Raw genomic sequence first — 115,343 nt, 5'->3', positions numbered from 1 at the left:
GCGATCCAGCGACGGGGAACGAGAGTCGAGGCGGTCGTCGACATGAGGAGAGGTCTCCTAGTGGTGTCGGGCGGGCCTGCCGGCGAGGGGAGATCGTGGGACCGGGCGTGGAGAGGCATGGTCGAACGTCTCCACCCCCCTTGGTCGCCCCGGAACGATCTCACATTGTGTATCTGTTCCGGCACTGAGGGTACATCACCGCTTAGGAGGGATAAAGACCGCATCCGGCCTTATCAGCCCGTGACCGACTGAACCGACCGACGCCGTACCGGGCCGCCCACCCGGCGAGAGGGGGGTGCGCGCCCGCTCCGGCGCCGGAGCGAAGATGGGGTGTGGGTCCATGGGTGCTGCACGTCGACCTCGACCAGTTCCTGGCCGCGGTGGAGATGCTGCGCCGGCCGGAGCTTCGCGGGCGGCCGGTCGTCGTCGGCGGCGACGGCGACCCGACCAAGCGGGGCGTGGTCAGCACCGCGTCGTACGAGGCGCGATCCTTCGGTGTGCACTCCGGACTGCCCCTGCGCACGGCGGCGCGGCGCTGTCCCGAGGCGGTCTTCCTGCCGGTCGACCGCGCCGTGTACGAAGAGTTCTCGGCGCGGGTGATGGCGACGCTCCGGGAGTTCGACGCCGTCGTCGAGGTGCTGGGGTGGGACGAGGCGTTCCTGGCGGTGACCGGCGACGACCCCGAGGACGTCGCCCGGCGGATCCGCGCCCGCGTACGGGAGGCGACCGGGTTGGAGTGCACGGTCGGCATCGGGCACAACAAGCTGCAGGCGAAGATGGCGACCGGCTTCGGCAAACCGGGCGGCGTCTTCCGGCTGACCTCCGGCGACTGGCCCGACGTGCTCGGCGACCGGCCGACCGACGTGCTGTGGGGCATCGGCCGCCGGACCGCGGGGCGGCTCGCCGCGCTGGGCGTCCGCACCGTGCGGGACCTCGCCGCCGCCGACCCGGCCGTCCTGGCGGCCCGATTCGGGCCCGCCACCGGCCCGTGGCTCATCCGCCTCGCCCTCGGCGAGGACCACTCCCCCGTGACGGACGCGCCGTACGTCGCGCGCTCGCACGGTCGCGAGACGACCTACCAGCGCGACCTGGACGGCTGGGACCGGGTGCGCGATGAGGTGGCCGGCCTCGCCAGGCGGGTGGCGGAGGAGATCGCCGCCGAAGGGCGGCCCGCCGTCCGCGTCGTCGTGAAGGTGCGGTACGCGCCGTTCACGACCCGCACCCGCGGGCGTACGATCCCCACGCCGACCGTGGACGCGGAGGCCATCGAGCAGGCGGCCCTGGCCGCCCTCGGCCACTTCACCGCTCGGCGGCCCGTGCGCCTGCTCGGCGTCCGGGCCGAGTTCTCCCGCTGAACCGGCCGGACGGCCGTGATTCCGGCCTGACCGCCCAAGGAAACCGTTCCGGCCGAAACGGGGCCGGAGGAAGCGGAACACGCCGGGGAGCGGGATGATCCGCTCCTCCCGGCGGCGCGATACGGCAGGATCGGGGCGTGCCGGACGGAGGGCCGACGCCGGGACCTGCGGCGTCGGTGGTGAAGGATGGGGCAGTGAGCGGGCGCGGCTGAGCCCGGTACAGAAGGGAGAGCAGTGAAGACATCCATGCGTCCGCGTCCGAGCGGCGACCCGCATGCGACCGGCCAGGACCTCGGCCTCGTGGACACCCTACCCTCGCCGGCCGGGGGCGCGTCGTGGATTCGCCGGTGCCTCGCCGCGCCGGTGCGTCACCCGTGGACGGTGACGCTGCTGCTCGGCGCTCTCGTCATCGCCCTCAACCTTCGGGGCCCGGATCTGCCGGCGCAGTACTTCCGGACCTGGGTGGCGCGCACCGCGGGTCTGGTGGCGTTCAACAACCAGTGGTACGACGGGCACAGCCTGCCGGGCTACAGCGTCCTGTTCCCGCCCATCGCCGCGGTCCTGGGAGCGCGGATCACCGGCCTGATCTCCTGCACCGTGATCACCTGGGCGGCCTGCAGGCTCCTGCCCGGCCCGCGCGACAGCGCGCAGATCTTCTTCCGCCTGGCGCTCGCCATCGGCATCGTCGGCGAGCTGATCATCGGCCAGCTGCCCTTCGCCCTCGGGCTGGCCTTCGGGCTGGCCGCGCTGCTCGCCGCGATCGAAGGCCTGCCGCTGCTGGTGCTCATGATGGCCGCCTGCTCGTCGCTGTCGAGTCCACTCGCCGGGTTGTTCCTGCTGCTGGCCGGCCTCAGCTGGGCCCCCCAGGCGGGCTGGCGGCGGGTCGCCCCCCTCGGCTCGGCCGCCCTGGGCATGCTCGTGTCCTTCGTCACCGGGGGCGGCAGCGGCCGGTTCCCGTTCCCCCTGGTCAACCTCCTCGGCGTCCTGCTGTTCAGCGCCCTGACCCTGGCCGTCACCCCGCGGAGCAGCACTCTCATCCGCCGCTTCGCGGTGATCTACGGTGGCCTCAGCGCCGCGCTGTTCGTGGTGCCCAACCCGGTCGGAGCGAACATCGCCCGCCTGGGCAGCACGCTCGCGCTGCCGGCGGCCGGCTACCTGTTGCTCCGCTACGGCCAGCGGCTGGTGCTGGCGCTGCTGATCGTGCCGCTGCTCAGCTGGCAACTGGTGCCCGTGGCGACCGCCCTGGCCAACTCGGCCGGGGACCCGTCGTCCAACGCCTCGTACTACACGGGCCTGCAGTCGTTCCTGGCCACCCGGAGACCGGCGGCGGGCCGGCTCGAGGTCCCGTTCACCCGTGAGCACTGGGAGACCGTGTTCCTCGCCCAGCGGTTCCCCATGGCGCGCGGCTGGGAGCGGCAGCTCGACCTTCGCTACTCCCCCGCGCTCTACCGGCCGCTGACCGCGGAGGGCTACCGCGCCTGGCTGAACGCCAACGCCGTCGGCCTGGTCGCGCTGCCCGACGTCCCGCTCGACCGGGGCGGCCTCTCCGAGGCCGCGCTGCTCGCCGACCCGCCCTCCTACCTGCACGAGGTCTGGCACGACGCGCACTGGAAGGTCTGGGAGGTGGCCGACGCGGTCCCGCTCGCCTCGGGCCCCGCCACGCTGCGCACCCTCGAGGTCTCGTCGTTCATCCTGGACTTCCCGACGGCCGGCACCGAGACGGTCCGCATCCATGCCAACGACATGTGGGGCGTCGCCGACGGCGGCGCGGCCTGCCTCACGACCACGCCCGACGGCTGGTTCCAGGTGACGGCGCTGCGCCCCGGCCCGGTCCGCGTCCACGCCACCGTCCGCAACATCATCGACCGCGACACCCATCCGGAGTGCGCCTTCGCCGAGTCGCCCCACCCGGCGACGTCCGGCGGCTGAGCCCGGCGACCGCGCGGAGCCCGCGTCACGCGCCGTCCGCGTCGCATGCGGCCCGCGTCACGCGCCGTCCGCGTCGGGTGCCGTCCGCGTCGGGTGCCGTCCGCGTCGGGTGCCGTCCGCGTCGGGTGCCGTCTGCGTCGGGTGCCGTCTGCGTCGGGTGCCGTCCGCGTCGGGTGCCGTCTGCGTCGGGTGCGGTCCCGGCTCGGCAAAGAACTTCGGGCACGAACTTGGCGCCCCCGCAGGGGACGCCGCGGGTGGAGGCCGTCCGGGCGGGTAGCGCTCGGGACATGGGGCCGTGGGGCAAGCGGGACGACATGGTGGTGCACCGGCGTGAGCCGTTCAACGCCGAACCGCCGCGCCACGCCCTCGCCCACCGCGTGCTCACGGATCCGGAGAGCTTCTACAGCCGCAACCACGGCCCGATCCCCCACATCGACGCCCGCGCCTGGCGGCTGCGCGTGGACGGCCTGGTGGAGCGCCCCCTCACCCTGTCGCTCGGCGACCTGCGCGGGCGGTTCGCCGAGCGGCAACTCCTCGCCACCGTGCAGTGCGCGGGAAACCGCCGGGCGGGCCTGCTCGACGTCCGTGACATCCCCGGTGAGGACCCGTGGGGGCCCGGCGCCACCTCCACCGCCCACTGGACCGGCGTGCTCCTGGCCGACGTGCTCGCCGCCGCGGGTGTACGGCCCGGCGCCCGCCACGTCGCCTTCGCCGCCCCCGACGTCTCCCCGCTGGCCGATCCGCCGCAGCCCTTCGGCGGCTCGATCCCGCTGGCCAAGGCGATCTCCGGTGAGGTGCTCCTGGCCTGGGGGATGGGCGGCCGGCCCCTGCACGACGTGCACGGAGCCCCCCTGCGCGTGATCGTCCCGGGGTGGATCGGCGCGCGCAGCGTCAAGTGGCTGGAGCGCGTCACCGCGCAGGCCGAACCGTCGGCCAACTACTTCCAGGCCGTCGCCTACCGCATCCTGCCGCCGGACGCGGACCCCGCCCTGGCGGGGCCCGGGGCGGGCATCCCCCTCGGCCCGGTCGGCGTCAACTGCGCCATCCTGGCGCCCGACGGCCGTACGCCGCTGCCGCCGGGCCCGACGCAGGTCGCCGGTTACGCGTACGCCGGTGAGGACCGGACCGTGGCCCGGCTGGACGTCTCCCTGGACGAGGGCCGCACCTGGACGCAGGCGGAACTGGACGCGCCGCTGAGCCCCTGGACGTGGCAGGAGTGGCGCATCGTCGTCGACCTGCCGGGCGGTGACACGGTCGTCACCGCCCGCGCCTGGGATTCCAACGGCGTGACGCAGCCGGAGTCGCCCGCGACACTGTGGAATCCGAAGGGCTATGCCAACAACTCCTGGGACCGCGTCCGCCTCACGACGACCGGGGCTCAGTAGCCGTGGACCCCGTCCGGCCAGTGCAGCTCCACACCGGACCGTTCGAGCCGCGACTGGTATTCGGACAGCAGGTCGTCCTTCTCGCGGACGGCGTACGGCGTCGCGGACCGCTCCATGCAGAACGCCACCAGGGTGCCCGCGGCCTCGCCGATGTTCCACTCGACGGGGTGCAGGCGGTACGCGCCGTTGCTGATGTGGGTGGTGCCGATGTTCTTGGCCGCGGCCACGAGGTTGCGCATGCGCCGGGGGATCAGGGCGCCGAGCGGGATCTCGAACGGCGAGCAGCCCACGTCGATGTAGTTGTCGCCGCCGGTCGAGGGGTGCAGGTCGATCCGGTACATGCCGACGCCGACCGAGTCCTCGTACCGGACCGCGCCCTTGTCGCCGCGCACGGCCAGGGACAGGTCCTGCTCGGGGACGGTGCAGAGCGCGCGGATGCGGCGCGACTCGCGGATGTAGGGGGCCTGGGCGAGGCCGTCGGCGCCTCCGGTGACGTCGCCGCGCAGCCGCAGCCCCGGATATCCGGTGCCGCCGTCCGGCCGGGGCGCCTCGGTCTGCATCCAGTACAGCGCGGAGCGGGACAGCTCGCGCGCGGCCTCGACGTGCCGGTCGGCATCCGGGACGTCGATGATCGAACCGTCGAAGTAGTCGATCATCGGCCAGTTCACCAGCGTGATGTCGCTGGCGTACGCGCCGTCCTCGAACAGGCCGCGCGCGGCGATCCGGCGGAACGACCACAGATCCAGGTCACCGCCGAAGCGCTGCTGGTCGCCCAGCACGGCCATCGGGTCGCCCTCGGGGTTCGGGGTGAAGGTCCGCTCGACCGGCTCGAGCGTGCGCGGGATCGGAGCCGACCACGACAGCAGGCGGTCTCCCCAGAACTCCGGCTGGTACGCGCGCCAGTAGTCGTAGGTCTTCGGCCGCTCGATCGTGTGGTCGCCGTCCACGTGGTCCATGGCGAAGCAGACCGAGATGGCCTGCATGTTCTGCGGCTGTGCCTCCTCGGGAGCGCTGGGCTCGCCGGTGTCCGCCTGCGACTCGAAGCCCGTGACGTACTCCGTGCCCGTCAGCGGCAGCAGTTCGCCGGTCTCGGTGGCGTCGAGGACGAACCGCGCGGACACGGTCGTCCGCGCGCCGGTGTCCCGGTGCGCGAGGGTGACCGCGGTGACGAGGTCGCCCTCGGTGTCCGCGCCGACCGGCCGGTACGGCTGCAGGACGCGCAGCCGGCCGGAGCCGCGGTAGGGGGCGAGCATGGCCTCGATGACCGCCACGGCGACGCGGGGCTCGTGGCAGAGGCGGCTGACCCAGCCGGCGCCGGGATTGAGTTCGTCCCAGGCGCGGGCGCGTCCGGTGAGCGGGTAGTGGTTCCGGTAGTAGTCCCGGATCCCGTCGCGCAGCGCGCGGTAGCCGGCCGTGACACCGAAGCGCTCGACCCAGCTGTGCTCGTCCGGGGGTACGGCCTGGCTGGTGAGCTGGCCGCCCAGCCAGTCGTACTCCTCGGTCAGCACGACCGAGGAGCCGGCCTTGGCCAGTGCGATCGCGGCGGCGACGCCGCCCAGACCTCCGCCCACGACAAGGGCATCGGTATGAATATCCATGAGGGGAAGAAACTCCTTGGAATGGCCGCCCGCGTGATCGGTGACGCCATGGGGACGAGGGATTGTCCGGCGAACGGGGCGGGGGATGTCATCCAGAGATGACATTCACAACGTCGAGCGTCACCCGCAGTATTCCCGGCCCGTCACCGCGGGTTACCGACATCGACCTGAGGTGATCGAGATGTCCTTCACCGCCGAGCCCGCCGAGCCCCATCAGCAGCCGGAGGAGGGCTTCCACCACGGCCGCCTGGCGGTCCGCCTCTGCGATCCGGTGGTGGAGTCCGACCGCACGGGTCTGCTGCGGTTCGACGGTCCGGCGGCCGAACTGCTGGCCATGGCGTACGTTCCGCCGCCCGTGGACGGTCGCCCGTACCGGCTCGTGGTGCTCCTGCACGGCGCCGGAGGGTCGGCGCGCCAGGGCCTGGACCTGCTGCTGCCCACCGCGGACGAGCACCGGCTCCTGCTCGTGGCGCCCAAGTCCGCCGCGAACACCTGGGACCTGATCGTCGACGGATTCGGGACCGACGTGCTGCGGCTGGACCGGGTGCTGGAGGAGATCTTCGACGCCTACCCGGTCGAACGCGTGATCGTCGGCGGGTTCTCCGACGGCGCCTCGTACGCCCTGTCGATCGGACTGACCAACGGCGACCTGTTCGACGCCGTGGTCGCCTTCTCCCCCGGGTTCGCGACCCCGCTGGTCACGCACGGGACGCCGCGCGTGTTCGTCTCGCACGGGACGGGCGACCGGGTCCTGCGGATCGACGCCTGCAGCCGCCGGCTGGTCCGCGGCCTGCGGGCCCTGGGGTACCAGGTCACGTACGAGGAGTTCGACGGAGGCCACGAGGTGCCCGAGCCGATCGTCGACCGCGCGGTGTCCTGGATGCTCTCCGGAGGCGTTCCGGGTCCGGACCGCGCTCCGGAACCAGAGGACGCGCCGGGCCAGGGCGGGGTCCCGGGCCGGGACGGCACCGCGCAGGACGGCACCGCGCAGGACGGCACCGCGCAGGACGGCACCGCGCAGGACGGCACCGCGCAGGACGGCACCGCGCAGGACGGGACGGCGCAGGACCGGACGGCCCGGGACCGGACGGCGCAGGACGGGACGGCCCGGGACGGCGCTCCGGATCGGGGAGGCGGGCCGGTCAGGCGGTGACCCGGTCGAGGAGCTCCAGCAGGTGGTGGTAGGTCTCGCCGGTCGCGCGGGACAGGCCGATCTCGCAGGTCCGGTTGACCGAGGCGTGGGCGGCGAAGTCGCCGCGGGCCACCGACTCCGCCTCCGCGCGGGTCGCCGAGGCGGTCAGCTCCGGGTGGAGCAGGCCGCGGTCGCCGGCGAAGGCGCAGCACTGCCAGCCCTCCGGGACGACGACCTCCTCGGCGACCATCTCGGCGATGCGGACGATGTCCCGGTCCAGGCCGAGCCGCGTCGAGGAGCAGGTCGGGTGCAGGGCCAGTGAGCGCAGGCGGCGGGCCGCCGGCAGCCGGGGCAGGACGTGCTCGGCGACGAAGCTCACCGCGTCCACCACCGCGACGGCCGGGCCGGCCGTGCCGGCGAGCCGGCGGAACCCCTCGGTGCAGGAGGCGGCGTCGCTGATCACCGGGATCCGGCCGCCGTCCGTGGCGGCCAGCAGGGCCTCCCGCACCTTGCGTCGCATGACCTCGTACCCCTGGGTGAACCCCTTGGACGACCACGGGGTGCCACAGCACAGGTTCGCGATGTCCCCGGGCACGTACAGGCGCAGGCCCGCCCGTTCGGTGAGGCGCCGCAGCGCGGCCATGACGCCCGGGCCGCCCTCGGCGGGGGCGAACATGGTGTTCAGGCAGGACGGCACGTACACGGCGTCGGCGTCCGGCGCCGGCGAAGGCCGCCGGGGCTCGCCGCCGCGCGGCAGGTCGCGGCTCCACTCCGGGACGGTGTCCGGATCGCCGATCCTGCGTGCCGCCCGCCCGGCCGCCTCGACGAGCCCCGGCGGGGCCGCCGCCGCAACGTCGAGCGCCTTGTCCATGGCCCGCGTCACCGCGCCCCAGTGGCCGGCGGCGGTCTTCCAGCCGGCCTGGGCGACGCGGCCGTGGCCCTCGGCGCGCAGGCGCTTGGTGAGGTCTCCGGTGTTGATCAGCACGGGGCAGGCGGTGGCGCACATGCCGTCCACGGCGCATGTCTCGACGGCGTCGTACTCGTACTCCGCCTCGAGCCGCCGGGCCAGTTCGTGGTCGCCCGCGGCGCGGGCGGCGGCGAGCTCGCGGCGCAGCACGATGCGCTGGCGCGGCGTCGTGGTGAGGTCGCGGCTGGGGCAGACGGGTTCGCAGTAGCCGCACTCGACGCACCGGTCGACCTCGGGCTCGACGGTGACGGCGGACTTGAGGTCGCGCAGGTGCGCCCGCGGGTCGTCGGTCAGCACGACCCCGGGATTCAGCGTGTCACCCGGATCGCACAGCCGCTTGACCTCCCGCATCACCGCGTACAGCTCGTCGCCGTACTGACGCCGCACGAAGGGGGCCATGACGCGGCCGGTGCCGTGCTCGGCCTTGAGCGTGCCGCCGCGGCCGAGGACCGCGTCGACCATGTCCTCGGTGAAGTCCGCGTACCGCCGCAGGTCGGTGCCGAAGTGCTCGTTGAGCATGAAGTGCAGGTTGCCGTCCTTGGCGTGCCCGAAGACGACACTGCGCTCGTACCGGTACTCGGCGAACAGCTCCGCGAGGTCGTCGCAGAGGTCGGCCAGCGCGGGCACGGGGACGGCGACGTCCTCCAGCAGCGCCGTCGTGCCGCTGGGACGGGCGCCGGCGACGGAGGCGTACAGGCCCTTGCGGATGTGCCACAGCACCGCGCGTCCCTGAGCGTCCCCGCTGAGCCGTGCCGGAGCGGCCAGGTCGAACGCGTCGAAGAGCCGCGCGGCCGCGCGCTCGCGGTCGGCGAGGACCTCGGGATCGGACTCCTGCCACTCCACCAGCAGCGCCGCATGGTCCTCCACGGTCAGCGTGCGCAGGACGTCCTCGGCCTTCGGGTCCTCCTGGGCGACGAGCAGGGACTCGGCGTCCAGGAGCTCGACGGCGGCCGGGCGCGCCGCGACGATCTCGGGCACGGCGGCCATCGCGGTGCGCAGCGCGGGGAAGACGAGCAGGCCGGTCGCCGCCAGGCGGTGCGCCGGGACCGTCCGCAGGACCGCCTCGGCGACGAAGGCGAGAGTGCCCTCGCTGCCGACGACGAGGTGGGCGAGGATCTGCGCGGGCGAGTCGTGGTCGAGGAAGCTGTTCAGCCCGTAGCCCATGGTGTTCTTCAGGGCGAACTGGGCCTTGATCCGGCGCACCGACTCTGGGTTGCCGCGGACGCGGTCCCGCAGGCGCTCCAGGCCCGCCGCGAGGTCGGGTTCGAGGGCGCGCAGGCGGACGTCGGCGTCCGGCGCGCCGGTGTCGAGGACGGTCCCGCCGGGCAGCACGAGGACCATCGACTCCAGCGTCTCGTACGTGTTGGCGTGGGTGCCGCAGGTCATGCCGCTGGAGTTGTTGGCGACGACCCCGCCGATCGTGCAGGCCGCCTCGCTGGCCGGGTCGGGTCCGAGCCTGCGGCCGTGCGCGGCGAGCCTGGCGTTGACCTGCCGCAGCACGGCGCCCGGCTGCACCCGGACGCGGGCGCCGCCGTCGAGCACCTCGATGCCGCGGAAGTGCCGCCGGGTGTCGACCAGCAGGTGGTCGGTGACCGCCTGCCCGCTCAGGCTGGTGCCGCCGGACCGGAAGGTCAGCGGGAGACCGGCGCGCATCAGCGCGCCGACCTGCTCGGCGCTGCGGGGCACGAGGACGGCCTGCGGTGTCAGCAGGTAGTGCGACGCGTCGTGGGCGACGCCCAGCCGGTCGCTGACGCGCGAACGGGTGATCCCCGGCACCGCGGCCTCGACCGCCGCGAGGACGGCGGGATCCGGCGCGGGCAGCCTCGGCGTTCCTTGGGTGCGGGTGGCGCTCATGCTTCCTTCGTCCGATGGGTGGTCGCCTACCGGCGTGGACGGAAGAGGCCTGTTTCGGCCTGAATGTCCAGCATAGGGGCGGCCCCCGGGTCGGCGGGCCGCCGGATCCGTCGGCTCGCGGATCATCCCCGCACTACCCGGAATTCGACCTTCAGCCGCTTTCCGGGTCTTTTGGGGTGATCCAGTATTCCGTAAGATACCGACGCTGTTGATCAACTTGTGGTGATCATTAACCGGAATCGGTAACGAGGAGGCGTCGTGACGCACGGAGTTCGACGGGGATGGGCCGCGGGCGCCGCGGCCCTCACTCTGCTGGCGACGACCGGGACGGCGGCGCGCGCGGCCACGCCCGGCACGGCGCCCGGACCCGCCGAGGCCGGCCGTTCCGCCGGCGGGCCCGCGACGACGGCTTCGCTGCCGCTCGGTCCCGGTGGTCTGGCCGAGACCCGCACCACGCAGGACGTGGCCCCGGGCATCACCCTCACGACCATCACGCGCGGCCGGGTGTCGCCCGACGACTACTGGACCATCGAGGTCGGCATCCCCACCTCCTCCGACGTCCCGCCGTCACCCGACCCGGACGCCGTCACGGCGGTGGTGGGAACGCACACGGCGGCCGACGCGGTCGTCGCCCAGCTCGCGGCGGCCGGGTGGACCGGCCAGGCGCAGCCGGTGTCCACGCCCGCGTTCGCCGACGTCGAGGCCGGCGTGATCGGCTACCGGGTGCGGGTCGGCCGGTACGCTACCCAGGACGCCGCGAACGCCGCCGCCAAGAAGCTGAAGGCGGCGAACTTCAAACCCTCGGTGGTCTACACCGGCTTCGACGGCGACTCGACCACCGGCCCCTGGACGGTCCGCGCCCTGACCGTCGACCTCCACCGGTTCCACGGCAGCGTCGCCGAGTCGCACGACGCCACGCTCGCGGGCCGCCGGACGACCACCCAGATCGCCCAGGACACCGGAGCCCTCGCCGCCGTGAACGGCGGGTTCTTCGTGATCTCCGAGAGCGACGGGGTGCCCGGCGACACGGCCGGCATCGTCGTGGAGCACGGCAGGCTGCTGCACGACGCGACCAACGGCCGGGTGGCGGCGATCCTGCGGGACGGCGGCCGCAGACTCGAGCTGAAGAAGCTGTGGACCGGCATCGATCTGGTCGACGAACGCGGCCGCACGCACCGGGTCGAGGGACTCAACCGCACGCCCGGAGTGATCCGCGACTGCGGCGGCGACGCGGGAGACAGCCCGACGGCCCTCCCCCGGCACGACGTCACCTGCACGGACCCGAACGAGATGGCGGTGTTCACGCCGGAGTTCGGCGGGCCGCTGCCGACCGGGCCCGGCACCGAGGCGGTGCTGGACGCCCACGGCACGGTCGTGTCCACCGGCCCGCGCACCGCCACGTCGGTGCCCGCCGGTGGCCGGGTGATCGAGGCGATCGGCACCGAGGCGTCCTGGCTCGGCGAGCACGCGGTCGTCGGGCACCGGCTGCGCCTCCGCACGAAGGTCACCGGACCCGGCGGCCGGCCCGTGAACTTCGGGCCGAACGACTCGGTCGTCAACGGCGGCCCGCAGCTGGTCACCGACGGCCGGGTCGCCATCGCCCCGCAGGCCGACGGGCTGGTCCACCCGGGCGACCCGTCGTTCTATTACGGCTGGGTCCTGCGCCGCAATCCCCGCACCATGATCGGCACGGATCGGAACGGACGGCTGCTGCTCGTCGAGGCGGACGGCCGGCAGGCGTCCCTCAGCCAGGGCCTGTCCATCGCCGAGGCCGGCCAGGTGATGAAGAGCCTCGGCGCGGTCCAGGCGATGAACCTCGACGGCGGCGGCTCGTCGACGATGGTCGTCGGCGGCCAGATGATCAACTCTCCTTCGGACGCCACCGGCCAGCGTCCCGTCGGCGACGCCGTCGTCGTCCTGCCGTCGCGCCGTCGGCCGTAGGTCCCGTCGCGCGCCGCCGGCCGTAGGTCCCATCGCGCCACACGGAGCCGCTCGCCGGTGCCGCCCGGCCCGCTCGTCCCGTCCGGCGGCGTACGGCCCCGCGCCCGGCCGGCACGCCTTACCCACTGTCAGATGGATGGGGATGTCTTTACGATTGGCCCTCGGCTCGGCTTTCCTTATCGCCGCGGCGGGCGGCCAGTGGGGTGATCGATGGTTCGGGAGGCGCAGCCGGGGCAGGCCATCGGGGGTCGCTACCGGCTCGACGAGGTGCTGGCGGCGGGCGGGTTCGGGCGGGTCTGGCGAGCATGGGACCAGCTCCTTCAGGTCACGGTCGCCGTCAAGGAGGTGCTGCTGCACCCGGCCCTGCCGCCCGCCATGCGCGCTCAGTTCCTGGAGCGCGCCGAACGCGAGGCCCGTAACGCGGCGAAGCTCCGCGACCATCCGCACATCGTCACCGTCCACGATGTCGTGATCGACGGAGACGCTCCCTGGATCGTCATGCAGTTCGTCGTGGGCCACTCGCTGGAGGACCACGTCAAGCGGTACGGGCCGCTCTCCGTGAACGAGACGGCACGGCTGGCCAAGGCGCTCCTGAAAGCGCTCGGCGCGGCGCACGAGGCCGGGATCATCCACCGTGACGTCAAGCCCGCCAACGTCATGATGGCCGACAACGGCTCCATCCTGCTCACCGACTTCGGCATCGCCGTCGCGCGCAACGACCGGTCGCTCACCGCGCCCGGGACCTTCGTCGGCACGATGAACTACCTCGCCCCGGAGCGCGCCCGTGGCCTCGACGGGCAGGCGCCGAGCGACCTGTTCTCCCTCGGCGCGACCCTCTACTACGCGCTCGAACGTGTCCCCCCGTTCCACCGCGACACCACGGACGAGACCCTGTCCGCGATCATCGCGGAGGATCCACCGGCACCTGAACGCGCCGGGCGACTGGAACCGCTCATCATGGCGCTGATGAGAAAGACGCCGGACAGGCGCCCGTCCGTCGCCGACGCGTTCCGTCTGCTCGACCGCTCGAAGGCCGCCGGCAAGAGCGGTACGTCCGGGAAGAACACGAACGGAGGGAAAACCGCGAAGACGAAACGGCTGACCGTGCCCGCGCCTGCTCGCCCTCCGGCGAAGAAGCCCAAGTCGGCGAAGCCACCGGTGAAGGAACCCGGACCCGCGAAGCCCTTGCCGAAGAGCAGCACCGGGCCCGCGAAGACATCGGACACCCCGAAGCCGCAGACCGCGCCCCAGGAACAAGAGGGCTCGAACGACTCGACGGGCTGGATCGTCGCCCTGTGCGTCGCCGCCGTCGTGGCGGTCCTGCTCTACCACAGCGACCGCGGTTTCTCCGTCTGGGCCACCGAGAGGCTCAACCTCTCCAGCTCCATATCGTCCGCCAAGGCCGGAGACTGCATTCACTACATCAAGCGCAAGAGCACCTGGGTCAAGGCCTCCTGCTGGTCCGCGGCCACCGAGTACAAGGTGATGACCCGCGGCATCGGCCTGTCCCGGGTGTCCTCCACGTCCCGGTGCGACCCCGCCTGGACCGAGGTGGACATCAACGTGTGGTTCTTCTGCGTCACGGCGAAGTGAAACCGGTGTTCCCACTGAGGCTCTGCACCGCGCGGTGATCCGACCGCCGAGCGTACGGCGGACGGTGATCACCGTGACGTCGCGCACCCGGGCGCCGGCCTCCCGGGGCCGCGCGCCGGCACGCCGTCGCTTAGCGTGGTGACATGTCCGAGACGCCGGGCCACGGCGCGCACGGCAGGCCGCCCACCCGCGCGGAGCGCTGGGCGGCGTTCAAGCGGTCGCCGTTCCTGCCCGCGACCGTGCTGGTGCTGATCATCTCGGCCGCCGCCGGGCTGTTCGCGGGCTCCTACAGCTACTCCATGGCGAACCCCACGCCGCACTCGCTCCCGGTGGCGATCGTGGGAAACTACCGGCCGGCGCGCGCCAAGGCGTTCATCGGCGGGCTGGAGAAGGCGCTGAACGCCTCCGTCCGGATCTACCCGTACGAGAGCCGGGAGGCGGCCGTCGACGCGGTGGACGCCCAGAAGGTCTTCGCGATCCTCGACTTCCGCGACTCCGGCAGGGCCGTCACCGTGGACGTGGCCGGGGCGTCGGGCGCCTCGGTCGCCCAGCTGCTGGAACAGACCACGCCGAAGGTGGGCCGGGCCACGGGCGTCGCGGTCACGGTGCGGGACGTCAAGCCGCTGCAGCGCGGCGACCCGCGCGGCCTGGCCGTGTTCTACGTCTCGATCGCCGCGGTGATCCTCGGGTTCGTCGGCGCCGTCCAGCTCAGCGCGCACGCGGAGGCACTGGCGCCGCTGGAACGGATCGCCTTCACGGTGGCGTACTCGGTGCTCGGCGGGTTCGTCATCGTGGCGATCGTGGACTGGCTCCTGGGCGCGCTGCGCCTGCCCTTCGGCGCGTCCTGGCCGATCCTGTCCTTCACGATGTTCACCTGCGGCATGGTGTTCACGATGTTCAAGACCCTGTTCGGGCGCTGGGCGATGCTGCCGACGTGGAGCCTGATGGTCCTGCTCGGCAACCCGTCCTCGGGAGGCGCGGTCTCCTGGGCGCTCCTGCCCTCGCCGCTCGGCACGATCGGCCGCTGGCTGCCGCCGGGCGCGTCGGTCAACGCGCAGCACACGGCGATCTACTTCCGCCACCACCAGCACGTCTTCCCGTTCCTCGTCCTCGCGGGCTGGTCGCTCGTCTCCTGCGCCGTGTTCTGGTTCTGGCGGCACCGCCACCCGGGAGGCCGCGGGAGAACTCCCGCTCACGCGGCGGCGTGAGACCGCCCTCCGTCTCGCCGGTCAGCCCCGCGGTGATCGGAGCTCGGCCATGATCCGGTCGAGGGCCGCCAGGTCCTCGGGAGCGAGGTCGAGGAGGGAGCGCGGCGGCCGGGCCAGGATGCGCTCGGCCTGCTCGGCGGCCGCGACCCCGGCCGTGGTCAGAGTGACGATCTTGCAGCGCCGGTCGTCGGGATGGACGCTGCGTTCGACGAACCCGCGCCGCTCCAGGTCGTCGACGACCAGGGTGGTGTAGGGCTTCTCGGTGGCCAGCCTGGCGGTCAGCTCCCGCATGGTGAGGGGACCGGGCAGAAGCCGGCGCAGCGCCTTGGCGCGGAAGAAGCTCATGCCGAGCGTCTCGGCAACCTCCTTACGCCGGTCCTCCTGCTTCAGGACGAGCGAGCACATCGCCGCCCAGACGCGGGCGACCGCGTCCGGGTCGGCGACGGCGGTGGAGGCCGCGTCGCGCGGCGTCCCGGACCTGTCGTTCATGGGCCCATCCTTCGTCAGAGGAGCGGTCGAGGCCGGCTCACGCAGTGTCCGCCGCTTCGGTCGAGCCGTGGATGAGGCGCTCGGCCGTACGCTCGGCGGTCCGCCTGGCCCAGCGACCGGTGGTGAGGATACCGAGGAGGAGGATCGCGGCGCCGCATCCGACGGCGACCCACCAGCCGACGTGGCTGGCGGCCGGGATCCCCGTGCGCAGGGGCCCGTGCACGGCGGACATGGCCAGGGAGCCGATGACGGCGACGCCGAGCGACTGGCCGATCTGCCGGCTGGTGGACGCGACCGCGGCGGCGACACCTGCCTGCGACCGCGGCATCCCGGAGACGGCGGTGTTGGTGATCGGCGCGTTCAGCATGCCGAAGCCGAGGCCGAACAGCACGTACGCGACCATGAGCCGCCAGACCGGGGTGTGCGCGGTGAGGCCGGTCAGCAGCAGGGCGCTGAGCCCGATGGCGGTGCCGGCGACGGCCAGGGGCAGCCGAGGGCCGGAACCGCCCACGATCCGCCCGGACAGCGGCGCGCACAGCGCCGTGAGCCCGGCCATCGGCAGGGTGAACAGGCCGGCGTGCAGCGCCGTACGGCCGAGTGCGTCCTGCAGGTAGAGCGTGTTGAGGAACAGGAAGCCGCCCAGCGCGGCGAAGCCGCAGATCGCGATGACGGTCGCTCCCGCGAATGGCGCGCTACGGAAGAACCGCGGGTTGATCAGCGGTTCGGCGCGGCGCAGTTCGTACGCGACGAGGCAGACCAGGACGAGGGCGGCCCCGGCGAAGCAGCCCAGGGTCTGCGCGGAGGCCCATCCGGCGGACGGCGCCTCGATGAGGCCGTAGGTGAGCCCGGCGAGCAGCGCGCAGATCAGGATCTGGCCGACCGGGTCCATCGGGCGGGCGCGCGGCGCACGCGACTCGGGAACGAAGAGCGCGCACAGGACGATCGCGAGCAGGCCCACGGGGATGTTGATCCAGAAGATCGCCTGCCAGCCGGCCGAGGCGACCAGCGCGCCGCCCACGACCGGGCCCATGGCCATGCTGAGACCGACGACGCCGCCCCAGATGCCGATGGCCCGCGCGCGTTCCCGTGGGTCGGTGAACGTGTTGGTGATGATGGACATGGCCACCGGGTTCATCATCGAACCGCCGACGGCCTGAATGACACGCGCGGCGACCAGCCAGCCGAGGGTCGGGGACAGTGAGCACAGCAGCGAGCCGAGTGTGAACAGCGCGAGGCCCGTCTGGAAGGTGCGGCGCCGGCCGACGCGGTCCGCCGTGGAGCCGGACAGCATGAGAAGCGCGGCGAGCACGACGGTGTAGGCGTCGATGATCCACTGCAGGCCGGAGACGGAGGCGTGCAGATCGTGCTGCATCGACGGCAGCGCGATGTTCACGATCGTGTTGTCCAGGCCGACGATGAACAGGCTCATGCAGCAGATCCCCAGGATGAGCCAGCGCCGGCTCCCGCCCGCCTCCTGGGGAGGTGTACCGCTTCGAACCGCAACACCATCAGTTATAGACATATAACCATTATTACCGCTAACTAACTGAACCGGAACCGCAGGGGTCGGCGGAGCCGCCGCAGGACGCCCGAGAGGCCGACCGCGCCGTCCTGAACTCGGCGATCAGAGGTGATGACGCAGGCGGAGGGCGGCCGGAAAGGGGGCCAGGTAGGTCTGGTCCGCCGCCCAGGCGATGCCCTCTCCGCGGGCATGGTGGCTCAGCAGCGCGACGGGGAGGCTGAGCGGGGCGTCGCCGCGACGGTAGTCCTCGATGCTCGCGACGATGTCGTGCCGCCGCGTGTCGTCGAGGACCTCGCTGATCTGGCCGAACACGTGCTGGAGCGCGTTCGCGTTGCGGCCCCGCGTGGCCTTGCGGGCCAGCGCGGCGTCGAACAGCGCACGGTAGGCGGCCTCGGTCTCCTCGCGGGGCCGGTCGCCGGCCCGGGCGACGGCCCGCCCCGCCAGCCGGTAACCGGCGGGATCGTGCGCGAGGATCTGGACCTTGTGGCGGGTGTGGAAGGCGACCAGGTCACGCGGGCGCCAGTCGCCCGCGAAGAGCTCCCGCAGGCGGGCACGGGCGAACACCCGCTCGACGAACGCCTCCCGCAGCCCGGCGTCGTTCAGCCGGCCCTCGTCCTCCACCGGCAGCAGCGGGTCCGCGTCGATCAGCCGCGCCGCGTAGACGCCACGACCGCGCCGGTCGGCGGGCCGCCCGTCTCCGGCGTAGCGCGGGATGCCCCGGACGCCGCAGCTCGGCGACCTGGCCTTGAACACCTGGCCGTCGAGGCCCGAGGCCAGCGGCAGGGCGGCCATCGCGGCGGTGTGGTCGGCGGCCGAACTCCGGCCGACCAGCCGGTCGCCGGCCGTCAGCCGCAGCGTCTCACGCGGGGTCCCAAGGCCGATCTCCATCTCCGGGCAGAACGGCACCCAGTCGACGTAGGGAGCGAGCTCATCGGTGAGGAAGCGGCAGCGGCTGTGGCCGCCGTTGTAGCGGACCGGATCGCCGAGCAGGCAGCTCGACACCCCGATCCGCGGCCGGCCGACCGCGTCACGCTCCAGCGGCGCCATACGACCCACTGTATTCGGGCCGCGGCGGAGCCCCGTGGACGGACCCGCGCGCGACGCCGCTCGCCCGTACGCGCGCCGCGCCGGCCGGCGATGGGCGGCGATGAGATCGCTCCCTTCACCCGGACGGCCGCTTCCCGCCGGACCCGCCTTCTACTATGCTTGTAGTAGTTCCCTCCGGATAGGTTCCGCATGCTCGTCTCCCTGCTGTTCGGCAGCGCCGCCCTGGCGCTCCTGTGGTACCTCCAGCTCGCCCCGATGTTCGTAGCCCGGCGGGAGCGGGGTCACGCGGCCACGACCGGCCGTGATCTGCCATCGGACGTCCCCCGCCCCGGCGGAGGAGGGACGAACGCCGACTGAGCGCCGACGCCGGCCGGGAGCGCCACCGGACGGGCCGTGAGCAGCCGACCCGCGCGGCCGGCCGGGAACGAGGGCGATGCCGAGCCGGTCCGGCCGCTGCATCCCGCGATGTAGGCCTACATCGTCCGGTGGACCTTCGTGACCTGCGGGATTCCTCCGTGAGGGCGACGATCCGGCGTGGTCCGATCCCTACCGTTTCCCCGTGACACCGTTGAACCTTCCGAAGGACCGATGATGATCGAGGCCAGGGGCCTGACCAAACGCTACGGCGACAAGACCGCGGTGAAGGACCTGTCGTTCACCGTTGAACCCGGGATCGTCACCGGATTCCTGGGCCCCAACGGCGCGGGCAAGTCCACGACGATGCGCATGATCCTCGGCCTGGACCGGCCGTCCTCCGGCTCGGTGACGGTCAACGGCCGCTCGTACGCCGAGCACGCGGCACCGCTGCACGAGGTGGGCGCGCTGCTGGAGGCCAAGGCCATCCACACGGGCAGGACCGCCTACAACCATCTGCTCGCGCTGGCCGCGACCACCGGCATCCCGCGCCGCCGGGTCGACGAGGTCATCGACCTGGTCGGCCTGCGCGAGGTCGCGCGCAAGCGCGCCGGAGGCTTCTCCCTCGGCATGGGCCAGCGCCTCGGGATCGCGTCCGCGCTCCTGGGAGACCCCAAGACGCTGATCCTGGACGAGCCGGTCAACGGCCTGGATCCCGAGGGCATCCTGTGGATCCGCAACCTGCTCAAGGGCCTGGCCGCCGAAGGGCGTGCCGTCTTCGTGTCCTCCCACCTGATGAGCGAGATGGCCCTGACCGCCGAGCACCTCATCGTGATCGGCCGGGGCCGGCTCATCGCCGACACCTCCGTCACCGACTTCATCGAGCGCGCGTCGACGGGCCGGGTCAAGGTCCGCTCCCCCCAGGCCGCCCGGCTGCGGGACCTCCTCGCCGGCCCGGACGTCACGGTGTCGGCCACCGAGGAGGGCACCTTGCTCGTCAGCGGGCTGACCAGCGACCGGATCGGCCAGATCGCGTCGGACAACGGCGTCACGCTCTTCGAGCTGGCTCCGCAGCAGGCTTCACTGGAGGAGGCGTTCATGGAGCTGACCGGCGACTCCGTCGAGTACCGGGCGCCCGCCCGCACCGCAGAGAGGTCCGCGGCATGACCACCGCCACCACGACCGTCCGGCCCGGCCGGGTCACCCAGGCCCGGGTGCTGAACTCCGAATGGATCAAGCTCAGGACCCTGCGCTCGACCTTCTGGTCCCTGTTCGCCGCGATCGTCGCGACGATCGGCCTCGGCATGCTCTTCAGCTGGGGCTTCGCCACCCGCGTCGGCGACCACCACCGCCCCATCGGCGACGCCGCGACCATGGCGGTGACCGTCCCGCTGCGCCCGTACGTGATCGCCCAGCTCGCGGTCGGCGTGCTCGGCGTCATGGTGATCACCGGCGAGTACTCCACCGGCATGATCCGCGCCACGCTGTCCGCGGTGCCCGGCAGGCTCCCCGTACTGTGGGCCAAGGCCGCCGTCTTCAGCGTGGTCGTGCTGGTCCTGATGGAGATCGTCTCGTTCGTGACCTTCCTCGGCGGCCAGGCGATCCTGTCGTCCCAGCACATCCAGGCCACGCTCTCGTCTCCCCAGGCCTTGCGGATCGTCGCCGGAGTCGGGCTCTACCTCACGGTCGTCGGCCTCCTCGGCACCGCCCTCGGCACCATCATCCGCAGCACCGCCGGAGCCATCGCCGCGCTGTTCGGCATCCTGCTGGTCCTGCCGGTCCTGGGCGAGGTCCTCAACCTGACGTCCTGGGGCAAGCACATCACGCCGTACCTGCCGAGCAACGCCGGTGGCGACCTGCTCACCAACGCGCCCGATCCCGGGTCGCTCGGCCCGTGGACGGGTTTCGGGGTCTTCGTCCTCTACACCGTCATCGCCATGGCGGTCGCCGCGTACCTGCTCAAGCGCCGGGACGCCTGACCCTCGATGACCGACTCGCCCAAGATGGGCCCCGGCGCGCTCGCCGTGCGCTGGGGCCCTCGTGTCCGCGCGCTCGCCGGGAGCCATCCCGTCGCCGTCGACGGCGGGTTCGCCGTCCTGCTGTTCCTGATCGGAGCGCCACACCTGATCAAGGACCCGCCGCGGCACGCGCTGCTCGGCTGGGCCCTTCAGGTCGCGCTCCTCGTCCCGCTGGCCTGGCGGCGGCGCGCGCCGTTCACCGCGTTCACCGTGGTCGCGGGGCTCGCATTCGTCCAGTGGCTCGGCGGGGTGCTCCTCACCGTCGGCGACCTCGCCGTACTGATCGCGCTCTACTCCGTCGCGGCCCACTCGACGCTGCGCCGGCTGCTCGTGGCCGCGGGCGTCGTGGAACTCGGCGTCGCCATGGCCACCGACCAGTGGGTCCCGCGGGTCCACCTGTGGAAGGCGTTCGTCCTGCTGTCCGGGATGACCACGGCCGCCGCCGTGATCGGGTTGAACATGCGCACGCGCCGTGCCTACCTCGCGTCGCTGGAGGACCGCGCCGCCCGCCTCGAGAGGGAACGCGACCAGCAGGCCCAGATCGTCGCCGCCGAGGAGCGCGCGAGGATCGCCCGGGACGTCCACGACATCGTCACCCACAGCCTCTCGGTCATGGTCGCCCTCACCGACGGCGCCGCCTACACCCTTCCGACCGCGCCGGAGCGGGCCGCCGACGCCGTGTCCAAGGCGTCGGAGATCGGGCGCCAGGCCATCGCGGAGATGCAGCGCGTCCTCGAGGTGCTCCGCCAGGACGCGCCGGCGGCCGATCGGCTCAGGCGTCCACAGCCGGGGCTGAGCCAGCTGGACGCCTTGCTCACCGAGGTACGCGCCGCGGGACTCCCCGTGGAGTTCACGGTCGCCGGACGGCCGCCCGCCATGGCCTCCGGAGCCGAACTCACCATCTACCGCCTCGTCCAGGAGGCGCTCACGAACGTCCGGAAGCACACCCCTGCGGGGACGACGGCACGGGTACGGCTCGAGTACGCCGCGGAACAGGTGGACGTCGAGATCACCGATGACGGGTCGGCGGCCGCCCTCGCTCAGGCCGGCCGGCCGCGCGCCGGGCACGGCATCGCCGGAATGCGCGAACGCGTCGCCGTCTACGGCGGCCGGCTCCGGGCCGGGCCGCTGCCCGACGGCGGCTGGCGGGTGCACGCCCGCTTCGAGCCGTCCCAGCTGGAAGTCAGCCGGTGATCAACGTTCTGCTCGTCGACGACCAGCCACTGCTGCGCATGGGGTTCCGGCTCGTGCTGGAGACGCAACCCGACATCACCGTCGTCGGCGAGGCCGGCGACGGCGCCGAGGCCCTCGCCGAGGTGGCCTCGCGCTCCCCCGACGTCGTGCTGATGGACGTACGGATGCCGGGCATGGACGGCCTGGAGGCCACCGAGCGGATCGTCCGCGACCACGCCGCCTCGCGCGTCCTCATCCTCACGACGTTCGACCTGGACGAGTACGCCTTCGCCGCCCTCCACGCGGGCGCCGCCGGCTTCCTGTTGAAGAACGTCCAGCCCGCCGAGCTGATCGCGGGCATCCGCACGGTCGCCGCGGGCGACGGCGTGGTCGCGCCCCGGCTCACCCGGCTGCTGATCGAGGCGTTCACCCGCCAGAGCCCCGCGCGGCCGGGCCCGGCCGACGACCCGCGCCTCGGCCGGCTCACCGACCGGGAACGCGAGGTGCTGATCGAGATGGCGAGGGGCCTGTCCAACGCCGAGATCGCGGTGGCGCTCGGGCTGTCCGAGGCGACCGTGAAGACGCACGTCAGCCGCATCCTCCCCAAGCTCGGCCTCCGCGACCGCGTCCAGGCCGTCGTACTCGCCTACCAGACCGGGCTGCTCCGGCCCTCATGACCATTCCCCGACCGTACGAGAACACGAGAGGACAAGGTCGACGAGCCACATGGCGACGAGTCAACTGCGCAACAGCCCCCGCGCCGTCACCCGGCGGACGATGAGCAAGGTCCCCGAGGTGACCGCGTACTTCTGGATCGTCAAGGTCCTGACCACCGGCATGGGTGAGACGACCTCCGACTACCTGGCGCACCGCCTGGGTCCGATCGTCGCGGTGGCCGCGGCGGGCGTGGTCCTCGCGGCATCGCTGGCGCTGCAGTTCACGGTCCGGCGCTATGTCGCCTGGATCTACTGGACCGCCATCGTCATGGTGAGCGTGTTCGGCACGATGGCCGCCGACGTGGTGCACGTCGTCCTGGGCGTGCCGTACGTCATCTCCACCGCGTTCTTCGTCGTCGCCCTCGCCGCGATCTTCGCGCTCTGGTACGCGAGCGAGCGGACCCTGTCGATCCACAGCGTCGTGACGCCGCGGCGTGAGCTGTTCTACTGGACCACGGTCATGACCACCTTCGCGCTCGGCACCGCCACGGGCGACATGACCGCGGTGACGGTCCATCTCGGGTACCTCGCCTCGGGCGTGATGTTCGCCGTCCTGATCGCCGTTCCGGCCGTGGCCTACGGCCTGCTCAGGATGAACGCTATCGCCGCCTTCTGGGTCGCCTACGTCCTCACCCGGCCGCTCGGCGCGTCGTTCGCCGACTGGCTGGGCGTGTCGCGCGCCAGGGGGGGCGTCGCGCTGGGCACCGGCCCGGTCAGCCTCGCCTTGGCGGTGGTCATCGTCGCGTTCGTGGGCTACCTGACCGTGAGCCGCAGGGACACCATCGCCGGCCGGCAAGGAGCCCACGCGGCCGGACGGCGATCAGCCTGACACCTCACCCTGAGTTCCCGGACTCCCGGTCCCGGCTCGCCGGCACCGGGAGTACCGGTGACGCCCCTCCGGGTCCGGTTCCGGCCGGTCAGGTTCTCCAGGCGTCGGTGATGGGGCTGCGTGCGGCGCTCTCCCCGGCGTGCGGGAGCCCGTAGGCGTCCTCGATGGTCCGCAGCACGCTGTAGTGGTCGATCCTCTCCGGGTACGTCCCGGGCTTGACGGGGCCGCCGGCGAAGATGGTGGCGATCTTGTTGCCGGGACGGTTGTCGTTCTCGTCGAAGGTGACGATGAGCAGGCTGTCGTGGGTCCGGGCCCACTGCGCATAACCGTCTAGATTCTCCCGGACCCAGGCGTCCCCGGTCTTGACCGGGCAGTTGTGCATGTCGTCGCACATGTCCGGGATGACGAACGACACCGTGGGCAGCGCGGAATAGTCGGACGGAAAGTCGGCGAAGGACCGGCTGACGGCGTCCGGCAGGTCGGGGAAGTCCGCCCAGGGAACGTGCTTGCGGGCGTAGCGGCCGGTGACGCAGGCGGTCCGGTCGAAGGCCGGGAGCGCTTCGGCGAAACCCGCGAAGGTCAGCCCGGCCGCCGACAGCTCCGAGGCGAGGTTCGGGGCCGTGTAGGTGTGCGGGCAGGAGTCGTCGGTGAGCCCCTGGGTGGACCCGGAGAACAGCGCCAGGTAGTTCGGCTGGCTCGGATGCCGCACCGCGTAGGAATTCGTGAACAGCGCACCGGACCGGGCCAGCGCCGTCAGGTACGGCGCGTCACGGGCACCGACGATCTGACGATCGGACTTGTTCTCCAGCACCACGACGACCACGTGCGCGGGCTGTGGCACCGAGGCGGCCGTTGGGTGCGGGCCGGCGGCGTGGGTCGCCCCGCCGTCACCGCAGCCGGCCGCCGGCGATGCGGCGAGGAGTGCCGCCGCGAGCAGCAGTGTACGGCGGAAACGCCGATCCTTCACGGCCGACCTCCGATGCCGAGACTTCTACTACTCGGATAGTAGCGCTCGGCCGTGTGTCACTCGTCTTCCTCCGGGTGCAGCAGCCGCTGCAACAGCACTTCGTCCTCGGGCGTCAGTTCGGAGACGAAACGGGCCAGCACCGCGGCCCGGTCGCTCCGGCGGCTCAGCAGATCGTGCATCGCGGTCGCCGTATGGGCGGCCTCGTCGACGTTGGGCGAGTAGACGAATCCGCGTCCGGCGCGGGTGCGCGTCGCCAGCCCCTTGCGGTGCAGCCGTGCCAGGGTGGTCATCACCGTGGTGTAGGCGGGGTCGCCGGGGAGCACGGCCTGCACGTCTCCGGGGCTCATCGGCCGGCCGCCGTTCCACAGGGCGGCCAGCACGGCGTCCTCCAGCATGCCGGGAGGCCGCCGCCCCGGCTCCTGTTCCTTGGTCACGTCCCGCTCCAGACACTTCAGGTATTACCCCGATAGTAGATCAGGGCGGCCGCCGGTGCCGCACCCCCGGACCGGCGCCTTCTTCCGGCCCCATAATGAAGGGCATGGTCTTCGACGTTTGGGTACCGCTGCTGATCCCCCTGCTCGCGGTGCCGCTCGTCCGCGTCCTGGCGGAACGCCTGGCGCCCCGGCCGGCCTCCTGGCTGCTGGCCGCCACCGGCGCCGTGCTGTCCGCCTGCACGGCGCTCGCCCTCGTCCTGCTGACCGGCGCGGGCCTCCTCCGGCTGGACGTCGTCGCGGCCGCCGAGCACCTGTCGCCGCCCCTGCTGCGCCGCATGTCGCCGACCCCGCCGCCGCTGGCCTGCGCGGCCGGTCTCGCCCTGGCCGTCACGATCGGCGCCGCCGGCCGGACGCTCCACCGGCGGGTCACCGCCCTTCTGCGGGCCGCGAACGCCGCGCAGGCCCGGCGCGGCGACCTCGCCGTACTACCGGACGACCTCCCGGATGCCTACGCCGTGCCCGGCCGCCCCGGCACCATCGTGGTGACGACCGGCATGCTGCGAGCCCTCGACTCCCGTGAGCGGGAGGTGCTGCTCGCCCACGAACGCGCGCACCTGGCCGGCCGCCACCACCTGTTCACTCTGGTGATGGACGTGGCGGCCGTCCTGCACCCGGCGCTGCTCACGCTCCGCGCGCCGCTGCGCTACCACCTCGAGCGCTGGGCCGACGAGTCGGCGGCGGGCGCCGTCGGGGACCGGCGCCTCGTCGCCCGCGCCATCGCGCGAGCGGCCCTGGCCAGAAAACGGGCTCATGCGCCCGCCGCGCCCGTGGGGGCGCTCTCCGCGGCCGCCGGACCCGTCCCCCGCCGCGTCGCGGCGCTGCTGGCCGCTCCGCCGGCGAGACGCTCACGGCTGCTGCCCGGCATCGCGGTGGCCCTGGCCGCCTGCGTCACGCTGTCCGGCGCGGGAACCTTCGACGCCGCCACCGACCTCGGAGGCAGCGTGGAGGCCGCGGAGACCCACCATCACGCGACGGAGGGCCGCCACCGCCCCGAGACCGTCCTGGCGAACCGCGGCCCGCTCCGTACGGCCGGGAAGGCCGCCTGAGCTCGGGAAACGGTGCCGGGCGGCACGGGCACCGGCCGCGCGTCCCCATCGCCGGCCGACCGGCGACCGCCGGTCGGGGCGGTCGCGCCGATCAGGTCCGCTCGGTCGCTCATTCCCGGTCGGTGGGGAGGAGGGTGCCGAGCGGACCCAGATCGAGGTTGAGGTCGGCCATCGACAGGCCGAACCGCTCGCACAGCTCCTCCATCGCCTCCTCCAGGCGCATGAGCGTCACGCCGATCTTCTCGACCTGCTCGTCGGACAGATCACCCTGGTCGACCCGCCGGATGCACTGACGCTCAACGAGTTGCCGCACGAGCTCCACGACGGTGAGCACCAGTTGCGCCAGGTCGCGCTGCACGGTCTCGGAGTCGGCCTCGATGCGCCGGCCGCCGCGGCGCGCCGGAGCGCCCGCGGGATGATCGGCGGCCCCGGGATGAGCCGCGCCGGCGGGGTGATCGGTGCCCTCGGGAAACGCGGCGCCCCCGGGATGCGCGGCATCTGCCGAATGAGCGGCGCCGGTGCGGTCGGCGGCGTTCGGGTCCGGCGACCAGGAGTGGGAGGGCTCGTTCACAGTGGCCCCGTCCCCGGCGCGTCGGATCGTCGCGGCGCGATGACGTCGTCGCCGCCGACCGAGCCGATCAGTACCCGCAGCGAGATGCGCACCAGGTCGACGTCGGCGATGGAGAGGGTCAGGTCGCCGCTGATCACGACGCCGCCGGCCAGCAGGCGGTCGAGCAGGTCGACCAGCGCGACGCGCTGTGCCGGAACCCCGGCTCGCGCGGCCGGCATACGCTCGGCGGAGCGGTCGACCGTCACGCGGTCCCTCCCGCTCCGGATTCACTGATCGTGAATGAGTACGGCGCCCACGGCCCGGTGAGCTGGACGTCCAGCTCCGGGTCCCGAAGCGCGGCGACCGCGGCGGCGAACTCCTCGCCTCGCTCGTCCTCGACCAGGTAGGCGCCGTTCAGCACCATCCAGTCGTCCCGGCCGGACAGCTGCGGGTCCTGCGCCCGGTGGCGCCGGCGCGCCACCGCGATGCCGGTCAGGACCGAGTCGATCCGCTCGGCCCGCGAGGCCGCCCGGTGCCACGCCTCCTCACGCGTGCGCAGGTTCGTCCGGCGACGCTTCAGATACGCCGTGCCCGGGCGCTCCGCCGCGCTCTCCGGCGGTTCACCGCCCCCCGCGTCATCCGACGCGGCCGGGCGCGGGGCCGCGAAGACCTTCACGCCCCACTCCCGCCGTCCGGCCACCCGCGCGAGGACCTCGGTGAACTCATGGGCGCGGTCGCGCAGGAGCCGGTGGATCTGCTCGTCGCCCCGGTAGACGGTCACGAGCCGTACGGGAGCGACCGGGCCGGCCTCCGCCACCGCCTCGACGACCTGATGGTGGGCCCGCGCCGTCGCCTCCAGCCAGGTCAGGTCCTCCAGATTCCGCTTCAAGGCGGCCTCCCCGAACTGCGCGAGCGGCACCGTCCCGACATACGCGACGAGCCCGGCCTCCGCGATCGTCCGGACCGGCGCGCCCAGCAGGCCGGTCAGTCCCGGTGGCGGGGACGTCCCGGTGTCCCGTGCGATGGCGTACAGGTAGGTTCCGGTGTCAGTCACGGCGGCGCTCCGGATCGACGCGGCGGCGTTCTGGTTCTTCGAGGCGGCCGCGTTCCCGTTCCGTACGCGGCCCCTCGCGCGGCGCGTCCACGGCCCGCCGCCCGTGCCGGCCCTCCTCCAGATCCGCGACCCGCTCTCGCAGCCGGCGGTTCTCCTCCTCCAGGCCCCGCCGGTCTCCGGTCAGCCACGGGTCGTGCTCCCACCAGTCGATCCCCAGCTCGCGCGCGGTCTCGACCGACACGATCAGCAGCCGCAGCTTGATGGTGAGCAGCTCGATGTCGAGGAGGTTCACCTGGATGTCGCCGGCGATGACGATGCCCTTGTCGAGGACGCGCTCCAGGATGTCGCCGAGGTTGGCGCCCTCGCGCGCGCTCGGCCCGGTCCCGTACGGCGTGATGTACCCGCCCCGCGGTCGGTCCGGTGTCATGACGCCTCGCCACGGCCGCGCGGGTACCGCTGGATCCGGCGGTACGCGACGAGGCCGCCCTCCTCGTCGACCTCGACCTCGTACAGCGCGAGCGTGTCCGAGGAGGAGGGGACGCGACGGGCCTCGAGCAGTTCGACGCCGGCGACCCAGCCGCTCTCCCCCGGCCGTATCGCCACCACGCCCTCCGCGGACCTGCCGGTGAGCGCGGTGATCTCCCGGAGCGCGGCGTGCGCCGCCTCCCCGGCGGACAGCCGCGCGGATCCGGCCGTCGCCGCACCCCCGCGCCCTCGCCGGGGCTCCGGTTCGTCCTCCTCGTACCCGGCGGCCTCGTCGTCGGCGTCGTACCCGGCCTCGTACTCGGCACCGCGGTCCTCGTCCACCTCGTCATCGAGCCGCCGACGCGCGCGTTCCGGCCGGTCTCTGCGGCTGACGGACACGGTTCCTCCCTTCCGGTGGGACCGCCGGAACCCGCTACGGGGCGCCGGTGGCCCGGCCGCCGATCAGCCGGCCGAGGATCTCCTGCTGCGCCTCGGCCTCTTCCTCCTCGGAGATCAGGCCGGCCTGTCGTCGCCGCTCGATCTCCTCCAGCTGGGCGCGGATCGCCATCGGGCTGTTGAGCTGCTGGTCCACCTGCTGCTCGATGAGCTCGCCGAGCTTGATCACGCCCTGCACCGGGAGGAACGGCAACGTGAGGATCGAGGAGACCAGGCCCATGGCTCAGGCCCCCGTACTCGGTGTGATGACGAAGTCGTACGGCGCCGTCGGGCCGAGCAGGCGGAGGTCGACCCGCCCCTGCCACTCCTCGGCGATCTTCGCCACGGCCTTCTCGAACTCGGACCGCCGGTCCGTCTCGACGAGGAAGGCCACCTGGACGGCGTCCTCGGGATGGGTCGGCCGCCGCGGGACGCTCGCCTGCGCGTACTCCGAGAGCGCCTGGGCCGCCCCCTGGGTGTCGGCGTCGCGCTTGGCGGAGATCGCCTGGTTGATGAACTCCCCGAGCCGGATCCGGGCATCGCGGGTGAGCTCCTCCGGACGGTCGCGGATCTGCTCCAGCAGGCGCGCGGCGTCCGGATTCTCCGACATGATCTCCCGGAGCACGGCGCGCTCGTCATAGCGCCCCTTCAGGATGTACTCGACCCGCCCTTCGATCTCGTCCAGGGCGGCGAGGAACTGGTCGTGGTTGGCGGCCAGCAGTTCCCGCTCCACCGCCTCCCGGCTCGTGAGGACCGCGCCGAACCGCATCGGCAGGACGGGGACCTCCACGGCGGCTGCGTCCAGGAGCCGCTCGTGCGCGGTGAGGTCCTCCGGCCGGCCGATCGGGCCGCCCAGGTCGATGTCGCTGACGAGCGCCGCGATGTCCCCGTGGCGTACCAGGTCGACCTCGTGATCTCGCAGCCCGCGGGCGTCGGGGGTCAGCTCCACGTCTCCCGGCAGGATGCCGTACACGTAACAGCCCTTCTCCCGCGCCCCCTGGGCCGGGCGGGTCCGTCCAGGTGCCGTCATCTCACTCCTCCCCCGATCGGTGCCGCCGACGCGGCACCGCCCGCTCGGCGTCGTCCATGCCCACGAACTCGCGGAGCTTCTCACCGACGCCCTCGATGGCACCCCGCGTCTTGTACTTGGCACCGCCCTCCTGCAGGTCCCTCATCAGACCGGGGATCCCCTGCTCCTCGGTCTGGGTCAGGTCGAGACGGTTGGCCGCCTCCGCGAACTGCAGGTACGTATCGACGCTGGCGACGACGATGCGCGCGTCGATGGCCAGCACCTCGATGCCGACCAGCGACACCCGGACGTAGGCGTCGATGACGAGCCCCTTGTCCAGGATCGTGTCGATGACGTCGGCCAGGCCGCCGCCCGATGGGCGTCCGAGCCCACCCCCACCCGCCGGCTGTACTGCCGTGGTCATGGTCCCCCCCCGTGGTTCCGTCGGTAAGCCCGTGGTTCCGTCGGTAGCCAGTGGTTCCGCCGGTCGGCCGGAGCCTCCGCCGGTCAGCCGCGGCGCTCGCGGCGTCCCGAGCGCTCGGGCCGTTCCTCTCGCCCGGTGTCGCCACGCCGTCTGCCGGAGGTCACGGGCTCGCGGCGCCCGCGCTCGCTCTCGCCGGGCTCCTCCTCGCCGTACTCGTACTCCGGCTCCTCTTCGCCCTCGTACTCCTCCGCGTACTCGCGCTCGCGCTCCTCTTCGCGCCCGCGCTCCGGCTCTTCCTCCTCGCGCCCGGTTCGCTCCGGCCGGCCTTCGGCCTTCCCCTCCTCGCGCATCGCGGTCTCGTGGTCCTTGACGACCTCGCCGTCGCGGATCTCGCCCCGCCATCCCTCGATCTCGTCGGGGCGCAGGACCGCCTGCGTCATGACGTGCCGCCGGAAGTGCTTGAACTCCAGCCGCGCGCGGCGTCCCTGGGCGCGCCAGAGGTTCCCGGTGTGCTCGAACAGCCCTTGCGGGTGGTACTCCAGGACCAGCGCGATGCGGGTCATGTCCGGCCCGATCTCGCTGAAGGCCACGGCGCCGTCCACGTAGCCCTTCGGGCCGCGCGACCGCCAGACGATCCGCTTGTCGGGGATCTGCTCGATGATCGTCGACTCCCAGTTACGGTGCGACACGAAGATCTGTGCCTTCCACCGGACCTTCTCGTCGCTCTCCTGGTGGACGTCCTCGACCTTCTTCATGAAGGACGGGAAGTCCTCGAACTGGGTCCACTGGTCGTAGACGAGCCTCAGCGGGGCACCGACGTCGAGTGTCTCGACGATGTTGGTGACCTTGATCTTCTTGCCCTTGCCGCCCTTGTCGCCCCCGCGCAGCCTCTGTTCCAGCTTCGTCTTGGCGTACGCCTTGACGGCGGCGAACCCCGGAGCGAGCCGCTCTCTCAGCGATCCCTTCTCTCCCCCGCCGGCCAGGGCGGACAGCACGCCGCCGCCCGCGCCTTTCGCGAGGCCGGACAGCACGCCCCCGCCCGCTCCCTTGGCGAGGCCGGACAGCAGACCGCCGCCCTCGCCCTTGGCCAGGCTGGACAGCAGACCACCGCCGGCGCCTCCCGTCAGAGCGGACAGGAGGCCGCCCTCACCGCTCTCGGAGTAGTCGCCGAGCCGGTCCGCGGTTCCCTCGACCCGTTCGAGCAGACGCTTCGCGGCACGGGTGCCCATGGCGGCGAGCAGGTGCTGCACCTCGCCGAGCAACCGGTCGGCGTGCAGGTCTTTCAGCAGGTCACCACCGGGAAGCTCCTCAGTGGTCCGTTTCAGTGGATCGGTCACCGAGCGCGTCGCGTCCGTCATCGACGCTCACCTCCCCGTACGCCGGACGGGCGGCCGCCCCGGCCCGCTCGGCGGAGCCTCCCGTCGTGGCCGGTCGGTCTCCTCTTCGTACTCGTCCTCCGGCTCCGCGGGGCGGGAGGCCGAGCGCCGCACGCCACGCGGCCGGGCGTTCTCGTCCTCGGCGTACTCTCGCGCCTCGCGCGGCCGCTCGCTCTCTTCTTCCTCGACGTCGTGGGCACGTGGCCGGCGGCGGAAGGCGGACGGCCTGCGAAGGGCGGTGGGCCGGCGCCTCGGCCGTTCCTCCGGTTCCTCGTCGTAGCGCTCCTCCTCGCGGACGTCCCGCTCCTCGTAGGGCTCCTCTTCCTCCCTCTCCCGGGCGCCGCCGGGCGTACGCGGCGGCCGCAGGAGGGATTCGGTCCGTCGCTGAAGCCGGTCGCTGAGCGCGTCGATCTGACTGCTGGCGGCGGTGACGGCCGCCGCCTTGCCGACCTCGATGAGGCGGCCGCGCACGGCATCGGTCAGGTTCTTGACCTCGGGCGAGGTGTTCAGCAGGTTCGTACCCTGCTTGACGAGGCTCGCCGGGTTCTTGGCGATACGCCCCGAGGCGCCGGCCGCAGCGAGCGTCAGCGCGAGCTTCATCTTGCGCCGGCGGCCCATGAGATACCCCGCGCCGACGGCCAGGGCGATCCGCAGTCCGTCCTTCATGATCGTGTCCCCCTTCGGCGCCCGCAGCCGGAGCGGGCGCCAAGCCCCCATCCGCCCTGACCCGACCCGCCGGCCCCGGCCCCCCTACTGCCGATATCGCCGACTTCGAGCGTGAAAACGATCAATACGTAGGTCTGTTACCGATCGCCCTACCCTTACCATCGTCCACAAAACCCGCAGGCCAATGACCTGAGCGCGGCCTCAGCGCCGTCCGGAGGCCCTCGGATGAGCCTGCGGAGAAGGCCTGCGCAGGGCCGCGTGACAGTCCGCGTCGGGGGCCGGGAGCAGCGGCCGGACCGGGGCGGACGACCGGCCGCGAGCGGCCCGATCGACGTGTGGTCCCGAGAACGGCCGGGTACGGCGCTCAATGAGGCCGTTGCGGTGGCCTGAGGCCACCGCCTCGACGGACGGGGAGAGTGGACGCCGACGAAGGCGCCCATACCGACGAAAACGGGGATTTGTCATGACTATGCCGATGAGGCGGCGTGGCAGAGGGGGCCGACTGCACGGGATGGAGCCGACCGGACTGCTGCACCGGGATCCCTTCGCGGACGTTCAGGAGCTGCTCAACCGGATGACCGGGCTCATCCAGCCGCCGATGGAGGCCGAGGCCGAACGCCCGTGGGTGCCCATGGCGGAGATCGACGAGACCGACGACGGCTACGTCGTCCGGCTCGAGCTGCCGGGCATCCTGCCGGACGACATCGACGTCGGCATCCGCGACCGTGAGCTGTGCGTGAACGGTGAGGTCCGGGAGGAGACCGAAGGATCCAACGCGCTGCGCGTACGGATCGGGCGCTTCCACTACCACGCGTCGCTGCCGTCCGACGTCGACGAGGACAACGTCGAGGCGAAGCTCGAGGAGGGCGTGCTGACCCTGCGCATCCCGAAGGCGCAACGATCCCACGGGCACCGCGTCCCGATCACGGGTGGACGCACGACGAGCACGCCGCTCGGCGGCGCGGAGACCACCGGCACGCCGGCCGAGGGCATGGACACCACGGGCATGCCGGCCGAAGGACAGGCCACCGGCATGCCTGCCGGAGGCACCCACACCGGGGGCATGCCGGCCACCGGAGCGACGGAGTCGGGAGGAATGCCGAGTGAGGGCATCCGGCCCGAGGGCTGAGCGGCTCCGGCGGAGGTGAGGCCGGACCGCTCCGGCGGAGGTGAGGCCGGACCGCTCCGGCATCGCCACCTTCTGTTCCGTCACGACGACCACTGCTCCTCCGCCCGGCGCGGCCCGGAGAAGCGAGGTGAGAGGAGGGAGAACGGCGGTGGCCGTCTCCCTGTGGGCTGCCCTCAAATCGCCGGGCGGCAGGGCGTAGTGTCGGAGTCAGAGCAGGTCGGCGGGCCGACGACAGGGCTACGGCGGCCTCCCGGCCTGGAGACCCTGTCGGCAGGAGTCGCCGGTGTCCGAACATCTTCTCCGCGATCGCCGGAACGCGGAACACGCGCCGGTCGGTCCTCTCACCCGCTTCCACGGCCGTGATCCGCTGACGCGGAGCGGCACCGGGCGGCCGTGTTGAACGTCGGTGATTCCGCCGGTCTGTCCGTGGGTGAACGGGTGCTGGCCGGCATGCTGCGGGAGGCGCGGTGCAACCCGCCGAGCCGGCTCGCCGATGTGGTGCTGGACCAGGCCCGGCCGCTGGGCATCACACGGGTGGTCGTCTACCTGGCCGACCTGCAGGAGACGGTCCTCGTGCCGCTCCCCTGCGGCGCGGACGGCGACGCGGACCCGGCCATCGACGTTCCGGTCGACGTCGGTGATCCGGAGGCCGGCGTGATCGCGCCCGTGCGCGGCACGGTGCGGATCGAGGGCACGGTGGCCGGGCTGGCCTACCGGAGACTGGCCGCGGTGACGGCCGAAGAGTGCGACGCCTCAGGAGATCTGACCGCGATCGACGCGCCGGTGCGGCGGCATCGGGTGTGGCTGCCGCTGGTGGACGGCACCATACGGCTCGGCGTCCTGGAGCTGGCCCTCGATCACCTGGACGAGCAGGTGCTGCAACGGTGTCACCTGCTGGCCGGAGTGGTGGCGCTCCTCGTGGCCAGCCACGGCGTGTACAGCGACGGCTTCGCGCGGCTGCGCCGGCGCGAGCGCATGGAGCTGTCGGCCGAGATGGTCTGGGCGTTCATGCCGGGCCACACCCTGGCCACCAAGGACGTCGTGATATCCGCGGCGGCCGAGCCCGCCTACCGGCTCGGCGGAGACGCCTATGACTTCTCCACGATGGACACCGCGGTCCACATGACGATCCTGGACGCCGCCGGGCATGACCTGGTGGCCGGGCTCGTCGCGTCCGTGGGCCTGGCCTCCTGCCGCAGCACCCGCCGGGCCGGCGGCGACCTGGCCGAGATCGCGACGGTCGCCGACAGCGCGATCCGCGAGCACAGCCCGGAGTGGCGGTTCATGACCGGCCTGCTGCTGGAGCTGGAGGCGGAGACCGGCCTGCTGCGATGGGTCAACTGCGGCCATCCGCCCCCGCTGCTGATCCGCAAGGACAAAGTGATCAAGGAGCTCGCGCGGACCCCCGACCCGCCCATGGGGCTGCTGGAGGGCACACGGCCGCGCACGCACCGCGAGACCCTGCAACCGGGCGACCGGCTGCTGTGCTACACCGACGGCGTGACCGAGGCGCGCACCCGCAACGGCGACCTGTTCGGGGTGGATCGCCTGGCCGACACCATCCTCCGTACCGCCGCGGCCGGCATGTCCGCGCCGGAGGCGCTGCGCCGCCTCGTCCACGGTCTCCTGGCCGAGCACGACGGCCCGCTGGCCGACGACGCCACCATCATGCTCGCCGAGTGGCGCCCCGCCACCCCCGGTGGCGCCATTCAGCTGATGCCCCAGACGGTCCCCGTGCAGCGTCCGGACCGTCAGACGCCGCCTCGCGGGTCGTACGAGACGTGAAACCGCCGGTGAGCGACCGTGGACAGGGTCCGCTCACCGGCGGCTTCGACTAGCTCCGCCTAGTTCCGGTCATCGACCGTGAAGGGCAGTCTGACCCGGGCCGCCGAGTGAGCGCCGGTCAGCGTGATGCTCGTCGCACCCGGCTTCGCCGTCCCCGGGACGCTGATGACCGCCCCGGAGATCACGCCGTCGCCGTTCGCGCGCACCGTGATGGAGGCGAGGCCGGCGCCGAACTTCATCGTGACCGCTTCGTTCGGCGCGAACCCGGAACCGTTGACCGTGATCGCGGTGCCGCGCGGCCCCGAGGTGGTCGACAACGTCACCTCCGGTCGGTACGTCCGCGCCACCGGCTGCTCGGTCACCCGAACGGTCGCCGTCGCCGGTGTCCGTGAGGACGCGCCGGCTGCGGTGACGGAGTACCGGCCGGGCTGGGCGCCGTCCGACGCCGCTATCGACGTGTTCACCGCACCCTTCGCCGAGGCCTCGACCGTCAGGCTGCGCACCGGGCTGGTGCCGAGCTTGACGGTCACCTTCTCGCCGGCGGCGAACCCGCGGCCGGTGACGGTGATCGGGTCACCGGGGGCGGCCGACGCCGCCACCGAGATCGACGGCTGGGACTTCGCACGCCCCACGGTCACGGTGAACGTCTCGGTGCTGCTCGACAGCGTGTCCCACACGGTGACGTGCACGGTGTACGTGCCGTCCTGCGCGTACTTGTGCTGTCCGCTCATCGCACCGTCCGAGCCGACCGTGACGTCCTCGGGAGCCGTGCCGTCGCCCCACTGGACACTGGCGTGGTAGCCCGTCGAGTCGGGAACGCCGCCCTTGACCGAACCGAGGTCCGCGGAGAGGACCTGCCCGGCGGTGACCGTCTGGTCCTTCGGAGCGGTGGTCGCCAGCGCGGCGGCCGGCGTGCCGTCGTCGGCGATGGCGAACACGTGGATCCTGCCCGCCGAGCCGGGGTCGCCGGTCTGCGTCGGGAGGGTCACCGAGACGAGCGTCTTGCCCGCCGGGACCTGGTACGGCGCGGTGGCGAACAGGAACGGCTGCGCGCCGTCCTTGCTCGTGCCGAGCAGTCGGTACGCGGACTTGGCGACGATGATGTTGCCGTAGGACGGCGTGCCGTTCGGGTTGCCGCCCAGCGTCCAGTCGCTCATCTGGATCGGGATGTTCGCGGTGCTGCCGTCGCTGAACGTCGCCGTCGCGGTCGTGCTCTGGTTGCCCTGCGTACCGGCGCCGATGAACGAGATGCTCTTGGCGTCGGCGGGCAGGTTGAGCACGATCTTGCGGCCGTTGCCGGTCGCGTCGTCCGGCTGTCCGGCGGGAACCGCCGGCAGCGTGAAGTGCAGCGCCGTTCCGGGCACGTCGTGCCGCTCGCCCTGGGTCACGCCGGCCGCCGCCAGGGCGGCACGCGAGTACGCCCACGACTTGGCGTCGCAGTTGGCCGCCAGAGTGCCGTCGTCACCGATGCAGACGGTGTCGAACGCCGTGGTGAGGCTGTTGCTCGGCGCGTACGCCACGTCGACTCCGGCCGTCGCCACGCCCTGGCCGGTGCCGTCGGTCACCGTGACCTTGGCCTGGTAGTAACCCGGCTTGGCGTAGGTGTGCGAACCGCCGACGCTGTAGACGCCCCGCGAGCTCAGGGTCACGGTGCCCGCGGTGGCGGGTGAGCCGTCACCCCAGTCGACCGTGGCCTGGTAGCCGCTCGCGGTACCCCCGGTGACGGAGGCCAGCGACGCGGACACCGCGACGCCGGACGTTGCGTGCACGCTGCTCGCGGGGGTGACCGCGATGTCGCCGCCACCGAGCTGGACGTCGCCGCCGGCGAGCAGCTCGATCTCGGCGAGGTTCGTCTGCGCGGCACCGGTCGTCTTCGTCACGACCAGACGGAACTGCGGGAACTTACCCGGCTTGTCGATCTTGAAGGGCCGGGTCTGGTTCCGCCACGTGAACACCTCGCCGCTGCGCCGGTCGAGGGTGGTCCAGGTGATCCCGTCCCGGGAGCCCTGCAGCTCCCAGTCCGACGGGTCTCCCGCGCTCGCCCCGGAGGTGAGCGTGTAGTACGTCGGCTGCTGCCTGCCGCCGTGGACGACCCAGGTCACCTGCGGCGTGCCGGAGGCGAAGGTCATCTGCGTGGACGACGAGTCGTCGAACAGCTTCGACGCGTCCTGCCCGCCGGTCGCGGTCGCGGTGCCGAGACCGGGGCCGGTGACGTCCTGCAACGGCTGCGGCACGTCGTTCTTCTCGGTCAGCGACGGCGGCGCGTCCTTCTTGCCGGTGCCCCAGGCCGACGGGTTCGGGCCCATCCGGAAGTCGATCGTGCCGCCGTGGGCGAACACGGACGAGTCGATGGACGTCTGCTTCTGCTTCTCCCCGTTGACCTTCACGCTCTGCACGTAGACGTTCTTCGTGCTGTTGTCCGGCGCGTTGACGACGATGTCACCGGTCTCGCGGTGGACGGTCATCCGGGTGAACTGCGGCGAGCCGATGGCCCAGTTGGACGAGCCGGCCTGCAGCGGGTAGAGGCCGAGCGAGCTGAGGATGTACCACGACGACATCTCGCCGTTGTCCTCGTCACCCGGGTAGCCCTGGCCGATCTCGCTGCCGACGTAGAGGCGCTGCAGGATCTCCCGCACGATCGCCTGCGTCTTGGAGGGCGCGCCGGCGTAGTCGTACATGTACGGGATGTGGTGTGACGGCTGGTTGCTCATGCCGAGCTGACCCATGCGGACCGCACGCGCCTCGAGCATCTCGTGGATCGTGCCGCCGTACCCGCCGGGGTGGTCGGCGTTCTCCGGGGTGGCGAAGAACTGGTCGAGCTTGTCCTTCAGCGCCTGCTGCCCGCCGTACAGGTTGGCCAGTCCCATGCCGTCCTGCTGCGCGGTGAACGCGAAGTTCCACCCGTCGGTCTCGGTGTAGACGCCGCCCCAGTCGAGCGGGTTGCCGGCCGTGAAGGTCCCGGCGGCGTTGCGTCCCTCGAAGAACTTCGTCTTCGTGTCGAAGAGGTTGACGTAGTTACGGGCGCGCTGCAGGAAGTACTCCGACTCCTCCTCGAGCCGGGCGCGCCGCGCCTTCGGCGTGGCCGGGTCCTTGGCCAGGGCCGCGCCCATGTTGCCGATGGCGTAGTCGTTGATGAAGCCTTCCAGCGCCCACGACACCGACTCGCCCGTGGAGGTCGGCGTGTAGCCGAGGAACAGCCCGGTCTCGATGCCCTTGCGGCCGACCGCACTGCGCCCGGACGCGACGGTCGCGTCCTTGACGATCGCGTCGTACGCGCCGAGCGGGTCGGGCAGCTTGACGCCGTTGAGGTACGCCTCGGCCAGCGCGTCGTTCGCGCTGGTGCCGGTCATCAGGTCGGCGTAGCCGGGCGAGGACCAGCGGGCGATCCAGCCGCCGTCGCGGTACTGCTGGGCGAACCCGTCGGCGATCTTGGCCGCGATGTCCGGGTACAGCAGCGAGTACGCGGGCCACACGGTGCGGTAGGTGTCCCAGAACCCGTTGTTGACGTAGATCTGCCCGTCGACGATCTTCGCGCCGGTCTGCGTGGCGGTCGACGTGCCCGTCGCCGCCGACACCGGGCTCGCGTACTGCCAGTGCGGCGCGGTGGCGGTGCCGGTGTTCTCCGACTGGGAGTTCGGGTACAGGTTGAGCCGGTAGAGGTTCGAGTAGAGCGTCACCAGCTGCGTCTCAGTCGCCCCCTGGACGCCGATCCGGCCGAGCCGGTCGTTCCAGGCCGCGGTGGCGTCGGCGTGGATCCGGTCGAAGCTCTTACCGGTGACCTCGAGGTCGAGGTTCTTGTGCGCCTGGTCGACCGAGATGAACGACGTCGCGATGCGCATCGTCACGTCGTGCGTCGCGGAGGTGTCGAACGTGGCGGAGGTGGCGGTGGAGGCCGTGGGCGCCCGGTCGAACGTGCCGTACACGAACATCCGGCTGCGACCGGCCGACAGGCCGCTTCCGTTGTCGACCCAGCCGGAGAACGCGCCGTCCGTCCCGATCGTGAACGTGCCGTTGTAGAGGACGAGGCTTCCGGTGGCCATCCCGGACGGGAAGGTGAACTGCATGATCCCGCCGTGGTCGGTGGGCGACATCTGCGCGGCCATGCCGTTCTTCATCGCGACGCGGTAGAAGTCCGGCCGCGCGATCTCGTCGTTGTGGCTGAACGCCTGGGCCCGGGTGCTGGGCGCTCCGGTGAGCGACCCGCCGGCCGGCACCGGCATGACCGACATCTGGTTGCGGTCGCCCATCCACGGGCTGGGCTCGTGCGAGATCGCCAGTCCCTGCAGCGTGGGCAGGTTGGCCGCGTTGTTGCTCTGCTGGTACGCGTACTCCCACGAGTTGGACCCGGCGTCCGTGACCGGCGTGAAGAAGTTGAAGTCGTTCGGCAGCGCCGTGATCGGCAGGTTGTTGCCGCGTGAGAACGAGCCCGACGCGTTGGTCCCGCGCCGGGTGTCGACGTAATTCGTCAGGCTGGAGCCGTCGATCGGCGTCGGCTCGGCCGTCACGGTGACGTCGTCGAGCCAGCCCTGGAAACGGGTCGACGCCTTGGCCTGCGGGTCGTCGTACGCGAGCAGGATCCGGTCGATCGTCTTGCCCTTGGCGACCTCCCCGATGTCGGACTGCACCGCGTTCCACTGGTCGGCGTAGAGCACCTTCGAGGCGCCCTGTCCGGCGGCCGTGAGCGCGTAGCCGTGCTGGTCGACGGGCGACAACTGGCTCAGGTGGCTGCCGTCGGTGAAGTGCAGGTCGACGGCCGCGTAGGTCGACGGGTACTGCGTGTCGCCGCCGGTGAACTCAGGGAAGATCTTGTAGGACAGCCGGGTCTTCGGCCCGACCGGGATGTTGACGTCGAACAGCTTGTCGGTCGCGTACGCGCGGCCGGCGGCCTGGGCGCCGCCCGAGTAGCGCAGCGAGGCCGTCCCCGTGAATCCGGCTCCCGGCTTCATGTTGTAGCCGCTGACCGGACCGGCACCGACGACGCCGACCATCGGGGTGGCCGGCGGCTGGGTGTTCGAGCCGTCGCTGATGTTCCAGTCGGCGAGCTGGACGAGCGAGTCACCGGAGTTCGCGGTGACGTTCAGCCGGTAATAGCCGTAGGCGGTCGTGTTGGTGAAGCTGTAGACGTTGGTGGCGAACCGCCCGCTGAAACTCTGCCCTGTCCGTTTGTCCAGGTCGGTCCAGGTCTTGCCGTCGTCCGACCCCTGCAGGACGAAGTCCTTGGGGTCGCGGGTCGGCGCGTCGTTCGCGGAGGTCAGGGAGTACTTCACGACCGCCGCCGGCTTGGCCAGCTGGTAGGTCGCCCAGCCGGTCGGGTCGAACGCCAGCCACTTGGTCGACGGGTTCTCATCTTTGAGGTTCGCGGCGATCTCGTTCGGCGGGTTCTCGGCGCTCGCGGTCACCGCGCTGACCTGGCCGAGCAGGCTGCCGGGCAGTCCGCTGGGGCTCGATCCGCTCAGATTGCCCTGGATCGGATTGCCGCTCGCGTCGACCTCGGCGGTGCTCGTCGCGGGTTGCGGATCGGAGGACTCGAACGACGAGCTGAAGTCGCCGGGCGGCGCCGCAGCGCTGGCCGAGGGTGCGATGGCGAGCAGCGACACCGGCATCAACAGGGCCGCTGCCGCGGCCAATCGCCGGAGGGGCAAGGGAGCACGGAGGGGTGGAGACGCGTTGATGGCAGGGGCCTTTCGACTCGATAGGCGCGGGAGCGCCGAACGTCGGGGGTGCGCGGGGGGCGTGAGCGGCCTACCGAGTACGTGAGCCGGGCTTGCCGTACGTCGGTGTGAGCGGAGGGCTAGCGCGGGCCGACGCCGGGAGAGGGTCCGTGGAGCCGCGGCGACCGCCGCGACCGCTGCCGTGAACAGAAGCGCGGGTATTCAGGCATGCGGGGACTCCATGGGGGACGGCGGGTTCTGCGGAGGAGCGGCACCCGAATGAAGATCACGGCTAGCGTGATCCTCGAAGACAACGTTGTCAAGATCGGTCCATGTAACCGATTCATAACCGTCCGTCCGACTTTTCCGATTCCTTCGAGCGGGCGAGGCGGACGAGTTGACGGCCGCGGCGCCTCCCCTCCCAACGGCGAGAGCCACGACGGGCAGGTTGACCGATGCGGCCTGACAAGGTTGTCAACCGAGCCGAGGCGTCCCGGTATGGTTCGTCGCATGACCGGCGACATCGGCCGTACGAGGCGGCCCACCATGGTCGACGTGGCGAACCGGGCGGGGGTGAGCCTGAAGACCGTCTCGCGGGTCGTGAACAACGAGCCGAACGTCCAGCCCGACCTGATCGAGCGGGTGCTCGCCGCCGTGGCGGAGCTCGGCTTCCGTCGCAACCATCTCGCGAGCTCGCTGCGCTCCGGACAGGCGTCCGCCACGATCGGGCTGCTGATCGAGGAGATCGCCAACCCGTTCTACGCCACGATCGCCGGAACCGCCGCCGAGGTCGTCCGGCAGCACGACATGATGCTCATCATCGCCAGTTCCGAGGAGGACCCGGCGCGTGAGCGGCAACTGCTGCGGGACATGTGCGCCCGCCGCGTCGACGGGCTGCTCGTGGTGCCGGCCGGGTACGACCACTCGTTCCTGCGCACCGAGGTCGAGCTCGGCACTCCCGTGGTCTTCCTCGACCGGCCGGCCGGCGGACTGGCCGCCGACACGGTGCTGCTCGACAACCGCGGCGGCGCGCGGGCCGGCGTGCGCCGGCTCGTGGAGGCGGGCCACCGCCGGATCGGCATCCTGCTCGACTCGGTCGGGATCCACACCATGCGGGAACGGCTCGACGGCGCGTACGACGTGCTGGCCCCGGCCGGCGCGCCGTACGACACCCGGCTCGTCCGGGACGGCATCCGCGATCCGGCGGCGGCCGCCCGGACCGTCGCCGACCTGCTCGACCGGCCGGACCCGCCGACCGCCTTCTTCAGCCTGAACAACCGGATCACCGTCGGCGTGATCGAGGAGCTGTGCCGCCGGGGCAGTGACGCCGCGCTGCTGGGGTTCGACGACTTCGACCTGGCCCGCCTGGTGCCGTACCCGCTGACCGTCATCGCCTACGACACGCACGAACTGGCCCGGGTCGCCACCGAACTGCTGTTCCGCCGGATCGAGGGAGACCGCTCCCTGCCGCGTACGGTGGTCCTTCCCACCGAGTTGGTCGCCAGGGGCGCTCCTCCGCGCTGAACCGCGTGCCGCACGGAGCCGGTCAGGTGCGCCGGCCGTGCGGGTCCGTCTCATCGCCGCTTCGCCCGAGACCGTGGTCCGATGTCGCGGCCGGAGGCACCGTCGACGAAACGCGGCGGCTGGGTGAGCACCATCGCGAGCGCTCCGTACGGCGATGAGCGCCTGCCCAGAGACGCCGTGCTGAGGCGGATGCCGGACAGCCGGGCGGCGAAGGAGTGTCGTAGCGGTTCCACGCGCAGAATCGGGCCGAGAGCTCTCCGCCGACGACGAGATGGGCGTGGTTGGTGATGTTGACCAGGTTCGCGAGGCCGCGGCCGAGGTGGCGTACGGCCTGCGTGACCACGTCGGTGACGTCCGGGTCACCGGCCGACGCCGCCAGGACCAGGTCGTCCAGGTCGCCGAAGGCGAGCTTCACATAGACCATGTCGTCGGCGTCCAACGGTCCCTGGTTCCCGCCGGGACGCTGGACCGACTACGTCGACAACGTCGGCCAGCGCCCCCTCGACCAGGTCACCCTGGACGTGGCACCCGGCGCTCCGGGCGGCTTCACCCTCTATGAGGACGCCGGAGAAGGCCACGGCGACGAGCACGGCCACTCCGCCACCACCCGGATCGACTACGTCGAGAACGCCAACGGACCCGGCCGTCCCACTTCAGCCGTGGTCATCGGCGGACGACGCGGTCAGTACCCGGGGCGGGTCACCGAACGACGCTGGACCGTCCGGTTCGTCGACACCGACCGGCCCACCACCGTCACCGTCAACGGCCACCGCCTCGCCCCCACCGAGACCGGAACCGGCTGGAGCTACGACCCGCAGACCCGGGTCCTCACCGTCCGCACCGACCCGATCACCACCCGAGCGAACAACACCACGATCGCCCACGACTGACCCACCGGCCTCGGCCTCGAGCCACGCCGGGCGGTGAACGCCGAAGCGGCACGGGGCGCGGCGCCGGATCCCGGCCCGCCCTCCGTGCCGCGCTCACCTTCCGGTCAGGGCTTGCGGGCCACGGCTCCGTAAAGCCAGGTGCCGGCCTTGGCCCGAGGACGATCTCGTTGGTCGGAGTCGGGGTTCCACCGGTCGATGGTGACCAACCCGGGCTCGACCACGTCGAACCCTTCGAAGAAGCCGGCGATCTCCTGCCGGGGACGGAAGTAGATGGGCGTCGGTGTGGTCGCGTAGACGGCCTCGATCTGCTCGACCGCTGAAGCGGAGTGGCCTTCCCCGGTCACGTGAGTGGCGGCCAGATAGCTCCCCGGGGGAAGGGCCGCACGCAGCTCCTCCATGACCGAACGCCGCTCCTCCAAGGTGAGGAAGTGGATCATGGCGATCATCAGCACTCCGACCGGAGCCGTCGGATCGAGCAGCCGGGTGGTCTCCTGGTGGCCGAGTACTTCGCCGGGGCGACGCATGTCGCCTTGGACCACTGTGGTGCTCTTGTCCCTTCCCAACAGCGCCCGGCCGTGCACGAGCACCACCGGATCGACGTCGACGTAGACGACCCGCGCGTCCGCGGCGATCTCCTGGGCGATCTCATGGGTGTTACCCACGGTGGGCAGCCCGGAGCCGATGTCGAGGAATTGCCGGACACCACGCTGGGTCATGTAGCGCACCGCCCGGCGCAGGAACGAGCGGTTCTCCAGAGCCAGTTCGCGGATCTCCGGCATGGCCTGCGCGACCTGCTCCGCGGCGGCCCGATCGACCTCGAAGTTGTCCTTCCCTGACAGATAGTAGTCATACATCCGAGCGACACTCGGCCTGGTGACATCTACCGTAGGGATTCGGACATCCTGCGAATCGGGCACGCTCGGCCTCCAGTCAAGGTGAGATCGTCATCTTAGCCATAACCCCATTCGGTAATGAGCGCGGCGAATCGCCGTCCCCACGCCTGTCCAGACGCCGGCCGTGATGGTTCACCGCACGCCCAGGCCGGCGAGCACCCCTCGAGGAGCTCGCTCGGCCGCTCGTCACCGCAGCCGCGCGTGCGCACGCGCGGCTGCGCCCACCCTCGGCGGGCTCTCGACGCCCCGGGCAGCAGGCGCCTGAAGTGAGCCGGTGCAGCCACGGCATCGGACGGTGGGAAGAGGACGGCGGGGACGAGCGTTGTGGCGGCCGGCGTCCGACGATGCGGACGTCGTCGATGGAAGGACCCCGATGATCTACGAGGAGTACCAGCGCGGACGGATGTTCTTCGACGCCCGGGACTACGCCGAGGCGGGTCGTATTCTCGCCCCGATCGTCGAGAGCGAGCCGGACAACCGGGCGGCCGTCGAGCTGCTCGGGCGGGCCTACTTCCACAGCGCGCAGTTGGGCCGCGCGGAGAGCACCTTCCGGCGGCTGATCGAGCTGGATCCCGCCAACGGCTGGGCGTACGAGGCGCTGGCCCGCACTCTCGAGCGGCGCGGCCGCACCGACGAGGCCGCGCCGTACCGCAATCTGGCCCGCGCCATGGGCACCGACCCGGCCGAGGAGGTGGCGGTCTTCGTCTCCGCCGCGAACCTCGCCGACTGATCTCACTCCGAGCCGGCCTCGGACGCCCCGAGGCCGGCCGGCCACGGGACGAGCCACAGCCCACGCCGGGGCATTTCTCAGTAGGCGATCGGCACGATCTGCCGATCGCCTACCTAATTCTTCGCACCGCGACTCTCGACGCCCGACTGTGAATCGGTCTCCCCGGTACCCTCGGATTCGATTCGGTCATCGCCCATCAGGAGATCTCGCGGTATGCAATCGACGGCCAGAATCCAATAGGAACAGAGCACCGCCAGCGAGCGCAGCAGATCGCCCCGCCGGGGTGTCAGGCGACGGATCCATTGTGAGAGGTGCATCGGGCCTCCCCCGTCCACCGGCGGACCGGCCTACTGTGCGCCGTCGACGGCGTCCGCCATGTTGTTCAGGATCTCGCCCAGGAGCGCCGCTGAGGTGGCGAAGTTCAGCCGTGCGAACCCGGCTCCCCCAGGCCCGTAGTTCTCTCCCGAGCTGAGCGCGACCTTCGCCTTCTCCTTGAAGAATGCGGCGGGCTCCATCGCCATTTCGAGACGGCGGCAGTCCAGCCAGGCCAGGTATGTCGCCTGCGGCGGGTGGTACCCGATGGCCGGCGCCCACGCCGTCAGCGTGTCGGCGATCAGGTCGCGGTTCTCCCCCAGATGATCCATCAGCGCGGCCAGCCACGCGCCGCCCTTCTCCCACGCGGCTCTGGTCGCCTCCACGCCCAGCACGTCGAGGACGCCGAAGAGGTCCGGCGGGCACGCGTCGAGGGCCTCTCGCAGCCGGGCGGAGCCGACGTGCGCGACCGCGCAGCGCAGGCCTGCCATGTTGAACGCCTTCGTGGCCGAGGTCAGGGTGACCGTCCGGTCGGCGATGTCCGGCCCCAGGGAGGCCAGGGGGACGTGCCGATGCGGTGAGTAGGCCAGTTCGGCGAAGATCTCGTCAGCGACGACGAGCATGTCGTTCCGCACCGCGATGTCGGCGAGAGCCTGCAACTCCGCCGTCGTGTACACATGCCCGGTGGGGTTGTGCGGGTTGACGACGATCAAGGTGCGGCATCCGGCCTTCGCCACGTCCTGCTCCAGCCGGGCCGGATCGAAGCCCCAGTCTTCGCCGGTCCACTCCATCGGGCTGAAGATCGCCCGCCGTCCCATCATAGTGATCGACTTGAGGATCGGCGGATAGTTCGGCGTGTGCAGGGCGATCGCTTCTCCTGGCCGCGTGGTCAAGTAGAGCACGACCTGTATCGCCTGGATCAGGTCACTGAAGTTACGCACCCAGTCGGGCCTGGGCTGCCAGTCATGGAGCTCGGTCATCCGCCTCGCGAACGGCTCGGCAAGCGGGCTGAGCCCCATCCAGTTCGACCAGGATGGATATCCGATATCCCCTCGCCGTACTGTCGCGTATATCGCCTCTCTGATCGGCTCCGCCACGGGGAAGTCCATGTCGGCTATCCAGGCGGGGAGTACATCGTGCCCGGCCCGGCCCCACTTGACGCCCTCCTTGCGCCGGAGCCACGACATGTCGAGGTTTTCGAAGCCGAAATCGGCCACCACGGCACTTGGTTCGCGCATCGCTCCGCCTTTCCGATAGATCATCATAATCATCGGTTGGATTATTACGCGGCCGGCCGGCCATGGCATCGTTCCCACGAACAGCATGGGCGATATCGGAGTCGTTGAAAGGGCGCCGCGTATTCTTTACGCTGAGTTCTTCGGTATTCCGGATCCGGGCCAGGGCCCGGTGAGGCCGTCCACGCTCCGGGTGAGCCGGTGCGGGGCCGGCCGGCCGCTCAACCTCGAAAAGTTCGCGGTTGAGCAGCCCGGGCGCGGTCGGCGAAGACCTGCGCAGCGCGCCCGCCAGCCACGACCTGCCGCGCCCGGGCGCTACTGAAATATATTGCAGTTCTCCGTCATTCGCAGCCAGCGAAGTCAAGCTCCCTGCGAGCACTGGCGCTCCCGCCGATCAGTACACGCGCCGCTTCGTTGACTATCGTTTCTTCAAGTGTTTGTCTGATCTCAAGCGAGCCCGCCCACTAGCCCACGATCGGAGAACACCATGACGGTGACAGACCAGGGAGTGCAGACCGGCGGCCCCGACACCGGCCCGCTGCTGGCCGAGTACCGCGCCATCGTCGTACCGACCGCCGCCGAATTCCTCGACAACCGCATCAGCGCCGCTGAGCTCCGCGAGCGCTGGCGCAATTACTACTTCGACGCCTTCCGCCGCTACGACCTCACCGTCGAACGTTCGTGGCGCGAGGCGTCCGGCTCGGACGGCCGCATCACCTCCGGGCCGCCCACCGCGGACCCGCAGCTCACCACTCCGCTCTCCCACTTCCCGGTGAGCATCGCCCACAACAACCTCGACCGGCTCATCGAGGTGCTCGTCGCCGAACTCGGCGACCAGACCGCGGAGCACACCCAGATCCACGAGCGCCTGGTCGACTACGCCACCATGGTCAGCGAACTCGAGGCCCTCATGGCGTCGCTGGCCGCCTAGACGGAACGCCAGTCCACCCTGTTCGGGGCAGGCCCGCAGCCTGCTCGTCCGCCGTGTTCGCCGCCCGAGCCGGGCGCGTTCGAGACGGCTCGGTAGCCGGCCCGCGACCAGCCGCAGAGATGCTAGGAGTGCGCCGATGACTGCAGTTGGTTCTTCTGGTTCTTCACCGAGGAGCCGTGACTCTCTCCGCGGTGTGCGGCCGGTCGGGGCCTTCGCGGCATTCGGGATCGGCACCCACGGGCGCCGCCTGGGGGACATCAGCGCCCGGCCCGGGCGGCCGGTGGCCGCCAGGCGCGTTCCGTGGCGGGGGGTCGGGAACTGATGCCCGACCTCACCGCCCACCCGATGCCCGGCTCCGCGTACGCCGGAGCGCCCGAGCTCGAGCGGCTGCGGGCCGCGCCCGTCTGGTCGGAGGAACTGGTCGCGGCGGCGGGGCTCCGCGCCGAGCACGCGACCTTCGTGACGGTCGGCGGTGGCCTGGCCGGCTTCACCGTGGTCGACACGCTGCGGATCTGCGGGCTCGATGCGACGCAGATGCGGGTCGTCAGCCCGCAACGCCGGCCCTACGAGAACCTGAGCCGCCTGGTCAGGACGGGCCAGATCCGCGACGACGACCCACTGCGCTCGGACTCGGGGTCGCGCGCGGACAACATCTGGGGGTTCCCGGGGTACGCGGTGCAGGAGGCGATCCGGCGCCGCACCATCCGGCCGCTGTGGAAAGTGCTCACCGAGCCGGTGGCGGCCGAGTTCTACAACCCTTCGCCCGGTCAGGTGTTCCGCGGTATCGACCGGGAAGCCGGCCGGATCGGCTGGGATTCGATGCTGGCCCCAGGGCAGGCGGGACTCATCAGGCCCAGTGCCGAGGGCGGCTTCTTCTGCCTGGTGCACCCCGCGGATCACTCCTCTCCGTATGTCCTGCGCACCCCATACCTGCACCTGGGGACCGGGTACCCGGCGCTCGGGTACGCGCCCGGGCTGATCGAATACCGGCTGCGCCATCAGGAGTACTTCAACGTGGTCAACGCCTATGAGCCGCACGAGCACGTGTATCAGGTGCTGCGGCGCCGGGCGGGGACGGTGCTGGTACGCGGCGCGGGCATCACCGCGTCGCGAGTCCTGCAGCGGCTGATCGACGACCGTGACCGCTCCGGCCGGGCGGTACGGATCCTGCACCTGTTCCGCGATCTCGCCGAGCAGCCGCCGGGCCGGCGCGGATCGAGCCCCGTCGTCGAACACGGTTGGCGCTACCAGGCGTTCAGCTTCCCGAGGTCGGCGACGTCGGGGCAGCACCGGGAACAGCTGGCCGGCATGAGCAGTACGGAACGTGCCGCCTGGATCACCGCGATGGGCGCCACGACCACGGCCAAGCGGCGTCACTGGCAGCGGCAGCTCCGCAAGGCGCGGTCGGAGGGCTTCTACCAGGCGCTCAGCGGAGAGATCACCGTGATGGAGCCGTCCGGCGACCGGCAGGTGCGGCTGCTCATCGCCGACTCGGCCGAACGCGATGCGCTGTGCCTGGACGTCGATTTCCTGATCGACTGCACCGGAATGAGCCCGCAGCTGCGAGACAACCCGCTGCTGGCCGATCTCATCGACAGCGGCGGCGCGGCCGTCAACGCCCTGGGCGGCCTCGACGTCGGGCCGCATTTCGAAGTACGCGGTTCCGGCGGCGAACCGGGTCGCCTCTACGCCTCGGGCGCGATCGCGCGCGGCGGCTACCTCGCGCCGGTCGACTCGTTCGCGGGACTCGTCGACGCGGCACTGCTCATCTGCGACGACCTGGCGGCGCAAGGGGTGTGCGCGCGGCTGGGCCCGAGGTCCTCGGTCGCCGCCTGGATCAAACAGCTGGTCCGCCGAGTGCCATGACTCCAACGCTGAGAGGTCGGCTTCAGACGCGACTCTTCCTGGCCGCCACCGTCGGAGTGCTGTGGACGGCCATCATCTCGCCCTTCCTGCCCGAGCCCCCCGGAGTCACGACCGGCATGTCGTACTCCATGGCGTTCGACAGCCTCTTGCTGATGGCCGTCTACGGGCTGGTGTGGGAACACCTCTATCACCGCCTCCAGCAGAGGCGCTGGGACAGGGACTGGCCATCGGTCTTCGCCCTGCTGACCGTGCTCAACGAGGCTCTCCTCGTATGGCTCCTGGACCACCTCTTCCCGGTGATGTCAGGCCCCATGCCGGGCATGTCGGGCTCCTCGTTGGCCAACGCGGGCTCCCTGGGGCCGGACTCGCCCTATCTCGCCGGCTTCGTCGTTCACATGGGTACGACGTGGGGGCTCATGTGGCTCTTCAGCCAGGGCCCCATGCGCGTCATCTTCATTCGCTGGCGTTTCGAGGGCGGGCTGATCGTGCACTCCCACGTCCCGGAATCCCCGGTGCCCGGCGATCGGCCCGACACCTCCCGGCCGGAAGGCGCCGGCTTCTCCGAGGCACGGGTGCGGGATGCCGTCCCGGGCACGGCGGCCGCCCGGCTCACCCTCCCCCCTCACACCGGCCATGCTCGGGTGTACGGAGACCCGACGTCCGCGCCGAACGGGGATCTGGTCGAGGGGAACATGTGCGGCCACGGCCACTTCGGCCATCCAGGAACGCGGTACTGCATGATCTGCGGGGGACCACTGCCCCAGCTGAACGGGACGCGTGTCCTCGGCCGGCGTCCGCCGCTGGGCGTCCTGATCCTCGACGACGGCGACGCGTACGTCCTCGACGGTGATGTCAGGCTGGCCGAAGTGGATGGACCGGGGACTCTCACCGCCGGGCGCCGCGATGCGATACCCGCCGCGTCCGCCCTCGCCGACATCCGGCTGGCCGGGTGGCAGCCTTTCGTGTCGAGCGAGCTCCACCCGATCGCCCTGGCGCTTCCCGGCGGCGGGCACCTGCACATCGCACCCGGCGCGTCGGCCCTGCTGATGCCGGGCACGGAGTTCACGGTCGCGACACGCCGGGTCCGGTTCGAAAGCCCGTATCAGCCTGTTGAGCCGGCCACGGCGGCGCCCGACCCGCGCGCCGGGGCGGCGTCGGAGGCGGATGCCGCCACGTCGCCGGCCGCGGCAACGCCCTCACGACCAGGGGCTCCGCGGGTTCGGCACACCCTCCGCGGCTAGCTCGGCGAGCGGAAGGGTCTCCCCCGGACCGGGCCGCCGAGCGGCCCGCAAGAGCAACAAAACCCGGAAAATGTACAGTCCAAAACCCGGACCCAAAGCCTTGGCAGCGTCGGCCCTAAACGGGCACTCTTCGGCGACCGCGCCATATCCGCAGCTCAGCCACGCTTTCCATTCTTTACGGAAAGTGATAACATTCGGCGCGGTTTGTCAATGGTTAGTAGCAGTACGCCACATTAGCGAAAGGTGCACAAATCGCCCTAACCGAATAAGAGCGACTTATGCACAATACGCGCACCAGTCATGGGCAAGATATGCCGAGGTGACACGGCTCCCGGACAGGCACCTGCGTCCTGATGGCGAATCGTGCCCGCGGAGCAGGTCAGGAGGAATCAGGTAGTGGGCACCCCAGATCCTTTGCACGATCCGGCACTCGTCACAGCAGAATCCGACCCGCGGCGGTGGCGGGCGCTGGCCGTTCTCGCGGCGATGCAGTTCATGCTCGTCCTCGACGCCACCGTGGTGAACGTCTCCCTCCCCAAGATCCAGCACGACCTGAGCTTCTCCCGTCAGGCACTCTCGTGGGTTCCCAACGGCTACGTGCTGGTGGCCGGCGGGTTCCTGCTGCTGGGCGGCCGCCTGGCCGACATGTTCGGGCGCCGGCGGATGTTCCTCATCGGTGTGATCGTCTTCGGGGTGACGTCGGCGGCATGCGGTGCCGCCGTCACGTCGTCGATGCTGGTCGCGAGCCGATTCGCCCAGGGAATGGGAGAGGCGCTGGCGGGCCCGGCGGCGCTCGGCATGATTCCGCTGCTGTTCTCCGACTCGCGGGAGCGGATGAAGGCTGTGGGAATCTGGGGCGGCATCGGCGGCGTGGGCGGGACGCTCGGCCCGGTGATCTCCGGGTTGCTGACCGACGTGGACTGGCGGTGGATCTTCTACATCAACATCCCCGTCGTGCTCTTCGCGCTGATCATGGCGCCGCGTGTGCTGCCGGAGAGCCGGATGGCTCGCGGAGGCCACTCGATCGACGCGGCCGGAGCCATCACCGTGACCGGTGGCGTCCTGGCCATCGTGGACGGCATTCTTAATGTCTCCTCGCATTCGTGGGGCTCATGGCAGGTGCTCCTTCCGCTGATCGGCGGCATCTGCCTCCTGGTCATCATGGTCGCAATCGAGAGTCGTTCCTCCGATCCGCTGGTCCCGTTGCGGTTCTTCAACAATCGCACCCGGGCGACGTCCAACGTTCTGACCGCGGCCTTGTTCGCGACGTTCGTCAGCTACGCCTTCATGCTGACGCTGTACATGCAGCAGATACTCGGCTATTCCCCTTTGAAGACCGGCCTCGCGTACCTGCCGCTCGGCCTTGCCTTCGGCGCCGGGATAGGCATGAACACCGCGCTGATGCCACGTCTCGGTGTCAAGTTGTTGCTGACCATCGGCTTCATCGGCACCGCTGCGGGGATGTTCGCAGCGAGCTACCTGCATGCCGACTCGTCCTACCCCGGCGGGCTGCTGGCCGGCCTGATCGTGGTCGGCCTGTTCACCGGGATCTGCCTCCCCGGCCTGATCAACGGCGCGCTGCACCAGGTCACCGGTCAGGACTCCGGCCTTGGATCGGGGGTGCAGACCGGCATGCAGCAAGTCGGCTCGGCACTCGGCCTGTCCATCTTGCTCACCATCGCGCTCCGCCATGCCGCCGACCACATCCGCACGGGGACGCCCGTAGCGGTAGCGCAGACCGACGGATACACGCTGGCGTTCCGCGTCACCGCCATCGTGCTCGTCATCGCCGCCGTGCTCATCCTGGTCCTGCTGGAGAACGTGACCGCCCAACCGCGCACCGCGCTGGCCGAGGTATCGCCGGACCAGGTGGACTCCTAGAGACCGCCCGGCCCGGCGCCCAGGCGGTGCCCGGCCGCGCCGGCCTGTCCGCGGCCGACCTTCAGCACCGGGCTCGCTCGCCCAGCCTCGACAGGTCGTCATCGGCGGCACGGTAGTCCCGCCAGGACTTGAGGAACCGGATCAGCCGGGAGATGTCGCGCAGGTTGCTCATCGGCCCGAGTGAGATCCGCAGGGCACCGCCGGTGGGCAACCGCATCGCGCGCCGGTATTCATCCGCCGTGGCCGGCGCGGGCCGCTGTCGCCCGGCGCGGAGCAGGTCCTCGGGATCGAGCGCGAAGATCGTCTCGCCGACTCCCGGATTGCAGAAACAACCTGCGCGCAGGGCGATTCCGCTGTGGGCCGCGCTCGTCTCCACCGCCCGTTCGTCGACGAGGACGCCATCGGTGTCCAGCAGGTTGAACGCGATCGTCGCCCCCCGGTCCTTCGTGTCGGCGGGGCCGTAGACCGTGCAGACGGGGAGGCCGTTCCCGTGACGCAGGGTGCGCATGACGTCCAGCAGGCGATCCATCAGGCACCCCAGCCTGGTCCGGACCGCATCGCGGCCCAGGCTCTCCCGCACGTAGTCCAGGCCGATCGTGACTCCGAGCACGCCGGTGAAGTCGGGCGTCCCGTCCTCGAAACCCTCTGGCGCAGCGGCGGGCGCATGCCATCCGCCCAGGGCGCTGGAGGCCAGCACGGTTCCGCCGGAGAACCACGGACGCCGCAGCTCGGCGAGCGCGTCATTGCGGGCGACCAGGCACCCGAGCCCGGTCGGCCAGCCGAATATCTTGTAATAGGACAGCGGCACGAAATCCGGTTTGTCGCTGCTCAGGTCGAGGTCGGAGACCGCTGCGTACGCCGCGGCGTCGAGCACCACGCGCCAGCCACGCGACCGGGCCTCGTGGATCCAGCCGAGCGGATGCTGCACGCCGGAGAAGTTGCTCTGCGCCGGATACGCGAACAGCGACGGCAGCGTGCTCCCGCGGTCCAGGGCCTCGATCACGGCGGCCGGATCCGCGCGCAGATCCGGCCGCAGCGGAATCATCTCCAGGGTGGCACCGCGCGCGGCGGCGTATTCGCGGATGCCGAGCACGGAGTTGTGGTTGTCCTGCAACAGCGCGAACCGGGACCCCGGCCGGAACGGAAACGCCTCACCCACGAGCCGCAGGGCGCCGGTCGCGTTCGCGGTGAAGATGACCGAGTACTCGTCGGGGTCGGCGTTCAGGAACCGAAGCGTGGCCCGCCGGGCCCGCCGCATCGCTTCAGAGGAACGCCGGGACGGCGCGTTCTCCGAATGCGGATTACCCAGGGTCTCCTGGCACAGGAGTCGCTGAAACGCGGCAACCTGTGACCGCCCGGGAAGGCCGCTGCCGGCGTAGTCCACATAGACCAGGTCGTGGTCGTCGAGCCGGGCGAAGTCGTCCCGGCGAATCCGGTCGAGATGCCCGGTGGCGAGGTACTCCGGATAGGCTCGCGAGAACTCCGCGGGACTGATCTCTTGCTGCGTCTCCACTGTCACGGCAGATCAGCTCACCGGGCGGCGCCGGCCTTGGAGGCCCCCTCAGCGAGCATCTTCGCCATCCTGGAGTACCCCTGAGCGACGACCTTCTGCGCCACCACGTCGTGGAAGTGGGGGTCCTCGGGGATGATCGCGTCGAGGCCGTCGACGTACCGGTTGAACATGGAGAACGCCGCGGCGATCAGCACGGCGTCGTGGATCTCGACGTCCGTCGCCCCGGCGTCCCGCGCCGCGTCGACGTCGTCCTCGAGCACCGAGCGGCCGCCGATCCGTACTTTTTCGGCGATGCGCAGCAGAGCCTTCATCTTGGCGCTGATCGGCGCATCCTCCGGCGTCGCCCGGACGGCGCGCACGAGATCGCGGCCGTCCTCCATCTGGATGGCCGCAATGGTGAAGTGCCCGTCCTGGCAGAACTCGCTGCGATTTCCCTGGGACACGTAGCCGGCGATCATTTCACGCTCGCCACGCGACAGCGAGTTGTCCGCGCGAAGCAGCACCTCGCAGAGCTCGAGCATCGGTACCGCGGTTTCCGGCCTGAACTGGAAGAGCCCGAAGATTCCGGGACTGCCCTCGGCTACGGGAATGTGGGGCATGATACCTCCTTGATATCTCCACGCCCGCCACCGCCGTTAAGGGCGGCACCGGGGCCTCGCCATCAGTAGAACACTTTAAAAAAAGCTAGTCAATTATTGATGGCTCGTTCAGCGCCGCAGGCGGGACGGTGTGGAAAACGGCAGCGGACAACTCTGCCGGAGCTCAGGACAGGGAATCCCTACGCCCGGTTCTCCCGGAACTCCCGCCGACGTGAAAGGGCTCGGAACCGAGCCGCGCACTCCGCCGGCGGCTCGACGTCACAGGACACGGCCCGCCGGTTCGCACGAAGCTCCGGACGGGCGGTGATGGCCGTCTTGTGCGGGAATACCAGCTCAGCCGGCAGCGCGCAGCGTCCGCAGGCCGGCGTCGAGCGCGCGCAGTGCGGCGCCCACGGCGGCGGCGACAGTGATCTCGAATATCTCGTCCTCGTTGTGGCCGGCCGCCTTGAGGTCCTCGATATCCGAATCCGTCACCCCCCATGACTCATCCCTGACCTTCGCCGCGTAGGACAGCCAAGGCTCAGCAAGCGCTCCTCCCGTGGCCGCGGACTTGCGTGCCGCCTGGTCGGTCCGGCCGGGCCCCTCGAACACCGCTTCACGCAGATCGGAGATGAGGCGTGAATACTTCGCCGCGGTGGCTTCCTCTTCGTCGCGCATTATCTCCCTTTCACCGCAGCGTGAACGCGGGGAACCGGTACTTGAACTGGTGGAGTGCCCGGGTTCCCTTCGTGACCTGGCCGTCGAGCAGCTTGAAGTCGAATGCGTACGCCAGGCGGTCAACCGCATCCCAGATGAACGCGACATGCAGCGCTTCGATCACGGCCTCGTCGGAGACCCCTAGCTCCCGCGCCTCCGCGAGATCGCTCTCACCGACCGAGTCAGGAGAGCGCGTCACTTTTTCCAGGAACGGGAGAACGGCCCTGAGCTCTGGCCGTGCGGTGTCGACATCTGCCGCGTCTACCTCGCCGGTGGACGCGATACTGATCATCTCGGTATGGATGTCTATGCAATACTGGATTTTATAGAGCTGCGCGATGCGCAGCGCGATGAACTCACGCTCTCCAGCGGTCCAGAAGGATGGCCCGCGCATGACCTCCGTGAAGATCTCGCTTATCGCACGGCCGAAGAACTCCGGCCGGTAGAGGAACATCTTCACCACGTCGGCCATCTCCGCGCCCGAGGCTTTCGAGGCCATCAGCATGAAGAATTTGGCCGGCCTCCGCTGACCCGTTTCAAGATTACTCAGCCGCATGCTTCACTCACCCGCCTGATCAATGTCCCGGCACGGCGGCACTCATTCGAACGTTATCAAGCCCTATCAGATCGCGCAGCTCGCAATAGGAAATGCAAGGCGCCTTTGTCGGCGATGCATGACCCCCACTGCCGCCCGGTCGATCTGCCGGCCCAGGCCTTGTGCGAGGCGATCCGCCCGGAGTGAGCCACGCCGGGTGAGCCGACGCGAAGGCGGCCGGCCGCTCAACCTCGGGAGATTCGCGGTTGAGCGGCCCGCCCGCAGCCGCGGTCGGCGAAGAGCCCCGCACGGTGTCCTCACGAGGTACGGCGCGTCGGCGCTCGGATGCTCCTGAAACACGTTTCGATCATCCTGGCTCCGCGACCGATTCCGACAAGTCGCTCTGACGCGAACTGCGACTTCGTCCGCACGGCACCCGGGAGGTCGCGTCCAGGGCGTACTCATTGACTATCTTTTCTTAAAGTGTTTGTCTTGATTCAAGCGAGCCCGCCCATCCCAACCCACTCCGTCGTCAGCATCGCCGCGGCGCAGACCCGAATCCACCAAGCCTGGTCGACTGCGCCCACATCGTCGACCAGCTCAGGGCGTCACCGGCCGCCCGGCCGGAACGCCGCAGTCCAGTCCCATTTCCTCCACGGAAAGGCTCAGTCATGAGCGAATCGGAGAACATCCTCAAACGCGTGATGGAACGCGGCGTCGCCGTCGGGTCCGAAGGCTTGAAGACCCCCAACCCGGACGCGGTCGTCAAGGGCCACGAGTCCGCCTGGGGCGGGCCCGGCAACCTGTACCCGATCCGCCCGTACACGCTGACCCCGCCGGCTCTCGAGGCGTTCACCGTGCGCGAGCGCATCCACGTCCTCGTCGAGGGCCTCGGCGAGGACATCGTGGACCTGCACGGCATGGCGATGTACCGCCGGCACGACCCGTACGCGGCCGACGGCGTGGAGCTGGAGTGGGTCACCTCCACGATCACCGCGCAGTTCCTGACCCTTCAGGTCACCGGCCACAGCGATGTCTTCGGCCAGGTCAAGGTCTCCAACACTCCTTCCAGGCCGGAAGGGGCCAGGGTCCGGCCGACGCCGTACCGCGATGGCACCCTGATGCCCATCAAGGACTGCGTCACCGACATCTACCCCCAGTTCGAGATCGAAGAGCTCGGCCAGATCATCCACACCGGTGACCGCGTGGTGCGGCTCGAGTCCCGGGTCGCGATGGTCCCCCCGATCGGCGACGTGTCGCGGACCTCGACGAGGTACCCGCTGTACGACAGCGAGAACCGCCCGGTCGGTGAGCTCATCGCGGCCGACATCGAGATCGGTGCGCTGCTTCACCACGTGCCGATCGACAGTGTGACCATCTCGCCGGCGCTGGCCGAGGTGCTCCTGAAGGCATAGGTGTGAGGCCGGCTCCGGCGGGCCGCTCTCGGCCCGCCGGAGCCGGCCATCACCCAGCCGCGACGGAATGGCCTGATCCGAACTCGCTGTCGGCAACGGTGCCGCCGGTCGGGAGAACAGGTCGGGGAAGCCCGCCGGGAGAATCCGGCGGGCTTCCCCTTTCCTGCCAACGCATTACCCTGCCGATAATGCAGTAATTGACATTGAGGGTGATTGGAATGTTCAAGGCGGTCCGGGAAAGTGACTGGTCGGATAATGATGTCGCCGCTCGCGGCGTGAGACCGGATGAAGCGCGGGAGGCGATCCTCGAGCGCCCTTACTGGTCCGCCCCCGGCCCGGAAGGCACGACCCTGGTCTACGGCCTCACCCACGGGGGCCGCCACCTGCTGGTGTCGGTGATCGCCGCGGGCGAGGAGGCCGTCGTCATCGCTGCTCGCGACATGAAGGAGTCCTGGGACGACAGCTATACCGGGGAGACTCCGCCGCCGTGGGACATCGGCCGTCCGCAGCCGGCCTTCGTACGGCTGGCGGACGAAGGCCGGCTCCGCGGTCACGTTCTCGACGCCGGGTGCGGGACCGGCGAGCACGCACTGCTCGCGGCGAGCCGCGGCGCCGATGTCATCGGCATCGACCTGTCGCCGACCGCGATCGCGAGTGCCCGCGCGAAGGCGGCCGAGCGTGGTGTGAGCGCGCGATTCGAGGTCGCCGACGCACTCGATCTGCCGCGCCGGGCCATGACCGTCGACACGGTGATCGACAGCGCCGTTCTCCACGTGCTCGACGCGGAGGACAGGGCCAGGTACGTCGCGAGCCTCGCGGGAGTGCTGCGACCCGGCGGTACGTGCTACCTCATCTGTTTCAGCGACCGGCAGCCGGGCAACTGGGGTCCGCACCGGTTCCACGCGGAGGAGCTGCGCGCCGCGTTCAGCGACGGATGGACCGTCGAGTCCCTCACCGCCGACGCGTTCGAGCTCAATCCGTTCCACGGCGTGACTCAGGCGCAGGCATGGCTCGCCGTGATCGAGCGTAAGTGAGATGAAGGGCGTGACCGCGACGCCCGGCGAACCAGCCGACGCGGTCGCGCCGGCCCAGCGCATTGCCCGTCCTGGGGCTCCCTTAGAACCGGTTGTAGCGGCTTTCCGGGCGGCCGCGTGCGAGGCGGGTGCGGTGCCTGTCCCGCTTCGGGCAGGTACTCGTCCCCCAGGTCAGGTAGCACTCCCGTCGCCGTCGCAGCCGGAGGGCCAAGTGCTGCCCGGAACCTGTATCCGGCCCGCCGCGGCACCCGGTAGCCGATCGGCGACCGGCTGACCGGTGGCCGGTGGTCGGCGGTCGACGGGTCGGTGGTCGACGGTCGGTGGTCGACGGCGGCGGCCCGAAAAGCCTGGGCAGGGCGACGCCGGCATCGGTCAGGTCCACGCCGCCGATGACCGGCCGGCCGACCGGATCATGAAGAGGGCAAGCCGTGAGCCGCAGCCCGGAGATCCGACCGAATCGCGGAGAGGGCGAGCCGCGACGTCGCCGCCGCCCCGAGTCGCTGACCGGCCGACGGCGGCGTACCGCCGGTCCTCAGCCGAAGCGGAGGCCGTCGCTCAGTCCGACGGCTCGCTCACCCCAGGCGCGGAGGTTCATGTCGAGGCTGTTCGCGACGTGCTGCGCCACGGCGTGCACGTCCCGCCAGTTCCGCTGGAGCGGTGAGTTCTCGTCCAGCGCGCTCGCTCCGGCGCCCCGGAACAGGTCCTCGACCGCCTCCACGCACAGTCCGACCGAGAAGGCGTTGTCCCGGCGACTGCGAGCGAGCGTCGCGGGGGCGGCCGCGCCCAGGGCGCGCACATCCGAGGTCACGTTTTCCGCTGCCCGCCGGATCAGAGTCTCGGCGGCCTCGATGCGCGCGGCCGCACCACCGAGCCGGACCAGGCCGATGGGGTCCGCAGCCCGGGGAGCGCCGGTTGCAGGGCGCAGCCTGCTCTTCGTCCGCTCGATCCACGCGGCCATCGCGGCCCGCGCGATGCCGACCGCGGGTGCGGTGAGGAAGACCTGCCAGGTGCCGACGAGCGGAAGCCTGTACATCGGGCCGTCGTTGACCGCGGAGCCGGGCGCAGTGCCATTGAGCAGGTCCTGGAGCCGCAGCGTGCGATGGTGCGGTACGAAGACGTCCCTGGCCTCGACGCTGCAGCTGCCCGTGCCGGCCAGCCCGGCGGCCCGCCAGTCCTCGACGATCTCGACCTCGTCCTTCGGAATCAGCAGGAACCGCATGTCCGGCGGCCCGTCCTCCTGGCGTACCGGGGCCAGCAGCGCCACCCAGTCCGCGTGGTGTACGCCGGTCGAGAACCGCCACCGGCCGTCTCGGATGTGCAGGCCGCCGTCGACGGCATCCGGCGGGCATCCGCCACTGAAGCAGGTGCTCAATATCCCGTCTGGGTTCGATCCCCAGACCTCCTGCTGGGCCTGTTCACCGAACAACGCCACGAACCAGCCGTGAGCGATGATCAGGGAATAGGTCCAGCCGGTGGATCCGCAGCCCTGGGAGAGCAGGTTGATGACGTCGAAGACGTCGGCCAGGTCGAGCTCCGAGCCGCCGAAGCGCCGCGGCTGCGTGATCCGCATCAGGGCCGAATCGGCGAGGTCGGTGAACGTCTCGTCCGGTAGTCGGCGGAGTGCTTCGGTCTTGAGCGCGCGCTCGGCGATGACGGGAATGAGCGCCTGCGCGCGGGCAGTGGCCTCGGCGGGGGTCAGCGCCTCCGAACCGTGCGCCATAAAACTCACCTGCTTCCGGATTCCGATGTCTCATCGCGGCACTCCGCCGTGGGCGGCCCTTCCTCCTAGTCGGGCTGGTGCGCCTCGTTGAACGCCTTCAGCGCGCTGGAGGTGAACCGCGCCGCCGTCGAACCGCTCACCTTGCCCTTGCGAACCAGTGCGTCGAGCGATCCCCGGACACATGACGTGTACGCCCGCACCGACATCGACTTATCGGTATAGCTGCAGGGGATCTCCGGGAACGTGATCCGCTCGCCGGCCTGGACGTCGAAGAGTTTGTTGCGGACGCCCCCTGGCCAGAGGACCTCCAGGGTCCCGGTCCTCGACTTGCCCATTCCGAACGTCTGGACCAGCGAGTTCTGGGACGCGTAGCTCGAACCGGCCACGACAGGATCGATCTCCGTGGGAAGACCGGCGGGGGTGAAACCGACGACGGCGCCGACGCCGTCCCGGTTCGCCTTCGCACCGGGAACCAGTCCCACGGCGCCGAGTGTGCGCACTGCGACCGAGTTGTTTCCGTTGCCGCCCTTGTTCATCTCGACGGCGAGTGTCCCGTCGGTGGTGTTGCCCGGAGCCGGCTTGTAGCTCATGACGCCGACCGACGTGTATTCCGCAAGGTATTGGCTGTTATCGAATGGCGAGCCGAAGTGCTGGTGGTCCTCGGTGAGCTTGCCGACCATCACTCCCTGGGCGGCGGTCACCAGGTCGGCGTGACCATCGTTATCGAGATCGCCCGCCGCAACGCCGGTGATGATCCGCCTGCGGTCGTCGGCACCGTCGTTGGCCAGGGCCGGATCGTAGGAGAACGATGGATAGAAGCCCTTGATGAGTTTCTTCGGACCGTTGTTCCGCAGCAGTGTTCCGGGGTTATCGGCGTCAGCGCCGTTCATACCGTCCATGCTCCCGGCATAGGCGATGTCGGTGTAGCCGTCATTATCGTAATCGAGGGCGGCGACACCCCAACCGAACGGCGTCGCATGCAGACCCCCCAGACTGGGGTCCGCGCCGCTCTTGGCGGGATATTTGAAGGTCGAGCTCCGCGGGTCGGCGAAGGTTCCGTTCGCCCGCTGCAGTATCCAGCGGCTGGAGAGGTCACCGAGGTTCTGCGGCAGACCGTACATGGGCAGCAGGAAGTCGCCGAAATTGGTGCCGAAGATGCTTATCCTTCCGTTGAAGTTGAAGTTCCCGAACGCGAAGCCCATCCAGGCGCCGGGAGAGCTCATGAGCCCGAGTTGCCGCGTGACGTCCGTGAATCGACCGTGACAGTCATTCTTGTACACCCGGATGAACCCTCGGTCGCCGCCGCCGCCGTACTTCGTCATCGGAACCGCGCCCTGGTCGGTGCCCGCCACGATGTCGGTGCAGCCGTTCTGGAAGAGGTCTACCGCGGCGATCGCCCAGGTCTGGCCCGGGAGCGGCGTCGTGGTGGCGAATCCCGAGCTCACGCTGACATCACGGAAGCGCGGAGCGTTTCCGCCCATGTTCTCCAGCAACTGGTTCGGCTGGTTATAGTCCGCCGTGTTCTTCATGATCGCTTTCGCGGTCTTCATGTCACTCGAGTTCGCGATCGCGATATCGAGCCGCCCGTTACCGGAGAAGTCCCCCATCGTGCAGCTGATGTGACTGTGAACGCCCGCCTCGGCCCCGCTCGCCTGCGTGATGTCCTTGAAGTGGCCGTTGCCCTCGTTCAACAGCAGGTGGTTAGGGCCATTCCGCCCAAGAACGTAGACGCTTTCGTACCCGGAATTGTTGATGTCGCCCGCACAGGCGCCGTTGGCGTTGAACCCCGGCAGCGCCAGGCCCGCCTGGGCCGCCACGTCGCGGAACTCGAGCTTCCCCGTCGTTCCCATCATGTTCTCGTAGAGGGAGCTCGGCCGGCACGGCCCGTTGGAGACGAAGATGTCCTGGTAGCCGTCGTTGTTGTAGTCGAAGATCACGACGCCCGGGATCCCCCGGTCGTGCATCGGCTCATCGGTGAAGTCGTTCATCGTGATGAACAACCTCTTCTTGTTGTGCACCCGCTTCTGGTGCTCGGGTTCGGTCACGCATCGGCGGTACGCGGCCAGCGTCGTTCCGGCAACCGCGATGTTCCGGAACGTGATCCCGGCGTTCACGGAGTCCGCCGGCTTCTTCTGGGCCGATCCGCACGCGCTGATGAGGACGGCGAGCAATGTGATGGTACCCAGCAGACAGGAATTCGTTCTTGTTTTCATTGGACATCCATTCGAGTGCCCCTCGGCCGCCAGAGCCGAGGCGGGACTCCGGCGAGCCGCGCCGAGATGAGTGGCCGGCGACGGGGAGGTCGTACGTCAACGTGGTGGCCGCCGGGCCGGCTACGACGATCTCGCCGGCCCGGTCAGGATCTCCGATGGCGGGACGGATTCGGTGCCGCGGGACTTCAAGGCCGGGATGATCAGGGCGGGGATCACGCCGAGCAGGGTGATCGCGGCCAGCGCGTAGACGGCCGCGCCGAATCCGTTGAAGAACTGCCGCCCGGATCCGTATCCGCCGAAGCCGGAGAACATCGCCACGGCAAGGGCCACCCCGAAGCCCGCCCCCGTCTGTCGTATGGTGGTGCTCACTCCGGACGCGATGGCGAACCGCCCGGGGTCCATCGACCTCATCACGGCGGTGGCAGTCGTTGGGAACGCGGCCGCGACTCCGATCCCCGCGACCAGCAATGGAACGACCAGCGTCGCGTACGTCTGCCCTGACGTCACGAGTATCCCGATCGCGAAGAACGCCGCGGCGAACATGGCGAGAGCGGCGGTGACGATAGGTCGTTCGCCGAGCCGGTCGGCGAGCACACCGGCCACGGGCGCGACGAAGGGCGCCAGAGCGACCCAAGGGAGCAGGCGCAGCCCGACTCCGATGGAATTCGCACCGAGTACGAGCTCGAGGTACTGGGTGAATATGAAGGCATTGCCATAAAGGCCTGCGCCGAGCGCGAAGCTGGCGAGGCATCCCCCGGTGAAGCTCTTATTGCGGAACATCGCAAGCGGAATCATCGGGTGCGAACACCGTTGTTCCCAGCGTACGAATACGAAGAACCCGATGATGCCGGCGACCAGGCCTACGAGCATCGCCGGGTCGTACCACCTGACGCTTCCGACGCGGATGAGCGCCTGGAGCAGCAGGACGATGGCCGTTGTGGCGATGATGAGCCCGATGAGATCGAGGCGCCGTACATCGCCCTTGGTCTCCTCGATCGAGAAAAAGCTCAGCACGATCAGGGTCACGCCGATCGGAACGTTCACCCAGAATATCCACTGCCAGGGCAGGAAATAGAGTATGGCGCCGCCGATCAGCGGCCCGACGGCGACGGCGATTCCCATGATCGCGCCCCAGATGCCGAACGCCGTGCCCCGTTTGGCGGGTGGGGTGACCACCGTGACGATGGCCAGCCCGAGCGCCATCCCGGTTCCCCCGCCGATCCCCTGAAACGCGCGCGCGACGATCAGCATCCCCATTCCCGATGCGGAACTCAGGGCGCACCAGGCCGACCCGGCCGTGAAGACGGCGACGCCGGCGATGAAGACCGCGCGCCGGCCGTAGCGGTCGCCGAGCGCCGAGCTGGTCAGAAGCGCTCCGGCGAAGCCGATCTCATACGCGTTGACCGTCCAGGCGAGGCCGCTGGCGTTCGCCCGCAGTGTCTGGAGCAGGGTGGGCAGGGCCACCATGATCACCAGTACGTCCAAGCCGACCATGAAGGCGGTGACCGACGTGATGACGACCGTCTGTCGCTGCCGCCGCGACGACATGCCCTCGGGATCTGCGGCAGGTGATTCACTTGCTGTCACAATGCGCACGACAGGTTCCTCCATCCAACACTTTAGGTAGATATAGTATTTAGGCGCCGTGAATCACAAGGGGCTCAACCGGGAAACTGAACATCCAAGCCTGTCGCTCCCGCCCTAGCATTTCCCGCTCAACTGCGGATTCCCGCAGTTGAGCACGTGAATCGTCGCCGGACGGCCGCTGAACAGTCGCGCACGTTGCACAGGAAGTTCGCCAACAATAGCTTTAGCAACTGGTGCGACGTGCCGAGAATCGAGCTCGCTGCGACCGTTCAGGAGGACTGCGATGACAGGCGAAGCCGGCGCCGCGGGGAAACTGCCGCAGGCCGCCGACCGCGTGGCCCAGCAGTGGAGCAGAGACAACTTCGGGGCACGCATGTACGACTTCATCGTCATGCACAAGTGGCTTGCCGATCCGCTCGGCCGCATCATGTGGCACAACGAAATGGGCGATCTCTACGCGGATATCGCCAGGCTCGGTGACGTGCCCGCGGGATCGGAGATCCTCGACATCCCGTGTGGAGGAGGGGTGGCCCTTCGCGGGCTGACGCCCGGCCGGCGGGTGCGCTACGTCGCCGCGGACATATCGCCTTTCATGCTGGATCGAGCCAAGGCGGAGGCGGCGCGGCGGGGCCTGGCGGGGATCGATTTCGTGCACGCGAATGTGAGCGCGATGCCGTTCGAGGACGCCGCCTTCGACCTGTGCCTTACCTACAACGGCCTGCATTGCTTTCCGGACCCCGAACTCGCCGTCGCGGAGATGGCTCGTGTACTACGTCCTGGCGGACAGGTGCGCGGAACCGCGGTGGTCGCCGGCGCCGGCCATGTTCCCGCCGCATGCATCGCGATCTTCAAGCGTGCCGATCAGTTCGCCACCGTCGGGAAGGCCGAGGACATCGAGCGGTGGCTCGCCCGGGCGGGAATCGCCGATCCTCAGGTCAGGCAGCGTGGCGCTTACGCCTACTTTTCCGGCAGGAAAGCAGGGGACCGAAAAGTAGCTTCGCGAGCAGATGGAGGAAGCGATGTCTGAGTCCCTGGGGGACGAGTACGACCCGATGGGAACGCATCTCGACGATCCGTTCGACTTCTACAGGCGCGCCCAACGCGAGATGCCGGTCTTCTTCTCGTCCAAGCTGGGTGTCTGGGTGGTGACCCGGATGGCGGAGGTGAAGAAGGTCATGCGTGACGGACGGACCTTCTCGTCCGTCAACAACCTGCGGCCGCTGGAACCGCTCAGCATGGAAGTGCTTCCCATCATGTTCAGCGGCTACCCCCTCGTACCCGTCTTTCTCGTGATGGACGGCGAGGAGCATTTGGAGCACCGGCGGCCGTGGGCCGCCGGATTCACGGCCGAGCGGGTGGAAGCGGTCAGGCCGTACATCACAGAGCGGGCCACGGCGCTGGCCGACGAACTGACCGCGGGCGGGAGTACGGCCGAGCTCATGGCCGCCTACGCCAACCCGCTGGCCAATTCCGTCATCGCCCACGTGATGGGGATCGCGCCGGAGGACCATGCCGCACTGGGCGACGACACCAGAAACGCCGTGAAGATCGCCATCGGTTATGTCGCCCCCTCCGAGGAAGAGCAGGCCGAGGCCGCGCAGTCGTGGGTGCACTCCCAGCAACTGATCGGCAGTTACGTGGACGCGCGCAGAGCAGAGCCGCGTGACGACCTGATCAGCGAGGCGATCGCGGCCTACGCGCCCGACGGCGAGCTCTCTGAGGACGCGGAGGCCGAACTGGTCGGCTCGGCCTGGGGCGTCACGCTGGCCGGCCAGATCACCACGTCCGCCGTGATCGGCGCCGGGGTCCTCCGACTGCTCGAGCACCCGGAGCAGTGGCGATTGCTGTGCGACCGGCCGGACATGATTCCGCACGCCGTCGAGGAGATCCTTCGTTTCTGCGCCCCCGGCCATCTCTTCCTGCGGCAGACCACCAGGGACACGGTGCTGGCCGGGCAGGAACTGCCTGAAGGCACCGAGGTTGCGGTCTGCCCGGCCGCGGCCAACAGAGATGAGGCGGTCTTCGACCGGCCCGGCGAGTTCGATATAACCCGCGATTCGTCAACCGGCCATTTGGCGTTCGGGCATGGGCCGCATTACTGCATCGGGTTCAGGCTGGCTCGCCTTGAGCTCGAGATCTCGCTGCGCGTTCTCACCGAGCGCCTCCCGGAACTTCGCCTCGTTCCGGGCCGGCCGGCGACCTGGCGTCCGTCCCTCATCCAGAAGGGTCCGGCCACCGTACCCGTCGCCTGGTAGCCGGAGTCACGCTCCGAACCGCTCGGCGCCGCCACGACCGGTCGACCCGCTGGAGGCACCGAGCGACCTACCGTGATCACCGAGGCAGCGACGATCACGGTAGGTGTGTTCGGCCGCCACCGTGGCCGGCCCGGTTGCTCAGTCCCCGTCGAACGCCCGGTGGAGCGCGGCGACGTCCATCTTGCCGCGCGTGCCCATCATCACCTTCGCGGCCCGGGCCGCCTTCTCTCGGTCCGGCGCGTTGAGCATGTCCGGAAGCACGGCCGGGAAGACCTGCCAGGACACGCCGTACTTGTCCTTGAGCCAGCCGCCCGGGCCTTCTTCGCCGCCCTCCGCCAACGCGTCGTAGTAGTAGTCCACCTCGGCCTGGTCCGCGCACGGGACCTGGAAGGAGATCGCCCCGCTGAAGGTGAACGCCGGACCGCCGTTGAGCGCGATGAAATCTTGGCCGTTCAGAGTGAACTCCACGCTCGCGACCGATCCCTCGGGACCTGGCCCGGTCGCGGTGAACCGGTTGATCCGGCCGATCGATGAGTCTTTGAAGACGCTGGTGTAGAACTCGGCCGCCTCTTCACCGTTACCGTTGAACCACAGGCAAGTGATCAGGTCGGTGCTGGGCATCGGTCATCCTCCTCGGCTGGTGCCTTCTTGCGTTGAAGATTGTTGCGCCCACCGAAGCTTAGTCAACTCACCTGTCCGAGCAAGGTAAAGTCGTTACTTTCTTCTTGTCACTGCAGGTGTTCGCCGCGTCGGCAGGCGGCCGTTCACCGCGCTTAACGCCACCGAGGCGGAGCTCGCCGCCGAACGGCGGCTCATCAAAGGCAAGATCGAATCCCGGGCGCGCCGCGCCATTGCCGGCACGGCGGCCCCGGGATTCGTCGCGGGACGGAGGCTCAGGCCTTGACCGCCACCACTTCCAGGTACTCGGCGCGGGCGACGAGGGTGCCGTCCGTGGCGCGGTTGACGCGCTCGTACTCGGCGGCCGCCGCCTCGGCCAGCTTCTGCTGGGACTCCGGAGGCAGGACCTTGGTCGCCATGTGCCAGGGCGCGAGGTGACCGGCCATGAGCTCGACCTGCGCCCCGGCGGAGGGCGCGCACATCTCGTCCACGCGTACGGTCGCGCTGAGCGAGGTCACCCGGTCGCCGAAGAGCTCACGGCAGTGCTGCTCGCTGCCCCATGCCACCGGCGGCTTACGCGGCGGGGCGGCCTGGGCGGGCGGGGGCATGACCGAGGCCATGACCCGCTGGAGCCTCGCCACCACCCCGTCCGGTGTCCAGTTCGCCATGGCGATCCGCCCGCCGGGACGGCAGACCCGGAGCAACTCGCCGACCGTTCGCTGCTGGTCCGGCGCGTACATGGCCCCGAAGCTCGACAGCACCACGTCGAACGTACCGTCCTCGAACGGCAGGTCCTGTGCGTCGGCGACCTCCACCTCCAACTGCAGGCCCTCGGCCGCCGCCCGCCGCACGGCGGTCTCCAGCGCGGCGGGCACGATGTCGGTGGCCGTCACCCGCGCTCCGCGCCTGGCCGCGGCCAGGGCGCTGTTCCCCGAGCCGGCGGCCACGTCCAGGACCCGGTGCCCGCTGTGCACGTCCGCGGCCCGGGCCAGCAGCTCGCTCACCAGGACGTCCTGCACGGCGATGGGGTGGTAGTCGACCGCCGCCCACATCTGGCGCGTCCGCTCGGCCATGGTCTGCGCTGGCGTTGTCATTCTGGCTCCTCATTCGATGGTCGGTGGATTCCACGGAAACATCATTCGAGAGTGGCGTTGTTCGTACTTCAGGGCGAGGCGACCCGCTGCGGCTCATCGGGCGGTTCGGTGAGCAGGCTCTGCATGACGTAGGGCGCCGCCTCGATCTGGAAATCCATCGTCGGATGGTGTTCCTTGACCAATCCTTCGAGGCTGAGCAGGCAGAGCATCGGGAAGATGAACTCCGCCTCAGCGAAAAGCCCGCAGCGGCGCTGGAGATCGAACAGCTCCACGCAGAAAAGCGACAGATTGAAGTCCTGGACGCGGGAGCCGGTGTTCCGCTCGACCAGATCGGCGATCCCGGTGCGGAATTCCCTGGTCGCGGCCGGCGACGTGGTCCCTCGCGCGGTCGCGTACAGGACGTCGGCGCAGGCCTCGCCCTCTCCTTGGATCATGCCACCGAAGAACGCGGTGAAGCTCCGCGAGGCCTCGCGGCTCAGTTCGTACGTGAAGCCGGCGTCCAGCAGCACGACCGTCCCGTCGGACCGGAAGTAGGTGTTGCCCTGGTGCAGGTCCACGTGGACGAATCCGGCGGCGAACAGCAGGTGGTAGACGGCCCGGACAAGGACGGCGACCTCCGCCTCGCGAACGGCCGCCGGCAGCCTCTCGATCGACGCGTGCGTCAGCCCGTCGACGAACTCCATGGCGATGACGCCGTCTCCGCAGAGCTCGGGGATGACCGCGGGAACGTGCACTCCGGACACCGCGGCGAGGTGCTCTTTCATCTGCCGGAGGCTGTCGGCCTCGGCGGCGAAGTCGAGCTGCCCGATCAGGCAGCGCCCGATCTGGTCGGCGATCTCGACGATCGGCACCCGGCGGAAGGCGGGCGTCCTCGTGACCGCCTTGCCCAGCCATCTGATGATGGCGAGATCCGCGGCGATGGTCGCGCCCACATCGGGGCGGCGGACCTTCAGCGCGACCGTCCGGTCCGCGAGGCGCACCCGGTAGACCGATGCGATCGAGCCGCTGGCCACCGGCGGGCGGGCCAGCGCGTCGACGAGGTCGTCGGACAGCGGACCGAGGGCGTGCCGTACGGTGCCGATCGCCTCCACCGCCGTCATCGGCGCCACATGGTCGTGGAGCCGGTTGAGCTCGCCGGCCACGGCCGGGCCCACCAGGTCCACGCGCGTCGCCACGACCTGGCCCGCCTTGATGAACGCGCCTCCGAGTTCTTCGATCATGCGGACCAGCTCGATCGTCAGGCGTCCGGCGCGCTTGGAGCGCCTCGTCGTGATCACGATGACGGCCATGCGCCCGCCGGTCAGCAGGCACAGCCCGCAGAGCCGGGCCAGCCTCCGGCCGATCGTGGCCCACGTCACCTGGCCGGTCATGTTCGAATTCCCTCCCTGGTGCCGCTCGCCTATTCACCGCGGCCTGATACAGCGATCACCAGAATGCTGTAATGAATGACAGGCCCGGCGTACAGTTAAACATCGCCAATGGCCGCTCATCAATCTTCGGCAAGGCGCATTCAGGAGGAGAAATGCTTCCGTGGTCAGCGGAGTTGTCCGGCCGCCTCGATGAGCACCTCTTCGAAAGTGAGATGCTTCGCGATAATCCGCTGGGCGATCCCTGGGAACGCCCGCTGTGGGTTCATGTGCCGCCCTGCTACGAGGATACGCCGGACCGCCGCTACCCGACGGTCTACGTGATACACGGGTATCTGGGACATATTGGGATGTGGCGTAACCGCGGTCCGTTTCGCAAGACGTTCATCGAGGCGGTGGACGAGCTCTTCGCCGAAGGGGCCGCACCGCCGGCCATCGTGGTGTACGTCGACGCCTGGACCAGCTACGGCGGCAGCCAGTACGTGGACTCGCCGGGCACGGGCCGGTACCACTCTTACCTGTGCGATGAGATCGTGCCCTGGGTCGATCGGCATTACCGGACCCTGGCTCATCGCGATCACCGCGGTATCGCCGGAAAGTCGAGCGGCGGCTATGGGGCGATGATCACCCCGATGCTGCGTCCCGATCTCTTCGGCGGCCTCGCCACCCACGCCGGGGACGCCCTGTTCGAATACACCTGCGTGGCGAAGTTCCTCGGGTGCATCCGCTTCTTGCGCTCATACGACGGTGACATTCAGCGCTGGTGGAAGGAATTCCGGGAGCGCGGGGTCCCGGCGAAGGCGGCGGACCGTTCCCTGCTCATCCTGTACGGTGTGTCCGCTTGTTTCTCCGCTCGGAGGGACGGCACGCCCGAAATTCCTTTCGACGGGCAGAGCGGCATGCTGCTCCCGGACGTCTGGCAGCGTTGGCTGGACCTCGATCCCGTCCGCATGGTCGCCGGGCACGCCGATGCGATGCGATCGATGCGCGGCATCTGGGTGGACAGCGGAGCAGGGGACGAGCATCATCTCGACCTCGGCGCGCAGGCGTTCCACCAGGCCCTCGCCAGGGCGGGGGTGCCCGACGAGACCGTGCACTTCGAGCTCTTCCCCGGCGGGCACGGCGACCTCGATCAGCGCCACCTGCTGTCACTCGCCTGGCTGGCCCGCCGCCTCGCGCCGGACCAGTGAACGGCCGACCCGGCCGGCCTCACGCCACGCATGCTTCGGCGGCCGCGCACGCCGCTCGATCGCGAGAATTCCGAGGTTGAACGGGCCGGTCCGGCCTGCCGGACGACTCAGGCCGCCCGGTCGCCCAGGGCCTCTTCGATCGTCCGGCCGAGGGCGACCGGCCCGGTGTCGAACTCCCCCTCGGGGATCTCCACCGGCTCGGTGGTGCGCTGCAGCTCGGTGCAGTGCCCGGTCTGCGGCCGGGAGACCCGGATGCGCAGGGGCAGGTCCCCGGTGTCCGGGTCGCCCAGTTCGAGCACCTCCCAGCGCCGGACCGGCATGCCGAGGCGCTCGACGGCCCGCGCCACGACCAGGCGGGTCGACCGGTCGATCGCCTCGGTGACGGTCAGCCCCGGGGTGGAGGCCGGTCCAGGGTAGGTGCGGGCCTCGGCATCGGCCCACCGGCTCCACGAGATGTCGGCCGTGCGGCCTTCTTCGCCGGGGCCCAGGCCCGGGTAACGCCAGGCCATGAGATCCAGGTAGCCGATGTCGGTCAGCGGCAGGCAGCCGAGGACATGGCGTTCGACCAGGTGAATCGGGGTTTTCATGGTGGGCACGTACGTCACGACGTCGCAGCTGCCCGCCGCCGCGTCCTCGTTGATGCACACGTGGGTGCCGGCGAGATTCGCCGGATGTGAGACGAGCAGCACCGTCACGGCGGTGTGCTCGCCGAACCGGCGGCCGATCAGGTAGCGCATGCCCCGCTGCCCGATCGTGGCCTCCACGGCGAACGCGTACGACACGCTCGTGCCGACGCTGAGGTTCGCGCGGACCGGCCCGCGCCCGTACGCTTCGGTCACCGGGTACCTCCCTTGTGCGCTGCTCCTTCTAAGCCATCAGGCCGAGCAGGCGCGAGCAGCGGACGATCGCGTCCTCGTCCCCGTCGATGACGAGGTGGTTGGTCAGCGTGGCTTCCAGTGGGTTCAGCAACCCGGCGCCGATCTTTACGAAGGTGAGCGAATCCGTAGTGAGCGTGAGCGCGTGCTCGGTGGTGGCCTTCCCCTGGGCGACCGTCACCTGGCCGTCGAGCACGCTCACGTGGAAGACCTCGTCGTCGATGCGGAACTCGTACTGCTCGTCAGGTCCTGCCGCACTCGGATCGATCATCGCCTCGATGGCGAGCGCCGCCCACCGGGGGCGCACGATGTCGCCGGGAGCGGGCTGCTCGAGCGTGCCCAGACCCCAACGGGCCAGGGCGAGCACCGCCTCGCGCAGACCCTCTCCCTGCTCGGTCAGCTCGTAGTCTCGGAGTTTCGAGCCCTCACGGGCCCGCTGGCGGATGATCCCGCACTCGGTGAGGAACTTCAGCCGGTCGGCCAGCAGGTTGGTGCCGATGCCCGGCAGGTTGGCCAGCAGCACGTTGTAGCGGCAGGGCCCGGCCAGGAGCTCCCGAATGATCAGGAGCGTCCAGCGCTCGCCGATGAGGTCGAGACTGGCGGCGAGGCCACAGTACTGGCCGTAGTTGCGGCGTTGATGCTTCACGACCGTGACCTCCGGTGGAATCGCTTGATAATGATATTCCACCCGCGATCCTTTCAGCCGCGCCACGACCGCCGGCGCACCGGGACCCGACGACCACCGACGCGGGACGACCGGCCGGTCACGTGTACCAGGAGGGCTGCGGCAGTTCGCCCAGCAGTGTGTAACGTCCGACCTCCCGAGCCTTGTACGCCACCGGGTCGTGCAGGCTGTGGGTCCTCAGGTTCCGCCAGAACCGGTCGAATCCGTACCTCGCGGCCGTCGAACGGGCCCCCATCACCTCGAAGATCCGGGAGCACACGTCGAGCCCGTCCCGGACGATCCGATGCTTGGCCGCGGAGATCCGGACCGCCACCTCGCCCCGCTGTGGGAACGTGACGGCCTCCCGCTGCCCGTGCAGCAGATCGGCGAGTTCGTCGTTGACCCGGTCGATCAGCGCCTCGGCCGCCCACAGCTTGGCGCGGAAGTCACCGTACGCCTCGAGGATGTACCACTCGTCGGTCGCCGCTTCCTTGTCATCGCCGCCGTACGGCCAGGGCCGCGTTCTGGTCCGGGTGTACTCCGCGGCCGATTCCATGGCGCCTTCCGCGATGCCGAGGTACATGTTCGTCATGACGAGCTGGAGCGTGAGAAGCGACAGCGAGCTGTAGACCATCGGAGTCGCCTTCTTGCCGCCGCGGCCGATGGCCGCGCTCCACGGCACGACCAGATCCGTGGCGGTTATGCTGCCCGACTCCGTCAGGCGCTGGCCCATGTTGTCCCAGTCATGGTTGTACGACAGGCCCGGTGACTTCGTGTCCACGATGACGAAGAGACTCCCGCCGGTCTCGAGCGCGGCGGTCAGGCAGGTCAGGTCGGAGACCAGGCTCCCCGAGGCGAATGACTTGCCGCCGTTCAGCCGAAGACTGTCCCCCTCGTCGGTCGCCACGATGTCCTTGTCCCGCGGATTGATGGCGCCGCTGTAGAAGTAACGGTTGAGCGTGTAACGCTCTTCTTCCTGGGCGATCTCCTCGTCGGTGCCGAAGAATCGCGTCGCCCAGGCCCACAGGTAGTGGTACCCGAGCAACTGGCCCACCGAGCCGTCCGCCTTGGAGATCTCCCGGCACACCCGCAGCGCCGTCGGCCAGGTCTCCCCTCCACCACCGTGAGCCTCCGGCCCCAGCAAGGTCACCAGCCCGCTGTCCTTCAGCAGTTTGATCTCCCGGTACGGGGGTTTTCCCTCGCCATCCCGCTGTGCCGCGTCGACTGCGAGGATCTTGGCTACCTGACGCCCGCGATCGACCCACTCGCCGGCGGTGGAGGGACTACCCGCCAGTTCAGCGGCGATCGCCTGGTCCGAGGTCGTGGTCATTATCCGCGTCCTTTTCCGGCCGTCTTACTTTCGAAAAATATAGTTAGTGCAAATGAGCTTAGGACGCACTCATAATGGCGTCAAGAAAGCGCGTGCCGCCATGATGCGTCGCCGTGAGACCTTGAAAAGGGAAGACGATGGGTCCTGTGACGATGGGCCGCGAACCGGCCGACCAGCCGCTGCCGGTCATCACCGACGAGTCGTGGGCGAAGGTCCGTGCCGCTCTGGACGCGACGGCCGACCGGTTCGCGGCGCTGGTGGCGTCGCTGCCGGACGGGCGGGCGAAGGCGACCCGGGACTGGTCCGTGACCGACGTGGCCGCGCACGTGGCCACGATCGCCGGGCTGTACATCTCGCTGACGGCGGCAGATGCCGACCGCGGTCCTGACGCGAGGCTGCCCGCCCGCGTGGCGAACGCCACGCTGGACACCGTCGGGTCGATGAACGCGGCCTGGCTGCGGGAGCTCACCGACCGCGACCCGCGGAGACTCGCCGCGTCGCTGCGGGCGAACGTCGGCGTCGTGCTCTCGGCCACCGCCGGAACCGCTCCGCATACGCCGGTGCCGTGGCTGGGAGGCTCCCGTGTGCCCGTCGCCGGGCTGCTCGCTCACCTGCTCAACGAGCTGCTCATCCACGGGCGTGACATCGCCCGCGCGAGGCGGCTTCCCTGGCCGATCCCGCCGGAGGACGCCGCGTGGTTCTTCGAGTTGTTCTTCGTCGGGCTCACGGCCTACGGCGCCGGTCACGTCCTGGACGCCGGCGCGACCGGCCGGCCCGTGCGCACCGGCCGGCTGGTCGCGGAGTTCCGCTCCCGCTACACGACGCCGGTGACCATCGTCGTGCACGAGGGCCGCGTCCGGGCCGAACGGCCCGGACGCAAGCCTGACGTACGCGTCTCGTACGATCCGGCGGCGCTCGCCCTGATGCTGTTCCGCCGCGTCGGCAGACCGCGGGCGGTGCTCACGGGCAAGGTCGTCATCAGCGGGCCCCGCCCCTGGCGGCTGCGCCATTTCTTCCGCACCATCCGCATACCGTGATGATCCATCGCGCAGCACCGCTCTCTCCGAGTAGCGGAGAAAGCGGTGTGCGCCGCAGGGGCCGACCGGCCGGACACGGTGCCTCAGGGCCGCGCGGACGCCGCCACGGACTCGGCGTGACTGATCTCCTCCAGCCGCCTGCTACGCGTCTCATGACTGGTGAGCGCGAAGACGGCCATGCCGATCAGCAGCGGCGCGGCCCCGATGATCGCGGTCACCGCGATCGACGGCGGGGTGGCCGCGGCGACGACCATGACGATGATCAGCACGCCTCCCGCCTTGGTGATCCCGGCGGCCAGCCCGGTGCCCCGGGACCGGATCCGCGTCGGGTACACCTCGGACGCGTAGACCGTGATGAGCGCCGCCACCAGGCTGGTCCCGGAGAGCGGGACGACCAGCAACGCGGTGAGGAGAACATGATCATGCGCGAGCGAGTCGCCGGCCAGGACGAATCCGAACAGGGCCAGCGCCAGCAGCCCGAAGAACGCGATGATGGTCTTCTTGCTGCTCCAGAAACCGTACATGGCCGTGGCCAGCAGGCCGATCGGAAGCCCGATGAGCGCGGCGTTCCGGACGATGTAGTCCGAGTTGACCGTGGTGTAACCGAGATGCTGAAGGTTCGTGGGAATCCAGAGCTGGAAGCCGTAGGTGATGAGTCCCACTCCCAGCGCCAGAATGCTGATCGCCACGCTCGAACCGATGAGCGGCGAGCCGAACAGCCGGCGGAATCCGCCGCCCCGATCGTCGGCCGCCTCGGTGTCGTCCGTCTCCTCGACGACCGCGGCACCGAACTGCGCCATTATCGTCTCGGCGTCTTTCCGGCGTCCGACCGCGAGGAGGAACCGCGGGGACTCTGGAATCCAGTGGCTCAGCGCGATGAAGAGAACCCCGGTGGGCAGTCCGATCAACCAGAGGATGCGCCAGCTGTAGTGCGGGGTCAGCGCGCCCGCCAGCCAGCTCGTCAGCACATAACCGGCACCCGATACGCCGCCGCCGATGAAGACCATGATCCAGCTGCGGTGACGGGCCGGAATGGTCTCGGCCAGCAGGGCGAAGGTGATGGGCAGCATGCCGCCCGCGCCGATGCCCATGAGAAAGCACATGAGCAGGTTCCAATTGAAACCGGGCATGGCACCGCAGATGGACGTGGTCACGAACAGTAGCCCGGCGTAGAGAATGGACGACCGGCGTCCGATACGGTCGGCGAGCCACCCCCACAGCCAGGATCCGAGGACGGTCCCGCTGATGCCCGACAACGGCAGCAGTGCCACCGGGATGTGGCCGTGCGGGTTGCCTGCCGCTTTGAGCCCGTACTCCTTCGCCATTCCGGGTGCGACGAACGCCAGCGCGGCCGGCTTCATCACGTCGATGACGATCGCGACCGAGATGACCAGGAGCATTGCGACGTGCCGCGGCCGGATCGGAGCGTCGTCGAGCGCCCGTACCCGGATCCCGGCGGCGGCCTGCCGGAACTCCCGCGTCCCCCTCGGCAGCAGGCCGTACAGCGCCGCCGCGAGTCCGCCGATGATCAGGGCCATACCGGTCAGCATCTCGGCGTCGGGCCGCATCCCGGCCATCCGGTACCCCATGTCACGCGCGCTGTAATACATCGGAAGATGCAATGCGACGCCCGCGGTGCAGGCCGCGGCTCCCAGCCAGAACGCGACTGGATGTTCAAAACGGTTCCACTGCTGCGTCTGCCGGCGTGCGGCGGTGTTCGACATGATGACATCCAGGGGTTGGAGGCTCCGGCTCCCCGCCGGTCCGGAAGGAGATCGATAAGTTCGCGTCCGTAAAGGCTGTATCGATGAGCTCGACCTTGTAAAGGATGTTCAACGATCACGCTGAGGAATTATCGCCTCTCCACCGGAGAATCAACTGGCGTCACGGCAGTGAACGGCACGGATTGGGCGGATTCCCCGGCCGGGAGCGCCCGGCCGGGGAATCGGTCAGCGGTGGCGGCTCAGCGGACGGTAAGGGTCCCGGCGGTCGGCCGGGACCCGCTGGGTGTGCAGGACACGGTCACGTTCCCGTACGACGCGGCGTCCATGTTGATCGTGATGTCACCGATCAGGAACTTGTCCGTGCCGGAGGCGGAGGGCGTCCAGGATCCGGTCATGTCCACGTTGTTGATCGGCTGGCCGGCCGGGACCGAGCCGCCGGACGCGGTGGCCGTGAACGCCGAGGTCTCCGCGCCGCTGCCTTCGATGACGGCCGTGGCGTTCCAGGAGTTGATGGCCACGGACGCGGGCACGCTGATGCTGGTGACGTCCAGCGCGAAGCCGACCTTCGAGCCGGAGGTGGCCGGGTTCGGCGAGGCCGTCAGCGAAGCGTTGATCGTCGAGGTCTCGGTGCCCGCGCCGGGGACGTTGCAGAGGTAGGTGGCGGTGAAGCTGGACGCGCTCGCCGGCACCTGAGCCGCGACGGCGCCGGCGCCGGCGAGGGCGAGAGTGGCGACCGCGGCAGCGACCCTGCTGCCAATGCGGGGAATCATAGGGATTCCTTCCTGTTCGCTTGCGGGAGGTTGGGACCCGGGTGATTCACTGCCATCGATCGATCGACAGTTCAGTTTTACATAGCGTCAGAACCGCATCAAGGCCGGGGTTCCGCAGTTGTGCACCGCAATAGAGGACGAACCCGCTGAATATCGAGCTTCATCGTCAGCGCTCGCGATCCGGACGGTTCGCCTTAACTATCGATAAATGAACAGATAGCCGAGCGATCGAGGCCATACGACTAGTGCAGCAGCGTCGCCGCGGGGCCCGGCTCGGGTTCGCCGGCCGGTGGCCGGATGCCCTGGAAGCGGCCGTACTGGCGGGAGTGGCGGAGCAGCGGCGGCACGCCGCCGGCCTCCGCGTGGACGACCAGGCCGACGACGAGCCAGTGGTCGCCGACCGGCATGACCCTGTCCAGTTCGCAGGCCACGTGGCACGCGGTGCCGGCGATGAGCGGGACGCCCAGGGGGCCGCTCCACCACCGCGTGTGCGGCCCGAACCGATCGGTGCCGCGGCGCGCGAACCGGTCGGCGATGTCGGCCTGGTCCGCGGCCAGCACGTTCCCCCCGAACACCCGGGCGTCGCGCAGCCGTGGCCAGGTGGTCGACGTCTGCGACACGAAGAACGACACCAGCGGCGGATCGAGGCTGGCCGAGGTGAACGTGGTCACGGTCAGCCCGACCGGGCCCGGCCCGGTCACCACGGCGACCGCCGCCGCGTGCTGCGCCATCGCGCGCCTGAGCTGCTCCATCAGCCGACCCGCGCCAGGAACGGGGTGAGGGCCCGGCGGAAGGCCGGCGGCACGCGCGCCGGCTTCATCCCGCCGTTCTCGGCCCGCATGCACAGGACGCGCTGCCGCCCCCTGGCCACCAGCTCTTCCGCCTCCTCGCGCACCCGCACGTACTCGAACGTGAAGGCCACCTGCGTCTGGGTCAGTTCGGCGAGCCGCATCCGTACGGCGATCTCGTCGAACGCGAACACCTCGGCGAGATACTCACATGAGCAGGTGAGCGTGAAGATCTTCAGGCCGTCGCCGAGCTCGGCGAGCAGCCCGGGCACACGCTCCCGGAGGAAGAGTTCCCGGCACCGGCCCTGCCAGCGGGCGAAGTGCGCGTAGTAGACGTTCCCCACGACGTTGGTCTCGTCCAGCCCGACGACGTGGCGGTACTCGAAGTAGGGCGTCATGCGCGACCCTCGTCTCCGGTGAGGACGGCGAACACGACAGGGTGCTCGGCGCCGCTCAGGACGGTGGCGATCGTGACGATCCGCGCCCGGCCCGAGGCGAACGTCAGCGACCCCGGCTCGGCCGATCCGATGAGACTCAACGGATCAGTGGGAGAGCCGCCGGCCTTCACCTGGCACTCGGTGGCCGCCCACACCCGCGTGGCGGCGACCGCCAGGGGCTCGCCGAGTTCGGCCGCGGCCCGTTCGGCCAGCGTGATCCGGCCGGCCTTGAGCAACTGCGGCCAGGGACGGTCGACGGCCTCCTCGGCGTCGCAGCCGAGCGGACCGTTCCCGGCGACGGCCAGCACGAACCCCGGGCCGTGGGACGCCGAGATCTCAGGCCCGTGGCCGGAGCCCACCTGCAGCTCGATCTCGGGCCGTCCGTCGGGACGGTGTCGTACGAACACGTCGGCGCCGACCGCGCGACTGACGGCACGGCGGGTCGCCTCGGCGCGCTCATCGTGGCCCTCCGGCTCGACCGCCACCCCGACGCCCTCCGGCAGCCGCCGCTGAAGGTAGGGCCCGATGAGAGCCGCGATCGCGGGAGGGCCATGGCGGCGCAGCGCCCGCAGCCGTAGTCCCTGCCACTCTTCCACGACCCGGCCCGCCTCGTCGTACACCGTGAGGTCGTACAGATAGCTGTCGCCGTCATGGCTGCGCTCGCGGGCGTCCAGGAAGAGCCGATCGGGCCACAGGCCCGTCGCGGGCACCAGGCGCTCGACCCGGTCCGGCAGGAGCGTCGCGTCCGGCACGCACGCCTGGATCGCGTGCATGAAGGCGTCCCTGGGCCCGGGGTCGGCGAGCAGCAGTCTGGCGGGCAGCATCGGCCCGAACCACGGCTTGTCCGGGCTTCCGGAGATCTCCGCCACGCAGCCCGTCGCCGTGAGCTTCCGGTAGCCGATGACCCGCTGGAACCGGCTGCCCTGGAAGTACAAGGGGCCGTACCAGTCCCCTGCCTTGATCAGGCGGGCGGCCGGATGCGTCGGCGCGTCACCGGCGGGGGGCACCGGCCCGGGCCGGAACGTGCCGCGGACGTGCTCGGCGGCGAAGTCGGTCTCCGCGCTGCGGATCACCACGTCGGCCGAATCCCCGTCCTCCCGCACCACCGCACCGATCCTGATCGTGGCGGTCAGGTCTCCGTCCGCCGTCACCGGCCGGAGGAATTCCACGTTCTCCCAGACCGGCCGGTTGGGCAACGCGGTGACGGCGGCGGCCGCCTCGGTCATCGCCTCCAGGGCCAGCACGCCCGGCAGAATCGCCACCCCGTCCACCTGATGGTCGGCCAGGTACGGATCGTCGTGCTCGGTGAGGCGGGCTTCGGCGACCAGCTCGATCGAGGGGTAGAAGACCAGCGGATTCTCGGTGAACCGCGCCAGCGGCAGCTCCCGTTCCTCGAAGGAGACCGTCGGCAGGTCGCCGGTGCGGCCGACGACCACCGTGACGCCGGGGGCTCCGGGGTCGGCGATCAGCCGCAGCAACATCCTGACGCCCTCGTCGGGCGGGATCGGCCTGATGCCGTCGCGTACCAGGGCGTCGAGGACGCCGAGGTGCTCGCCCATCCCCACGCCCGACCACACCGACCACTCGATGGCCAGGCAGCGGCAGTCCGGGCGGCGGCGGGCCTGGTCGAGGGTCAGGTCGGTCAGCCATTCGTTGGCCGTCCCGTACTCCGCCTGTCCGCGCAGGCCGGCCCGGCCGATGATGCTGCCGAACGTGACGAGCAGCCGCAGCCGACCGCGGTCGACCGCGCGGAGCACGGCGCGCAGCCCGTCGACCTTGGGCGCCACGGTGGCGCGGAACGACGCCTCGTCGGCGTTGGTCAGCGCGGCCGGCCGGTTGCGGCCGGCGCCGTGCAGGACCGCCGTCACCTCGCCCAGCCGTTCGCGCGCGCCGGCCACGGCGGCGGCGACCTGCTCCTCCGACGTCACGTCCGCCGGGAAGTACGCGTGCTCGACGCCGACGGCCTCCAGCCGCGCCAGGTTGGCCGCGAGGGCGGCGTCGCGCGCCGGATCGGAGCGGCCCAGGATCGCGAGCTTCGCGCCGGTGCCGGTGGCCAGCTCCCGCGCGCACTCGGCCGTGATGCCCTTGCCGCCGCCGGTGACGAGCACGACGTCCTCGGGCCCGAGCGGCAGCGGGCCGGGCCTGGGCGTGTGGGGGCGCAGCACGGGAACGCTGCGCCGGCCGCGCTCGTCGAGGCGCACCTCGGTGAAGCCGGTCGCGGCGGCGGCCTCGCGTACGACGGCGGCGACGGGGAAGGGACCGGCCGGGACGTTCACCACGCAGGTGACGACCTCCGGGTTCTCCAGGTGCAGCGTCTTGGCCAGGGCCGCGGCGCCGCCGCCGCTCTGGACGACGAGACAGCGCCGGGCTCCGGCGAGTGCGGCGCGGGCGCCCGCCAGCAGCATCCCGGTCTCCGCCGTGTCGCGCGCCGGCGACGGGCAGATGAGCACCCCGTCACCGATGCCCGCGGTCTCCAGGGCACGGCGGAGCCGCTCGGCCTCGGGGGCTCCGGGCGAGACGAACGCCTGCCACGAGCCCGTTCCGCCGGCGGCGGCGTCCGCTCGCGGCGGTAGCGGATCCGCGGGCACCCACGCGACCGCGAACGGGCGCACCCACGGTCCCGCCCCCTCCACGGCGTCACGCCGCGCGTCCTGTCCCGGCGACGCCGCCGCGGCCAGGTCGTCCAGCGCCTCGGCGAGCTCGGCCAGGCTGGCGGTGGCGAAGCCGGTGGCCGGGGCGAGCGTGGTCAGCCCGCGCTCGGCGGCCGCCTCGTTCATGATCTGGCCGACGACGATGGAGCTGAGGTGCAGGTCGTCCAGCGGCTTGGTGTCCGGGCGGACCACCTCGAGCGGGAGCTCCGCCCGCTGGGCCGTCAGTCTCCGCAGCCGCTCGATCGCGCTGTCCTCGGTCGCGCCGGCCTCGTTCCCGGACGCGTCGTTCCGGGGCTCGGCCTCGCCGCGGTCACGCGGCACGACCGGGGCGGCGGGCAGGTCGAGGTCCGGGGTGGACTCGCACGGATTGGCGAAGAACCGCAGCGGCGCGCCGAGCCGGAACGGCCGGGTGAACCGGCCGTTCCACAGCGCCTCGGTACGGACCGGGACCCCGAGGACCACCGCGGCCGCCACGACCCTCAGCAGGGGGGCCAGTGACGGTGCGTCGAGATCCATGCTCAGCGCCGGAACACCGGCGTTGCCCGCGGCCAGCCCGCTCAGCGTCGAACCCGACCCGGCCTCGATGAACAGGCCGACGTCGCGGGCCGCGGCCGCGACCGCCGGTCCGAACCGAACCGGGGCGGTGACCTGCTCGGTCAGCAGCCGGACCAGATCGGTGCCGGGCGCGAGCTCCTGGCCGGTCACGGTCGAGATGACCCGGCCGCGGAGCGGCCGGAACTCCTGGTCCCGTACGTGTTCGGCCAGCGGGGCGGCGGCGGGCGCCACCAGCGGTGAGTGGAAGGCGTGCGACACGCGGAGGCGCGTGCACTCGATGCCCGACTGCCGGGCCCGTACGGCGACCCGGTCCACCGCGTCGGCGGGCCCGGACACGACCGTCTGGCCGGGGCCGTTCAGCGCCGCGATCACCACGGGATCGCCGGCCAGCAGCGGCGTCACCCGGTCCGGCGCCGCGGCGAGGCCCGCCATCGCTCCCCCGCTGCCGAGGCCCGCCATGATGCGTCCCCGCACGGTCGCGATCCGCAGCGCCGCGGCCTCGTCGACCGCCCCGGCCCAGGCGAGGGCCGCGAGCTCGCCCACACTGTGCCCCACCGCGACCTCCGCCTCGATCCCGAGGGCCGACAGGACGCGTACGGCGGCCAGCGAGGCGGCGACGATCCGGGGCTGGGCCACGGCGGTGTCGACGGGGTCCCCGTCGGGCATCGGCCACGAGTCGAGCACGGCGCGGAAGCGGCCGCGGGCGGCGCTGTGACCGTGCCGGGAGCCCCGGATGGAGCCCTGCCCCGGGAAGAGGAGCCCGGTCTTGACCGGGCCGGTGACCCGGCCGAGGAAGACACCGGCATCGGGGTCGAACAGCGATTCGCGCCCCTCCCCCAGTGCGTCGGTGGCCCGCCGAAGCGCTTCCGCCGCCCGGACCGGGTGCCCGGCGACGATGGCGGCCCGCAGCGGCCGCCCGCGATATCCGTCGTGCAGGACGGCGGCCAGGTCCCCCATCTCGGCGAAGGACAGGGCGGAGACGGAGTCCGCCAGCCGCAGCAGCGTCTCCCGCAGCTCCGCGGGCTCGTCGGCGTCCGCCAGCAGCAGTTCCCGGTCCTGCGCCGAGGCCAGCAGCGCGACCGACCGCGCCTCATCGGTACGGCGGTCGCGGGCCTGCCCGATGACCACGTGCGTGTTGATCCCGCCGAAGCCCATCGAGGTGACGCCCGCCCGGCGCGGCCGCCCGGACGGCCACGGCTCGCCGGCCGAGGCGCGCAGTGCCGGGCGGTCCCGCAGCAGCACGTCGTGCGGGTCCACGCAGCCCGCGGTGGGCGGGATGATGCCGTCCCGGACCGCCAGCGTGGCCTTGATGAGACTCGCGATGCCGCAGGCGGCCTTGGTGTGCCCGATGAGGGCCTTGATGCTGCCGATGGGGGCCGGCGGCGCCTGCGGATCGGCGGCGTCGCGTTCCGCCGAGATGGCCTCGAGCTCGACCTGGTCGCCGGTCGGCGTGCCGGTGCTGTGCCCTTCGAAGTAGCCGACCGTGTCCGGGCCGAACCCGGCCCGCTCGTACGCGCGGCGCATCGCCAGCCGGTAGCCGTCGACGGTCGGGCGGGTGATCCCGCCGCGGCCGTCGGACGACCTCCCCCAGCCCTCGATCACCGCGTAGCCGCCGGTCGCGTCCTCCTCGCGTACGAGCACCGCCATCGCGGCGCCTTCGCCGGGCAGGAAACCGGAGCTGCGCTGGTCGAACACCCGCATCTCCCCCGGCGTCAGCGCGCCGACCTTGGCGAAACCGATCAGCTCGAACGGGTCGATGCTCAGGTCGACCCCGCCGACGACCGCGACGTCGATCTCGTGGTCGGCCAGCGCCGTGCACGCGGTCACCACCGCCAGCAGGGACGAGGAGCAGGCACCGTCGACGGTGTAGGCGCCGCCCCGCAGGTCGAAGTGGTTGCTGATGCGCCCGGCGATGGTGTTCGACAGCCCACCGGCCAGGGTGTCCTCACCCACCTCGGGGAACGGAGCCTTGTACTGCCGCTCAAGGCCGGCCAGGAAGCCTTCCAGCCGGCGGTCGTCGAAGCCTTCCGCGCGCAGCGCCGCCGCGACGGTCCGCCGGACGTACGGCCAGCGCAGGCGCATGAGGTTCGCCCGGCTGAACTCACCCGTCAGGGTGTTGCCCACGATGACGCCCGTGGTCAGAGCGGGCAGGCCCGCGCCGCCGGGGAATCCCGCGTCGGCGAGCGCCCGGGATGCGACGTCCAGGGCCAGCCAGTGAGTGAGGTCGGTGGACCGGTACGTGCTGCCGCCGACCCGGAAGCCGACCCGGTCGAACTCATAGCCCTCGATGACCGCGGCCATGTCCGTGTAGAACCGGTCGCCGGCATCCGGATCGGGCCAGTAGTAGTCCGCGCGGCTCAGCCGCTCGTCCGGTAGGCGGCGGAACGCCCGGCGCTGCGCCAGTACGTTCTCCCACAGCTGGGCGGGCGAGGAGGCATCCGGGTACTCGCACGCCAGTCCGATGATCGCGATCCGTTGCCCCATGTCGTCACCTGGCCTCGGCCACGGTGGCCGCGACCTGGACGGGCGGCGCGGACTCGCGCCGCAGCCGCCGCGCGGCCGGCAGCGCCTTGCCCCAGTGGTAGGCGCCGCGGACGGCGCAGACGACGACCAGCGCGAAGAACAGGCCGTACACGATGTGCAGCGCCATCAGGACGCCGTAGATGACACCCACCGACGCGCCGAACATGACCTGGTCGCGCGGCCTGACGGGGGTGGTGCCCGGGTCGGTGACCATGTAGTTGAGCCACAGCACGAACGCCGTTCCCGTCATCATCAGCAGCGCGGGCCGCCAGGCGATCCCGAACACGGCGGCCCGGAACACGGCCTGGGCCGCGAACGCCAGCACCAGCCCGCCGATCAGTGGCATCTTCTTGGTGAGCTGGGCGTTCAGCATCGTCCCCGACGCCAGGATGAGGACCGGGATGAGCCAGTCCAGCACCGCCCCCGTGTTCTCCGTGAACTCGTACGGCGGCGCGATGCTGACCCACGAGAACAGCAGCAGCGCCACCGCGATGCCGAAGTTCGACGGGTTCATGAAGTGCCGCGACTTCCCCTTGATCGGGGCGCGCAGGATCGCCTTCTGGCCGACGGCCACCACGACCGCGAAGACCACCAGCCACGCTTGCGCGTTGGCGTACAGGAGCATGTTCACGGCGAGGCCGGTGATGTGCGCGGGCAGCAGGTAGTCGACCAGCCCCCTCAGCCCGTGCCCCCGGTAGGCGGGGGGCCGGCGGTGGGCCCACGCCGTGACCGCCTCCACCAGGATCTCGGTGGCGTAGGCGGTGCCCACCGCCATGAACGGCCACAGCCAGGGCTGTTCGAACCCGAGCAACAGGTAGCCGATGATGTTGAACACGGTGATCGAGATCGCGAACCTGCGCAGGGCCGCGATCCGGACGTCCTTCGGCGGCTTCGGACGGACGCCCTCCGGCGGGTCCTGAGGGACGTCCTTCGGCGGCTCCTGGCCGGCCGGCCGGGCCGGCGTACGCGAGCTTTTTCCGCGGAGTGATGTCATCGCGCCGGTACCTCATGAATGGTCGAGTCGAGTAGGAGCGTGTGGCTGCCGGGGGTGATACGGGTCGTCTCGCGGTGGACCTGGCCGTTCGTGTCCCGCCAGGTCACCGTCGCGGCCACCGGAGCGCCGGACTCGCCCAGCCCGAAGTGCAGGCCGAAGTCGTTCTTGCCCGAGTGCCCGCTGCCGCCGTCGACCTGGGCGATCATGGTCTTGCCCGAGGAGGTCCGTACGGTGACCGTCGCTCCGATGGCCGGCGTACCCGCCGCCTGGAGCGGTGCCCGCTGCCCCGGCACCGGGCGGAAGAGCCGCAGGTCGAGGTATTCACCGAGATGGGGAGCGTCGTTCTGGTAGAACGCCGGCGGCCCCCACTGACGGGCGACCGCGAGGTCGAGCGCCCCGTTGGCACGAGTGTCGGCCATGCTGATCCCGCGCGTCGGGGTGCGCACGCACAGACCCAGCGGGCCACTGAGGTCGACGTAGCGGCCGCCCTGTCCCGGGGCGAAGAACGCCGGGCACTGGTGTCCGGCCACGTCGTCGCCCGCCTCGATGTTGGGCCAGTACACCGGGTTGGAGAGGAAGTTGTCGTTCGTCGTCGCGAGCTCTTGCAACTGCGCCCAGCGGTTGACCGTGCCCTTCACGAAGCCGGCCGTCTGTACGACGTCCTGGGTACCGCGATTGGCGAAGTCCCCGGCCTTGACGTCCCACGACCACCCGTTCTGGGCCAGGCCCATGGGCCAGCTCCTGTCGGTGAAGTCGGCGTTCCCCCGGAGCAGGTCGCGACGCATCTGGGCCTGGCTGCTCGACGTGTTCATCCACGTGAAGTTGCTCTCTTCGAGGCCGAACGAGGTGGTGATGTTGCTGACCACCATGTCGAGCCTGCCGTTGCCGGTCAGGTCGGCGAAGTCGACGCCCATGCCCTTGAACGAGCCGTTGCCGAGGACCTTGGACTTCGGCACGACCGGTGACCGCCAGCCCTTCGCCTCGGTGAACCGGATGTGCCCGGGCTCGGACCTGTTGACGAACAGGTGGTCGTGGCCGAAGTCGTTGGCCACGTACAGGTCCGGGATCATCGAGCCGTCCAGGTCCGCCGCCGCCGCGGCCAGCGTCCAGCCGGTCGCCGAACCCTTCGGGAACGGGTCGCGGGCCTCGGCGTACCTCGGCGCCCCGGTCGCGGTGGCGCCGTCCCACCGGAGGACGAGGTCGCCGCCGCCGTTCGTGGCACGGGAGAACCCTTCGGGCATGACCACCTTGCCCCGGGAGTGCGACCCGAGGACCGGAGAGTCCGGGAAGTAATTGCCGATGACGATGTCCTGGTGGCCGTCGCCGTCGAGATCCGCCACGGCCACCGCGTTGGTGTTCCAGAGCGGGCCCGTGTAGCGGCCTCCCGGGCCGGGCTGGTGCGGGACGACCTCGGTCGGCCGGTAGGCCGACGCGGACAGCTGCTTCGCCTCCCGCTTGAGCAGGTAGAGCACCGGAGTCCGGCCCCAGTAATACACCAGCAGATCGGTCAGTCCGTCCTGGTTGTAGTCGCCGGGAACGCAGCCCATCGGGGCCATGGTGGACGTGTCGTAGGGCAGCGCCGGGGACGGGCTGAGCACGAATGGCGCGAAGGTCCCGACGGCTTGCGTGCCCGGCACCGGAGTGACGATCACCGAATCGTTCCGGGTATCGACCAGGCACATGTCGTCGGGCCGGCCGCTGCCGGTGAAGTCGTTGATCGCGACCGCGGCGCCCACCGACGAGATCCACGCCTGAATGCGCCGGTAGGCCGGGTTGACGTCCCGGATCGTGGCGTTCGGTAGGCCCGGCGGTTCGGCGATGGGCAATTGCGTGAAGTGATATCGCGAGACCACGGCTGCCTGCTGCCGGGCTGACGCTCCGCGTGGTTGCGCCAGCGGCAACAGCACCCCGATCAGCGCGAGCACGACGGCCGGCGGTGCGAGCTTTCTTATGTTCACTTCTCTCCCGCGAACCTTTCTGTCCGGAACCCAGGACCGCCGGACCTCTGACCATCTCGACGGGGATGGGAAGGCTCACGCGTGAAGCGCCCGCGGATCCGGAGGCGCCATGCCTGATAGGCGTCTCCGGCCGCCGGGTCGGCAGGCCGGGCGTCATCGGTCCATCGCGCCGCCTCCGCGACCTCCATCCCGCACAGCACCCGCACCGCGGTGGCGGTGAGGGGGGTGACCAGCCCCGCCTGATACCGGGCCTTGGCCGCGAAAGCCGCACCCTGGGCTACATCCGGCAGGTGGCGGCCGGCGCAGGCGGCCAACTCCCGCAGCGATGCCTCGACCGCCTGCCTCGCGGCCGGGTCCTCCCCACCGGCCGGGCCGGCCGCGCTCTGCTGACCGGCGTACGCCGCGGCCAGGCCCGCGCCGGCCCACAGGTCCGGCTGCCGGTCGGGGGCGAAGCCCGCGATCGTGCCGGCCAGGTGAGCGGCGTCGGCCCCGCAGACGAACCACAGGGCCCGGCCTATCCCCTGGTCGACGACGTGCGCGGCGTCACGGGCGTCCCCTGGGTGGCCGCGGAGGATCCGAGGCCGGCGTTGCTCGCCTACGACGAGCGGAGTCCGGAAATAGGCTTCGTGGAACCCGTATCCGTCGAGGGCCAGCCAGCGCAGCAACGGATCCCTGAGCCGGACCCGAGGGCGCAGCGGGCGCGGCAGACGGGCCAGCGCCCAGCCCGCCCCGACGTGTGCGGTGTAGATCTGGTGCGCCGCCGGGCCGGCGATGAACCTGTGCAGCCGCCCCCCGGCTCCCGGAAGAAGACCGTCAAGGATCGCCAGCGCCATCGAGGCGCCCTCATAGGCGAAACCACGGTACTCCGGGGGAACCGTTTCCAGACGCGTCGCGACCTCGCGCTCTCCCCGCACGGTCATGCCGTATTCCAGGCCGACGAGGAACCAGCGGCCGACCTGCTCCAGATAGTCGCGAGCCTGCGGCTGCCCGACGTGGAAGCCGCGCACGAGAAAGGTCACCTCGGTCGATGGCGGCGCCAGCATCTTATGGAGAGCACGCCCCGTAGCGAAAGTCATAGAGTTCCCTTAACCGTAGGGAGCATTCACTGCCTGGATCAATTGACCTCATGGAATGATCAGTTATTTCACGCCGGTTCCGGTATTTTAACTGACACTCATGAGACAGCCAGAATGCACCGATTCCGGCGTTTTGTTCCGCTCGGCGGACGAGATTCCACGATGATCGCGAACGGCAGCCGCACCGCGGCCTGGAGCCGGGCGACCGAGGCCGGCCCTTTCCGGGCATGGGCCTCGCGTCGCCTTCGCAGCGTGGGCACGAACCCTTCGTCCGGCGTCTCAGGGTTCTGGGCGTGCTGATGGTTCGGCGGGATGGCCGGTCAGACGGCGTCCGGGCGACTGGGAGGTCTGATCCGCCGCGAGCCGGTCGGCTATGGAACGCCATACCCCGGCGCAGTGCTCGGCGAGGGTGATGAGACAGTCGGCGCGGTGGGGAGGAACCGCTTCGATGAGCTGGTTGACGTCGGCCCCGCGGACCACGTGGTCGTGCAGCCAGCGGAGCATGCCCCGGCCGGATTCCGACTGCCGGATCGCGGGGTCATGGACGAAGCTCTCCAGCAGTGACCCGGGATCGAAGCCGGTGACGTCGGGGGCGGGGCGCCGGGCGGGGCGCCGGGCGGTGACGACCTGGCCGGGCCCGGGGGACGTTGCGCGGTCCGGGTCGGCGCTGGGCCGGCGCGAGCGGATGGGGTCTTCCCCACGCTGCATCTGCTTGCGGACGTCATGGGCGGTTCCGACCGAGATGCCGGCGCCGGCGGCGATCTCCCGCAGAGAGGCGTCCGGGCGGGCGGTGAGGAATTCCACGGCGCGCCGTCTGCCCTCGGTGCTGTTGAGCGGGCGGGCGCGGCCATCGACGCCGATGCGCTTGCTCGACTGCGGATTTTCCGCGTTTGAGCGTTTTCTGATGGCACTGACCGTCTTGTCGGACAGCCCGGTGTAACCGGCGATCGCGCGATCGGAAAGGTCGGGGCTGGCGGCGATGATCCGCTGGGCGGCGCGCCTCCGGTCGTCCAGGCTGAGCGGGAGTCCGTGAGTGACGTTCTCCCTGACGGCGTGTAGAAATGCTTCGTTCTCGTCGCCTTCGAAGAATCGAACCCGGATCTCCTGCCTGCCGCTGGCCATCGCGGCGCGGAGGCGGTGCATGCCGTCGATCACCCGCATAGTGCTGCGGTGCACGAGGATGGGCGGCAACTCGGCCTCGGCCTCGACCAGCCGGCGGGTGTGATTCTCATCTTCCCCGGCAAGCCGCGGCGAGTCGGCCGGCAAAAGCTCGCTCAGCGGAACGGTGTGCACGTCCTGATCGGGCGCGGGGAGCATGGTCGGCCCTTCTCGTTCGGCGGCTCCCGCTGCCGAACTGCGCACCGGAAGGCGCATTTCCACGTTCGGTTCGGTGATAGGCCTGTGTGCTGCAGTCCTGGACGATGTCATCGTCTCTCCAAGAGCTCACGGCGTTCAACAAACTAGCGACGATTATGCGCATAGCAGTTGCCGGGCCGGAACCCGCGGCCCGGGCCGTCCTCATGACCGGTTGCGGACCTAAAACAATGCTCTTAAGTTAGCCGCCGGGCCGCCTGCGGGCGAGCGCAATTGATGCCGCCATTTCGTGCGGCGGGGCAGACGACGGTGCGGGGCGGCTCGCGAGGTCGCGAAAGCGGACGACGCACCGAGGGGCCGCGGTGCGTCACCGGTCCCCCATGGGTGCCGCGGAGTTGCCGACAGGCGGTGCGGCCCCATGTCGGCCACCGCTCGAACGGCCAGGTCGTTTCCGCGGCCATTCCCCGTTAACTTAATACCATTGCGGGCGGGATTGAGCGATACCGGACGACGATATTGGTCGGTATCGGTCGTCCGTCCGCGGCCCAGCCTGCCGGGCGCACGCTCCGCCGATCCACCACGCCGGCTCCCGGCCGGCCTGCTCGCGGCGGAACGCCTCCGAGGGCCTCCTCGACGCCGACCCCCGGAGCCCGCTCGGCGGGAGAATCTCCTACGTCTCAGGAGGGCCGGCTCGGCCGGACAATCGCCTACGTCTCACGTCCCGGGCCAGCCCGACGACGGCTCCGGGCGCCCAGGCGGGTAATGCGCGAGCCGATCTTCGGGCCTCTGCCGGTTGATGGGAAATCGCCGCGGGAACGGTCTGGCCGTTCGGACGACGGCTGACAAGGAGCCGCACCGCCTGATAGCAGCACAGGATGGCGTGCACTTCTTGGCGGATCAGGTCGGGATCCCTGGACCGGAGCGTCACCGCCGACCCTCCGGGAGGCAGAAGGTCGAGCGTGCTGAAGCAGTCCCCGAGACGCCAGCGGGAGGCATGCGCCGCGACGCACGCCTCCGCGGGCAGCACCCTGGCGTCGAGGATGTCGGTCACGAGGAGGGGCTTCCCCGGCCTCCCCGCGGCCGGCGGGCCTTCGCCGGCATCGGGGATGACCCGGACCGCGAGGCCGGGGGCGCCGCCGGAGCCGGGCCGGGCGGCCGGGCCGGCGAGGCGGGACAGGTAGGTGCCGTCGGGAAGCGTGCTCAGCCTGGGCAGGTCGTCCTCCGGCCCCGCCTGCCACAACACGTGCGCCCCGGCGGCGATCACCTCCCCCAGCAGGTCATAGGCGGGCAGGATGCCGCCGAACAGGAGCAGGTCACCGGGATCCAGCTTCCGCAGGAGCTCCCGGATCAGCGCTGTCTCGTCGAAGGCCGCGCCGAAAACGCCCGCGCCGAGAATCGCCGACGTCCCGCACTCGCCGAGCGCCACGACGCGGGCCTGCGGGACCGGGTCCGGCTCAGAACCGCCGGGCGGGTAGCCGAACACGCTGACGTTCCCGGGCGTATTCGGCAGGCTCAGCGGCGCCTCGTCCAGGGCCACGAGCCGCATCCCGCCGACGCGCACATGCCCGGGCTCCTCCCGCACCTGCGGCCCGGCGGCCTCCTCCACCAACGCGGCCATCACCTGCGAGCCGAGTCTCTTGCGGGCATAGGTGATCGCGGCCGGAGTCGGCCGCATCTCGCGCGGAGGCTCGGCGGTGAACGGGTACGCCCAGGCCAGCCCCGAGACGAGCTTGTCCCAGACCTCGCCGTAACCCGACCGGAAGAACATGACCATGGTCAGCACGTAGTAGACCATCAGCCGGGCCGGCAGCGCGCGCATGCGCTGCTCCCGCACGCCGAGCCGGTCCACGACGCGATCGACGAGTTCTGGCGGAAAGGCCCGGATCAGCACGCCGACCGCAACCCGGTCCGCGAGCAGGTCGCCGACCTGCTCGCGGAGCCTCGCCACGTAAGGGATATTGCTCCGCGGCACCTGTGTTGAACCCGTGACACATCGTGGCCAATGGGGCGCCTATTACGCGAAGAACCCGGCGAGTTCCCGGACGACCTCGTCGGGGCGCTCTTCGGCGAGGTTCAGGAGGGGCCGAGGCCGAGGACGGGGAGTACGACCCGGTTGATCGGGTTCTCCATGAAGGCGCGGTCCACCGTGCCGTTCATGAACATGACGCGGTGAGCGGCCATGGAGGGCGTCGCGGGCGGCCTGGAGGATCTCAGCGTCGCGGGTGTGGTCGCGTTCGCGGCCGAGCGGGCGTTCCGGGCGGATCACCCGTGGGGCGCGGCGCGCTCGTCCCTGGTCTCGGGTATCGGGGCACCGTTCTTGAGGAATCGGGGCGTCACCACCGTACCCAAGCGTTCCGGCACCGGATCGTTACGGAACCGGCCGGTTTCGGGGACTGGGAACGTACAGCGAAGGACGGCCCGGGTCACCTGTAGGTATTGGTCGCCCACAGCGCGTTGTGGCCGTCGTAGATCACCATGTTGTAGTCGGCCTGGAGCACCAGCGTCGCGCCATCGTGACCGAACGTTCCGGCTCCCCAGACCGCCTGCCGGCCGTTGATGTAGACGACCAGGTTGCCGTCGGTCTGGAACTCGGCGTACGCACCGGCGTGATGCGTCCCGGTCGACCAGATGATCTTGCCGCTGGTGTCCCTCAGCACCAGGTCGCCGCCCTTCTGCATGGTCAGCGCGAGGCGGTTGGTGCGCAGGGTCTTACCCGGGTTGAGGTCGTACGGCGCATGCACTTCGAGTGCCCACGGGTTCCCGCCCGACACCGGTTTCTCACTCGCCGGAACGCCCTTGTGGGCGGCCGCTTTGACCGCGGAACCGCCCTTGCCGGCCGCTTTGCTGGAGGAACCGCCCTTATGGGCCGCCTGGGCGCGAGGTGAAGACTTGCCGGAGGCCTTGGGCGCGGCGCTCTTGCCGGACGCCGGCTTGTGCGTCTTGTGTGCGGAGGGTGTCGCGGAGGGCGCCGAGGTCGGGGTCGCCGATGGGGACACGGAGGTGTACGCGCCCGGCGGAGGTTGCTGGCCGTTGCCGGACAGCACCCTGTCGGCCGCCGCCGAAACGGGGTGTTTCTTGGCGTGGCGCGAGCCCGTGCCGACCAGGAGGACCGGGATCGCGAGCAGGACGACCCCGCCGATCGCGACCGCGGCCAGCACGGGCTTCTTCGGCCGGTCGGGGGGCATCTCATCGTCGTTCGCCGCACCGCCCTGCGGGACGGCCGCCACCGCGACGTCCGCGTCCGGGGCGGGGTCCTCCTTCTCCTTCACCGTCGACGGCCCGCCCTCCGGCGGCTCTGGAGTCTCGTCGGCCTTCTCCTCCTCGGTGGCGGGCCCGTCACCCTCCTGGGCCGGCTCGACGCCGCCGGCCGGTGCCAGGTCTCCGGCCTCCTCGATGTCCACCTTGGGCAGTTCCACGGGCTGACGGATACCGAGCGACTCCACGCGTTCGCCGGGTCCTGACTGAGAAGACAAGATCGCGCTCCTTATCGCCCCTTACGCAGGCGGTATCGGCGGTAGGCCGACCCCTTGGTAAGGCATACGAATCCCACCGTGATCGGGTTCACCACCGGACGGCTCTGTTCTCGGGCGAGTACGGCCGACCTCGCCCGAGTACGCCCGGCTGCTTCGCGCCGCGACGACGCCGGCGCGGCGGCCCGGGCGCTGCGCCGACCCTCTCCGAACGAAAGTGACGAGCCTCCGGCGCGGCGGGTTCGCCGCACCGGAGGCTTCTCTCGTCAGGAAGGGCGATCAGACTTCGGCGGGATCAACGCACCGCTGGAACCTCACTGGGAGGCGGTGCCGCCGTCCCAGGTCCATTTCTGGTTGCTGCCGCCCCAGCAGGAGTACAGCTGGATCTGGGTGCCGTTGCCGGTGCCCTGGCCGGAGGCGTCCAGGCACAGTCCGGATTGGACGCCGACGATGGTTCCGTCGGAGTTGATGTGCCACTTCTGGTTGTCGCCGCCCCAGCAGGAGTAGATCTGCACCTTGGCGCCGTTGCCGGTGCCGGCGGCGTCCAGGCACTTGTTGCCGTAGACCTGCAACTCGTTGGCGGAGGTGTAGGTCCACTGCTGGTTGCCGTTGCCATTGCAGTCCCACAACTGCAGCTGAACGCCATCCGTCGTGCTCGCGCCGGGCACATCCAGGCAGCGGCCGGAGGCGACGCCCTTGACCTGTCCGGCGCCGCCGCCGGGCGGGGTGGGGGTCGGAGTCGGAGTCGGGGTCGGGTTGGTGGACGATCCGGCGTTGAGGGCGTTGAGGACGGAACTGTAAGCGGGTTTCTTGTTGCCGTTGCCGTCGAAGAGGAGCGGGGTGTCGCCGGACCGCCAGGAGTCGCTGTCCCGTACGCCCCAGACCGTTATGCCGACACAGCGCGAGACGGCCAGGCAGTCGTTGGTGATGTTGGCGTAGGTCGTGGCCGAGGCGCCCTGGACGTCCAGTTCGGTGATGGCCACGTCGACGCCCAGGGCGGCGAAGTTCTGCAGCGTGGTGCGGAAGTTGCTGTTGTAGGGGTCGCCGCTGTTGAAGTGGGACTGGAAGCCGACGCAGTCGATCGGGACGCCGCGGGACTTGAAGTCCTTGACCATGTTGTAGACGCCCTGGGTCTTGGCGGCGGTCCAGTTCTCGATGCGAGCTTGACGCTCGGATCGGCCGCCCGCGCGGTGCGGAAGGCGACCTCGATCCAGTCGTTGCCGGTCCGCTGCAGGTTGGAATCGCGGCGCCCCCCGGAGCCGTCGTCGGCGAAGGCCTCGTTCACCACGTCCCAGTAGGCGAGCTTGCCCTTGTAGTGAGCCATCACGCCGTTGATGTGGTTGATCATCGCCTGGCGCAGCGCGCTGCCGCTGAGGCTCTGCATCCAGCCGGGCTGCTGGTTGTGCCAGGCCAAGGTGTGGCCACGGACCCGCATCCCGTGCTGTACCGCCCAGTTGTAGACCTGGTCGCCGGCGCTGAAGTTGAATTGGCCCTGCTGGGGCTCGGTGGCGTCGATCTTCATCTCGTTCTCGGGCGTCACCATGGTGAACTCGCGGCCCGCGATCGTGGTGTACGCCGAGTCACCGAGCCTTCCGGAGGCGATGGCGGTGCCGAAGTACCGCCCGCTCTGCGCGGCGGCCGCACCGAGCGTGCTCGCCGCGGCATTCGAGGGAACCGCCACCGCCAGCGCGACGCCTGTCGTCCCGGCGACGCCGAGGGCGAGGGCGACCAGGGCCCGGTGGAAGCGGCGGACGGATCGCCGGGTTCCGGGCACGGGTGTTTCTTTGGTGCTCACTCCTGAGCCTCCATAACTGCAGGGGAAAGGCCGGAAACGCGGGGACGTCCCCGCGGAATCGACGCCGCGTCCCTTTGCCGGGACGCCCACCACCAAGGCGTCGCCAGTTGGCGGGCCTTGCCACGTCTGACAGGCCCGACCGCCTTGGGGACTCAGTGTGAGTAACACCGAGAAAATGTGTCAAGACTTTCGAAAAGATTTCGGGCGCACATCCCGGTCTGCCTGTGTCACGGACCCCTTCCAGTGGGCGAGGATGCCATCGAAACCTTTCGATGATGTTCCCCTGGACACCGATCGACGATGAAAGCTTTCATCCCGGCGCTTCGCCGGCCAGGTATGCCCGGGCGCAGAACACCAGATGAGCCGTACTCGGCCTCGTCGCGTTCTCACGATGCGCATCGGGTCCTTGACAGACCCACCCGCCTCATATTTGCTCCGCCCCACCACCACCTTCGACGGGTCCTCTGAAGAAAGGAGCTCGATCGATCGCCCGGATCGTCGGCGATGACATTTCCGCCTACCGTGCCCGAGGACGCGTCCGGCGCGAGGTCCGGACCCCACCCTGGCCGGCGCCGCCGCCGTTCACGGCGTACCGGAGGCCGACGGGGTCCTCTCGGAGATCGATCGCCGAGCGGTCGCGGACCGCTGAGCCACGGCGTGGGCGGTGTCGAGCACTGAGAGGCTGTCGTCCAGCGGCATCATCGGCGATTCGATGAGACCCGCCCGCAGGCAGCGGGCCACCTCCTCGGCCTGGTGAACGTAGCCGTGTCCGCGGATGTCCGCGCTGTACGTCTCGGCGGCGGCCCCGTGCCGGTGCAGCACGAGCCGGGTCGGGCGGAAGAACGGCGTCCCGACCTCGATCCACCCCGTGGTGCCGACGACCGTGGCCGTCTGGGGCGACTCGGCCAGCAGCCCGCAGTGCAGGAGCGCGACCGCCCCCGAGGAGTACCCGAGCAGGATGCCGGTGTTGGCGTCCACCCCGGTCGGTGCGGGCGCGATCATCGCCTCGGCCGAGTCGGGCCGGCCGAGGAGCATCGAGGCGAACGACAGGGCGTACACACCGAGGTCGAGGAGGGCGCCGCCGCCCAGTGCGGGGGCCCAGAGGCGATGTGCGGGATCGAAGTCGTGCGCCACGGAGAAGTCCGCGTACACGGCCTTGATCTCGCCGATGCGGCCTTCGGAGACAAGGCTCCGCAGCTTGACGATGACGGGATTGAAGCGCGTCCACATGGCCTCCATGAGGAACAGGCCGCGGCGGCGGGCCAGCGCCACGAGATCCCGGGCGTCGGCCGGGCTCGTGGTGAAGGGCTTCTCCACGAGGACCGCCCGGCCCGCCTCCAGGCACTGCCGGGCCAGCGGGTGGTGCGAGCTGTGCGGGGTCGCCACGTAGACGATGTCGAGCCGGTCGTCCGCGGCCAGCTCGGCGTACGACCCGTAGGCGCGGCCGATGCCGTACCGGGCGGCGAAGGCCGCCGCGGTGCCGGGGGCGCGCGAACCGACGGCCGCCACCCGGTGGCCCGCCAGCAGGAGGTCCTCGGTGAAGATCCCGGCGACCCGGCCGGTGCCGAGAATGCCCCAGGTGATCGTCATGAGCTCTCCCGGCCATGGTTCCGGAGGGCCTCGCCGAGCCGCAGGCAGTCGTGCACGTACTCCCGGGCCGCCGCGATCGGAGGGTGGGGGTCGCCGGTCCCGCAGTACTCGAGACACACGGCGGGAACCTTGAGCAGAGTCAGCTTCTCCAGCCAGCGGTGGTTGTCGATGGCCCCGTCCGCCGTACCCACGGTGAAATCGGGGCACGGGTCGGCCGGCCGGCAGTTCTTCAGGTGGAAGTAGGGAACCTGACCGAGCCGGTCGAGGATGCCCGGATCGCGGTCCGGCTCAGAGAGGATGTACGAATTGGCGGGATCCGGGGTAATGATCAACGAGTCGCCGCCCACCAGGTCGCGCAGCCGCAGCGCGGCCCCGATCGTGTCGTGGACCGTGTTGGGGTGCACCTCCACCGAGACGCGGACCCCACGCTCGGCGGCGTACTCGCAGAGCATGCGATAGGCCTCCGCGGCGCGCTCGTACTCCCGAGCCCCGGCCATGGCGCTGCCGTTGCGGCGCCAGTCCGGCTCGTCGCGCACGAGCCAGCCGCCGAACCCGTTGACGAGATCGATCCCGTTGTCTGCGCAGGCGTCGATGACCGCCCGGACGGTCTCGATGGATCGGGTGCGGACGGCACCGTCGGCGATGAAGTCGCCGTAGTACCCGGCGCAGTGGATGTCCACGCCGAAGCGCCGGCCCAGCCGGGCCGCCGCGGCCACGTCCCGCCGGGCCTCGGCGGCGTCGAAGTGGCAGGAGGCCAGTTCCACCGCGGGGAAGCCGAAGTGCCGTGCGACGGCGAAGACGTGCTCGATCGGGTAGTTCCGGAACGAGTAACTGTGCATGACGAGTTTCATGATCGCTCCGACGTGGTTCCGGTCCCGGTCGGCGCGTGCTCGATCGCGCCGGCGGCCGGCGACTGCGCGGCGCCGTTCGTGTCCGGCGGCCACGCGGCGCCGTCAGGGTCCGGAGAGCGGGTGACGCCGTTCGCGGCCGGAGAGTGCCGGATGGGCGTGACCCCGCCGGCCCCGGCGGCGTTGTCCGCTACCGCGTAGAGGATCTCCAGGTCCGCCAGCCCGCGCGCGAGGCCCACCTCCTCGGGCACGGGGGCGCCGGCCGCGCACTCGGCCAGGAGCCGGTACTGCTCGGCGTAAGGATCGGTGGGGACCAGATCGGCGCGGTGCCAGCCGCCGCCGTCGCACAGTTCCAGATGCCCGGCACCGCTCATGGCCCAGGAGTCCCGCACCTGGATGATACCCTCCTCCCCGACCAGCGTGTACGCCGAGACCTCGGCCGACGCGGGCTCCTCGTTGAACGTCGCGGCCGTCGTGAACTGCAGATACCGCCGGTCGTCGAACCAGAGGGTCGCCTGCGCGTGGAGGTCGGTGCACTCGGGATCGTTCACCGGCCAGAGCGTGCCCTGGCAGCGCACCGGATCCTCGCCGAACAGGTCGATGGCCGTCAGCACCGGATAGATGCCGAGGTCGGCGAGGCAGCCGAGGCCGCTGTACCGGCGGCGGCTGCGCCAGTCGTACTTGCGCCAGCCCAGCCGGGCCGCGTACATGGCACGCGGAGCACCGATCGCTCCGGAGCGCACCAGCCGCCGTGCTTCGCGGTTGTAGACGTTGTACTTCGACATGTAGCCGACGAGGGCCGGGGCCGTGGCCTTGGCAGCGACGGCGAGGATCCGCTGGGCGGAGGCCACCCGGTGCGCCAGCGGCTTGTCGATCAGCGTGGCCAGCCCGCAGTCCAGCGCCCGCACCGCGAAGTGCTCGTGCAGGTGGTTGGGCGTGGCCACGTGCACGGCGTCGAGCCCGGCGTCGAAGAAGGCGTCCTCGTCGGTGTACGTCTCGACGCCCGAGCACATCGCCGTGACCGCGCGCAGGGCTTCCGGTTCGGTGTCGAGTACGGCGGCCAGCCGCATGTTCGGAACCGAGCGCAGGGCCGGGACGAGCGAGTGGCGCGTGAGGAAGCCGGCTCCGACGATGCCGATCCTGAGATCCATCTGACGCTCCCTTCGGGTCAGGAGGTGGTCTGGGTGGTCAGCGCCGGCGCTCCCTGGACGGCGGGCTGCCGGGCGCCATAGAGGAAGCAGAGGGGAACGCCGTCCGGGCCGGGGCGGTTGTCGAGGCTGCCGACGGCGTTTCCGGCCAGGTGACCGATCAGCGCGTCGAGCCCGTCGCGCAGGCCGGCCCAGTCACGCCCGGCCAGGGGAGGCAGGTCAGGGCGGTGCGTCTCCACCTCGGGCGCGGGGCCGGTCCGCCACCGTCGCAGGATCCGGCCCAGCAGCCGGGTGCCCGCGGTGATCTGGCCGGCCCGCGGACCGAACAGGCCGGCGGCGACCGACCGCTGCTCGGTCAGGGCCGACAGCATCCGGTGTCCGAGGGTGAGTTCGTCGGGATTGATGAGGAATCCGGTCACCGGGCCCCAGGCGTGCCGGGTGTAGCGCCATCCGTGGCCGGGCGCCCAGCTCAGCGTGTGGACGCCGGGCCGGAGGAGACCGGCGTCGGACATGGCCCTGCTCAGCCAGGCGTGGTCGTAGCCCCACTTGTACTGCTGCGCCCGGGTCGTGCCAGGGGTCTTGCGGGTCTCGTCCGCGACCTCGGCGGCGGGCACCGACCACAGCTCGCCCAGGTGCGACAGGACGGCCATGACCAGGATGTCCTCGGTGCTGCCGTACGGCGTCGCCTCGTAGAACAACGGGCCGTGGCGCCGGATCGACGCCAGCACCGGTCCCTGACGGACCAGCAGCCCGACCGTACGGCCGGTGACCAGGCTGCCGTGCGACGTGGTGGACAACAGGTCGTACTCGCCGTCGCGCAGCGCGCCGGGCAGCCGTACCGCGGCCGAGGCGGGCCCCGGGCGGGGCCGATGGAGCCATCGGGCCGGATCGGCGACGGGGACGACCCGGGGGCAGGCCGCGACGGCCTGCCGGCGGGTCTCCAGGGTGGCGATCAGGAGTTCGAGGGCGTCCGGGGCGAGCGCGGTGTCGTCGTCGAGGAACAGCAGGTACCGATGGCGGAGCGGTGAGTCGGCCGGGAGACCGGCGAGGTGGGCCAGGCCGGCGTTCCGCGCCTGTGCCGCGGTGTAGCGATCGCCCGGCGGGCGGCTCGGGCTCCGCACGATGTGATGGGGACGGCCGGTGGCCGCCAGAAGTGCCCCCAGCCGCCGGGCGGCGGCCGGTGACAGGCCGTTGTCCACGACGACGAACGAGACCGGCAGGCCGCTGCGGGCCGGGCCGCCGCGCAGCACGCTGTCGGCGCAGAGCCGCAGGCTCTCGATCCGGTCCGTCTCCGGGGCGGTGTAGGTCGGCACCAGGACGGTGACGCCCGGCCCCGCCGCGTCGCGGTCCGCCACGGGGGCGGGGGTCCGCAGTCGGCGCAGGTAGTCCACGCTGCTCGGCACGGGATCCTCCTGCCTACTGGTAGCGGCTGATGAAACCGCGCCGCTGGAAGGTTCGCAGCGAGGCGGTGACGAAGCCGACCGAGACGATCACCAGTGCCACGGTGGCCAGCGCGGCGATCGCGATGTGGGGTCCGGCCGAGGCGCTGTGGGCGGTGACGTCGCGGGCCGCCGCGAAGGTGTAGCTCGTCGGAAGCACCGCCGACAGGGGGCGGACGGCGGACGGCAGCGCCGACACCGGGTAGAAGGCGCCCGACAGCGGCAGGATGACGAACAGCAGCCCCCAAGTGAGTCCCTCCGAACCCGCTCCGAAGTACAGGACGAGCGCGACGACGATCAGCGCCAGCGCCCAGCCGTTGAGCAGCAGGAGGCCCATGACGGGCACGATGCCGGGGCCCGGGTCGAACATGTCGTAGCCGTACAGCAGGGCCGCGGTTCCGGCGACCGCGGTGACGCCCAGGACCACCTTGGCCATTCCCTGCAGCGCGGTCCCGAGGACCCATTCGAGGGGACGCAACGGTGTCACCAGCAGGCCGGGCAACTGCCGCGAGTGGCTCTCCTCGAAGAACCCGGTCGCGACCGCGATCTCCGCCTGGTAGACCAGGTGCCACATCACGATTCCGGCGACCACCGACAGTGCCGTCCGGGCCGAACCGCCGGCGGGCGCGTGCTGTGCGTAGGTGGCGATGGAGCCGTAGAGGATCGTGTCGACGGCCGGCCAGACCGCGATGTCGAACACGCGCTGCCAGTTCCGTACGGTGACCAGGAGATGGCGTACCGCGATCGCCTGGATCCGGCGGAGCGCGGGAACGGCCCGCGGGCGCCCGGCCGAGATCGTGCTCATCATGTCGCCCTCCGAGCTCGGGACGCTTGCGGAATCGTGCTGAGGTGCAGGTAGACGTCCTCCAGATTCGACTGCCCGAGCCGCGCCGCGACGCTTTCGAGCGCCCCGTCGACGATCACCCGGCCGTTCATCAGGAAGACCACCCGATCGGCGAGGCGCTCGACCTCCGTCATGTTGTGGCTGGTCACCAGGAGCGCGGTGCCCTCGCTCTGGCACAACTCCAGCAGGCTCGTACGGACGCGCAGCGCGATGTCGGGGTCGAGTGAGGCGGTGGGCTCGTCCAGGATCAGCAGTGCCGGCGCGTGCATCGTGGCCTTGACGATGCCGACCAGGGTGCGCTGGCCGCTGGACATCTCCGTGCCGATCGCCCGGGCCAGATGCCCGATCCCGAACCGGTCCAGGGCGGCGCGGGCCTGTCCTTTGGGATCCGGCGACCCGTAGAGGCGCCCGAACATCGTCAGGTACTCGATCACCCGGATGTGCGGCGGCAGCGGCAGGTAGCCGGCGGCGAACCCGACCCGGGCCAGTACGGCCCGGCGCTGGCGTTCCGTGCGCTGCCCGAGGATCTCGACGGTGCCGGCGTCGGGCCGCACCGCCCCGAGGCACATCATCAGCGTGGTCGTCTTGCCCGCGCCGTTGGGCCCGACCAGGGCCACGCGTTCGCCGGGCGCGACGTCCAGGCTGACGCCGTCGACCGCGACCCCGCGACGGTAGCGTTTGCGCAGATCCCGCGCGCTCATCACATGCTCGGTCATCGGTGGCCTCCGTGTGTCCGGGCCCGGAGGGGGGCCGTGACGGTCAAAGGGCCGACGGCGCCCGCCAGCCGGCGGGAGGCGGCCGCCAGGGTCGGCACGCGCACGTCGGCCGCCTGGAGCTCGCGGAGGCTGTGCGTCGTCGCCACGGCGACCACCGTGCATCCGGCGGCCCCGCCCGCGCGGACGCCGGCGGGGCTGTCCTCGACCACGACGCAGTCGGCGGCCGGAACCCCCAGCCGCCGGGCGGCGGTCAGGTATCCCTCGGGCGACGGCTTGCCCAGCCGCACGTCTTCCGCGAAGACGCGGACGGCGGGGAGCGGCAGCGCCGCCGCGTGCAGGCACGCCTCGACGCACCACTTGCTGCCGCTGCTCACGATGGCCCACGGAACTCCGTCGAGCCGCCGGAGCAGGTCCGCCGCCCCCGGGATCGGCCGCACCCGGCCGAGTTCCGCGGCGGTGAGCTCGTCGAGCACCGCCGACTCGGCGGCGGCGTCGAGGTGCGGGGCGACCTCCGCCAGCACGTCGCGGACGCGACGCCCGGACGTACGGCCGGCCACGAGGACCGGATCCAGCGATCGCGCGGCCGCCCAGCGGCGCCACACCCCGGCGAACAGCGCGGTCGTGTCGACCAGGACGCCGTCGACGTCCAGCAGGACGGCCCGTGCCTCACCCACGGCGGCCTCCCTCCCGGTGCACCCGGATCAGCCGGCTGCGATCGGCCAGCGAACGGTGTGTCGCCACCGCGATTCGGTGCTGTGCCCGCGCCGCCTCGGCGAGCGGGAGATCCCCGGCCGGTTCCGGCGGCGCGAGCGGGAGATCCCCCGCCGGTTCCGGCGGCGCGAGCACCAGGACCGCGGCCGACCGGTCGGCGTAGACCGCCTGGAAGGAATGGTGGTTCCAGGCGCTGCCGTCGTGGACCTCGCAGGGCCGCCGGGTGACTGCGGCGAACCGCGCGCGCACCGCGTCGGGCAGTTCGGCGGCGGAGTCGTAGCGGACCACGTGCAGCCTCGTGAGATCCGGCCGGTCGGCCAGCCAGTCCGCCGCCGCGTCGGGCAGCGCGTGCACGGTCCGCACCCGGGACCCGGTCTCCGGCGTGGCGGCTCCGCGGAGCAGGTCCTTGTACGCGTGGACGTTGCATTCCTCGGCGACCGGGACCCCGGCGCGGAGGGCGAGGCAGGCGGCGAACACCCCGGCGAGGTACATCGTGTCCACCAGCCCGGCCAGCCCCGGTTCGGCCGCGGAGAGATCCAGCCGCACGGTGGCCGGGGCGTCCTCATCGGGACCGACCACGGCGATCGCGGGCCGGAAGCGGCCGGACTTGCCGCACAGCGCCTGCCTGCCGAGTTGGAGCAACCACAGCCGAAGGCCCGGGCCCGCCCAGCGCGGGGTGGCGATGTGGATGTCCGGCGCACCGTCGGCGGGCGCTTCGGCGGCCATCCGGGCGGCGCGTAGGCCGAGCGGCCGGTAGCGGCGCACGAAACCGGTGTAGACCGCGGCCAGCCGTGGCCCCGCCATGATCGCCGCAGGCAGCAGGAACGCGGTGGACAGCGGCGCGCCGATGATCGCGGTCTGGTCCCGCAGTTGCCGCGGGGACAGCGCGAACGCCGACGGCGGTGTGGCCTGGTCGCTCAGCCAGACCAGCCGGGCCCGCTCCGCTCCGGCGAACGCCGGGACGCATTCGGCCAGTCGCACCGCCTCCATCGTGGATCGCGACGCGGACACCGCCACGTAGGCGCCCGGCGGACCGGCGTCGGTGAGGGTCGCGCGGATCGTCGCCGGACAGAGGCTGTCCATCGGCACGACTCCGGAGTCGGGACCGAGGACCTCCCGCAGCGCCTGGACGGCGAACGTCCAGCCGCCGGTCCCCAGGAGCACCACCGGCCGGTCCTCGGGGACGGCCAGGGCGGCCTGGATCTCCGTGAGGTTCTGCTCGACCAGGCGCCGGCTCGGCGGGCGGACCCAGCCCAGCCGGGTCGAGCCGCCGCCCTCGCACAGCCGTGCGACCGAGGCGGCGGGTCCGGCACGCGAACCGGCCGCGGCCGCGAGGACGGCCGTCCACAGCGTGTCGCCGTCCAGGCCGTCCAACGCCGCGCCGGCCTGCCCCATCCAGGGCGAACCGGCCGGCCTTGCGCCGTCCACCACCGCGCCGTCCACCACCGCGCGGTTCAACACCGCGCCGTTCCATCTCGTGCCGACCTGACGCGCGTCGACCTGACGCGCGTCGGCATGATCGGTCGGTCTCGCGTCGTTCATGTGCGTACTCCGATCCGGGGCAGGTCGCCGCCGTCCACCGCCCGGACGACGTCACCCGTCAGGCTGAAGTCGATGATCACCCGCAGCGCCGGGCGGCCGCCGAGCCGGCCGTCGGACATCAGTTGCCGGAGGACACCGGGCGTGGCGTCCAGGGAAACGACATGACTGACCAGCGGGGCCAGGTCCAGCCGGTCCTCCCCGGCGACGCACAGGTCGCGAGCGCGCTGGTAGTCCTCGCGATCCGCGCCGCTCGACCCGACCAGGGTGCACGCGCGGGCGCCGCCCAGACTCGCCCGGTGCCGCTCGCCGCGAACGCGGATCGGATGGGCCGCCACCTGCTCTCCGCCGGGCAGGCGTACGGTCGAGCCTGGGTGGAACCCGCCGAAGAGGTGGACGGTCGCGCCGTCCGCGACGCTGGGCCACAGGTCGTTCAGGATGGCAGGTCCGGTGCCGCGCGGGACGGCCAGGACGACGACGTCCACTCCGGCGCCGCCGGTCGCCTCCGCGATCGCGGCGGGCAGCGAGCCGTCGAGCGCCAGGCAGTCCTCAGGGGCGAGGACGCCACGCTCCACGGCGAGTTCCAGCCGCTGCGGGCTGCGGTTGGCGACCAGGACGCGTCGAGCCTTGTCGTGCCGGGCCAGCATCGCGTGCAGCAGCCCGGAAACGCCCGCCCCCACGATCAGGACACGGCGGTCCCGCCATCGGTCCCCGCCCGCCCGGGCCGAGCGCACCACGGTGGACAGCGGTTCCAGCAGCGTCCACTCGGCCAGTCCGGCGGCGGGCAGTGGAATGATCTGACCGCGGTCGATCAGGTGCTCGTCCCAGACGACCCGCTCCCGGAAGACGCCCGGGAGGTTGTGGCCGAACTTGTCGTGTTCGTCGTCCGGCCGGTTGGGGTTCACGCCGATGACGTCGCCGACGCTCACCCCCGACACGTCGGCGCCGACCTCGGTGACCTGGGCGACGCACTCGTGGCCCGGAACGCCGGGCTCACAGCCCCTGTCGCCTCGGATGACCTGCAGGTCGGTTCCGCAGATGCCGGCGAACGCCATCCGCACGGCGAACTGCCTGCGGCCGCACCGCGTCGCGCTCCGGTGGCGGAGCAGGGCGCGGGCCTCCCCGACGGGCTTGTGCACCTCCCTGACCTGGGTGCGCCGCTCGGCGAGCAGGCATCCCATGCCGACCAGGCTGTCGTCGCGGTCGCGGGAGGGCCGGACCAGTGCGTCCACCTCCGCGTCCGTCCAGCCGGTGAACCAGCCGCCGGCGGGCAGCAGATCGGCGAGGTTGGCGCGCAGTTCGGCGAACCACGGCTCACCCACACCGTTGGCGAATCCGCCCATGACCACGAAGGTGCGCAGCCCGAGCGCGGCGGACAACTGCAGGATCTGCGCCGCCAGCGGCCGTGTCGCGGCCGACAGCAGCGTCCGGGTGAACGCGTCGCCGGACTGTGCCGCCGCGGCGATGGCGGGCGCGGTGATCTTCTCGGGGTCGCCTCCGCACCGGCCCGCGAGTCGCGAGCCGTCCCAGAGCCCGGGGTCGCTGCGGGCGAGAGCGGCGGCGGCCCGCACGGTCGCGGGTCCCGAGGCGTGGGCGCACAGGTCCCCCACGGTCCCGCACTCGCACCACCGCAGACCCGCGTCGCCGAGCCGTGCCCGGGCGGCGAGGTCCCCGGCGGCGGCCGCTCGCCCGAGCGTACGGTGCGGGGCCCGGCGCTCGGGGTCGACGCGGACGTGGCCGATCTCTCCTCCCAGGCCCTCGTCGTCGAGCAACAGCCGGGCGGCGAAGGGCAGCCGGGCGTCGAAGACCTTGATCGCGACGCCGGTGCTGATGGTGAGCAGCGCGAACCGGCCCAGGTCCTGGTATCGCCAGGCCGCGGCGGCGATGTCGTTGCACACCGTGATCCGGGCCCAGTCGAGCCGCCGGGCGAGGGCGGCGCCGAGATCGAACCCGGTGCCGGGCTCGTTCCACAGCAGGGAGGCGTTGCGGATACGGCCGCGGGAGTCGACGGTGGCGCCGACCGCCACGCCGACCTCGCGGACGTCCGGGGCGGGGTGGCGCTTGCGCATCCGGTCCACCTCGGCCGCGATCCGGTCCAGGTGCTCCTCGCGTACGGACCGGCCGCCCGCCGGCTTGGGCGTGGCGAAGCGCACCGTGTCGCCGGTCAGCCGCCCGTCGCGGTACGCGCCGACGCGGGTGGTGGTACCGCCCATGTCCACCACGATCGAGGCCGGCTCACTGGTCTGGTTCATCGTGGTCCTTCCGGGTCCAGGCACGCAGCTCCGCACAGGCCTCGTGCAGCATCCGCACGTCGAGCTCCTCGATGGAGTCGATGAAGCCGCCCACGCCGATCTGGCGCGGCACCACGAGATGCAGTCGTCCTGCCTTGTGCGGGATGACGTCGTCGTGCAGCTTTCGCCACAGCACGTCGGGGTCGCAGACCGGGTCGTACAACGCGAGCCCGGTCGCGCGCAGCAGGGTCAGCAGCCGGTCCAGGTCGGTCCGGCTCAGGTGGCCGGTGTGGACGGCCAGGCAACAGGACAGGGCCATGCCGATCGCCACCGCCTCGCCGTGCCGCAGCCGGTACCGGGACAGCGACTCGAGGACATGGCCGAACTCGTGCCCGAAGTCCGGCAGCCGGCGCAGGTCGTCCTCGAACGGATTGGCCTGCAGCTGCTGCAGCATGGCCCGGATCGACCGGTCGAGGATCTCCCGTACGGCGGTGGTGTCACGGCTGGCCAGCACGTCGGGATGGTGGTCCTGGATCAGGTCGAACAGGCCCGCGTCACAGACCGCAGCGATCTTCACCGCCTCGGCGAGGCCACACCTCAGCTCGTCCTGCGACAGCGTGCGCAGGAACTCGGGGTCGCAGACGCAGGCGAGCGGCGGGTGGTAGGCGCCCATGAGGTTCTTCTGGTTGTTGACGTTGACGCCCACCTTCAGGCCGATGCCCGCGTCGATCATGCCGACCAGCGTGGTCGGGACCCGGATGTACGGCGTGTCGCCGCGGTAGAGGTAGGCGGCGTAGCCGGCGATGTCCATCACCGTCCCGCCGCCGACCACGATGATCCGGTCGTGTTCGCCCAGCCCCAGCCCCTCCGCCGCGTGCACGATCCGGGTGACCTGGTCGAGCGTCTTGGCCCGGTCGGTCGGGGTGACCGGCAGGATGGTGAAGCGCGCCACGTAGCCCTCGCGCTGGTATCCGGCCATGAGCCGCCGTACCCGACGGAGCTGGTCGGGCCGGTACGGGTCCACCAACGCCAGCACGTGACCGCCCGTGGGCAGCAGGTCGGCCAGGGCCGCGCTGCCGGGATCGAGCACGCGCTCGGTGAACCCCACTGAGAAGCCCGCGGACACGGTCGTACGGGCCTGGGCCCGGAGCGCCGTCGGGACGATCCGTTCCGAGCTGAGCACGGTGACGTCCGCGTGCGGCCGGGCGAGGGCGTCCTCCGGCGTGGCGGCAAGCGCGGTCTCCAGAACCGTCACGTCCGCTTCCACCAGCTCCACCCCGTGCGCGGTCGGCAGCGCCACGGCCAGGACGCCTCTGCCGCCCTCGTGGCCGGCGCGCCACCGTCGTACGGCCGCCGCGTCGGCCGCCGTCTCGGCCATCCCCTCCGTCACCGCCCGGGCCGCCGGCAGGTCGGGTTCCAGCCGGCGGGCGAGGGCCGTCAGCTTGAGCCGGGTGTCGGCCGGCAGGAGGCGCATTCGCTCGGCCACCCTTGCCGCGAGCAGGATCGACCAGACCCGCCGCCGTCCGGCGTCCAGTTCCTTCGGCGCGAATCCCGACCACGCCTCTCCGACCTGCCAGGCCGGGCTGCCGGGCCCGGGTCGGCGGCACAGGCGCAGGACCGCGGCGAGTCCTTCGGCCCGCCACTCTTGCGGCGCGCAGGTGAGCAGCCGGTCGAGCAGTGACCGGTCGAGCAGTGCCAGGGCGAGCAGCGCCGCGGGCTCGGCCGGGCCGAGCGGGACCTCGGCCAGGCCGTCCTCGTCCACGATGACGTGGGCCTGGCGCTGGAGCGCGCTGATCGGGCCGCCCGCCATGCGCACCCGTACCCCATCGCGGAGGGAGGCGACCACGGCCGCGAGGTCCCGGTGGATGCGGACGGCGGTGGTATGCCGGCGGAACGAGGCGGCGGTGACGGCGACGATCTGGCCGATCCGTTCGCCGCCGAAGGCCAGGAAGGCGTCTCGGCGGCCGAGCTGGACCTTGACCGCCGCATCGACGAGGGCGTCGCAGGCGTCCATCCCGTCGGTGTCCGGCTCGTGGTCATCGCCGATGTCGACCACGATGAGATCTTCGAGCAGCCCTCGGCTCTGGGCGTTCTCGAGATAGGAGACGAGCAGGTCTCTGCGGACGGCGGCCGTGGAGTCGCAGGCGACGACCAGCCGCCGAGCCGGCCCGAGCATCTCGATCAACGTGTCGTTGCCGTGATCGAACAGTCCGGGCACGGCGTCGACGCGGTAGGACGCGGTGAACGTGGCGTGCAGAGAGCGTTCGCCGTCGGACGGCGGGCACGGGTCCGGGCGCAGGCCGGTCAGCGTGGGGCGCATGGTCGAACTCCCGGCGGTGGCGGTGCGGCGGCCGTTCAGCGGACCGTGGTGGGCGCGGCCATGGTCGGCGCGGCCATGGTGGGCTGGGCCGCCTCGGTGGCGGCGATGGCGTCACGCAGCGTGGCGACCAGGTCCTCTCTCGGCCGGCAGTTCTCCAGGCGGAACGACCGCATCATGTCGTCGATCTCCTGCTCGTCCATGCCGCGGAACGCCTCGGCGAACTCGGGGATCATCGCCTCGGCGAACAGGATGTTCGGCACCAGCCGGTTGATCGCGAACTGGGCGCCCCACGGGAAGGGGCAGTAGTCGGGGAACTCCTTGGCGAAGACATCGCGGATCGGGTCGAGCACCGGAGCGATGTTGTCCAGGAGACCGCCCCAGAGGTCCACCGCCAGACGGTCCTTCTTCTCCATGATGGGGCGGACGCGGCGCATCCACGGGCTGTCCGGGTCGAGCGTGAGCGGGGCGGCCAGCCCGACGTCCTTGTACGACCAGTAGATCCAGTGCGCGTCGTGCCGCCGGAAGACGTCCAGTTGGTCCTCGACGAGGTTGAGGCGCATCCGGTCGGTCTCCGGGTCGCCGGGGAACACGGCGTTGAACTCGCCGACCACGATCGGCGTCCCGGTGCGGCGCGGGAACTCGACCCGACCGAGGAAGCCCCGCTCCACCGCGTCCTTGTCCCAGTACTGGATCGCGGGCTCCACCTCCGCCGACTTGCCGTCCTCGGGGGCCACCACGTGCACGAGGTTGATCCGGCCCGGGTACCGGCTGCCCGGGGTGTGGCCCGGCGGGGGGTAGTCGTGCGGTGAGTAGATGACGTTGGGCCAGGTCTCGTCGAAGATGTGGAAGTCCACGGCGTACCGGTTGCCGTCCAGGAAGATGATGTGCCGGTCGTCGATCTCCCGGATCGTCTCGACGAGCCGCCGGTAGAAGGGCAGGACCCGTTCGCCGGTCGGGTCCGCCGGCTCGTTCAGCGGGTTGTAGCCGGCCACCCAGGGCTCGTCCCGGTAGTGCGCGGCGATCGCCTTCCACAGGTTCAGCACCCGGTCCTGGAAGTGCGGGTGCCGCCAGAACTGCGCGGTGTTGGTGGGGTTGTCGCAGTGCCAGTCCTGGTTCTGCCAGCCGGGGACCGTGTGCAGGTCGAGGATCGTCCGGATCCCGTGCTCGGCGCAGAGCCGGACGGCCCGGTCGAGGTGGATGAACGCGTCGTCCCTGATCTGGAAGGGGGCGTCATCGCTTTCGAGGTACTTGTAGTGGAACGGGATCCGCACCACGTTGATCCCCAGCGAGGCGAGGTAGGCGGCGTCGTCGGCCGTGAAGAAGTGCTCCAGGAAGCGGTCGAGGAACACCGCGGCGAGATCCGGGCCGAGCACGTTCCTGACAGCCGTCAGCATGCCGTTCTCGTGCCCCGGATATCCGGTGATCCAGTTCTCCATGTTCAGCCAGCCGGCCAGCCCGATCCCGTACAACCGGACCGGGCGCCCGGTGGCGTCGGTGATGGCGGATCCGTTCACCCGCAGGAACGACGGGGGATTTGCGATGGACATGGCGATCTCCTCGGGAAGTAGGGGGACGGTGTCGCGATACCGGTCAGGCCGCCGTCAGCGCGTTCCGGGCCGCCAAGCGAACCTGGCGAGACGTTTGGACTGGTCGCGCCACTCGTCGTCGGAGTCGCGGAAGCGCGGAAGGGACTTCGCCGTCTCGGGCCGCGAAGACTGGCTGACCCGAACGCTCGCGGGGCAAGGGCCGTTCATCGTGATCTCCTCCGACATCAGGTCGCTGTGTCGTCGGGTTCACACTGCGGCCGGCGCGTACGAAAAAAGTCGCCGCGGCGTCCGGCCAGGTCGGCGGCTCCGGGAGGTCTCGCTCGCCTCGTCCCGGCGGGAGTACGAGAAATCTCTGAAAGAACTACGACCGCCGGTGGGCGGGAGCGAATCAGGCGCCCGCGGTGCTCCCCTTCGCGGTCGTCAGCCGCAGTGCCAGCTCGGCGGCCTCGGGCAGACCGAGGCGCTGGCAGAGGATCAGGGCGGTCTGCCAGGTGTCCCGCGCGGCACGTGAGTCGCCGTGCATGGCGTGTGCTTCGCCGAGGATCAGCAGCGTACGTGCCTCCCACACCGGCATGTCGAGTTCCCGCCACAGGCCGAGCGACCGGGTGAGCTGGTCGATCGCCGAATCGAGACGGCCGGCGGCCAGATCGAGCGCGCCGAGCCCGCGCAGCGCCACCGCGTGCCCGAAGTGGCGCTGCAGCCCCAGGTCGGTGAAGATGCTGATCGCCTGCTCGTACTGGACGCGTGCCCGGTCGGTGGACCCCCATTTGCGGCACAGGTCGCCCAGGCTGTTGCGCGTGTACGCCTCTCCCACGCGATCGCCGACGTCACGGAACGCCGCCAGGCACTCCTCGAACCGCAGCGCGGCGGCGGGGTACCGGCCGAGCTCCCGTTCGATGATGCCGATGCTGCGGGTGATGAGCGCCCGGTAGCGATGCCGCCCCAGTCCCTGCCAGATCGCCGCGCTCCGCTCGTAGTCACGCAGAGCCTCCTCCAGGCGCCCCTGGTCGGTGTGCACCTTGCCGAGCCCCTCCCGTGCCTGCGCCTCGCCCACCAGGTGGCCGCCATCGGTCGCCCGCCGCAGCCCCTGTTCGAGCAGGGCGATCGCGGTCTCGGTGTGCCCGGTCTGCCGGTGGACGTCCGCGCAGTGGTACAGCGCGTCCGCCTGCCCGGCCATCTCACCGAGCTGCTCGAACAGGGCGAGCGCCTGCTGCGCGTACGACAGGCGCGTGGCGTTGTCGCTCAGGAAGGCGCACCGCTCGGCCAGCCCGCGCAGCATCACCGCCTCGCCCAGCCGGTCGCCGGTCCGCCGGGCCGCGTCGAGAGCGTGCTGGTGGGTGTGCGACCAGTCGTCGTACAGGCCGCGCAGGTCGAAGAAGTTCGTCAGCGCCTGGGCCAGCAGCCACGGAAACCGGGGGCGGCCGAGCGCGCCGGCCTGCACGACCATGCCGACCAGCCCTTCTCGCTCCGTCGCGAACCACGCGATCGGATCGCTCGCGACCAGGTCGAGCGCGCGCGGATCGACGCCCCGGACCGGCCCTACGTCGCCGAGGACGCCGAAGCACTGGCTCGGCAGGCGGTCGTCGGCCTGCCGGGCGAGGTGAAGCGCGGCGCTCAGCGCCCGGTCGCAGGCGGCGGTGTTCTCCTCCTCCGAGCCCTCCTCGGCGGCGAGTTCCCTCGCCAGCACCCTGACCAGGTCGTGGAAGCGATACCGGAAACGCCCGGGCCCGTCGCCGCCCTCGACCTCCATCAGATGAGCGTCCACGAGCGAGTCGAGTAACTCCTCGGCCGTCTCCATCGGCACGTCGAGGAGGCTGGCGGCGAGCCAGACGCCGACGTGCGGAACGTCGGGCAGGGAGAGGAGCCGGAAGGCGTGGCGGGCCGTCGGGGGCAGCCCGCGGTAACCGAGCATCAGTCCGGCGCGTATCTCCAGATCGGCGAAGCACAACTCGTCGAGCCGCCGATGGTGGTTCTCCAGCAGCCGGGCCATCCGGGCGAGCGGCCAGTGCGGCCGGGCGGCCAGCCGGGCCGCCGCGATGCGTACCGCCAGCGGCAGGTAGCCGCACATCGCCAGGATCCGCTCGGCGGCCCGCGGGTCGGCCGCCACGCGCTCGGACGTGATCACCCGGCCCAGCAGTTCCAAGGCGCTGTCCCGCTCGAAGACGTTCAGGTCGAAGATCTGGCTGCCCTCGAGCGCCGCCAGCCGGGTCCGGCTGGTGACGATCGCCCGGCAGCCCGGGTCGTGCGGCAGCAGCGGCCGCACCTGCCCCTCTCCGGCCGCGTTGTCGAGCAGCAGGAGGATCCGCTGGTCGGCGAGCCGGTCCCGGTACAGCCGGATGCGCTCGGTCAGGTCGTCGGGTATCGCCGAGCCGTCGACGCCCAGCATGAGCAGCAGCCGGCTCAGCGCCTCCATCGCCGAGAGGGGATCGGGCCGGTCGCCTCGCAGGTCGATGTAGAGCTGGCCGTCGGGATAGTGCTCGACGCACAAGTGAGCCACACGCACCGCGAGGGCCGTCTTGCCGACCCCGGGCATCCCCGTTATCACGGGCACGGTCGGCGCTTCTTTCGCCGACCGGTCCGCGGGGGCCTTCAACAGGGTGCAGAGCTGGCCGATCTGCTTCTCCCGGCCGCTGAAATCCGGGATGTTGCGCGGAAGCTGTTTGCGGCGCGCGACCGGACGGGTACGGCCACCGGGTTCCGCCGGAGCCTCCCGATGGATCCTGACGGCGCCGTCACCGCCGGCGCCGAGGGCCGGGTCGGCGGCGAGAATCGCCGCATGGACCTGACGGAGTTCGGCACCGGGGTCGATCCCCAGTTCGTCGGCCAGAATACGGCGCGTGTCATGAAACAGACTCAGGGCATCGGCCTGCATCCCGCTTCGATACAGCGCGACCATGAGTTGCGCACGCAGCCGCTCGCGCAAGGGCTGCTGTGAGGCGACGCTGGTGAGTTCCGGGATGAGTTCGTGGTGCCGGCCGAGGGCCAGTAAAGCGTCGGCCCAGTCCTCCACCGCCGCCAGCCTGGCCTCTTCCAGCCGGGGCTGCTCAAGGCGCGCGAGCGGCTCGGTGACGCCCGACAGGGCCGGGCCGCGCCACAGCGACAGCGCTTTGGCGAAACGGCGAGCGGCCTCCTCCATCCGCCCCGTCGCGGCCGCGCGGCGTCCGTCCCGGATGAGCTGCTCGAAGGTGAACAGGTCGATCTGGTCGTGAGCGGTCTCCAGCCGATAACCGGGTGGGTGCCGCACGATGCGCGCTCCGGATCCCACGCTCCTGCGCAGCCCATAGATGTACGTCCGCAGCTGGGCCTCGGCCGTCGCGGGTTCGTTGCCGGGCCAGACGACCTCGATGACCCGGTAGTCGGGAACGACCCGCCCTTGGGCCAAGAGGAGCATCGCCAGAATGGTCCGAGGTTTCGGCCCTCCGATTCTCACGCTTACCGTGTCGTCAATTACTTCGACCGGGCCGAGGATGCGGAACTCCATACATACCACCAAGGTGTTGAGGAGGGCCGTCACCCTCGGGACGATCGACCACATCGCCTGCGACGGACCAGACCTATTCAATTGAGCACGATCAACCGAGTCCGGCTAGAGGCGGTTCGTGCCTTTTCACCGCCGGCCGTCCCTGGTGATTCGCGCGAGGCGGGAAGGCCGGTGCGAAGCGCCGTCACCCCGCGGGCCGAGCGGGGGCGTCGGCGGCGCCACCCGCCGCCGGTCGGACCGGAGAACCGTCGACGTTGCGTATCCCGGGAACCGGCAAGGTCAAGATCCGGTGCGGAACGACTCTCATTTGCCATGTGCGCGGCTGTCGCCACGCGGTGCGTATGGCAGGGTGCCGGAGCCTCGTGGCATGAAGATCGAAGGTCGGCCCCGTTCCTTCCCACGAGCGCCCGCCGTCCGCATACCGCCGGCATGGCATCACAGGGCCGTCGCCGGTGGCGTGGGGTTCGTCTCGGCCGCGTTGCTCGGCTGGGAGTTCTCCCGGCCGCACGCCCTCATCGGAATACACCAGCTGAACTCGTACAACGACGGCGTCTATTTCGGGGCGGCGTTGCGGCTGGTCGGCGGGCGACTGCCCTATCGGGACTTCACATTCTTGCACCCACCGGGCCTGCCGCTCATATTGGCGCCCATCGCGGCGTTGGCCAAGGTCGTCGGCGAGCCGGTCGCCATGGCGATCGCACGTGTCCTGACCGCCGCGCCGGCGCTGGGAATCGCCATCGCCGGCTCATTGATCGTCCGGTATCGCGGGCGGGTCGCCATGGCGACGACAGGGCTGGCCCTGGCCTGCTCTCCATTGACCTTCGACGTCACCAACACCGTCGAACTCGAGGTCTATCACCTCTTCCTGTGCCTCATCGGCACGCTCACCCTGTTCGGCTCGACCGGCACGCTCACGTCGAGTCGCCGGCGGACCTTCGCCGGCGGTCTGGCGTTCGGCTTCGCCTGCGCGGTGAAGGTCTGGGCGCTCATGCCGGTCGTGGCCCTGCTGGCCGTCTACGCGGTCTTCTGCGCGGCGACCGGCGGATGGAGGCGGGCCGGGTGGCTGATCGGCGGCATCACGGCGGGGGCGGCCGCTCCCGTCCTCCCGTTCTTCGCCCTGGCCCCCGGGACCTTCGTGCACGATGTGATCGTCGTCCAGCTCACCAGGGGGACCTCCGGATGGGCCGCCGCGCCGATCGACGCCAGGTTCGCGTGGATGACCGGTCTCGGCGCGGTGCCGGGTCTCAGCGCGGCGCCGGTCCTGGCCGTCGGGGTGCTGGCGACGCTGGCGGTGGCGGTCGTCGTCGGCTATGCCGTGGCCGGCCGCCGCGTCGCGCTGGACTGGTTCATCCTCGCGGCCGCGATCGCGGCGGTGGCCGGGCTGTGCGTCCCACGTCAGTTCTTCAACGGCTACGGCTATTTCCCCGGCGTGTTCCTCGCCCTGCTGCTCGGCGTGGTCGTCGGCAGGTTCGCGCGTGCGGTGGGGGCCGGCCGTTCCGGCGCGGGACGCGCCGTGCCGCTCCTGCGCCGCACCGCGATGGCGATCGTCCTGGTCGTCGCCTCCCTGGCCGCCCTGGCCCGGCTCGGCTACGCCCGGAACTACACGACCCACTACGTCGACTCCGGACGTGAGCTCTCCGCCTACATCCGGCCGGGCGCATGTGTGATCTTCGATGCCGCCACCGCGCTGATCGAGGCCGACCGTCTCGCCACGAAGCGGCACTGCCCCGCGACGGTGGACGTCTACGGGCAGTGGCTGGCGGCCGACCCCGCGCACCCGCCGCCCTTCGCGGGACCGTTCACGCCGCGACTCGTACGGGAGTGGGCGACGGCCATGGGGCAGGCCGACTACATCGTCCTGGTCTCCCCGAGGACGAGCTTCGTCCCCTGGACGGCGGAGTCCACCTTCTCCCTCTGGTCGCGCTACACGCTGATCCACGTCGAGCCCGGCGCCTATCTGTTCCAGAGGACGACGGAGCTCGATCCGGGGAGCCTGCCCGGCGACGCCGCGGATCGGCTGGTCGGCGCGGGGCGGTCCGCCCAGCGAGCCGGCGACACGGTGGAGGCCCTGCACGAGTACAAGGCGGCCGCACGGATCGATCCCCGCAACGCGTTCGCGCACTACGACCTGGGCGTGCTCCTCCAGCAGAACGGAGACGCCGCCGACGCGGAGAGCGAGTACAAGAGGACACTGGCCATCGATCCGCGGTTCGGCGGCGCGCTGTACGACCTGGGCGTCCTGCTGACCGCGACCAGACCGGTCGAAGCGATCTCCTTTTACCGGAGGGACCTGCGCATCGAGCCTCGCAACGCGGCGGCCGAACTCAACCTCGGCCTGCTGCTCATCGACCAGGGACAGGCCGACCAGGGCCGGGCCCACCTGCGAAGGGCGATCCGCCTGAACCCGGAGTTCCGGCGGCGGCTGCCGCCGGGGGTCACTCCGTGACGCCCCCGCGGGACGTCGGCCGATGGACCGGGACGCTTGGCGAACGTTATCCGGACGGATAAAGTTATCCGTGTGGATAAGAAGCTCTACGAGCGGGTCCGCCTCCTCTTCGGCGCGGTGCTCGTCCTCTCGATCGCGACTCTCGGCGTCGCGGCCCTGGCCGGCGGGGGCGCCGCCGTGTGGATCCGCGGCCTCATCGTCGTCGCGATCGCCATCCTGCTCCTCACAGCGGCCAGACGGACCTACGACGGCAGCCGGACCGCCTACCGGCGCATGCGGGTGATGTCCACCGTCGCACCGGCGGCCATCGTGGTCATCGTCGCGCTGCCGCACGACGGCTTCCCCGTCTGGATGAAGGTCGAACAGGCGGTCGTCGGCCTCCTGCTGGCCGTGGTCGCGGTGGCGGTGAGCCGCAGGACCGTCCGGCGCGCCTACTCTCGGCGCGGCGAGTAGATTCGACCGTCATGACCACCCGCCAGGCGGCGACCGCGGCCCGCAAGGAGCAGATCACCCGTGCCGCGATCGCCCTGCTGGCGGAGCGCGGCCACCAGGCCACCACGTTCGAGGCCATCTGCAGGGAGGCGGGCCTCAGCAGCAAGCGGCTGATCACCTATCACTTCTCCAGCAAGGACGAGCTGCTGGCGGCCGTCGCCGACCAGGTCGTCGCCGACGCCGAGGCCTACATGCGGCCCGCCCTCGACGCCACGACCGGCGCCCGGGAGCTCCTGGCCGCCCTCATCCGGGCGAACGTCGCGTTCATCGCCGACAACGCGCCGCAGGTCCGCGCACTGCAGCAGATCTTCCTCAACGGCGGCCTGGGCGACTGGCAACGGCACCACATCGACTCGGTGAACCGGCTGGCCGGCCTGTTCGCCGACGGCCAGCGCACCGGAGCCTTCCGGTCCTTCGACCCGCAGGTCATGGCGGCGGCGCTGCGCGCCTCGATCGACAGCGTCAGCCCGCTGCTCTCCGCGGGTCTCACCCCCGGCCGATGCGCGGACGAGCTCGTCGAGATCTTCGAC

Annotated in this window: 91 protein-coding genes and 1 pseudogene (1 of these 92 running past the window's edge); 31 read left to right on the top strand and 61 right to left on the bottom strand. The window is 70.9% G+C overall.

Annotation, left to right across the window (positions count from 1 at the left end; translation table 11 throughout):
* Positions 1 to 44 carry the start of an MFS transporter gene (locus NDW01_RS29595; RefSeq protein ID WP_252827505.1) on the bottom strand. 2,353 nt of this gene lie to the left of the window's left edge, so only the first 44 of its 2,397 coding nucleotides appear in the window; its start codon is at positions 42 to 44; the stop codon falls past the left edge of the window.
* 288 nt (positions 45 to 332) lie between these two features.
* On the opposite strand from NDW01_RS29595, the gene NDW01_RS29590 reads away from it, so the two are divergent.
* From NDW01_RS29590 to NDW01_RS29580, 3 genes are all read left to right on the top strand, one after another.
* Positions 333 to 1,355, top strand: a complete 1,023-nt coding sequence (locus NDW01_RS29590) for a DNA polymerase IV (protein ID WP_252827504.1) — start codon at positions 333 to 335, stop codon at positions 1,353 to 1,355.
* Positions 1,356 to 1,601: 246 nt separating this feature from the next.
* Positions 1,602 to 3,284 carry a hypothetical protein gene (locus NDW01_RS29585; protein WP_252827503.1) on the top strand — a complete coding sequence of 561 codons (1,683 nt, stop codon included), beginning with the start codon at positions 1,602 to 1,604 and terminating at the stop codon, positions 3,282 to 3,284.
* A gap of 287 nt (positions 3,285 to 3,571) precedes the next feature.
* A complete protein-coding gene (locus NDW01_RS29580) occupies positions 3,572 to 4,669 on the top strand; it encodes a sulfite oxidase (protein WP_252827502.1) in 1,098 nt (365 codons plus the stop codon).
* Here NDW01_RS29580 and NDW01_RS29575 read toward each other — a convergent pair.
* The 3 genes from NDW01_RS29575 to NDW01_RS29565 all read right to left on the bottom strand — a co-directional run bounded on the left by NDW01_RS29575 (position 4,663) and on the right by NDW01_RS29565 (position 10,220).
* Positions 4,663 to 6,267, bottom strand: a complete 1,605-nt coding sequence (locus tag NDW01_RS29575) for an FAD-dependent oxidoreductase (RefSeq protein WP_252827501.1) — start codon at positions 6,265 to 6,267, stop codon at positions 4,663 to 4,665. The two genes, NDW01_RS29580 and NDW01_RS29575, sit on opposite strands and share 7 nt — an antisense overlap.
* Before the next feature lie 88 nt (positions 6,268 to 6,355).
* Complete coding sequence (locus NDW01_RS44475; RefSeq protein WP_406567772.1) at positions 6,356 to 7,288, bottom strand: hypothetical protein; 933 nt, start codon at positions 7,286 to 7,288, stop codon at positions 6,356 to 6,358.
* A gap of 121 nt (positions 7,289 to 7,409) precedes the next feature.
* Entirely contained in the window at positions 7,410 to 10,220 is a 2,811-nt protein-coding gene (locus NDW01_RS29565; RefSeq protein ID WP_252827500.1) for an FAD-binding and (Fe-S)-binding domain-containing protein, read from the bottom strand.
* Positions 10,221 to 10,478: 258 nt separating this feature from the next.
* Here NDW01_RS29565 and NDW01_RS29560 point away from each other — a divergent pair, with 258 nt between their 5' ends.
* The 3 genes from NDW01_RS29560 to NDW01_RS29550 all read left to right on the top strand — a co-directional run bounded on the left by NDW01_RS29560 (position 10,479) and on the right by NDW01_RS29550 (position 14,962).
* The gene (locus NDW01_RS29560) at positions 10,479 to 12,161 is read left to right on the top strand and encodes a phosphodiester glycosidase family protein (RefSeq protein WP_252827499.1); all 1,683 of its coding nucleotides are present in this window, start codon (positions 10,479 to 10,481) and stop codon (positions 12,159 to 12,161) included.
* Positions 12,162 to 12,371: 210 nt separating this feature from the next.
* A complete protein-coding gene (locus NDW01_RS29555; RefSeq protein ID WP_252827498.1) occupies positions 12,372 to 13,754 on the top strand; it encodes a serine/threonine-protein kinase in 1,383 nt (460 codons plus the stop codon).
* 143 nt (positions 13,755 to 13,897) lie between these two features.
* Positions 13,898 to 14,962, top strand: a complete 1,065-nt coding sequence (locus NDW01_RS29550) for an ABC transporter permease (RefSeq protein ID WP_252827497.1) — start codon at positions 13,898 to 13,900, stop codon at positions 14,960 to 14,962.
* 21 nt (positions 14,963 to 14,983) lie between these two features.
* Here the strand turns inward: NDW01_RS29550 and NDW01_RS29545 are convergent, their stop codons facing one another.
* From NDW01_RS29545 to NDW01_RS29535, 3 genes are all read right to left on the bottom strand, one after another.
* A complete protein-coding gene (locus NDW01_RS29545; RefSeq protein WP_252827496.1) occupies positions 14,984 to 15,451 on the bottom strand; it encodes a MarR family winged helix-turn-helix transcriptional regulator in 468 nt (155 codons plus the stop codon).
* Between the two features lie 37 nt (positions 15,452 to 15,488).
* The gene (locus NDW01_RS29540) at positions 15,489 to 16,880 is read right to left on the bottom strand and encodes an MFS transporter (RefSeq protein WP_252827495.1); all 1,392 of its coding nucleotides are present in this window, start codon (positions 16,878 to 16,880) and stop codon (positions 15,489 to 15,491) included.
* 195 nt (positions 16,881 to 17,075) lie between these two features.
* A complete protein-coding gene (locus NDW01_RS29535) occupies positions 17,076 to 18,020 on the bottom strand; it encodes a DUF523 and DUF1722 domain-containing protein (RefSeq protein WP_252827494.1) in 945 nt (314 codons plus the stop codon).
* A 189-nt stretch (positions 18,021 to 18,209) separates the two neighbouring features.
* On the opposite strand from NDW01_RS29535, the gene NDW01_RS29530 reads away from it, so the two are divergent.
* The 6 genes from NDW01_RS29530 to NDW01_RS29505 all read left to right on the top strand — a co-directional run bounded on the left by NDW01_RS29530 (position 18,210) and on the right by NDW01_RS29505 (position 23,110).
* Positions 18,210 to 18,377 (top strand): hypothetical protein, encoded by a 168-nt coding sequence (locus NDW01_RS29530; RefSeq protein ID WP_252827493.1) that lies wholly within the window; start codon positions 18,210 to 18,212, stop codon positions 18,375 to 18,377.
* Between the two features lie 234 nt (positions 18,378 to 18,611).
* On the top strand, positions 18,612 to 19,541 hold the full coding sequence (locus tag NDW01_RS29525; protein WP_252827492.1) for an ABC transporter ATP-binding protein: 930 nt from the start codon (positions 18,612 to 18,614) through the stop codon (positions 19,539 to 19,541).
* Positions 19,538 to 20,353: an ABC transporter permease subunit gene (locus tag NDW01_RS29520; protein ID WP_252827491.1), complete on the top strand. Its 816-nt coding sequence runs from the start codon at positions 19,538 to 19,540 to the stop codon at positions 20,351 to 20,353. Before NDW01_RS29525 ends, NDW01_RS29520 begins: the two co-directional genes overlap by 4 nt.
* 6 nt (positions 20,354 to 20,359) lie before the next feature.
* Entirely contained in the window at positions 20,360 to 21,586 is a 1,227-nt protein-coding gene (locus NDW01_RS29515) for a sensor histidine kinase (RefSeq protein WP_252827490.1), read from the top strand.
* A complete protein-coding gene (locus tag NDW01_RS29510; protein WP_252827489.1) occupies positions 21,583 to 22,242 on the top strand; it encodes a response regulator in 660 nt (219 codons plus the stop codon). Before NDW01_RS29515 ends, NDW01_RS29510 begins: the two co-directional genes overlap by 4 nt.
* Before the next feature lie 49 nt (positions 22,243 to 22,291).
* Positions 22,292 to 23,110, top strand: a complete 819-nt coding sequence (locus NDW01_RS29505; RefSeq protein WP_252827488.1) for a COG4705 family protein — start codon at positions 22,292 to 22,294, stop codon at positions 23,108 to 23,110.
* A gap of 88 nt (positions 23,111 to 23,198) precedes the next feature.
* Here the strand turns inward: NDW01_RS29505 and NDW01_RS29500 are convergent, their stop codons facing one another.
* Together NDW01_RS29500 and NDW01_RS29495 are read right to left on the bottom strand one after the other, a co-directional pair.
* A complete protein-coding gene (locus NDW01_RS29500) occupies positions 23,199 to 24,077 on the bottom strand; it encodes an alkaline phosphatase family protein (RefSeq protein WP_252827487.1) in 879 nt (292 codons plus the stop codon).
* Between the two features lie 56 nt (positions 24,078 to 24,133).
* Positions 24,134 to 24,511: a BlaI/MecI/CopY family transcriptional regulator gene (locus NDW01_RS29495; RefSeq protein ID WP_252827486.1), complete on the bottom strand. Its 378-nt coding sequence runs from the start codon at positions 24,509 to 24,511 to the stop codon at positions 24,134 to 24,136.
* A 104-nt stretch (positions 24,512 to 24,615) separates the two neighbouring features.
* Here NDW01_RS29495 and NDW01_RS29490 point away from each other — a divergent pair, with 104 nt between their 5' ends.
* Positions 24,616 to 25,617, top strand: coding sequence for a M56 family metallopeptidase (locus NDW01_RS29490; RefSeq protein ID WP_252827485.1), 1,002 nt, complete (start codon positions 24,616 to 24,618; stop codon positions 25,615 to 25,617).
* Positions 25,618 to 25,726: 109 nt separating this feature from the next.
* Here NDW01_RS29490 and NDW01_RS44000 read toward each other — a convergent pair whose 3' ends face one another.
* The 10 genes from NDW01_RS44000 to NDW01_RS29440 all read right to left on the bottom strand — a co-directional run bounded on the left by NDW01_RS44000 (position 25,727) and on the right by NDW01_RS29440 (position 31,596).
* A complete protein-coding gene (locus NDW01_RS44000) occupies positions 25,727 to 26,188 on the bottom strand; it encodes a gas vesicle protein K (protein WP_252827484.1) in 462 nt (153 codons plus the stop codon).
* The gene (locus NDW01_RS29480; RefSeq protein WP_252827483.1) at positions 26,185 to 26,433 is read right to left on the bottom strand and encodes a gas vesicle protein; all 249 of its coding nucleotides are present in this window, start codon (positions 26,431 to 26,433) and stop codon (positions 26,185 to 26,187) included. Before NDW01_RS29480 ends, NDW01_RS44000 begins: the two co-directional genes overlap by 4 nt.
* Complete coding sequence (locus NDW01_RS29475; protein WP_252827482.1) at positions 26,430 to 27,221, bottom strand: GvpL/GvpF family gas vesicle protein; 792 nt, start codon at positions 27,219 to 27,221, stop codon at positions 26,430 to 26,432. Before NDW01_RS29475 ends, NDW01_RS29480 begins: the two co-directional genes overlap by 4 nt.
* Positions 27,214 to 27,648 carry a gas vesicle protein gene (locus NDW01_RS29470; protein WP_252827481.1) on the bottom strand — a complete coding sequence of 145 codons (435 nt, stop codon included), beginning with the start codon at positions 27,646 to 27,648 and terminating at the stop codon, positions 27,214 to 27,216. The genes NDW01_RS29475 and NDW01_RS29470 overlap by 8 nt, the downstream gene beginning before the upstream one ends.
* Positions 27,645 to 28,085: a gas vesicle protein GvpO gene (gene gvpO, locus NDW01_RS43995; RefSeq protein WP_252827480.1), complete on the bottom strand. Its 441-nt coding sequence runs from the start codon at positions 28,083 to 28,085 to the stop codon at positions 27,645 to 27,647. Before gvpO ends, NDW01_RS29470 begins: the two co-directional genes overlap by 4 nt.
* 34 nt (positions 28,086 to 28,119) lie before the next feature.
* Positions 28,120 to 28,362, bottom strand: coding sequence for a gas vesicle protein GvpG (locus NDW01_RS29460; protein ID WP_252784629.1), 243 nt, complete (start codon positions 28,360 to 28,362; stop codon positions 28,120 to 28,122).
* A gap of 3 nt (positions 28,363 to 28,365) precedes the next feature.
* Positions 28,366 to 29,151, bottom strand: coding sequence for a GvpL/GvpF family gas vesicle protein (locus tag NDW01_RS29455; RefSeq protein ID WP_252827479.1), 786 nt, complete (start codon positions 29,149 to 29,151; stop codon positions 28,366 to 28,368).
* A gap of 1 nt (position 29,152) precedes the next feature.
* Positions 29,153 to 29,554: a gas vesicle protein GvpJ gene (gvpJ, locus tag NDW01_RS29450; protein WP_252827478.1), complete on the bottom strand. Its 402-nt coding sequence runs from the start codon at positions 29,552 to 29,554 to the stop codon at positions 29,153 to 29,155.
* An 83-nt stretch (positions 29,555 to 29,637) separates the two neighbouring features.
* A complete protein-coding gene (locus NDW01_RS29445) occupies positions 29,638 to 30,912 on the bottom strand; it encodes an SRPBCC family protein (RefSeq protein ID WP_252827477.1) in 1,275 nt (424 codons plus the stop codon).
* A 6-nt stretch (positions 30,913 to 30,918) separates the two neighbouring features.
* Positions 30,919 to 31,596: a hypothetical protein gene (locus tag NDW01_RS29440; protein ID WP_252827476.1), complete on the bottom strand. Its 678-nt coding sequence runs from the start codon at positions 31,594 to 31,596 to the stop codon at positions 30,919 to 30,921.
* 511 nt (positions 31,597 to 32,107) lie between these two features.
* Between NDW01_RS29440 and NDW01_RS29435 the strand changes: the two genes are divergently transcribed.
* A complete protein-coding gene (locus NDW01_RS29435) occupies positions 32,108 to 32,725 on the top strand; it encodes an Hsp20/alpha crystallin family protein (protein WP_252827475.1) in 618 nt (205 codons plus the stop codon).
* A gap of 426 nt (positions 32,726 to 33,151) precedes the next feature.
* Positions 33,152 to 34,510, top strand: coding sequence for a PP2C family protein-serine/threonine phosphatase (locus NDW01_RS43990; protein ID WP_252827474.1), 1,359 nt, complete (start codon positions 33,152 to 33,154; stop codon positions 34,508 to 34,510).
* A gap of 59 nt (positions 34,511 to 34,569) precedes the next feature.
* On the opposite strand, the gene NDW01_RS29425 is transcribed toward NDW01_RS43990, so the two are convergent.
* On the bottom strand, positions 34,570 to 40,137 hold the full coding sequence (locus NDW01_RS29425; protein ID WP_252827473.1) for a GH92 family glycosyl hydrolase: 5,568 nt from the start codon (positions 40,135 to 40,137) through the stop codon (positions 34,570 to 34,572).
* Positions 40,138 to 40,671: 534 nt separating this feature from the next.
* Here NDW01_RS29425 and NDW01_RS29420 point away from each other — a divergent pair.
* Entirely contained in the window at positions 40,672 to 41,685 is a 1,014-nt protein-coding gene (locus NDW01_RS29420) for a LacI family DNA-binding transcriptional regulator (RefSeq protein ID WP_252827472.1), read from the top strand.
* Between the two features lie 22 nt (positions 41,686 to 41,707).
* On the opposite strand, the gene NDW01_RS29415 is transcribed toward NDW01_RS29420, so the two are convergent.
* Entirely contained in the window at positions 41,708 to 42,109 is a 402-nt protein-coding gene (locus NDW01_RS29415) for a hypothetical protein (protein WP_252827471.1), read from the bottom strand.
* Between NDW01_RS29415 and NDW01_RS29410 the strand changes: the two genes are divergently transcribed.
* Complete coding sequence (locus NDW01_RS29410) at positions 42,108 to 42,575, top strand: DUF5110 domain-containing protein (protein ID WP_252827470.1); 468 nt, start codon at positions 42,108 to 42,110, stop codon at positions 42,573 to 42,575. The two genes, NDW01_RS29415 and NDW01_RS29410, sit on opposite strands and share 2 nt — an antisense overlap.
* 104 nt (positions 42,576 to 42,679) lie before the next feature.
* On the opposite strand, the gene NDW01_RS29405 is transcribed toward NDW01_RS29410, so the two are convergent.
* Positions 42,680 to 43,492, bottom strand: coding sequence for an SAM-dependent methyltransferase (locus NDW01_RS29405; protein WP_308211816.1), 813 nt, complete (start codon positions 43,490 to 43,492; stop codon positions 42,680 to 42,682).
* 349 nt (positions 43,493 to 43,841) lie between these two features.
* Between NDW01_RS29405 and NDW01_RS29400 the strand changes: the two genes are divergently transcribed.
* Positions 43,842 to 44,198, top strand: coding sequence for a tetratricopeptide repeat protein (locus NDW01_RS29400; RefSeq protein WP_252827468.1), 357 nt, complete (start codon positions 43,842 to 43,844; stop codon positions 44,196 to 44,198).
* Between the two features lie 347 nt (positions 44,199 to 44,545).
* Here the strand turns inward: NDW01_RS29400 and NDW01_RS29395 are convergent, their stop codons facing one another.
* Positions 44,546 to 45,748, bottom strand: a complete 1,203-nt coding sequence (locus tag NDW01_RS29395; RefSeq protein WP_252827467.1) for a MalY/PatB family protein — start codon at positions 45,746 to 45,748, stop codon at positions 44,546 to 44,548.
* 484 nt (positions 45,749 to 46,232) lie between these two features.
* Here NDW01_RS29395 and NDW01_RS29390 point away from each other — a divergent pair, with 484 nt between their 5' ends.
* From NDW01_RS29390 to NDW01_RS29375, 4 genes are all read left to right on the top strand, one after another.
* Complete coding sequence (locus NDW01_RS29390) at positions 46,233 to 46,676, top strand: hypothetical protein (protein ID WP_252827466.1); 444 nt, start codon at positions 46,233 to 46,235, stop codon at positions 46,674 to 46,676.
* A gap of 321 nt (positions 46,677 to 46,997) precedes the next feature.
* Positions 46,998 to 48,542, top strand: coding sequence for an FAD/NAD(P)-binding protein (locus tag NDW01_RS29385; protein WP_252827465.1), 1,545 nt, complete (start codon positions 46,998 to 47,000; stop codon positions 48,540 to 48,542).
* Positions 48,539 to 49,783, top strand: coding sequence for a hypothetical protein (locus NDW01_RS29380; protein ID WP_252827464.1), 1,245 nt, complete (start codon positions 48,539 to 48,541; stop codon positions 49,781 to 49,783). Before NDW01_RS29385 ends, NDW01_RS29380 begins: the two co-directional genes overlap by 4 nt.
* Positions 49,784 to 50,179: 396 nt before the next feature.
* Positions 50,180 to 51,664 (top strand): MFS transporter, encoded by a 1,485-nt coding sequence (locus NDW01_RS29375; RefSeq protein WP_252827462.1) that lies wholly within the window; start codon positions 50,180 to 50,182, stop codon positions 51,662 to 51,664.
* A gap of 61 nt (positions 51,665 to 51,725) precedes the next feature.
* Here the strand turns inward: NDW01_RS29375 and NDW01_RS29370 are convergent, their stop codons facing one another.
* From NDW01_RS29370 to NDW01_RS29355, 4 genes are all read right to left on the bottom strand, one after another.
* Entirely contained in the window at positions 51,726 to 53,183 is a 1,458-nt protein-coding gene (locus tag NDW01_RS29370) for an aminotransferase class V-fold PLP-dependent enzyme (protein WP_252827459.1), read from the bottom strand.
* Positions 53,184 to 53,194: 11 nt separating this feature from the next.
* Entirely contained in the window at positions 53,195 to 53,776 is a 582-nt protein-coding gene (locus tag NDW01_RS29365) for a carboxymuconolactone decarboxylase family protein (protein WP_252827457.1), read from the bottom strand.
* Between the two features lie 333 nt (positions 53,777 to 54,109).
* Complete coding sequence (locus tag NDW01_RS29360; RefSeq protein WP_252827435.1) at positions 54,110 to 54,433, bottom strand: hypothetical protein; 324 nt, start codon at positions 54,431 to 54,433, stop codon at positions 54,110 to 54,112.
* 10 nt (positions 54,434 to 54,443) lie between these two features.
* Positions 54,444 to 55,028: a carboxymuconolactone decarboxylase family protein gene (locus tag NDW01_RS29355; RefSeq protein ID WP_252827432.1), complete on the bottom strand. Its 585-nt coding sequence runs from the start codon at positions 55,026 to 55,028 to the stop codon at positions 54,444 to 54,446.
* A 650-nt stretch (positions 55,029 to 55,678) separates the two neighbouring features.
* On the opposite strand from NDW01_RS29355, the gene NDW01_RS29350 reads away from it, so the two are divergent.
* Together NDW01_RS29350 and NDW01_RS29345 are read left to right on the top strand one after the other, a co-directional pair.
* Complete coding sequence (locus NDW01_RS29350) at positions 55,679 to 56,422, top strand: DUF6073 family protein (RefSeq protein WP_252827429.1); 744 nt, start codon at positions 55,679 to 55,681, stop codon at positions 56,420 to 56,422.
* A 275-nt stretch (positions 56,423 to 56,697) separates the two neighbouring features.
* The gene (locus tag NDW01_RS29345) at positions 56,698 to 57,456 is read left to right on the top strand and encodes a class I SAM-dependent methyltransferase (RefSeq protein ID WP_252827415.1); all 759 of its coding nucleotides are present in this window, start codon (positions 56,698 to 56,700) and stop codon (positions 57,454 to 57,456) included.
* Between the two features lie 532 nt (positions 57,457 to 57,988).
* Here NDW01_RS29345 and NDW01_RS29340 read toward each other — a convergent pair.
* The 3 genes from NDW01_RS29340 to NDW01_RS29330 all read right to left on the bottom strand — a co-directional run bounded on the left by NDW01_RS29340 (position 57,989) and on the right by NDW01_RS29330 (position 62,985).
* A complete protein-coding gene (locus NDW01_RS29340) occupies positions 57,989 to 59,176 on the bottom strand; it encodes an acyl-CoA dehydrogenase family protein (protein ID WP_252827413.1) in 1,188 nt (395 codons plus the stop codon).
* A gap of 65 nt (positions 59,177 to 59,241) precedes the next feature.
* Positions 59,242 to 61,389 (bottom strand): CRTAC1 family protein, encoded by a 2,148-nt coding sequence (locus NDW01_RS29335; protein ID WP_252827403.1) that lies wholly within the window; start codon positions 61,387 to 61,389, stop codon positions 59,242 to 59,244.
* 120 nt (positions 61,390 to 61,509) lie between these two features.
* Positions 61,510 to 62,985 carry a DHA2 family efflux MFS transporter permease subunit gene (locus NDW01_RS29330; protein WP_252827391.1) on the bottom strand — a complete coding sequence of 492 codons (1,476 nt, stop codon included), beginning with the start codon at positions 62,983 to 62,985 and terminating at the stop codon, positions 61,510 to 61,512.
* Positions 62,986 to 63,259: 274 nt separating this feature from the next.
* Between NDW01_RS29330 and NDW01_RS29325 the strand changes: the two genes are divergently transcribed.
* Positions 63,260 to 64,003 (top strand): class I SAM-dependent methyltransferase, encoded by a 744-nt coding sequence (locus NDW01_RS29325; RefSeq protein WP_252827379.1) that lies wholly within the window; start codon positions 63,260 to 63,262, stop codon positions 64,001 to 64,003.
* Positions 63,984 to 65,231 (top strand): cytochrome P450, encoded by a 1,248-nt coding sequence (locus NDW01_RS29320; protein WP_252827377.1) that lies wholly within the window; start codon positions 63,984 to 63,986, stop codon positions 65,229 to 65,231. Before NDW01_RS29325 ends, NDW01_RS29320 begins: the two co-directional genes overlap by 20 nt.
* A gap of 138 nt (positions 65,232 to 65,369) precedes the next feature.
* Here the strand turns inward: NDW01_RS29320 and NDW01_RS29315 are convergent, their stop codons facing one another.
* The 3 genes from NDW01_RS29315 to NDW01_RS29305 form a co-directional block, all read right to left on the bottom strand.
* Entirely contained in the window at positions 65,370 to 65,852 is a 483-nt protein-coding gene (locus tag NDW01_RS29315) for a VOC family protein (RefSeq protein WP_252827375.1), read from the bottom strand.
* A gap of 272 nt (positions 65,853 to 66,124) precedes the next feature.
* Positions 66,125 to 66,943, bottom strand: a complete 819-nt coding sequence (locus NDW01_RS29310; RefSeq protein WP_252827357.1) for a class I SAM-dependent methyltransferase — start codon at positions 66,941 to 66,943, stop codon at positions 66,125 to 66,127.
* Positions 66,944 to 67,011: 68 nt separating this feature from the next.
* Positions 67,012 to 68,313 (bottom strand): ABC1 kinase family protein, encoded by a 1,302-nt coding sequence (locus NDW01_RS29305; protein WP_252827336.1) that lies wholly within the window; start codon positions 68,311 to 68,313, stop codon positions 67,012 to 67,014.
* Between the two features lie 71 nt (positions 68,314 to 68,384).
* On the opposite strand from NDW01_RS29305, the gene NDW01_RS29300 reads away from it, so the two are divergent.
* Complete coding sequence (locus tag NDW01_RS29300; RefSeq protein WP_252827334.1) at positions 68,385 to 69,500, top strand: alpha/beta hydrolase; 1,116 nt, start codon at positions 68,385 to 68,387, stop codon at positions 69,498 to 69,500.
* 107 nt (positions 69,501 to 69,607) lie between these two features.
* Here the strand turns inward: NDW01_RS29300 and NDW01_RS29295 are convergent, their stop codons facing one another.
* The 3 genes from NDW01_RS29295 to NDW01_RS29285 form a co-directional block, all read right to left on the bottom strand.
* A complete protein-coding gene (locus tag NDW01_RS29295) occupies positions 69,608 to 70,339 on the bottom strand; it encodes a hypothetical protein (RefSeq protein ID WP_252827321.1) in 732 nt (243 codons plus the stop codon).
* 28 nt (positions 70,340 to 70,367) lie between these two features.
* Positions 70,368 to 71,021, bottom strand: coding sequence for a winged helix-turn-helix transcriptional regulator (locus NDW01_RS29290; RefSeq protein WP_252784661.1), 654 nt, complete (start codon positions 71,019 to 71,021; stop codon positions 70,368 to 70,370).
* Positions 71,022 to 71,139: 118 nt separating this feature from the next.
* Positions 71,140 to 72,369 (bottom strand): acyl-CoA dehydrogenase family protein, encoded by a 1,230-nt coding sequence (locus NDW01_RS29285; RefSeq protein WP_252827318.1) that lies wholly within the window; start codon positions 72,367 to 72,369, stop codon positions 71,140 to 71,142.
* Positions 72,370 to 72,506: 137 nt separating this feature from the next.
* On the opposite strand from NDW01_RS29285, the gene NDW01_RS29280 reads away from it, so the two are divergent.
* Positions 72,507 to 73,406 carry a maleylpyruvate isomerase N-terminal domain-containing protein gene (locus NDW01_RS29280; protein ID WP_252827306.1) on the top strand — a complete coding sequence of 300 codons (900 nt, stop codon included), beginning with the start codon at positions 72,507 to 72,509 and terminating at the stop codon, positions 73,404 to 73,406.
* A gap of 83 nt (positions 73,407 to 73,489) precedes the next feature.
* On the opposite strand, the gene NDW01_RS29275 is transcribed toward NDW01_RS29280, so the two are convergent.
* The 25 genes and pseudogenes from NDW01_RS29275 to NDW01_RS29155 all read right to left on the bottom strand — a co-directional run bounded on the left by NDW01_RS29275 (position 73,490) and on the right by NDW01_RS29155 (position 111,785).
* The gene (locus tag NDW01_RS29275) at positions 73,490 to 75,130 is read right to left on the bottom strand and encodes an MFS transporter (RefSeq protein ID WP_252827303.1); all 1,641 of its coding nucleotides are present in this window, start codon (positions 75,128 to 75,130) and stop codon (positions 73,490 to 73,492) included.
* Positions 75,131 to 75,369: 239 nt separating this feature from the next.
* Positions 75,370 to 75,900 carry a hypothetical protein gene (locus NDW01_RS29270; RefSeq protein ID WP_252827291.1) on the bottom strand — a complete coding sequence of 177 codons (531 nt, stop codon included), beginning with the start codon at positions 75,898 to 75,900 and terminating at the stop codon, positions 75,370 to 75,372.
* Between the two features lie 242 nt (positions 75,901 to 76,142).
* The gene (locus NDW01_RS29265; RefSeq protein ID WP_252827279.1) at positions 76,143 to 76,652 is read right to left on the bottom strand and encodes a flavin reductase family protein; all 510 of its coding nucleotides are present in this window, start codon (positions 76,650 to 76,652) and stop codon (positions 76,143 to 76,145) included.
* Complete coding sequence (locus NDW01_RS29260; RefSeq protein ID WP_252827277.1) at positions 76,652 to 77,086, bottom strand: acyl-CoA thioesterase; 435 nt, start codon at positions 77,084 to 77,086, stop codon at positions 76,652 to 76,654. The genes NDW01_RS29265 and NDW01_RS29260 overlap by 1 nt, the downstream gene beginning before the upstream one ends.
* The gene (locus NDW01_RS29255) at positions 77,083 to 82,815 is read right to left on the bottom strand and encodes a type I polyketide synthase (RefSeq protein ID WP_252827275.1); all 5,733 of its coding nucleotides are present in this window, start codon (positions 82,813 to 82,815) and stop codon (positions 77,083 to 77,085) included. Before NDW01_RS29255 ends, NDW01_RS29260 begins: the two co-directional genes overlap by 4 nt.
* A 4-nt stretch (positions 82,816 to 82,819) precedes the next feature.
* A complete protein-coding gene (locus NDW01_RS29250) occupies positions 82,820 to 83,848 on the bottom strand; it encodes an RnfABCDGE type electron transport complex subunit D (RefSeq protein WP_252827272.1) in 1,029 nt (342 codons plus the stop codon).
* Positions 83,845 to 85,806 carry a CRTAC1 family protein gene (locus NDW01_RS29245; RefSeq protein ID WP_252827269.1) on the bottom strand — a complete coding sequence of 654 codons (1,962 nt, stop codon included), beginning with the start codon at positions 85,804 to 85,806 and terminating at the stop codon, positions 83,845 to 83,847. The genes NDW01_RS29250 and NDW01_RS29245 overlap by 4 nt, the downstream gene beginning before the upstream one ends.
* On the bottom strand, positions 85,803 to 86,849 hold the full coding sequence (locus NDW01_RS29240) for a DUF1702 family protein (protein WP_252827267.1): 1,047 nt from the start codon (positions 86,847 to 86,849) through the stop codon (positions 85,803 to 85,805). Before NDW01_RS29240 ends, NDW01_RS29245 begins: the two co-directional genes overlap by 4 nt.
* A gap of 312 nt (positions 86,850 to 87,161) precedes the next feature.
* Positions 87,162 to 88,199 carry a ParB/RepB/Spo0J family partition protein gene (locus NDW01_RS29235; RefSeq protein WP_252827265.1) on the bottom strand — a complete coding sequence of 346 codons (1,038 nt, stop codon included), beginning with the start codon at positions 88,197 to 88,199 and terminating at the stop codon, positions 87,162 to 87,164.
* Between the two features lie 667 nt (positions 88,200 to 88,866).
* Positions 88,867 to 90,144: a transposase domain-containing protein gene (locus NDW01_RS29230; protein ID WP_252827263.1), complete on the bottom strand. Its 1,278-nt coding sequence runs from the start codon at positions 90,142 to 90,144 to the stop codon at positions 88,867 to 88,869.
* Positions 90,145 to 90,619: 475 nt separating this feature from the next.
* Positions 90,620 to 91,669 carry a hypothetical protein gene (locus NDW01_RS29225; RefSeq protein ID WP_252827253.1) on the bottom strand — a complete coding sequence of 350 codons (1,050 nt, stop codon included), beginning with the start codon at positions 91,667 to 91,669 and terminating at the stop codon, positions 90,620 to 90,622.
* Between the two features lie 311 nt (positions 91,670 to 91,980).
* Positions 91,981 to 92,781 carry a ricin-type beta-trefoil lectin domain protein gene (locus NDW01_RS29220; RefSeq protein ID WP_252827251.1) on the bottom strand — a complete coding sequence of 267 codons (801 nt, stop codon included), beginning with the start codon at positions 92,779 to 92,781 and terminating at the stop codon, positions 91,981 to 91,983.
* A 104-nt stretch (positions 92,782 to 92,885) separates the two neighbouring features.
* Positions 92,886 to 93,347 (bottom strand): annotated as a pseudogene (locus NDW01_RS29215) (endo-1,4-beta-xylanase); the annotation flags it as partial.
* 696 nt (positions 93,348 to 94,043) lie between these two features.
* Positions 94,044 to 95,051 (bottom strand): Gfo/Idh/MocA family protein, encoded by a 1,008-nt coding sequence (locus tag NDW01_RS29210; RefSeq protein WP_252827248.1) that lies wholly within the window; start codon positions 95,049 to 95,051, stop codon positions 94,044 to 94,046.
* Entirely contained in the window at positions 95,048 to 95,902 is an 855-nt protein-coding gene (locus NDW01_RS29205) for a sugar phosphate isomerase/epimerase family protein (RefSeq protein WP_252827246.1), read from the bottom strand. The genes NDW01_RS29210 and NDW01_RS29205 overlap by 4 nt, the downstream gene beginning before the upstream one ends.
* Complete coding sequence (locus NDW01_RS29200) at positions 95,899 to 97,050, bottom strand: Gfo/Idh/MocA family protein (protein WP_252827244.1); 1,152 nt, start codon at positions 97,048 to 97,050, stop codon at positions 95,899 to 95,901. The genes NDW01_RS29205 and NDW01_RS29200 overlap by 4 nt, the downstream gene beginning before the upstream one ends.
* Before the next feature lie 17 nt (positions 97,051 to 97,067).
* Entirely contained in the window at positions 97,068 to 98,450 is a 1,383-nt protein-coding gene (locus NDW01_RS29195; RefSeq protein ID WP_252827242.1) for a glycosyltransferase family A protein, read from the bottom strand.
* Between the two features lie 13 nt (positions 98,451 to 98,463).
* Positions 98,464 to 99,291 carry an ABC transporter permease gene (locus NDW01_RS29190; RefSeq protein ID WP_252827240.1) on the bottom strand — a complete coding sequence of 276 codons (828 nt, stop codon included), beginning with the start codon at positions 99,289 to 99,291 and terminating at the stop codon, positions 98,464 to 98,466.
* Positions 99,291 to 100,046, bottom strand: coding sequence for an ABC transporter ATP-binding protein (locus NDW01_RS29185; RefSeq protein ID WP_252827238.1), 756 nt, complete (start codon positions 100,044 to 100,046; stop codon positions 99,291 to 99,293). Before NDW01_RS29185 ends, NDW01_RS29190 begins: the two co-directional genes overlap by 1 nt.
* Entirely contained in the window at positions 100,043 to 100,720 is a 678-nt protein-coding gene (locus tag NDW01_RS29180) for an HAD-IA family hydrolase (protein ID WP_252827235.1), read from the bottom strand. Before NDW01_RS29180 ends, NDW01_RS29185 begins: the two co-directional genes overlap by 4 nt.
* The gene (locus NDW01_RS29175) at positions 100,713 to 102,299 is read right to left on the bottom strand and encodes a hypothetical protein (RefSeq protein ID WP_252827224.1); all 1,587 of its coding nucleotides are present in this window, start codon (positions 102,297 to 102,299) and stop codon (positions 100,713 to 100,715) included. Before NDW01_RS29175 ends, NDW01_RS29180 begins: the two co-directional genes overlap by 8 nt.
* Positions 102,296 to 104,548: an ROK family protein gene (locus NDW01_RS29170; protein WP_252827222.1), complete on the bottom strand. Its 2,253-nt coding sequence runs from the start codon at positions 104,546 to 104,548 to the stop codon at positions 102,296 to 102,298. The genes NDW01_RS29175 and NDW01_RS29170 overlap by 4 nt, the downstream gene beginning before the upstream one ends.
* On the bottom strand, positions 104,532 to 106,847 hold the full coding sequence (locus tag NDW01_RS29165) for a 3-dehydroquinate synthase family protein (protein ID WP_252827220.1): 2,316 nt from the start codon (positions 106,845 to 106,847) through the stop codon (positions 104,532 to 104,534). The genes NDW01_RS29170 and NDW01_RS29165 overlap by 17 nt, the downstream gene beginning before the upstream one ends.
* Positions 106,848 to 106,882: 35 nt before the next feature.
* On the bottom strand, positions 106,883 to 108,394 hold the full coding sequence (locus NDW01_RS29160; RefSeq protein WP_252827218.1) for a glycoside hydrolase family 5 protein: 1,512 nt from the start codon (positions 108,392 to 108,394) through the stop codon (positions 106,883 to 106,885).
* Between the two features lie 388 nt (positions 108,395 to 108,782).
* Positions 108,783 to 111,785, bottom strand: coding sequence for an AfsR/SARP family transcriptional regulator (locus NDW01_RS29155; RefSeq protein ID WP_252827216.1), 3,003 nt, complete (start codon positions 111,783 to 111,785; stop codon positions 108,783 to 108,785).
* 457 nt (positions 111,786 to 112,242) lie between these two features.
* On the opposite strand from NDW01_RS29155, the gene NDW01_RS29150 reads away from it, so the two are divergent.
* The 3 genes from NDW01_RS29150 to NDW01_RS29140 form a co-directional block, all read left to right on the top strand.
* A complete protein-coding gene (locus tag NDW01_RS29150; RefSeq protein ID WP_252827214.1) occupies positions 112,243 to 114,321 on the top strand; it encodes a tetratricopeptide repeat protein in 2,079 nt (692 codons plus the stop codon).
* A 72-nt stretch (positions 114,322 to 114,393) separates the two neighbouring features.
* Entirely contained in the window at positions 114,394 to 114,774 is a 381-nt protein-coding gene (locus NDW01_RS29145) for a hypothetical protein (protein WP_252827201.1), read from the top strand.
* Positions 114,775 to 114,785: 11 nt separating this feature from the next.
* A partial coding sequence (locus NDW01_RS29140) for a TetR/AcrR family transcriptional regulator (protein WP_252827189.1) occupies positions 114,786 to 115,343 on the top strand: 558 nt, incomplete at its 3' end.

The sequence above is a fragment of the Actinoallomurus soli genome (assembly GCF_024055715.1).
In the GTDB taxonomy this organism is placed as follows: Bacteria; Actinomycetota; Actinomycetes; order Streptosporangiales; family Streptosporangiaceae; genus Actinoallomurus; species Actinoallomurus soli.
Note: the sequence above shows the minus strand (reverse complement) of the source record. Positions and strands in the feature narration are given on the sequence as shown.

What these genes read in the sequence shown, in the direction of transcription:
- NDW01_RS29410 (WP_252827470.1), top strand. Translation starts at nt 42,108, where the DNA reads ATGTCGTCGGCGTCCAACGGTCCCTGGTTCCCGCCGGGACGCTGGACC.
- NDW01_RS29235 (WP_252827265.1), bottom strand. Translation starts at nt 88,199, where the DNA reads ATGCTCCCCGCGCCCGATCAGGACGTGCACACCGTTCCGCTGAGCGAG.
- NDW01_RS29310 (WP_252827357.1), bottom strand. Translation starts at nt 66,943, where the DNA reads ATGACAACGCCAGCGCAGACCATGGCCGAGCGGACGCGCCAGATGTGG.
- NDW01_RS29265 (WP_252827279.1), bottom strand. Translation starts at nt 76,652, where the DNA reads ATGGAGCAGCTCAGGCGCGCGATGGCGCAGCACGCGGCGGCGGTCGCC.
- NDW01_RS29240 (WP_252827267.1), bottom strand. Translation starts at nt 86,849, where the DNA reads ATGCTGGCGCCGCCATCGACCGAGGTGACCTTTCTCGTGCGCGGCTTC.
- NDW01_RS29200 (WP_252827244.1), bottom strand. Translation starts at nt 97,050, where the DNA reads ATGGATCTCAGGATCGGCATCGTCGGAGCCGGCTTCCTCACGCGCCAC.
- NDW01_RS29160 (WP_252827218.1), bottom strand. Translation starts at nt 108,394, where the DNA reads ATGTCCATCGCAAATCCCCCGTCGTTCCTGCGGGTGAACGGATCCGCC.
- NDW01_RS29205 (WP_252827246.1), bottom strand. Translation starts at nt 95,902, where the DNA reads ATGAAACTCGTCATGCACAGTTACTCGTTCCGGAACTACCCGATCGAG.
- NDW01_RS29280 (WP_252827306.1), top strand. Translation starts at nt 72,507, where the DNA reads ATGGGTCCTGTGACGATGGGCCGCGAACCGGCCGACCAGCCGCTGCCG.
- NDW01_RS29270 (WP_252827291.1), bottom strand. Translation starts at nt 75,900, where the DNA reads ATGATTCCCCGCATTGGCAGCAGGGTCGCTGCCGCGGTCGCCACTCTC.
- NDW01_RS29360 (WP_252827435.1), bottom strand. Translation starts at nt 54,433, where the DNA reads ATGCGCGACGAAGAGGAAGCCACCGCGGCGAAGTATTCACGCCTCATC.
- NDW01_RS29210 (WP_252827248.1), bottom strand. Translation starts at nt 95,051, where the DNA reads ATGACGATCACCTGGGGCATTCTCGGCACCGGCCGGGTCGCCGGGATC.
- NDW01_RS29400 (WP_252827468.1), top strand. Translation starts at nt 43,842, where the DNA reads ATGATCTACGAGGAGTACCAGCGCGGACGGATGTTCTTCGACGCCCGG.
- NDW01_RS29255 (WP_252827275.1), bottom strand. Translation starts at nt 82,815, where the DNA reads ATGGGGCAACGGATCGCGATCATCGGACTGGCGTGCGAGTACCCGGAT.
- NDW01_RS29440 (WP_252827476.1), bottom strand. Translation starts at nt 31,596, where the DNA reads ATGAAGGACGGACTGCGGATCGCCCTGGCCGTCGGCGCGGGGTATCTC.
- NDW01_RS29520 (WP_252827491.1), top strand. Translation starts at nt 19,538, where the DNA reads ATGACCACCGCCACCACGACCGTCCGGCCCGGCCGGGTCACCCAGGCC.
- NDW01_RS29285 (WP_252827318.1), bottom strand. Translation starts at nt 72,369, where the DNA reads ATGACCACGACCTCGGACCAGGCGATCGCCGCTGAACTGGCGGGTAGT.
- NDW01_RS29190 (WP_252827240.1), bottom strand. Translation starts at nt 99,291, where the DNA reads ATGAGCACGATCTCGGCCGGGCGCCCGCGGGCCGTTCCCGCGCTCCGC.
- NDW01_RS29220 (WP_252827251.1), bottom strand. Translation starts at nt 92,781, where the DNA reads ATGGTCAAGGACTTCAAGTCCCGCGGCGTCCCGATCGACTGCGTCGGC.
- NDW01_RS29585 (WP_252827503.1), top strand. Translation starts at nt 1,602, where the DNA reads ATGCGTCCGCGTCCGAGCGGCGACCCGCATGCGACCGGCCAGGACCTC.
- NDW01_RS29315 (WP_252827375.1), bottom strand. Translation starts at nt 65,852, where the DNA reads ATGCCCAGCACCGACCTGATCACTTGCCTGTGGTTCAACGGTAACGGT.
- NDW01_RS29525 (WP_252827492.1), top strand. Translation starts at nt 18,612, where the DNA reads ATGATCGAGGCCAGGGGCCTGACCAAACGCTACGGCGACAAGACCGCG.
- NDW01_RS29415 (WP_252827471.1), bottom strand. Translation starts at nt 42,109, where the DNA reads ATGGTCTATGTGAAGCTCGCCTTCGGCGACCTGGACGACCTGGTCCTG.
- NDW01_RS29175 (WP_252827224.1), bottom strand. Translation starts at nt 102,299, where the DNA reads ATGAACGACGCGAGACCGACCGATCATGCCGACGCGCGTCAGGTCGAC.
- NDW01_RS29355 (WP_252827432.1), bottom strand. Translation starts at nt 55,028, where the DNA reads ATGCGGCTGAGTAATCTTGAAACGGGTCAGCGGAGGCCGGCCAAATTC.
- NDW01_RS29275 (WP_252827303.1), bottom strand. Translation starts at nt 75,130, where the DNA reads ATGTCGAACACCGCCGCACGCCGGCAGACGCAGCAGTGGAACCGTTTT.
- NDW01_RS29435 (WP_252827475.1), top strand. Translation starts at nt 32,108, where the DNA reads ATGGAGCCGACCGGACTGCTGCACCGGGATCCCTTCGCGGACGTTCAG.
- NDW01_RS29575 (WP_252827501.1), bottom strand. Translation starts at nt 6,267, where the DNA reads ATGGATATTCATACCGATGCCCTTGTCGTGGGCGGAGGTCTGGGCGGC.
- NDW01_RS29550 (WP_252827497.1), top strand. Translation starts at nt 13,898, where the DNA reads ATGTCCGAGACGCCGGGCCACGGCGCGCACGGCAGGCCGCCCACCCGC.
- NDW01_RS29170 (WP_252827222.1), bottom strand. Translation starts at nt 104,548, where the DNA reads ATGAACCAGACCAGTGAGCCGGCCTCGATCGTGGTGGACATGGGCGGT.
- gvpJ (WP_252827478.1), bottom strand. Translation starts at nt 29,554, where the DNA reads ATGACCACGGCAGTACAGCCGGCGGGTGGGGGTGGGCTCGGACGCCCA.
- NDW01_RS29470 (WP_252827481.1), bottom strand. Translation starts at nt 27,648, where the DNA reads ATGACACCGGACCGACCGCGGGGCGGGTACATCACGCCGTACGGGACC.
- NDW01_RS29515 (WP_252827490.1), top strand. Translation starts at nt 20,360, where the DNA reads ATGACCGACTCGCCCAAGATGGGCCCCGGCGCGCTCGCCGTGCGCTGG.
- NDW01_RS29445 (WP_252827477.1), bottom strand. Translation starts at nt 30,912, where the DNA reads ATGACGGACGCGACGCGCTCGGTGACCGATCCACTGAAACGGACCACT.
- NDW01_RS29320 (WP_252827377.1), top strand. Translation starts at nt 63,984, where the DNA reads ATGGAGGAAGCGATGTCTGAGTCCCTGGGGGACGAGTACGACCCGATG.
- NDW01_RS29540 (WP_252827495.1), bottom strand. Translation starts at nt 16,880, where the DNA reads ATGAGCCTGTTCATCGTCGGCCTGGACAACACGATCGTGAACATCGCG.
- NDW01_RS29395 (WP_252827467.1), bottom strand. Translation starts at nt 45,748, where the DNA reads ATGCGCGAACCAAGTGCCGTGGTGGCCGATTTCGGCTTCGAAAACCTC.
- NDW01_RS29335 (WP_252827403.1), bottom strand. Translation starts at nt 61,389, where the DNA reads ATGAAAACAAGAACGAATTCCTGTCTGCTGGGTACCATCACATTGCTC.
- NDW01_RS29530 (WP_252827493.1), top strand. Translation starts at nt 18,210, where the DNA reads ATGCTCGTCTCCCTGCTGTTCGGCAGCGCCGCCCTGGCGCTCCTGTGG.
- NDW01_RS29455 (WP_252827479.1), bottom strand. Translation starts at nt 29,151, where the DNA reads ATGACGGCACCTGGACGGACCCGCCCGGCCCAGGGGGCGCGGGAGAAG.
- NDW01_RS29580 (WP_252827502.1), top strand. Translation starts at nt 3,572, where the DNA reads ATGGGGCCGTGGGGCAAGCGGGACGACATGGTGGTGCACCGGCGTGAG.
- NDW01_RS29250 (WP_252827272.1), bottom strand. Translation starts at nt 83,848, where the DNA reads ATGACATCACTCCGCGGAAAAAGCTCGCGTACGCCGGCCCGGCCGGCC.
- NDW01_RS29185 (WP_252827238.1), bottom strand. Translation starts at nt 100,046, where the DNA reads ATGACCGAGCATGTGATGAGCGCGCGGGATCTGCGCAAACGCTACCGT.
- NDW01_RS29365 (WP_252827457.1), bottom strand. Translation starts at nt 53,776, where the DNA reads ATGCCCCACATTCCCGTAGCCGAGGGCAGTCCCGGAATCTTCGGGCTC.
- NDW01_RS29565 (WP_252827500.1), bottom strand. Translation starts at nt 10,220, where the DNA reads ATGAGCGCCACCCGCACCCAAGGAACGCCGAGGCTGCCCGCGCCGGAT.
- NDW01_RS29460 (WP_252784629.1), bottom strand. Translation starts at nt 28,362, where the DNA reads ATGGGCCTGGTCTCCTCGATCCTCACGTTGCCGTTCCTCCCGGTGCAG.
- NDW01_RS29350 (WP_252827429.1), top strand. Translation starts at nt 55,679, where the DNA reads ATGAGCGAATCGGAGAACATCCTCAAACGCGTGATGGAACGCGGCGTC.
- NDW01_RS29505 (WP_252827488.1), top strand. Translation starts at nt 22,292, where the DNA reads ATGGCGACGAGTCAACTGCGCAACAGCCCCCGCGCCGTCACCCGGCGG.
- NDW01_RS29150 (WP_252827214.1), top strand. Translation starts at nt 112,243, where the DNA reads ATGAAGATCGAAGGTCGGCCCCGTTCCTTCCCACGAGCGCCCGCCGTC.
- NDW01_RS29165 (WP_252827220.1), bottom strand. Translation starts at nt 106,847, where the DNA reads ATGCGCCCCACGCTGACCGGCCTGCGCCCGGACCCGTGCCCGCCGTCC.
- NDW01_RS29155 (WP_252827216.1), bottom strand. Translation starts at nt 111,785, where the DNA reads ATGCTCCTCTTGGCCCAAGGGCGGGTCGTTCCCGACTACCGGGTCATC.
- NDW01_RS29305 (WP_252827336.1), bottom strand. Translation starts at nt 68,313, where the DNA reads ATGACCGGCCAGGTGACGTGGGCCACGATCGGCCGGAGGCTGGCCCGG.
- NDW01_RS29385 (WP_252827465.1), top strand. Translation starts at nt 46,998, where the DNA reads ATGCCCGACCTCACCGCCCACCCGATGCCCGGCTCCGCGTACGCCGGA.
- NDW01_RS29390 (WP_252827466.1), top strand. Translation starts at nt 46,233, where the DNA reads ATGACGGTGACAGACCAGGGAGTGCAGACCGGCGGCCCCGACACCGGC.
- NDW01_RS29545 (WP_252827496.1), bottom strand. Translation starts at nt 15,451, where the DNA reads ATGAACGACAGGTCCGGGACGCCGCGCGACGCGGCCTCCACCGCCGTC.
- NDW01_RS29260 (WP_252827277.1), bottom strand. Translation starts at nt 77,086, where the DNA reads ATGACGCCCTACTTCGAGTACCGCCACGTCGTCGGGCTGGACGAGACC.
- NDW01_RS29555 (WP_252827498.1), top strand. Translation starts at nt 12,372, where the DNA reads ATGGTTCGGGAGGCGCAGCCGGGGCAGGCCATCGGGGGTCGCTACCGG.
- NDW01_RS29490 (WP_252827485.1), top strand. Translation starts at nt 24,616, where the DNA reads ATGGTCTTCGACGTTTGGGTACCGCTGCTGATCCCCCTGCTCGCGGTG.
- NDW01_RS29420 (WP_252827472.1), top strand. Translation starts at nt 40,672, where the DNA reads ATGACCGGCGACATCGGCCGTACGAGGCGGCCCACCATGGTCGACGTG.
- NDW01_RS29340 (WP_252827413.1), bottom strand. Translation starts at nt 59,176, where the DNA reads ATGGCGCACGGTTCGGAGGCGCTGACCCCCGCCGAGGCCACTGCCCGC.
- NDW01_RS29325 (WP_252827379.1), top strand. Translation starts at nt 63,260, where the DNA reads ATGACAGGCGAAGCCGGCGCCGCGGGGAAACTGCCGCAGGCCGCCGAC.
- NDW01_RS29300 (WP_252827334.1), top strand. Translation starts at nt 68,385, where the DNA reads ATGAATGACAGGCCCGGCGTACAGTTAAACATCGCCAATGGCCGCTCA.
- NDW01_RS29380 (WP_252827464.1), top strand. Translation starts at nt 48,539, where the DNA reads ATGACTCCAACGCTGAGAGGTCGGCTTCAGACGCGACTCTTCCTGGCC.
- NDW01_RS29535 (WP_252827494.1), bottom strand. Translation starts at nt 18,020, where the DNA reads ATGGCGCCGCTGGAGCGTGACGCGGTCGGCCGGCCGCGGATCGGGGTG.